The following is a 104,356-nucleotide window of genomic DNA, read 5'->3' on the forward strand; positions in this document are numbered from 1 at the left end:
GTCCGGGGAGACCTTCGACGGCAAGCCGTGGGGCGAGCTGTCCGCGGCCGAGCGCGCCAAGGTGCTGAACGAGCACCGCCTGGTCTACCTGTCCGAAGCCCCGGTCAACTGGGCGCCGGGCCTGGGCACGGTGGTCTCCAACGAGGAGGTCACCGCAGACGGCCGCACCGAGCGCGGCAACTTCCCGGTGTTCCGCCGCAACCTGCGCCAGTGGATGATGCGGATCACCGCCTACGGCGACCGCCTGATCGACGACCTGGACCGGCTGGACTGGCCGGAGAAGGTCAAGTCGATGCAGCGCAACTGGATCGGCCGCTCCAACGGCGCCCGCGTGAAGTTCGCCTCGGGCGCGGAGACCATCGTCGTCTTCACCACCCGCCCCGACACCCTGTTCGGCGCCACCTACATGGTCCTGGCCCCAGAGCACGCCCTGGTGGACACGATCACCACCGCGCAGTGGCCCGAGGGCACCGACGAGCGCTGGACCGGGGGGGCGACCACCCCGGCCGACGCCGTCGCCGCCTACCGCCGCGCCGCGTCGACCAAGTCGGAGCTGGAGCGGCAGGAGAACCGGGAGAAGACCGGCGTCTTCACCGGCGCGCACGCGGTCAACCCGATCAACGGCGAGAGCATCCCGGTGTTCATCGCCGACTACGTGCTGGCCGGCTACGGCACCGGCGCGATCATGGCCGTGCCCGGCCAGGACCAGCGCGACTGGGACTTCGCCACCGCCTTCGGCCTGCCCGTCCGCCGCACCGTGCAGCCCCCCGAGGGCTTCGACGGCGAGGCGTTCACCGGCGACGGCCCGGCGGTCAACTCCGGCTTCCTGGACGGCCTGCCCATCGACGAGGCCAAGAAGGCCGCGATCGGCTGGCTGGAGGAGCACGGCCACGGCGAGGGCACCATCCAGTTCAAGCTGCGCGACTGGCTGTTCTCCCGCCAGCGCTACTGGGGCGAGCCCTTCCCGATCGTCTACGACGAGGCCGGAACCCCGATCGCGGTCCCGGAATCCATGCTGCCGATCGAACTGCCCGAGGTCGACGACTACTCCCCGCGCACCTTCGACCCCGAGGACGCCGACTCCGAGCCCTCCCCCCCGCTGTCCCGGGCCGCCGACTGGATCACCGTCGACCTGGACCTGGGCGACGGCGTCAAGACCTACCGCCGCGACGCCAACACCATGCCCAACTGGGCCGGTTCGTGCTGGTACCAGCTGCGCTACGTCGACCCCACCGACCCCGACCGCTTCTGCGAACCGGAGAACGAGCAGTACTGGCTGGGCCCGCGCCCCGAGCACGGCCCGAACGACCCCGGCGGCGTCGACCTGTACGTCGGCGGCGTCGAACACGCGGTCCTGCACCTGCTGTACTCCCGCTTCTGGCAGAAGGTCCTGTTCGACCTGGGCCACGTCACCGGCGAGGAGCCCTACCGCAGGCTGTTCAACCAGGGCTACATCCAGGCGTACGCCTACGTCGACCCGCGCGGCGTGTACGTCAACGCCGGCGAGGTCGTCGAGCGCGGCGGCAAGTACTTCCACGGCGACCAGGAGGTCCGCCAGGAGTACGGCAAGATGGGCAAGAGCCTGCGCAACGTGGTCACGCCGGACGAGATGTGCGAGACCTACGGCGCCGACACCTTCCGCATGTACGAGATGTCGATGGGCCCCATGGACGTCTCCCGCCCCTGGGCCACCAAGGACGTCATCGGCGCCCAGCGCTTCCTGCAACGCCTGTGGCGCAACCTGGTCGACGAGGAGACCGGCGAAACCCGCGTGGTCGCCGACACCCCGGACGAGGCCACGCTGCGCCTGCTGCACAAGTCGATCGCCGGTGTGCACGAGGACTACGCCAACCTGCGCTACAACACCGCGGGCGCCAAGCTGATCGAGCTGAACAACCACCTGACGAAGAACTTCCCCGGCGGCGCCCCCCGCGTCGTCGCGGAGGCCATCGTCCCGATGCTGGCCCCGCTGTGCCCGCACCTGGCCGAGGAACTGTGGTCGAAGCTGGGCCACGCCGAGTCCCTGGCCCACGGCCCCTTCCCGACCGCGAACGAGAAGTACCTGGTCGAGGACACCGTGGAATACCCCATCCAGGTCAACGGCAAGGTCCGCAGCCGCATCACCGTCCCGGCGGCGGCCACCCAGGACGAGGTCAAGGCAACCGCCCTGGCCGACGACAAGGTCGCCGCCCTGGTCGACGGCGGCACCCCCCGCAAGGTCATCGTCGTCCCCGGCCGCCTGGTCAACATCGTCCTGTAGCCCCAACTCCACCCACCCGGGCGACAACACCCCCGGCGAGTTGTCCACAGGCAAGATCCACAACCCCCCACCCGCACATCCCCGCAGGTAGAATGGCCTCAAGGGCCGCGAATCCCCTCGGGAGGGTGGGGGTTGTGGATGGTGTCGCGCGCGAGGGTGTGGATCTTGGTGACCGGGGTTCGCGCGGAGCCGAGGCGGCGGCGCGGAGCTGCGGGGCCGAGATGGCGGAGCCGAGGTGATGGCGCGGAGCTGCGGAGCCGAGGAGCCGAGGTGGCGGCGCGAGGCAGTGGAGCCGAGGTGGCGGAGTGAGAGTCGAGGCGGGCGGGCTGTGATCGACCCACGGCGGTTGCGGGTGTTGCGGGCGCTCGCTGACCACGGGACCGTGACGGCGGCGGGGCGCGCGTTGCACCTGACGCCGTCGGCGGTGTCGCAGCAGTTGGCCGTGCTGGAGTCCGAGGCGGGGCAGGAACTCCTGCGCCGCAAGGGGCGGCGGGTGTGGTTGACGGCTGCCGGGGAACTGCTGGCCGAGCACGCCGATGCCGTCCTCGCGGAGTTGGACCGCGCGGAGGCGCGGCTCGCGGAGTTGGCGGCGGGGCGGGCCGGGCGGGTTCGGGTGGCCGCGTTCGCCACGGCCATCACCCGGGTGGTGGCCCCGGCTGCGGCGAACCTGCGGCGGGTGGGGATCGAGGTGCACGTCAGTGACGCCGAGGGGCACCACAGCCTGCCGATGCTGCTCGACGGGGAGATCGACATCGCCGTCACCATGCGGCCCGAGGAGAACCCCCGGGTCGCCAGCACGCCGCTCTACTCCGAGCCGTTCGACGCGGTCCTCCCGCCGGGCCACCCGCTCGCGGGGCACGTCGAGGTCGACTTGCGCGAGCTGGCCCGCGACCCCTGGGTGGTCCCCTCGGCGGGCAACCCCTGCCAGGACGTGGTCCTCCAGGCGTGCCAGGGCGCGGGGTTCCGGCCCCGCATCCACCACACCTCCGACGACTTCACCGCCCAACTGGCCCTCATCGCCGCCGGGGCTGTCGCGCTGATCCCGCGCACCGCCCTGCCCGAGGGCCGAGGGGTGGAACTCGCGATCCCGGCCGCCCGGCACGTGTTCGCGTTGACCCGGACCGGCCGCCAAGAGCACCCGTTGATCGCCACTGTCATCCGGGCGCTCGTCCAAGAGGCCTGACGGCCGCTGTGCAGGTGGCCTGACAACGCAGTGCAGAAAGTCCGGATGGACCGCAGTGCCCACCGGCAGCAGACTCACGGGTGAGCGTCCCCATGCGACGGAGGCACCGTGAAGGCACTGGTCAAGACCGCACCCGGCCCCGGGTTGTCCCTGGTCGACGTGCCCGAGCCCGCCGTGGGTCCCGGGGAGGTCAAGCTGCGCGTGCTGCGCACCGGCATCTGCGGCACCGACCTGCACATCGACGCCTGGGACGGGTGGTCGGCCAGGACGATCAAGGCGCCGCTGGTCCTCGGGCACGAGTTCGTCGGCCGGGTGGTGGAGGTCGGGGCGGCCGTGACCAAGGTGCGGGAGGGCGACCTTGTCAGCGGTGAGGGGCACCTGGTGTGCGGCACCTGCCGCAACTGCCGGGCGGGTCGGCGGCACCTGTGCGCGCGCACGATCGGCCTGGGCGTGCACACCGACGGCGCGTTCGCCGAGTACGCGGTCATCCCCGAGCAGAACGCCTGGGTGCACAGCCACCCGCTCGACCTGGACATCGCCGCGATCTTCGACCCGTTCGGCAACGCCGTGCACACCGCGCTGTCCTTCCCCGTCCTCGGCGAGGACGTGCTGGTCACCGGCGCCGGGCCGATCGGGTTGATGGCCGCCGCGATCGCCAAGCACGCGGGTGCCCGGCACGTCGTCATCACCGACGTCAGCGAGCACCGGCTCGACCTGGCCCGCAAGCTCGGCGTGGACGTGGCCCTCGACGTCAGCGGTGCCAAGGTGGCCGACGTGTACCCGGTGCTGGCGATGACCGAGGGGTTCGACGTCGGCATGGAGATGTCCGGGCAGCCGTCGGCGCTGCGCGAGATGATCGCCAACATGACCAACGGCGGCAAGATCGCCATGCTGGGCCTGCCCGCCACCGAGATCCCGGTGGACTTCGCCGCCGTGGTGCAGAAGATGATCACGCTCAAGGGCATCTACGGCCGCGAGATGTTCGAGACCTGGTACGCCATGTCGGTGCTGTTGCAGGGCGGGCTGGACCTGGCGCCCGTGATCACCCACCGCTTCCACCACACCGAGCACGAGCGGGCGTTCGCCACCGCCCGCGCGGGCAACTGCGGCAAAGTCGTCCTGGATTGGGAGAGCTGAATGTTCGGCCGGCTACGCGAAGACCTGCGGACCACCCTCGGCGAGATCCGCGAGGCGGGCCTGTTCAAGGACGAGCGCGTTCTCAAGTCCCCGCAGCGCGCCGCGATCCAGGTCGCCTCGGGGAACGTCCTGAACTTCTGCGCCAACAACTACCTGGGCCTCGCCGACCACCCGGCGCTGGTGGAGTCCGCCCAGCGGGCGCTCACCGACTGGGGCTTCGGCATGGCGTCGGTCCGCTTCATCTGCGGGACCCAGGAGCCGCACAAGGAGCTGGAGCGCAGGCTGTCGCAGTTCCTCGGCACCGACGACACGATCCTCTACAGCTCCTGCTTCGACGCCAACGGCGGCCTGTTCGAGACCCTGCTGTCCGATCAGGACACGATCATCTCCGACGAGCTGAACCACGCCAGCATCATCGACGGCATCCGGTTGTCCAAGGCCCGCCGCCTCCGCTACCGCAACCGCGACATGGCCGACCTGGAAGCCCAACTCCAGTCCGCCCAAGACGCCCGCTACCGCCTCATCGCCACCGACGGCGTCTTCTCGATGGACGGCTACCTCGCCCCCCTCGACGAGATCACGGCCCTGGCGGAGAAGTACAACGCCCTGGTCATGGTCGACGACTCCCACGCCGTCGGCTTCATGGGCGCAACCGGTGCGGGCACCCCGGAACACTTCGGCGTCGGCGACAAAGTCGACATATACACCGGAACCCTCGGCAAGGCCCTCGGCGGCGCCAGCGGCGGTTACGTGGCCGCCCACCAGGAAATCGTGGACGTCCTGCGCCAGCGCTCCCGCCCCTACCTGTTCTCCAACTCCCTGGCCCCCAGCATCACCGCCGCCGCCCTCACCGCCCTGGACCTGATCACCCCGGACCTCCTGGACCGCCTCCGCGCCAACGCGACCCACTTCCGCACCCGCATGACCGAAGCGGGCTTCGACCTCCTGGCGGGCGAACACCCCATCATCCCGGTCATGATCGGCGACGCGGCCGAGGCGGGCCGCATGGCAGACCTCCTGCTGGCCCAAGGCATCTACGTGATCGGCTTCTCCTACCCGGTGGTGCCGCACGGCAAGGCCCGCATCCGCACCCAGATGTCAGCCGCCCACACAGCGGAGGACATCGACCGCGCCGTCGAGGCGTTCATCGCTGCCCGCGCGCTGATGCAGCCTGACAACACCTGATCCCTTGGGGTGAAACCCCGGCCGCGCCCGCCGGAATCGGCCACGGGCGCCCTTAGATTCACGGCATGACTTCCAAGTCCAAGGCCTGTGGCCGGGAACTGGGCGCGGCCCTGCGGGCGCACCGCGAACGGGCGGGCCTCGGTCTGAACGAGCTGGCCCGGGTCCTCGGTTGGGACCCGGGCGTGCTGTCGCGCCTGGAAACCGGCGATCGGACCATCTCCGAGGTGGACATGGTCCACCACCTCGCCCGCTGCGGGGTTTCCTACGAGGGCATCACCGAGCTGGTCCCCTTGGTCAGGGCTGCCAACTTCGCTAATGGCCACTGGCTTGCCCCGCACGCCCCCATGCTGGATGAAGCTGTGCGCTCCCTGGTCTTCCACGAGGCTTCTGCCACCGCCTCGCACAGCTACGAGCCGCAGATGATCCCGGGCCTGCTCCAGACCGAGCGATACGCGCACGCCATGATCGGCGCCGAAGGGGGACACACCCCGGAGGAAGTGAACTTCCACGTCGGCGCTCGGATACAGCGCCAGCGGGCGCTGCACCGGGGAGACGCGCAGTTCGTGTTCTTCATCCACGAACACGCCCTCCACCTGATGATCGGCGATGCGGCGGTCATGCACGAGCAATTGCTCAGCCTGGTCTTCGCCACCGCTTCCCAGCGCGTGGTGGTGCGGGTGATCCCCGCCTCGGCGGGAGAGCGCTCGGTTTTCGGTGGTGCCTTCCGCGTGTTCAGCTTCGCCGAGAGCAGGCCCCTGGCCTACCTCGACGGCTACATCACCGGCCTCTTCATCGAAGACCTCGCCCAAGTCCAGCGGTACTGGAAGCTCTTCCCTCGGCTCGACGCGGTCGCACTCGATCCAGGACAATCCCGGGACGTGCTCGCCAAGCTGGCGAGCAGGTACGACCACCCGGGAGACAGGCATGGCCGACACCACCTGGCGCAAGAGCAGCTATAGCGGCGGTGCCAACAGCGACTGCGTCGAGGTCGCGCTGACCGGCGCCAACACCCTGATCCGCGACTCCAAGAACCCCTCCGGTCCCCGCCTGAACCTGCCCGCCCCCGCATGGCGAGGTCTGCTCGCGAAAACCATTGCCCCGGCTATCTCTACATAGCTAGAGTTGGCCCATGGCCGGTCCACCGTTCCGCATCACCGCGGCGACGCTGGACGTCCTGGAGGCCCTGCTCGGTCCCGATGACCAGCTCTACGGCCTCAAGATCGCCCAGAACGCGGGCCGCAAGACCGGCAGCGTCTACCCGATCCTGGCCCGGCTCGAAGAGGCCGGCTGGGTGGTCAGCGAGTGGGAGCTGGACGAGCCGAGCGCGCGCGGTCCCCGCCGCCGCTTCTACCGCCTCAGCCCGGACGGCCTCGGTGGTGCCCGGGCGTTGCTGGTCGAGCGCCGGGGGGCGGTCCGGCAGCGGACCTCCACCCCGTCCCGGGGGTTCGCGCCCCGGCCCGCGCCGGAGTGGAGGGGGTGGCGGTGAACCCGGTCATCGCCTTCATGTTGGGCGGTCTGCTGGTGCCGATCGTCGTGGCCGAGTGCGGGGAGGTGTCCCCGGCGCTGGCCAAGGCCCTGCTCAGGTGGGGTGCTCGGCGGCTGCGCTCGGCGCAGAAGACCGAGCGCTACACCGAGGAGTGGCTGGCCGACCTCGACCAGGTGCCCGGCAAGCTGACCAAGCTGCTCTGGGCCTTCGGCGTCGTCTTCCTCGGCGTGGTGCGCCTGCGCGAGGCCCGCCCCGGCCTGGACTGGACACCGCGCGAACCGGCCACCCCGTTCGCCACCGACTCCCTCTTCGGCCGGGGAACCCCGCAGGTTCGGCACCGCCCGTTCGCGGTGCCCGCGCCCCGGGTGCCCCGACCCTCCCCGCCGCCCGCGCACAGGTGCACCGCGCGCTGCGACTTCTTCTGCTCCGAAGGGCGGCGGGCCTGCATCCCCGTCCTGGGTGAGCAGGCGCCGGAACCGGTCGTCCGGCCGCAGCCGCTCCCACCCCGGGCAGGCGGTCCTGGTTCACCGGGCAGCGACCAGCGGTTCGGGAGTCCACCCGCCGGGTACGGCTTCCAGGACGACTTCTACAACGAGCTCCTCTACGGCAAGCCGGGCAAGGCGGCCCCGCCGGTCATCGGGCTCTGACCCGCCTCAGTGCAGGCCGACCTCGCGGGTGAGGTCGGCCAGCATCGACTCGAACAGGGGCTCGGCGTTCGTCAGCGGGAACGGGACCTGGCCGAAGACCTCCAGCGCCACCTGACCGTAGAGCCGCACCCAGAACTGCAACAGCGCGTAGGCCATGCCCGTGCCCAGCAGGTCGGCGGGCAGGTCCACCCCGCTCCCGTTGATCGTCGCGAGAAGGTCGTCGCGGAAGCCGGTCAGGTCTGCGCGCAGCGGGTCGGGCACCGACTCGTCCGGCCTGCCCAGCAGCAGGCCGGTGGCCAGGACGCGGCCCGCGACCGCCAGGAAGACGCGGCCGAAGCTGTCCTTCTCGACGCTGTGCTGCTCGGCCGGGCTGCCCGAGGGTGAGGCGAAGACCAGGGCGAACTCCTGCGGGTGGGCCAGCGCCCACGCCCGGAACCCCCGGCACAGCGTCAGCACCCGGCCGAGGTGGTCTTCCTGGGGCACGTCGGTCAGCGCCGACTCCAGGTCCGCCGCCAGGTCGGTGCACACGTCTCGGCGCAGGTGGTCGATCAGGTCTTCTCGGGAGGCGTAGTAGCGGTACAGCGCGGGGGCGGTGATGCCCAGCTCCCGGGCGATCGCACGCAGGGTGACCGCTTGGGGGCCGTCGCTCACCAGGAGTGCTCGGGCCTGGGAGCGGATGTCCCGGTCGGTGTCGGCTCGGCCACGGTCACGTCTTGTGGCCTGCGTCATCTCTGGTCTCCGGAATCTTGTGAACGGTGTTAATCAATAGTTACCGTGAACAGTGTTAACTAAGAGCGTTGTTATCCAGACGGTAGCGGCCCTTCGTGGGGATCACCACCGACAAGAGCCATCAGGGGGAACGCCGTGTTCCGTGCGTGGGGTTCGGCCGTGCACGTCCACCGCTGGTTGGTGCTGACGATCGCGTTGGTGCTGACCGTGGGCGGTGGGCTGTGGGGGCTGGGCGTCTTCGACAAGCTCACCCAGGGTGGTTACGACGACCCGGCCAGCGAGTCCTACCGCGTGGACCAGGTCGTCGAGCAGGAGTTGGGGCAGAAGCCCGCCGAGGTCGTCATCCTCTACACCGCCGCGAACGTGGACGACCCGGACGTGGCGCGGAAGGTGACCGCGAGCCTGGACGCGCTGCCCGCGTCGGCGGTCGCGCAGCGGGTCGACTACTGGTCCACCCGGCAGGCCGCGCTGGCCACGCCGGACAAGACCAGGGCGCTCGCCACCATCTCCCTCGCGGGCGACAGCACCGACGCGCGGCAGAAGGCCTACGAGCAGATCGCCGACCGGCTGGAGGTCGACGGTGTGCGGACCGAGGTGGGCGGGCAGGTGCCGACCGAGGTCGCGATGACCGAGCAGTCCACGTCGGACCTGGTGGTCGCCGAGGCCATCTCGCTGCCGATCACGCTGATCCTGCTGGTGGTCATCTTCGGCACGGTGGTGGCCGCCTCGCTGCCGGTGCTCGTCGGCGGGTTGTCGATCTTCGGGTCGCTGGCCGTGCTGCGGCTGCTGAGCCTGGGGCTGGAGATCAACACCTTCGCCGTCAACGTGGCGACCCTGCTCGGGCTGGGCATGGCGATCGACTACGGGCTGTTCACCGTGGGCCGCTACCGGGAGGAGCTGGCGGCGGGCGCCACCCCGCAGCAGGCCGTCGCGCGGGCCATCGCCACGGCGGGGCGCACGGTCGCGTTCTCGGCGACGCTGCTGGTCATCGCCCTGGCGGGACTGCTGGTCTTCCCGATGGACTTCCTCCGGTCCATGGCCTACGGCGGCATGTCCGCCGTCGCCATCGCCGCCCTGCTGTCGCTGACGCTGCTGCCCGCGCTGCTGTCGATCCTCGGGCACCGCGTCGAGAAGGGCGCCGTGCCGTGGCGCAAGAACAACGGACCGTCGGAGAACGGGCTTGTCGGCAGGCTGGCGGACGCGGTGATGCGCAGGCCGGTCTGGTTCGCCGGGGCGATCGTCGCCGTGCTGCTCGTGCTGGCCGTCCCGTTCACCGGCGCCACCTTCGGCACCGCCGACGAGAAGCAGCTCCCCCCGGGCGACCCGCACCGCGCCACCGCCGAGACCATCGCCACGAACTTCCCCGCCGCCTCCAACAACACCGCCACCGTCCTGCTGCGCGGGGTCGACGAGGCGGGCGTGCAGGCGTTCACCGCCGAGGCGAGCAAGATCCCCGGTGTCCTCGGCGTGGCGCCCAAGGGCGCCAAGGACGGCGTCGTGGCCCTCACCGTGCCGTTGCAGGGGGACGCCGCATCGCCGCAGAGCCACGACGCCGTGGTGGCCCTGCGCGAGCTGCCGTCCGGCGGTGAGGTGCTTGTCGGCGGGTTCCCCGCGCGCACCGCCGACCAGTTCACCTCGATCAGCGACGGCGTGCCGTGGATGGTCGGCACCCTCGTCCTGGCCACGCTGGTGCTGATGTTCCTGGCGTTCGGGTCGGTGCTGCTGCCGGTCAAGGCCGTGGTGATGAGCGCGCTGAGCCTGTCGGCCACCTACGGCGTGCTGACGTTCGTGTTCGAGGACGGGCACGGCGCCGGGCTGCTCGACGTCACCCCGCAACCCATGCAGGCGGGGATGCTCGTGCTCGTCGGCGCGGTGGTGTTCGGGCTGTCCACCGACTACGAGACGTTCCTGCTGTCGCGGGTGGTCGAGGCCCGCCACACCGGCCTGTCCACCCGCGACGCCGTCCGCACCGGACTGGTCCGCACCGGACCGATGATCACCGCCGCCGCCCTGCTGCTGGCGGTCGTGACGGGCGCGTTCGGCCTGTCGAGCCTGCAGAGCATGCGGCTCATCGGCGTCGGCATGATCGTCGCCCTGCTGCTGGACGCCACGGTCGTGCGGCTGCTGCTGGTGCCCGCCGTCATCCGCCTCTTCGGCGACCGGGCGTGGTGGGCACCCGCCCCGCTGCGCAGGCTCCAAGAGCGGGCGGGGCTGTCGGAAGTGGAGACCCCGAACCGCGAGCTGGAACGGGTCTGAGGAGGACGGGGCCGCGCACGGACCGCGCCACCGGCGCCGATCGCTCGGGGGGCTACGCGACCGACGCCGGTGGACACGGAAACCGACCCGGGTGCGAACACCCGGACCGGCACCCGGGGCGGGCCACGGGGGCCCGCCATCGGGACTCACGTGCGACCGGTTCCCCGGGCGCACAAAACAGTGACGCACATTGTGGCACCGCGGCTCCCCGGTACCCCGATATCGTTCACACTTGCGTACGTTCGCAATTGGCAACGGCCGCTGACTAGGCTCGATCCGTGGACGACACCGTGGTGGTTCTCGGCTCGGCGAACGCGGACCTGGTCGTGGCGGTCCCCGCCAGACCCGCCGGTGGCGAGACCGCCCTCGGCTCCGACGTGGAGACCATCCCCGGCGGCAAGGGCGCGAACACCGCCGTCGCCGCGGGCAGGCTCGGCGCCCCGGTCGCCTTCGTCGGAGCCCTCGGCACCGATGCCCACGGCGACCTGCTGCTGGATTCCCTGCGCTCGGCCCACGTCGACACCACCCGGGTCCGCCGGGTGGACCGTCCCACCGGGACCGCGTTCATCACGGTGACCCCGGACGGGGAGAACTCCATCGTCGTCTCCCCCGGCGCGAACGCCGCACTCACCCCCGAGGACGTCGACCTCACCGGCGCGGCGGTCCTCGTGGCGTCCCTGGAGGTCCCGCTGCCGGTGGTGGAGCACGCGGTGGCGCTGGCGGCGGCCGGGGGTGTCCGGCCCGTCCTCAACCTGTCCCCCGTGGCGGACCTGAGCCCGCGGACCCTCGCCGCCCTGGACCCGCTGGTCGTCAACGAGCACGAGGCCCACGCCCTCACCGGCGGCACCGGCGACCTCCTGGCGCTGGGCCCGCGCACCGCGATCATCACGCGCGGCGCCCGGGGTGCCCGGGTCCTCACCCCGGAGGGCACGACCGACATCCCCGCCCCCGCGGTCGCCGCCGTGGACACCACCGGCGCCGGGGACGCCTTCGCGGGCGCGCTGGCCGCCTCCCTCGCCACCGGGACCACCCTCGAAGAGGCGGCGCGCACGGCGGTCCTGGTCGCCGCCATCTCCGTCACCCGCCCCGGCGCCCAACCCTCCTACCCCACGGCCGACGAACTGGGCCGGGGGTAGCGGCCGTGTCCACCTGGCGCGAGTGGCAGGACAGCCCGTGGGGGCGCCTGCGGTACGCGGTGGCGGAGGCGAACCTCGCCCGCCACCTCCCCCCGACCCCGCTGCGCATCCTGGACCTGGCGGGCGGCGACGGCGCCGACGCGATCCGCCTGGCCGCCCGGGGCCACCACGTCACGATCGTCGACCACTCCCCGGACATGCTCACCGCCGCCCGCGCCCGAGCCCACGGGGCGGCCCTCACCACCCGCATCACCTGCGTCGAGTCCGACATCCACGCCCTGCCACCGAGCGAGTACGACGCCGTCCTCTGCCACAACGTCCTGCCCTACGTGGACGACCCCGGCGCCACCCTCGCCGCGGCCCTGACCCACCTCCGCCCCGGGGGCGTGCTCTCGGTCATGACCGTCAACCGGCACTCCGCCCCCCTGGTCGCCGCAATCCGCGACCTGGACCCCGAGGCAGCCCTGGCCGCCCTCGACAACCCCCGCGCGCGCACCGAACTCTTCGACCGGCACATCACCCTGCACACCGCCGAAGAGATCACCGACACCCTCGCCGACCTCGGCTGCCCGCCTCCGTCCCACTACGGCATCCGCACCACCAACGACTACATCACCGACAACGCCAAGAAGTCCGACCCCACCTTCTTCGCGGCCCTCGAACGCCTGGAACTGGCCCTCGCCGACCGGCACCCGTACAAGCACACCGCCCGCCTCTTCCACCTGGTCACCACCAAGCCCCACCGCTGATCCCGCCGAATTCCGCGGCACAGTCTTACTCAACCGTGTTAATATTTACTCATGCAGGTAAATGAGCAGACGGCGACCGAGCTGGCCCGGCGCAAGCAGATCACCGACGCGGCCATCGAGGTCATCGCCGACCTCGGCTACGGCAAGGCGTCCTTCGCCCGGATCGTCGAGCACGCGGGCCTGAGCAGCACCCGGATGATCTCCTACCACTTCGCCGACAAGTCCGACCTGGTGATGGCCGTGCTGGTCAGCGCCATCGCCGCCGGGGACGAGGTGCTCGACGCCCGCATCGCCGGGGTCGTCGACCGGGTGGAGTTGCTGCGCGCGCACATCGAGGCGCGGGTGGAGTACCTGCGCACCCACCCCAAGCACCTGCGGGCCGTCGTCGAGATCGGGACCGGCGCGCGCGAGCCGATGTACGCGGTGGTGCTGCGCGACTTCCGCGTCGGGCGGTTGCAGCGCCAGTTGCACCAGGGGCAGCGCGAGGGCGTCTTCGGTCAGTTCGACACCGCCGTGGTGGCCGAGGCCGTCGCGAGTGCCCTCGACGGCGCCGCCCAGCGCGCCGCCGCGGAACCGGACCTCGACCTCACCGCGTACGGGCGTGAACTGGCCGACCTGTTCACCCGCGCTGTCCGCCCTTGATCCGCATGCTGAGAACTGTCGTACCCCCCGGCTAGCGTCCCCGATCGACGTCCACCAGGGGGAACGACATGAGCACCGCACCGAACACAGCACTCGGGGCGCTCACCGCGCACCTCCAGCCCGCCGACCGCGAGCGCGGCGAGAACCGGCTGCGGCCGCGGTGGCGCCCGGCGAGGCGCCCGCGCACGGGCAACCCGGCTACCTGGCCAAGTACACCGAGCGCATCGGGGCCATGTTCGGCACCCCGGAGCGGTTCGCCGAGCTGTTCTCCACCCCGGTGGTGATCACGCCGACCCGGCTGCACGTCGTCTAGCGCCCAGGGGCTACCCGAGGCGGCGGCGGTCCGGGCGGTCGGTCCAGGTGAGCTTCCAGTGCCTGCCGATGACCAGCGGGCCGATGCGGGCCACGGTCGGGCGGCGGATGTTCAGGTTGCCCGCCTTGACCAGGCCCGTCACCACGAACCGGGTGCCGCCGCCGGTGGCCCGGCGGGCGCCGCGGTCGCTGACGGTGCCGCCGACGACGGTGTCGACGTGCAGGTCGCACGCCGCCTCGTCGGGGACCACCAGCTCGACCGTGCCCATGGAGACGTCCACGTCCACGGTGACGACCGGGTCGGTGATCCGGGCCTCGGTGAAGTCGAGCTCGACCGTGCCCGCGCGGTTGCGCACCGACAGGGCGCGCGGGACGTCCCACGCGCCGCGGCGGCGGACGGTCGACATGGAGGCCCGGATCTCCACCGGTTTCGGCTCGGGCGCGGCCGGGGCCTCGGCGCTGACCAGGCCGGGGAGGTCCACCAGGACGGCGTTCAGCTCACCGCGGGTGCGGGCGGCCAGCGCGGTGTCGGCGCGGGCGGTGAAGTCGTCCAGGGACAGCAGGCCCACCCCGATCGCCTTCTGCAGCACGCCCACCACGTGCGTGCGCTCGGCGTCGGAGACTCGGAGTTCACGGGGGTCGATGGGCGTGGTCACACGTCCACTTTACGGTGATCCGTCGAGGCCGTGTTCGATCGCGTACCTGGCCAGTTCCACCCGGTTGTGGAGCTGGAGCTTGCGCAGCGTCGACTGCACGTGGTTCTCCACCGTGCGGTGCGACAGCACGAGCCGGTCGGCGATCTGCCGGGCGGTGAGGCCCTTGGCCACCAGCCGCAGCACCTCCGTCTCCCGGTCGGTCAGCCTCGGCGGGGACGGTTCGGCGGCCATCCGGCGGTACTCGCCGAGGACCAGCCCGGCCAGGCCCGGGGTGAACACCGCGTCGCCCGCGGCGGTGCGCTCGACCGCGTCCACCAGCTCCGCGGCGGAGGCCGACTTGACCAGGTAGCCCGAGGCGCCCGCCTTGACCGCCTGGAGCACGTCGTCGTGCTCGCCGCTGGCGGACAGGACCAGGACGCGGGTGGTGGGCAGCGACGCGGTGATCTCCCGGGTGGCGTCCGCGCCGGACTCGCTGCCCAGGTTGAGGTCCATCAGCACCACGTCCGGGCGCACCGCCGCGGCGATGCGGACCGCGGCGGCGGCGTCGCCCGCGGTGGCCCGCACGTCGAAACCGCGCTCGGCCAGGTCCCTGGCCACGCCGTCGCGCCACATCGGGTGGTCGTCGACCACCATGACCGAGATCGTTCTCACGTCCGGCTCCCCACCGCGTCCCGCTCGTCGCACACCAAGTCCCGCGTCAACCCGCCCGTCACCACGTCCTGGGCACCCGCAGCTCCCACTCCACACCCTGCCCCGGCGCGGTTTCCAGGGTGATGGTGCCACCCAGGTCGGCCACCCGGCCGCGGATCGACCGGGCCACCCCCATCCGCCCCTGCGCCGACGCCTCCGCCAACCGGCCCTCGGGAATCCCCACCCCGTCGTCGCGGACGCTGAGCACCACCGACGACCCCAGGTCCTCCAGCAGCACCCACGCCCTCGCCGACGGACCGGCGTGCCGCGCCACGTTCTCCAGCGCCTCCCGCACCAGGAACGACAGCTCCGAGGCCACCGACCCCGGCAGCGGCACCGGCGTCCCCGGCGCCGACACGTGCACCCGCTCGGTCGTCAACACCTGGAGCAGACCGCGCAGGTCCACCTCCCCGGAGGACGACTCCAGCGGCGCCGCCGACACCAGCGCGCGCAGCGCCACCTCCTGCCGACCGGCCAGCTCGCCCAGCTCCGCGGCCTCCCCGCCGACCTCCAGCCCGCGCTTGCGGACCCGGGCCAGCACCTGCAGCACGCTGTCGTGGATGCCGCGGGCCAGCCGCTCCCGCTCCGCGGTCGCCGCCTCGATCCGCTCCGCCGCCGCCAGCCGCAGCGCCGACTGCCGCGACGTCGTCGCCGCCAGGCCCAGCACGAACCCGATGCCGACCAGCAGCACCATGTCCCGCAGCAGGTCGATGTCGACGAACCCGCGCACCGCGAAGTTGCACAGCGACACCACCAGCCCGAACGCGGTGCCGCCGAGCATCCCGGCCCGGATCGCGCCGAACGCCACCACGGCCGTCACCCACACCGTCGGCACCAGCGGCACCTCACCGGCGAGCTGGGCGGGCGTCAGCGCCCACCGCGACAGCGCCATCAGACCGCAGCAGACCGCGAGGTCGACGAGGGTGAACCACAGCCCGGCGCCGCGCCGCGGGTAGTACAGCCCGGTGGCGAGCGTCCACACCGCCATGCCGCCGACGACCGCCCACGCCAGCCAGGTCCGCGCGTACTCGCCGTGGTGCGCGGCCACGACCACCCCGGCGAAGCACAGCGTGATCACCCGCAGCAGCACCCCGGCCCGCCACAGCGGAGCGGCCGGGTCGCGGGGGACCCGGGCGGTCACTCCACCCGCTCCACCCCGTCGTTGGGCTGCGACGCCTCGTCCTCCAGCGGTTCGACCTGCTCCGGGTCCGGGGCCGACTCGTGCAGCAGCGACCGGATGCCCGCGTTGAGCACCGCCAGCAGCGGCACCGACAGCAGCGCGCCGGAGATCCCGGCGGCGAGCAGGCCCGCGGCGATCGCCAGCACCACGGCCAGCGGGTGCAGCCGGACCGCCCGGCCGAGCAGCCACGGTTGCAGCACGTGGCTCTCCAGTTGCATCACCCCGACCAGGATGATCAGCACGACCAGCGCCGCCAGCGGCCCGTTGGCCACCAGCGCCACCAGGATCGCCACGCTGCCCGCGATCAGCGCGCCGATGATCGGGATGAACGCGGTGAGGAAGACCAGGGCGGCCAGCGGGATCACCAGCGGCACCCCGACGAAGTAGAGGCCGATGCCGACGCCGACCGCGTCCACCACGGCCACCGCCGCCGTCGCCCGCACGTAGCTGACCAGCGAGGAGAACCCGCGCTTGCCCGCCACGTCGACCCGGTCGCGCACCGGCGAGGGGACGCCGCGCACGACGAACCCCCAGATGGCGCCGCCGTCGTGCAGGAAGAAGATCAGCACGAAGATCGTCAGCAGCAGCCCGGTGAGGACCTCGCCGATGGTCGCCGCGGTGGTGATCGCCCCGGAGGTGATCTCCGCCTGGTTCGCCTTGAGCGAGTCGATCGCGTTGGTCAGGAAGCTCTGGATCTGGTCCTGCCGCAGGTGCAGCGGCCCGTTGGCCAGCCAGCCGCGGATGGTGTCCAGGCTGGAGCTGACCTGGGTCTGCAACTCCGGCAGGCCGTTGACGAACTCGGTGATCACGAAGGTCAGCACGCCGCCGAGCACGGCGATGCCGCCGACCATCACGATCAGCGTGGCCAGCGCCCTGGGCACCCGCCACTCCACCAGCTTGCTCACCCCGGGGGCCATCAGCGCCGCGAGCAGCAGCGCGATCGCGATCGGCACCACCACCGCGGCGAAGTAGCCGAGCAGCCAGATGATCACGTACAGCGCGCCGATGATCACCAGGAAGCGCCAGGACAGCGCCGCGCTCACCCGCATGCCCCTGGGCACGAACGGGGTCACGTCCTCGGTCAGCGGTACCGACCGGTGCTTCAGACCTGCGACGCGGTTTCTGCTCACCGCGATCACGGTATCGGGCGAAACCGCCTGCGGCGATCTCTTCATCTGATCTCATGGGAGCCGTGACCGCCCGGATACCGCCTGCTCAGCTCACCGAAACCGAGCGCGAGGTGTGGGCAGCGTTCGCGGGCGGGACCGTGCTGGACCTCTCGGCCCACGACGACCGCCGCGTCCGCGGCGAGGTGCTGACCGGGCTGCTGCTCGGCGCCTACCCGCTCGACGACGGCGCCATGCCCGCCCTGCGCCTGGACAACGCCCACGTCACGGGCGAGTGGGAGCTGGAGGGCCGCGAGGTCGGGCACGTGCTGAGCCTGCACGGCTGCGCCTTCGAGCGGCCGCCGGACCTGCGGATGGCGCGGCTGGTCACCCTCAGCCTGCGCGGCTGCGCGCTGCCCGGGCTGCGCGCGCGGAACCTGCGGGTCGGCAGCGACCTGCGGCTGGAACTCGGTTTCCACTGCACCGGTGTGCTCGACCTCACCGACGCCACCGTCGAGGGCACGCTGCGCCTGTCGGGGGCCACCCTCACCCACCCCGAGGGCGTCGCGCTGCGCGCCGAACGGCTCCGGGTGACCGGGTCGGTGCAGGCGATCGCGCTGCAGGTGGCGGGCGAGCTGCTGTTCACCGGCGCCGATATCGGCGGCGGCGCGCACTTCTCCGACGCCGAGCTGCGCAACCCCGGCCGGGTCGCGCTGGAGGCCTCCGGGCTCGTCGTCACCGACAGCCTGTTCTGCGACAACGGCTTCGACGCCACCGGCTCGGTCCGCTTCGCCGGGGCCCGCATCGGCGGCGACGCGGTGTTCTCCGGCGCGCTGCTGTCCGAGGCGCCCAGCCGCGACAAGCACGTGCTGGTGCTCACCGGCGACGCGGACGCCGACGGGTACGTGCTCGACGCCGACCGGCTGCGCGTCGACGGCGACCTGCGCCTCGACGCCGGGTTCACCGCCGCGGGCACCGTGGGCCTGCGCGGCGCCCGCATCGGCGGCCACCTGCTGCTCTCCGGCGCGGTCCTCGGCTCCCGGGGCGTGCTCCCCGGGCTGGAGGCGGCCTTCGCCTCGGGCACCCCGGTGACCACCGTCCCGTTCGCCCTGGTCGCCGACGGCATCGAGGTCGGCGGCGACGTGGAGGCCCGCGACCGGGTGCGCGGGCGGGCCGGGGACGCGCTGCGCGCCCACGGCCAGGTCCGCTTCGTCGACGGCGTGGTGCACGGCAGCGCCAGCTTCTCCCGGGCCCGGCTGCGCGCCCCCGGCCTCGACGCCCTGTTCGCCGACCGGCTGCGCGTGGCGGGCACCCTGTTCCTGCGCCACATCCGGGTCAGCGGCTCGGTGCGGTTGCAGAACGCGCACATCGGCTCCAGCCTCGACTGCTCCGGCGCGCACCTGATCAAACCGCGGCTGCGCCCGGACGGCACCGTCAAGCCCTCGCTGGACGCCAGGGTCGCCACCATCGGCAAGGACCTGCTGTGCAGCCGCGGCTTCCGCGCCCTCGGCGGCGTCCGCATCCGGCTGTCCGAGGTCGGCAAGCGGGTCACCTTCCAGGGCGCCCGCCTCGGCGGTCGCACCAAACCCGGCCACCCGGTGCCGACCAGGGTGTTGCAGGCCTACGGGCTGATCGCGCAGGAACTGGTGCTGCTGTTCGACGAGCGCCACCCGCCCGCCGGGTCGGTCGCGCTGACCAGGGCCACCGCCGCGTCGGTCACCGACGGCCCCGGGCTGTGGGCCGCGCGCGGCGGGGTCGAACTGGAGGACTTCACCTACTCGGCGATCCGCGCCGACCCGGAGGTGACGGTCCGCACCCGGTTGCGCTGGCTGCGGCAGGTGCAGCCCGACTTCGCGCCCGGCCCCTACGAGCGGCTGGCCGCGGTGTACGCCGAGGGCGGTGAGGAGGAGATGGCGCAGGTGGTGCAGCTCGAGCGGCAGCGCCGCCGCTACTCCGAGCTGCACGTGGCGGGCCGGATCTGGGGGAAGTTGCAGGAGTGGACCGTCGGCTTCGGCTACCGGCCGTGGCTGGCGATCGTGTGGCTGGCGCTGTTCTGGCTGGTCGGGCTGGTGTGGTTCGCCACGCACCGGATGGTGCGGCTCAACTCCGACACCGACCCGGTGTGGAACCCGCCGCTGCTGGCCACCGACCTGCTGCTGCCGATCATCGACCTGGGCCAGGACAACATGTGGCGGATGGCCGGGGTCTCCCAGTGGATCGCGGGAACGCTCATCGCCGTCGGCTGGATTCTCGCCACCACGGTGGCCGCGGGCGCGACCCGGGTGCTGAAGCGCGGCTGAGCCGACCCGCCGCGCGGCTTGTGGACAGCTCTCCCGGATTGGCGGTCCAACCTCGGGATCATGACCGAGGGTTACCTGTGGAAACACTCTGTGTTGACCACACGATGTGATGAGGCTCGGTGGTCACGCTCGCATCACGGACCCCTCTGGTGACAGTGTCTGCCGGGCACGGACCCGACCGTGCGCACCCGATCGGAAGGCTGATCCGAAGGCGATGCGGAACCGAACCGTGGACCAGGAGCAGAGGGAGCCGTCCGCCGCACTGCGGCGCGCGCTCTCGCGCACCCTCCTCGTCCTCGGTGGCGCCGTCGCCACGACCGCCGCGGCGTGGGCCGTCTCCACCGCCACCGCCAGCGCGGACGCCCCGCTCGTCCCCCCGACCCTCCCCTCGGTGGGGATCACCCAACTCCAGGTCCCCAGCGTGGTCGGGGCCCCCGAACTGGTCGAACAGCTCGCCGACGGGGTCGGCAGGTTGCTCGACCCGGACCGGGCCAAGACCGCGGTCGAGGACCTCGGTCGTGATGTCACCCAGCACCTGACCCCGCCGCCGACCGCCCCCGCGCAGGTCGACGACGCGGTCGTCGGCGAGATCACGGCGCCGGTCGAGCAGCAGCCCGCGCCCCCGGCGACGACGGCACCGCCCGCGGTCGAGGTCGCCCCCGAGGCGGTCGCCCCCGCGGCGACCCCGACCCCGGTGGTCGAGACCGCGGCGGCCCCCGCCGCCGAGGAGCGCGCGCCCGCCGACGGCACCACCCGCCGCGGTTCCCCGCGCGCCGCGACGTCCACCCCGCTCCTCCCCCACCCCCAGGCCCCGAAGAACCCGTTCACCGCGCCCGCGCCGGTGAACCCGGGGCACACCACCGGGTCCGGCGGCACCGACGCCCCGACCCTGGGCCTGCTCTCCGCGGTCCCGGCCGACACCGAGCTGCTCCCCGTCGGCGCGCTGCGCACCGACGGCATCCGGCTCCCGGTGGTCGCCCAGACGCAGCCGGGCGTCATCCCCGACTGATCCCACGGCGTGACCCGGGAGCCCCCGCGCTCCCGGCCGGTCATGCCCGCGGTCGGCACGGCCCGCGTCCAGCCACACCCCCAGGGCTCCGCCCTACCGCAAGTCAGGGCGGTTCTCGCCCTGCGATCCCCGACGGGCCGACCCGTTGTTCCGACGCCCAGCGCGTCCGGTGGCCCGTGCACCTCCCGCCAGGGAAACCCCCGTATGGGAAAAACACTGAAGGAGAACACCAGAATGCAGACCTGGGCGAAGCGCGGAATCCACACCGCGCTGGTCACCGGTGGTTTGCTGATGCTCGGTACCGGCATCGCTTCCGCAGACGAGGACGTCAACCCCGACCGGCCCGCCTCCCCGCTGGACGCGGCGATCGCCGTCCCGATCCACCTGGACAACAACGTCATCGGCACCCCGGTGGGCCAGCGGGCGCTGCCCGCGGTCGACGCCGAGGTCCCGGTCGCCCCCGGCGCGCTGACCAAGCGGCTGCCGCACACGGCGACCCCCGCCGCGAACGCTGCCACCGCCAAGGCCACCGCCCTCGGCGGCACCACGCTGCGCGGCAACCGGGCGGGCGGCGAACTCGCCGTCCCGGTCGACGTCTCCGGCAACGCCGTCGCCCTCGGCGGCGGCGCCGAGGCGGAGAACACCTCCGGCCAGACCGCGGCGGGCACCACCGGGCCGATCACCACCGACGGCTCCACCCGCGCCCTGGCGGGCAACGTCGTCGCCCTCGACTGGGCCGCCCCGGTCCAGGTCACCGGCAACGCGGTGGGCGCCGTCGACGACGCCGACGTGGTCAACACCGCCGACCAGTCCGCCACCGCGGGCGGCGGCTCCACCACCTCCGGCCGCGGTCGGGTGCTCGCGGGCAACACCGGCGCCCTGCACGGCGCCACCCCGCTGCAGCTCAACGGCAACGCGGTCGCGGGTGCGGGCAACGCCACCACCGACTCCGCGACGTCGGCCACCGCCGCCTCCGGCGGGGTGCTCACCACCGACGGCACGGGCGCCGTCGCCGCGGGCAACGCGGGCGCCGTCCCGGTGGCCACCCCGGTGCACGCCAGCGGCCAGGCGCTCAGCGTGTTCGGCATCGCCGAGTCCACCTCGCACAACACCGCGGGCGCCCAGGCGGGTGCGGAAACCCCCGACTTCGCGGGCTACCCCACCTACGTCACCACCTACGCGCCGGACTCGGTGGTCTCGGGCAACGTCCTGCAACCCGCCGCCGCCACCCCGACCACCCTCGACTGCGCCACCGCCGGGGTCGTCGGCAACTCCGACGCCACCTGCGCGGCCACCGCCACCGCGGGCGCGGGCGGCGGCACCCGCACCGACGGCGCCGACGGCGTCCTCTCCGGCAGCACCGCCACCGCCCCCGCCGCCACCCCGGTCGAGGTCATCGGCACCGCCGCGGGCGTCGCGGGCAACTCCACCGCCGCCGACACCCACAGCTCCACCGCCGACGCGGGCGGCCACACCCACACCCACGGCCGCGACAGCACCCTCGGCGGCGCCCTGGTGAGCGCCCCCGTGGCGGGCCCGGTCGACCTGTGCGGCAGCGGCCTGGCCGGTGCGGGCGACACGTCCGCCACCTGCGACCACGCCGTCAGCACCCAGGCGGGCGGCGACGCGGGCAGCACCGGCGACAACTCCGTCGGCGGCGGCAACGGCGTGGTCGTCCCGGTCGCCACCCCGGTCGAGAGCATCGGCAACGGCGGCGGCGCCCTCGGCACCGTCGACTTCTCCGGCTCGCAGCGCAAGGACACCGTCGCGGGCGGCAGCGCCAACACCGCCGACGACGGCGCGGTGGCGGGCGCGAACCTGGTGCAGGTCCCGCTGGCCACCCCGGTGCAGTTCTTCGGCAACGCCCTCGGCACCGGCGCCAGGACCGGCAGCACCGCCGCGCTGCACGACACCACCCGGGCGGGCGGCACGTCCACCGCCTCCGGCGTCGGCGGCGTCCTCTCCGGCAACATCGCCCAGACCCCGAGCGCGCTGCCCGCCCAGGGCTTCGGCGCCAACGGCGTGGTCGCGGGCATCGGCTCGGCCGACGCCACCAACACCACCAGCGCCGTGTCCGGCAACGCCGCGGGCACCGACGGCTCGAACGGCTCCGGCTCGGGCAACATCATCTCCACCCCGACCGCGGGTGCCGCCCAGGGCGCGGGCGACTCGGTCGCCGTGTTCGGCCGCGGCACCGCCCTGGCCGCCAACACCACCGCCACCACCGCGGGCGGCACCACCGCCACCAGCGGGCAGTCGGGCAACGCGTCCGGCAACGTGGTGAGCCCGGCCCTGCTGCCGGTCGTGCAGCCCGCGGGCACCCCCGTCGCGGTGGCGGGTGCCGACAGCGCGTCCAGCTCCACCAGCCAGACCACCGGCACCTCCGGTGGCAACGCGACCACCGACGGCCGCGGCGGCCACGTGTCGGGGAACCTGTTCGACGTCCCGGCCGCCTCGCTGGCCCAGGTGCACGGTGACGCCGTCAGCGCGGGCGCCGCCCAGGCGGGTGGCACCTCGGACCACACCACCACCGGCTCCGCCGGCGGCCACTCCGAGACCAGCGGGGAGAACAAGAACCTGTCCGGCCTGCACGGCGTCCGCCCGATCGGCGTCAACGCCCCGATCTACAACGTCCCGATCAAGGTCTTGGCCGACGCCGTCACCGACGCCAAGCACACCAACGACGTGGCGGTCGGCGAGGAGAAGCCGCTGGAGCTCCCGCCCGTGGGCGCGCTGCCGCTCACCAAGCCCCCCACGGTCCTCAACCACGCCCGCAGCAACCCGCTGGGCACGCTGGGCCGCCCGCTCGGTGGCCTGTCCAACCCCGGTGGCCTGCCGCTCGTCGGCGGCCTCCTCAGCGGCGGCAACGGCGGTGGCGGCCTGCTGGGCGGCGGCCTGCTCGGCGGCCTGACCCGCGCGAGCGACGGCGGACTCATCGGCAGCAGGCCCGCGGGCCGTGCCGCGGGTCGCGCCGACCACCCCACCATGCCGATGCCCGCGATGCCGAGGCCCGCCATGCCCACCTCGTACGGCAACCCGGCCCACGCGCCGTACGGCCAGCCCGCCTGGCCCACGGGTGCCCCGGCCGGGGTGCCGGTGCGCGGCGTGCCCACCATGCCCACGGACGGCGTGCCCAACGTGCCCGCGGGCACCGCGGGCAGGCAGCAGCCCGTGGGATCGGTGGGGAACATCCCGATCGACGGCGCGATCGGCCTCCCGGTGGGCAAGCTCACCCAGATCGCGGGCCGTGGCGTGAGCAGGGCGGTCACGAACAGCATGGCCCCGTTGGCATCCCGCGACCTGCCGCAGCTCCCGGCGGGTGTGCCCCAGCTCCCGACCGGCGTGCCCCAGCTCCCGGCGGGTGTGCCGCAACTCCCGACCGGTGGGCTGCCCCAGCCGCTGACGGGTGGTGTGCCGCAGCCGCCCAACGGTGGGGCGGTCCCGCTGCCCACGGGCGGTGTGGCGCAGCTCCAGTCCGGTGGCCTGGTGCCCCAGTTGCTGCCCGGCGACCCGGCCCGGTCGGCGGGTCGTGGCCTGCCCCAGCCGCCGATCGGTGGCCTGCCGCAGCTCCCCAACGGCGGCGCGCTGCCCGCCGGTGGCGTGGCGCACCTCAACAACAGTGGTCTGCTGGCCCAGGACCTCACCCGCTTGACGGGTCGCGACCTGCCCCCGAAGCCGGTGGGTGGCCTGCCGCACCTGCCCAACGGCGGGTCGACCCCGCTGCCCACGGGCGGTGTGGCGCAGCTCCAGTCCGGTGGTCTGGTGCCGCAGGACATCGGCGTGCCCCCGCTCCCGGTCGGTGGTGCGCCCCAGTTGCCGGGCCGGGACCTGCCGCAGCTCCCGATCGCGGGGGTGACCCAGCTTGCCACCAACGCCCTCGCCCAGCTCCCGTCCAACGGCCTGCTGCCGCTCGGTGCCGTGCCCCAGCTTTCCGGGCGGGACCTGCCCGCCACCGGCGGTGCCGAGCCGGTCGCCGGGGTGACCCGGCCTGCGGGCAACGCCCTCGGTCACCTCCCGACCGACGCCCTGCTGGACACCGTCGTGGGTGTCCTCCCGGCGGGCCTGGGCGACAACCTCCCCGGCCGCTTCCACACGATGGACCCCCGGGACTTCCGCACCGACGTCTTCACCATGCCCGGCCTGGACGCCGCGTCGGGCATGTTCGCCGGTGACCTCTTCGAGGTGCCGGAGGTGCACACCCTGCCCGCGACCGGTGCGTCCGGTCTGACCTCCCTGACCGACACGCAGTCCAAGCTCGCCGACCTGTTCGGCACCTTCCCCAAGATCGGCTGACCGCCGCTCGAACGGACGGAGGACCCCGGGAGCACCCGCTCCCGGGGTCCTCCGCTGTCCGCGGCCGGGCTTGACCGTGCCGCAGCGGCATGGTTTCCACTGGTCGACAACCGGTACGCCGACCAGGAGGAACAAGATGCGCAGGAACCTGTCCGTGGCCCTCGCCGCCGCCGCGGTGGCGACGGCCGTGCTCCCGGGGGTGTCGGCAGCGGCCCCACCGAGCAGCCTGGACTGGGGTCCGTGCCCGGCGGGGGTCGCCGAACCGGGGCTGGAGTGCTCGACGCTCCCGGTCCCGCTGGACCACCGGAACCCGGGCGGCCAGACGATCGAGGTGGCGATCTCCCGCCTGCTCAGCAAGAACCCGGCGCAGCGGCGCGGCGTGCTGCTGGTGAACCCCGGTGGCCCCGGACTGGCCGGGCTGCACTTCCCGGTCGACCTCGCGCCCCTGCTGCCGCAGAGCGTGCTGGACACCTACGACGTGATCGGGTTCGACCCGCGCGGCACCGGTCACAGCGCGCCGGTGACGTGCGACCTCACAGCCGAGCAGCAGGTCGCGGGCCTGACCCCGCCGTACGCGCACGACGCGGCCGACGTCCGCGAGCAGGCCGGGGCCGCGCGGGCCGTCGCCCGGCAGTGCGCCGCCGCGCCGACGGCACCGCTGCTGCCGCACATCACCACCGCGAACACCGCGCGCGACATGGACCGCATCCGGGCGGCGCTGGGCGAACCGAAGACCTCGTACTACGGCGGCTCCTACGGCAGCTACCTCGGCGCGGTCTACACGACCCTGTTCCCCGAGCGCAGCGACCGCGTCGTGCTCGACAGCAACGTGGGCCCCGGCGGCCTGGACAGCACCGCCGTCCGCAGGTACGGCCGGGGCATGCAGGACCGGTTCCCGGACTTCGCCGCGTTCGCCGCCGCCCGCCCCGAGTACGGGCTGGGCACCGCCCCGGAGCAGGTGACCGCGAAGTACTTCGACCTGGCCGCGCGGCTGGACCGGGCGCCGGAGCAGGGGTTCGACGGGTCGCAGTTCCGCAAGCTCACCTTCGGCCTCCTCTACCTGAACAGCCGACTGCCCGCGCTGGCCGAGATCTGGCAGGCGTTCGACACGAGCACCCCGCTGACCGGGCCGACCCGCGACACCGCCGCGCGGGCCGCCGCGCAGGACGACGACAACACGTTCTCCAGCCACTTCGCCGTGATCTGCGGCGACTCCCGCTGGTCCAGGTCGGTACCGGCGTACCAGTGGGACGTCGCGCTCGACCGGGTTCGCCACCCGATGCTCGGCGCGGCCACGGCCAACGTCCGGCCGTGCGCGTTCTGGCCGTTCGACCCGGTCGAGCCGAAGGTGCGCATCGGCGACCGGGGCCCGTCGAACGTGCTCATGGTGCAGAACCTCCGCGACCCGGGAACGCCCCTGGTCGGCGCCCGCGAGCTGCGGTGGGCCTTCGGCGACCGGGCCCGGATGGTCACCGCCGACCAGGGCGGCCACGGCGCCTACCGGACCGGCGGGAACACGTGCGCGGACAACGCGGTGACGGCGTTCCTGACCACCGGGCAGCGCCCGGCGCACGACCTCGCCTGCGCGGCCGAACCCTCCTGACCGGGGGTGTCGCCACCGGCAGCGCTCAGGCCGGTGGCCAGTTGCGCAGTGCGGTGTCGGCGACCGCCTGGAGGTCGTCGCGGCTGGTGCCGCTGGCGGCTTGGACGGCCATGCCGAACGAGACGGCCATGACGTACCGGGCGAGCCGACCGGCGTCGGCGTCCCGTGGCAGGTCACCCTCGTCGATGGCCCGCCGGAAGCGCCGTTCGAGGTGCAGGCGCGCGTCGTTGCGCCACGCGGTCAGCACGTCGCGGGCGGGCCTGCCCAGGTCGCCGGACGCCAGTGATCCCTGTACGCCCAGGCACCCGGAGGGGCAGTCGGGGCGGGTGGTGGCCTGGACCGTGCCGTTGAGGAAGGCCGTGGCCACCGCCTTGGCGGTCGGTTCCTCCAGAGCCCGCAACCCGTATGAGGCGGGTCCCCCGGTGTAGAGCTCCACGGCTCTGCGGAACAGTTGCTCCTTGTTGCCGAAGGCCGCGTACATGCTGGTCCTGGTGATGCCCATGGCGCCGGTCAGGTCGGTGAGGCTGGCCCCCTCGTAGCCCCGCTCCCAGAAGACCAGCATGGCGCGCTCGAGCGCCTGCTCGACGTCGAACCCCCTGGGCCTGCCGATGGGGGCCTTCCGGTGATCGGTCACCCCCGGAGCATACGCCTTTGGTACCGAACGGTCTGGAAGTGCTACGGTCGCTTTCAGTACCGATCGGTGCTGAACTTTCAGGAGGTTGGGACATGGGGCAGCTCGAAGGCAAGACGGCAGTGGTGACCGGCGGCAGCAGCGGGATCGGCCTGGCCGCCGCCGTGCGCCTCGCGGCCGAGGGCGCGCACGTCTTCATCACCGGCAGGCGCGAGGGCGAACTGGACGCGGCGGTGGAGGCCATCGGCTCGGCCACCGCGGTGCCGGGGGACATCTCGGACCCCGCCGACCTGGACCGGCTCTACGACGCGGTCCGCGCCCGGGGCGCGGGGCTGGACGTGCTGTTCGCCAACGCGGGCACGGCGGCCTTCGCGACCCTGGAGCAGACCACCGAGGAGCACTTCGACCGGATCTTCGGCGTCAACGTCCGGGGCACCCTGTTCACCGTGCAGAAGGCCCTGCCGCTGCTCAACGCGGGTGCCTCGGTGATCCTGAACCTGTCCGTCCGCGCCGACGACGGCGTCGAGGCGTTCGGCACGTACGCGGCCACCAAGGCGGCGCTGCGCTCCTACACCCGGACCTGGGCCAACGAGCTCAAGGGGCGGGGCGTTCGGGTCAACGCGATCTCGCCGGGCGCGATCGACACCCCCGCGATCGTCGGCATGGTCGGCGAGGAGGACGCCGAGGCGGTCAGGGCGGGCTTCGTGGCGGCGGTCCCGCTGGGCCGGGTGGGAACCGCGGCGGAGGTGGCCGCCGCCGTGGCCTTCCTCGCCTCGGACCAGAGCAGCTTCGTCCTCGGCGCCAACCTCTACGTCGACGGCGGTGAGAACCAGCTCTAGGGGGACTCGCCCGCGGCGGCTGCTACGAGGCCGCTTCGAGCCGCGGGCCGTCGCGCCACGCGGCGGCCAGGTCCTGGATCGGCAGGTCGAGCACCTCGCTGAGGCAGGCGATCGTGCCGAAGGAGGGGGACGGGAGCCTGCCGGTCTCGATCTTGCGCAGCGTCTCCGGCGACATGCCCGCCGCGCGCGCCACGTCGGCGGGGTCGCGGTCTGCCCGCGCTTCGCGCAGCAGCCGCCCGAGGCGCCTGCCTGCCTCGACCTGTTCGGGGGTGAGCGGGTTGCGGACCACGGCACCAGGGTACGGCTGGTATTTTAATACCGCAAGTGCTACGTTGGTATTATTATACCAACGAACGGCACGGGGGTACCCATGATCGAGTTGAAGTCGCCCGCGGAGATCGAGCGGATGCACACCACCGGGCGGTTCGTCGCCCAGGTCCTGACCGAGCTCGGTGACCTGGCCGACGTGGGGGTCAACCTGCTCGACCTGGAACACCACGCCCGCAAGATGGTCGAGCAGCGCGGGGCGCAGTCCTGCTACTGGGACTACGCCCCGTCCTTCGGCAACGGCCCGTTCCGCAACGTCATCTGCCTGGCGGTCAACGACGCGGTGCTGCACGGGCTGCCGCACGACTACACGCTGCTCGACGGGGACGTCCTCACCCTGGACTTCGCGGTCGGCATCGACGGCTGGGTCGCGGACTCCGCCCGCACCGTCATCGTGGGCACACCCGCCGATGAGGACCTGCGACTCGTCCGCGCGACCGAGGAAGCGCTGGCCGCGGGCATCGAGGCCGCGCGGACGGGCAACCGGCTGGGCGACATCTCGGCGGCGATCGAGGCGGTCGCCACCGGGTACGGCTACCCGATCAACACCGAGTTCGGCGGCCACGGGCTCGGGCGGACGATGCACGAGGACCCGCACGTCTCCAACCGGGGTCGTGCGGGCCGCGGCCTCAAGCTCCGCGCGGGCATGACCCTGGCCCTGGAACCCTGGCTCGCCCGCACCACCGACAAGATCGTTTTTGACCCGGACGGCTGGACCATCCGCTCGGCCGACGGCTCGCGCACCGCCCACTCCGAGCACACCATCGCGATCACCGACGACGGCCCCCTGGTGCTCACCGAGCGCCTGTCGCACCCCGCGGCCCCGACCTCGGCGTGAGGCAACCCGGGCAGAGGGACTGATGCCTGCACCGCTCCGGTCCTCGGTCGCGCGTCAGCCCGCGATGCGGGCCCCGATGCCGTCGAGGAGGAAGTCGAGGCCGGCCCGGAAGGTCCGGTCGGCGTCGAGGTGGGGTCCGTCGTGGACGACGGCGGCCAGCGCGGGGAACCGGCCGGTGGCGAAGGTCCGCCGCAGGTAGGGCCCGAAGGTGGCCTGCCACTGCCTCTGGTCCATCCCGGAGGCCCGCTCGGCACGCCGCTCGGTGATCTCCCGGCGCACCGCCCCGATCACGTACGCGTTGACCGCGGCGATCGCGGGCACGACGGTGCCCAGGTCGACACCGCCCATCCCGGCCGCCACCGCCTCCCCGCTCGCCAGGGTGTTCGGCCCGAGCTGGGGCCGCCCGCCGATCAGGTCGGCGAGCCACTCGTGCCGGTGGGCGGCTCGCCGGGTGGTCTCGGCGAGGGAGCGCAGCACCTCCCGCCAGCCGTCGCCGGTCGGCCGGATCTCCGCGTGGACCGCGTCGACCATCAGGTCGAGCAGTTCCTCCTTGGTGGCGATGTAGCCGTACAGCCGCATCGGTCCGACGTCCAGCGCCCCGGCGACCTTGCGCAGCGACACCGCGTCCAGGCCGTCCGCGTCGGCGAGTCGGACCGCCGCCCGGACGATCCGCTCCCGGCTCAGCGGGGCGGGCGTCGGGCGGTCCGGCGGCTCCGGCCGCTCCCACACCAGCATGACGGGGACGGTACAGCGCCGCTCTTGATACAGTGTATCGACAGATACAGTGAATCGAGGCAGCCATGACCATCGCCATCGTCGGAGCGGGCTTGGGCGGCCTGACCCTCGCCCGGGTGCTGCACGTGCACGGCGTCGACGCCGTCGTGTACGAGCGTGAGTCGTCACGCGGCGCGCGCGGTCAGGGCGGGATGCTCGACATCCACTCGGGGCAGCGGGCGCTGCGCGAGGCCGGTCTGTTCGACGGGTTCCTCGCGATCGCCCGTGGTGAGGGCCAAGACATGCGCCTCTTCGAGCCGGACGGCACCCTGCTGCTCCAGGAGGACACACCCGACGACGCCCCGCTCGACCGACCCGAGGTCGACCGCGCCGACCTGCGCGACCTGCTGCTGGACTCCCTCCCCGAGGGCGCGGTCCGCTGGGGGCACGCGTTCGACTCCGCCGACAACGGCGTGCTGCGCTTCGCCGACGGCAGCCGCGCGGCGTACGACCTGCTGGTCGGCGCGGACGGTGCGCAGTCGCGGGTCCGCGCGCTGCTCACCGACGCCCGGCCCGCGCACCTCGGCCAGAACGTCGTCGAGGTCGGCATCCCCGACATCGACCGCACCCACCCCGACCTCGCGGCGATGGTCGGGCGCGGCAACCACTGGGTGCTCGGCGACGGGAAGTCGCTGGCGGCGCAGCGCAACGGCGACGGCCGCGTGCGCATCGGCCTCAGCTTCCACAACACCGGCGAGGACTGGTTCGCCACCAGCGGCATCCCGTTCGACGACCCGCCCGCCGCCCGGGCGCGGCTGGTCGACCTGCTCGCGGGCTGGGACCCGAGGTTCACCGCGCTGATCGCCGCCTGCGACGACGTGGTCGTGCCCCGGTCGATCACCGCCCTCCCGGTCGGCCTGACCTGGCCGTCGACCCCGGGCGCCACGCTGCTCGGCGACGCCGCGCACCTGATGCCACCGGTGGGTGAGGGCGCCAACATGGCGCTGCTCGACGGCGCCCTGCTCGGCCTCGCGCTGGCCGCGCACCCGGACGACTTCCCCACCGCCGTCGCGGAGTACGAGCGCGAGATGTTCGAACGCACCAGCGCCGCCGCCCGCATGTCCGCGGACATGCAGGAGCTGCTGATGTCGCCGGACGCCGCCCGGAGGTTGCTCGCCTTCTTCCGACCCGGCTAGGCCGGGACGGGGTCAGCCCTGGGCCAGGTCGGCGAAGCGGCTGTAGTGGAGCTGGTGGGCGACCACCACGGTTGCCGTCGGGCCCGCTCGGTGCTTGGCCAGGATCAGGTCCGCCTCGCCCGCCCGGGGGTCGTCGCGCTCCCAGGCGTCGGGGCGGTTGATGAGCAGCACCATGTCGGCGTCCTGCTCCAGGGAGCCGGACTCGCGCAGGTCGGAGAGCATGGGGCGCTTGTCGGTGCGCTGCTCGGGCCCGCGGTTGAGCTGGCTGATGGCGATGACCGGGACCTCGATCTCCTTGGCCAGGAGCTTGAGCTGCCGGGAGAACTCCGAGACCTCCTGCTGGCGGGACTCGACGCGCTTGCCCGAGGTCATGAGCTGGAGGTAGTCCACCACGACCAGCTTCAGGTCGTGGCGCTGCTTGAGCCGCCGCGCCTTGGCCCGGATCTCCATCATCGTCAGGTTCGGGGAGTCGTCGACGAAGAGGGGGGCCTCGCTGATCTCGCTCATCTTGCGGGCCAGGCGGGTCCAATCGTCGTCGCTCATCCGGCCGCCGCGCATGTCGCCGAGGCGGATCTTGGCCTCCGCGGACAGCAGGCGCATGACGATCTCGGTGCGGCTCATCTCCAGGGAGAACACGGCGCTGGTCATGTTGTGGGCGATCGAGCAGGAGCGGGCGAAGTCCAGGCCGAGGGTCGACTTGCCGACACCGGGGCGGGCCGCGACGATCACCATCTGGCCGGGGTGCAGGCCGTTGGTGATCTCGTCCAGGTCGGCGAAGCCGGTGGGGATGCCCAGGGAGTTGCCGCCGCGGGAGGCGATGGCGTCGATCTCGTCCATCGTCGGTTGCAGCAGGTCTTCCAGGGCGACGTAGTCCTCGCTCATGCTGCGCTCGGTCACGTCGTAGATCGCGGCTTGGGCGCGGTCGACGATCTCGGTGACGTCCGCGCCCTCGGCGCCCTGGTAGCCGAGCTGCACGATCCTGGTCCCGGCCTCGACCAGCCTGCGCAGGATCGCCTTCTCCGCGACGATCTCCGCGTAGTACCCGGCGTTGGCCGCCGTGGGCACCGTGGCGATCAGGGTGTGCAGGTACGGGGCGCCGCCCACGCGCAGCAGCTCGCCGCGGCGCTCCAGCTCGGCGGAGACGGTGATCGGGTCGGCGGGTTCGCCGCGGCCGTACAGGTCGAGGATGCAGTCGTAGATGTTCTGGTGCTTGGGCCGGTAGAAGTCACCGGGGCTCAGCGCCTCGATGACGTCGGCGATGGCGTCCTTGGACAGCATCATGCCGCCGAGGACGCTCTGCTCCGCGGCGAGGTCCTGGGGCGGCTGCCGGTCGACGCCCCCCTGCTCCGACGGCATCGGCGGCAAGGAACGGTCGTCTGTCAACGCCATGGGCGGCCCCCTCCCTGATCACGTCTTCCCGACCACGTGTTCGAACACCTGTTCGAAGGGAACGATACGGGTCCGGTACGACGAACGAGACGCTATGACCCCCGAACGGTCGTATGCAAACGACGCTGGGGACACACCTGTGGATAACTTGGGGATGGTTCTGCCCACCTGAGCACAGGTCCCGTTCTGCCTGTGGACAACCTGGGGACAACTTGCGAACACCTCAAAAGAAGCGCAGGTCAGACCCTGTGTACAAGCTGTGGAAAATTTGCCCCGGCGTGTCGTGGGAGACACGGTTGTCGGCGTGTCGTGACGCCCGTGGCTCCGGTGGGTGACCCATCCCTGTGGACAACCCTGTGGACAACGCAACAGCCCCGCCCGGGATGCCCGAGCGGGGCTGTTGCGGGTACGAGCGTCAGCTCGCGGCGTTCACCTCGACGGTGAACGCGGCGGTGACATCCGGGTGCAGCCGCACCGAGACCGGGTGCTTGCCCACGGTCTTGATGTGACCGGCCAGCTCCACGGCGCGCTTGTCCAGGACCGGACCACCGGCGGCCTTCACCGCGGCGACGACGTCACCGGTGGTGATCGAACCGAACAGCTTGCCCGAGCCCGCTGCGGCCTTGGCGGCCAGCGGAACGCTGCCGAGGTTGGCGAGCTGGTTCTTGACCTCCTTGGCGTGGTCGAGGTCGCGAATCCGGCTGGCCTCCTGGGCCCGGCGGATGACCTGGACCTGCTTCTCCGCGCCCTTGGTCGCCAGGATGGCGAAGCCGCGGGGCAGCAGGAAGTTGCGGCCGTAACCGTCCTTGACCTCGACGGCGTCGCCCGGACCACCCAGGCCGTCGACGTCAGTGGTGAGGATGAGCTTCATGATTTCGTCCTCTCCTGGTCAGCGGGCGGTCGAGGTGTACGGGAGCAGGGCGACCTCGCGCGCGTTCTTGACCGCGATGGCCACGTCGCGCTGGTGCTGGCTGCAGTTGCCGGTGACCCGGCGGGCCCGGATCTTCCCGCGGTCGGAGATGTACTTCCGCAGCAGGGTGGTGTCCTTGTAGTCGATGTTCACCGGACGATCTTTCTTCTCGTCCTTGCAGAACACGCAGACCTTCTTCTTCGGCTTGCGAATCGGTGGCTTTGCCACTGGGTACTCCTGGTCTTATGTCGAGAAAGAGTCTGGGGGATCGGTGCGCGGTGCCCTGGTCAGAACGGGGGCTCGTCGTTGAAGCCGCCGCCGCCACCGCCGCCACCGGCGGGCGGAGCGGAGCCCCACGGGTCGTCGGCGGGCGGAGCGGAGTTGCCGCCACCGCCACCGCCGTAACCGCCACCACCGCCGCCTCCGCCACCGGAGCCGCGGCTCACCTTGTTCACCTTGGCGGTCGCGTAGCGCAGGGACGGGCCGACCTCGTCGACCTCCAGCTCGATGACGGTGCGCTTCTCACCCTCGCGGGTGTCGAAGGACCGCTGCTTGAGCCGCCCGCTCACGATCACGCGCGCGCCGCGGGTCAGCGACTCGGCCACGTTCTCCGCGGCCTGCCGCCAGATGTTGCACCGCAGGAACAGCGCCTCGCCGTCCTTCCACTCGCCGCTCGCGCGGTCGAACGTCCGGGGGGTCGACGCGACGGTGAAGCTCGCCACGGCGGCGCCCGACGGGGTGAAGCGCAGTTCCGGATCGGCGGTCAGGTTCCCGACCACCGTGATCGTCGTGTCGCCAGCCATCGTGGTGCCTCCCCGGCTGTCAGGCGGTCTCGCGGCGCATGACCTTGGTCCGCAGCACGGACTCCTGCAGGGAGAGCTGGCGGTCCAGCTCCTTCACCGCGTCCGGCTCGGAGTTGATGTCGAGCACGGCGTAGATGCCCTCGGCGTGCTTCTTGATCTCGAACGAGAGGCGGCGCTTGCCCCAGATGTCGACCTTCTCGACGTTCCCGCCCGAAGTGCGGATCACGTTGAGGAACGTGTCGAGCGACGGAGCGACGGTGCGCTCGTCGAGCGTGGGGTCGAGGATGACCATAACTTCGTAATGACGCATGAAGACCACTCACCTCCTGTGGGCTCACGGCCGCGGAGGTTCCGCGGCAGGAGGGTCTGCGCCGACCAGGCTAACAGTCGGCGCAGGTCAGCTCTTGCGCAGTACCCAGGTGCGGACCAGGGCGCCGGTGACGACGGACAGGAACAGGGCCGCGAGCACGATCGGCACGCCCACCCCGCCGGTCCGGCCGAACGCGGGCAGCGCCTGCGCGCCGCCCGCCGCGGTGCGCACGTCGACGCCCCCCGCGTCCTGGCCCAGGATGCCGAACCGGGGCGCGTAGCCGGGCACGCCCGTGGCCGCCGACGGCCGGTACGCGCCGCCGGGGCCCGCGTAGGGGACGGCGCCGTAGTCGCGCGGCGGGGCGGTGCCGGTGTTCGCGGCGGGCCGCGGCGGGGTGAACCGCACCGGCGGCAGCGGGGTCGCCTCGCCGACCGGTGTGCCCGGGGGTGTGGTCGTCGGCGGCTTCGCGGTGGTCGGGGGTGCGGGCGGGGTCGTGGTGGGGGTGCTCGGGTTCAGCGCCCGCGCGGTCATGCCGCACCCGGCCACGACCTGCTCGGCCACCTCGGCCGCCACCGCGTCGGCGGCGCCCCGGAGCTCCCGCATCGGCCGCACCTGGGCGACCACCGCGTCGGCGATCGCCCGCGGGGTGATCCGGCCGGTGCCGTCGGGCACCGCGCCGACCTCGATGCCGGGGCCGAGCGGGAAGGTCAGCCCGACCGCGGTCGCGGTGAGCGCGCCGAGGCCGGGGGTGTCGGCGACGGCCCCGGTGACCATGCCGTTGACCGCGAGCCGGGCCAGCACGATCGGCTGGCCCTTGAACGCGACGACGTCCTGCCTGCAGCTCAGCGCGAGGAACGGCAGCGGGTTCAGCGGGTCGGCCGCGGCCGGGCTCGCGCCCACCAGGCACGCGGACCCGACCACCAGGCCGAGGAGGGACGAACTGGCGATCCGCCGAACCCCGATGCGCACGCGCTGACACCCTCCGTCATTCCCTCACTCACCTGTGTGGGTGAACGATAGACGGAAAAAGGAAGCGTTTGGTTGTCAGGCGACTGTTCGGCGCAGCACCCAGGTCCGGACGAGGGTCGCGGTGACCCCCGAAAGCGCGAGGACGGCCAGGAGAACGGGCACCGCGATCCGGTTCGAGCCGACGCCGTCGAGCGCCTCGGCGTGCCCCGCCTGCTCGACGCCGTCGGTGTCCTCGGTGCCGAGGATGCCGAACTGCGGCGAGTACCCGGGCACCGAACCGCCGTAGCGGACACCGGGCGACGGGCTGAACAGCCCGGCCTTGGCGAACGGCAGCGAGGCGTAGTCGGCCATCGGTGAGCGGCCGGTGCCGCTGCCCGCGCCGTAGAGCGGGACCAGGCCGTTCGGGGTGAGGCTCTGCCCGATGCCGGTCGTGGTGCCGGGGGTGGGCGCACCCGGGGCGGTGCCGCCGGGGGGCGGGGTGGTGCCGCCGTTGCCCGTGCCGCCGCCCGGGGGGTTCCCGCCGCCGGGCGCGCCCGGACCGGGCGCGGTGGGGGCGCCGGGGAGCAGGTCGGGCAACTGCGGGATGGCGGCGGTGCCCGTTTGCAGGCTCCGGCCCAGGTCGGTCGCGCCGTCCTGCACCGGGGCCGTGATGGCGTTGACGCCCCGCACGGTCACCGCGCAGGTCCGGCCCAGCAGGTTCCCGACGTCCTTCGCGATCGCGCCGAGCGGGGTGCCCTCCAGCGCCTTGGTCGCCGCCGACCCGATGGCGGGACCGCCGATCGTGCCCGCGCCGTCGGGCAGCACGCCGATCGGGATCGGGCCGAGGGTGCCGACCACGCCGCCGACCAGGCCGCTGAGGGTCCGCCCGAGCAGCGGCACACCCTTGATGACCTCGTTGACCGGACCCACCAGGGCCTGCGCGTTCAGCGTGACAGGCTGGCCGGGGGTGCCCTGCACGGAGGCCCCGCAGTCGCCCGCCACCAGCGGTTCGGCGGCCACCGCCGTGCCCGGGCTGAGCACGAGACTGGCAGTGGCGGTGCCGAACATCAACACCAGTCCGGTGGCGAGGGTCTTGGCGCGGCGCTGCATCGAGGTCCTCCAGGTGCGGAGAGAGCTGTCTACTAGCAGGAACGACGGTAACCCGACTCCGTGACGCCAACGCCGGGCATTGCCCCGAAATTCCTTCACGATCGCCCGTCCGGCCCAACCGGTGCCCGCCCACCCGGCTCCGACGGTGGGCGAGGGGGCTGGTTGTCACCCTCGCCGACTACTCTCGCTGACCATGAGCATCGGCGCCCACGTCCGCGACGACGACCCGCTCGCTGCCGCGCGGGAGCGCGGTGCCGAGGTGGTGCAGTTCTTCCTCGCCGACCCGCAGGGGTGGAAGGCGCCCGCGCCGCACCCGATGGCGGACGCCCTGCTGGCCTCCGACCTCACCGTGTTCGTGCACTCACCGTACGTGGTCAACCTGGCGTCCACGAACAACCGCGTCCGCATCCCCTCCCGCAAGCTGGTCACCCAGCACGCCGAGGCGGCGGCCAAGGTCGGCGCGCAGGGCCTGGTCGTGCACGGCGGGCACGTCACCAAGGGCGAGGACCCGCAGGCGGGCATCACCAACTGGCGCAAGTTCTTCGAGCGGCAGCACGCCGAGGGCGGCTTCGCGGTGCCGATCCTGATCGAGAACACCGCGGGCGGCGACAACGCCATGGCCCGCCGGTTCGACGTGCTGGCCCGGCTCTGGGACGAGGTCGGCGAGTTCGGCGCGGGCTTCTGCCTGGACACCTGCCACGCCTTCGCCGCCGGGGAGGACCTGGTCGGCATCGTCGACCGGGTGCGGGCCATCACCGGCCGGATCGACCTGGTGCACCTCAACAGCTCCCGCGACGAGTTCGGCTCGGCCCGCGACCGGCACGACAACATCGCCACCGGCACCATCGACGCCGAGCAGCTCGTGGCCGTGCTGGCCGCCGCCGACGCCCCCGCGGTGGTGGAGACCCCGGGCGACGGCCAGGCCGCGGACATCGCCTTCCTGCGTGAGGCGCTCGGCCGGTGAAGGCGGTGCCCGCAGACGTGCCCGCGGACACGGCCCCCGACCGCCCGGACGGCGCACCGGTGCCGCGCACCCGGACCGGCGCCGCCCGGCTCGGCCGCTCCGCGCTGGCCCTGCTGGTGCTGCTCTGCGGCGTCACCCTGGTGCTCGGCTTCGCCAACAAGAACCGCTGCACCGGCCCCGAGTTCGACCAGTGGGGCCGCAGCCAACCCGACTTCGCCGACCGCAAGTACGCCGAGGCCTGCTACTCCGACATCCAGTTCCTGTGGATCGGCCGCGACGTCGACCGGCACGTCTTCCCCTACGTCGACGGCGGCATCAACTCCAGCGGTGAGCTGAGCGGCGGCACGGTCGAGTACCCGGTGCTCACCGGCCTGCTGATCTGGCTCGGCGCGATGTTCGTGCACACCGACGCCGGGTTCCTGCTCGCCTCGGCGCTGCTGATGGCCCCGTTCGGCCTGCTCACGGCCTGGTTGCTGGGCAGGCTCTCCCGCTGGCGGGCGCTGCTGTGGGCGCTGTCGCCGCCGCTCGTCCTCTACGCGTTCCACAACTGGGAGCTGCCGGTCGTGCTCTGCGCGACCGCGGCCGTCTACGTGGTGCACCGCGGCTGGGGCAGGCGGGGCGTCGAGCGGCCCCTGCTGCACCGCGCGTACGCCGCGGCGCTGCTGCTCGGGCTGGGGTTCGCCTTCAAGCTGTACCCGGCGATCTTCGTCCTCCCGCTGATGCTCTACGTCCTCACCGGCGGGCGCGGCGGCGCCGAGCTGGCCGCGGGCAAGACCCGCGAGGTGGCGGGCGCGGTCAAGGTCGCGCTGATCGCGATGGGCACCGCGGTCGCGGTCAACGTGCCGTTCGCCGTGGCCGGTTTCGACGGCTGGCTGGCCTCGTTCGTGTTCCAGGGGCAGCGCAAGGCCGACATCACCGCCAACTCGATCTGGTACTGGGGGCTGCGCCCGGAGTCCGACCCGCAGAACGAGGCCGTGCACCACGTCATCGGCATCGCCTCGCCGCTGCTGGTGATCGCCTCCTTCGCCGCCGCCTGCGTCGTCGGCTGGGTCCGCCACCGGCGCGAGGGCACCTACCCGTGGGTGGCGGTGTCGGCGGCGATGCTGTGCGGGTTCCTGCTGCTGCACAAGGTGCACTCGCCGCAGTACACGCTGTGGCTGGTGCCGATGTTCGTGCTGCTGCGGGTCCGCTGGGGCTGGATCGCCGCCTACGCCGTCGCCGACCTGGCGATGGGCATCGGCATCTTCCTGTGGTTCGCCGAGATCGCCGAGAACGAACCCGCGGGCGTCTACGAGGGCTTCGCCGCCCAGGCGGTCATGATCGGCGTCTGGGGCCGGGCCGCCCTGCTGGTCGGCCTGTTCACCGCCTTCCTGAACGCCCGCAACACCTTCGACGGCCAAGACGACGGGGACAGCCCGCCGGACGGGCTCAGGCGACCGGTTGCGGCTGCCGGTCCGCGACCCGCGCCCCCGACCGACGGCGGTGCAGCAGCGACTCGGTCGTGATCACGACCAGCGCCAGCCACACCAGCCCGAACCCGACCCACCGCGCGGTCGTCATCGACTCGTGGAACACCAGCAGCCCGATGGCGAACTGGATGATCGGCACGAAGTACTGCAGCAGGCCCAGCGTGGTCATCGGCACCCGCACCGCCGCCGCCCCGAACAGCAGCAGCGGCACGGCGGTCACCACCCCCGTACCCGCGAGCAGCAGCGCGTTCGCCCAACCGGCGTGCCCGAACGTGCCCCCACCGCCCAGGTTCAGCACCACCAGGAACCCCAGCGCCACCGGCGCCAGGATGACCGTCTCCAGCGCCAGCCCCTCCGAGGAACCGACGTCGGCCTTCTTCTTCATCAGCCCGTAGGTGCCGAACGTGAACGCCAGGGTCAGCGCGATCCACGGCAGCCGCCCGTAGTCGAAGGTCAGTTCGACCACCGCCGCCAGCGCGATCCCCAGCCCGGCCCACTGCCCGGCCCGCAGCCGCTCCCCCATCACCAGGACACCGAGCAGGATCGTCACCAGCGGGTTGATGAAGTACCCGAGCGAGGTCTCCACCACCTGGTTGGAGTTGACCCCGTAGATGTACATCCCCCAGTTCACGGCGATGGTGAACGCCCCCACCGCGATGAACCCCATCCGCCGCCGGTCGGCGAGGACCGCCCGCAGGTGCCCCCACCGCCGGGTGACGGCGATCAGCGCCCCCACCGCCACCAACGACCACACGATCCGGTGAGCCAGGATCTCCACCGCCCCGGCGGGGGCCAGCAGCGGCCAGTAGAGCGGGAAGAAACCCCAGGTCAGGTAGGCCAGAAACCCCAACCAGAACCCGCGCCGCGCTCTGTCCACCGACAGCCTCCGATCATCCCACCACCAGCCGGGGGCAGTGTGTCACCCGAACGGGCGATCCAGCGATCGGGTTCTCTGGCGTCTACATCTTCACGACAACCGGTTCCAGAACCTTGATCAGTTCGCCGGTCTCGGCGGTCGCGAGGTTGTGGTACGAGGCATTGATGTTCAGCTGGCGGTTCAACTCCGACCAGTCGAGACGCCACCCGGCTGAGGCGGCGAGCTGCCGGAGAAACGCGCGCAAGGTTCGACCGTTGCCTTCCCTGAAAGGGTGTCTGGCGTTCAGTTCACCGTAATAATGCGCCAGTCTCCTGACGAATTCGCCTCGGGCAAGCCCGGCGAGATGGTTGTCATTTTCCAATTGGCTCATCACTGACGAAACTTCATCGTTCAGATAATTCCAGTTCGCGAAGAAGATTCCGCCCTTTCCGATGTCCACCGTGCGAAATTCTCCTGCCCAGTCATAGACATCTTGGAAAAGATGACGGTGAAAGGATTGAAGATGCTGCGAGTTGTACTCCCCGGGAAGGGTGGAGCGAGCAACTGCGACATCCCGGATGCTGACAATCCTGGCTTCTATTGTCTTCAGCTTGGCGTTGTCGCTGATGCCCAGTTTATTGCGAAGGCAAGTGCCGTCGGCGTTCAAGTAAGGGTCGGTCACGAACGCAGAGCTCGCTCGATCTCTTCGCGAACCGCCTGATCGGGGTCGACCATGGAGGTCGCCACCGATCGGAGGACGTCTTGCCAGTCTGAATCGAGATCCACACCCTCGATGGACGAATTGGCGGCTGCATGTGCCACGGCTGATTCGACGTCAGCGACCTGGCGAGAGTGGTAGTCGCGCATGAAACTTGTGGAAATTGTTGCTGAGCTCTTCTCGCCGAGCGGGGTGAGCCCCCTGGCTATTTTCCATGGCTGTTCGATGTGGGTCATGTTCGACAAAGACTCGGCAGACATCTGTGCATACTTGTCATGGACCCAGTCCACTGTTTCACGCTCGGACTCTGTCAAGTTCTGCGCATCGCCGGGCCACCCGGAGACGGTGTACTGCTTTCGGTGCCTCTCGTACAGCGCCCTGACCACAGGACCCTCGCGCCAGGCTTCGATCCGATCGTCGAACATGGTGGTGCGGGTTCGCACCAGATGCCACGCTTGGCAGTAGTAGACAAGTTTCTGCATCTTCATGGCGGTCACGGTGCCGGTTTTCTTGAGGATGGCTGCCGCGAGGTCGTCCACGCTGGCCATTTGGCAACCTCCCCAGTGATCTCGGCACTCACGAGTATACCGACTTGTCGGTACTGAACCGAGGATCTTCTCAGCCTTGAACCCGGTTGTGTTGCACGCCCTCCAAGAGCTCAGACCAGTTCAGGTTCCCTGGTGGTCCGGGCGGGCAGGACCACCTTGTCCGGGGCGCCGTCGAGCACACCGCCAGCCGGGTCGTCGTCGCCCAGAGCGCGGACCAGGTCGCGGGTCGGGTGGTAGATCTCGTAGACGACCAGGGCGCACAGGGCGATCACCGCCAGGTCGCGCACCACCACCGTGCCCAGGAACCACTCCTCCGGCAGGCCCTTCTTCGAGTCGCCCATGAAGTAGAACATCCGGGGGGCCCAGACCAGGGCGTCGACGGTCATCCAGGCGAGCAGCAGCTTCCAGCGCGGTACGGCCAGCACCGCCAGCGGGATCAGCCACAGCGAGTACTGCGGGCTCCACACCTTGTTGGTCAGCAGGAACACCGCGACCACCAGGAACCCCAGTTGGGCGAACCGGGGCCGGGTCCGCGCGTGCAGGCCGATGAACGCGATGCCCGCGCAGCCGAGCAGGAACAGCAGGGCGCTGACCAGGTTCAGCCAGAACGGCGACTCGCCGAAGGGCAGGTTCGGGTCGAAGCCCGACCAGCCGGTGAACTTCATGATCACGTTGTAGATCGAGTCCGGGTCGGCGTCGCGGGTGGAGTTGAGGGTGAAGAACTGCCACCAGCCCTCGCGGGTCGCCGCGGGCAGGAAGATCGGGGCGTTCACCGCCGCCCAGGTCAGGGCCGCGGCGGCGGTCGCCTGCCACCACGAGCGCATCTTCCCCGCCCGCAGGCACAGGATCAGCAGCGGGCCGAGCAGGAACAGCGGGTAGAGCTTCGCCGCCACGCCCAGGCCGAGCAGCACGCCCGCCAGCACGGGTTTCCTCCGCGCCCAGGCCAGCATCCCGGCGGCGGCGAACGCGGTGGCCAGGGTGTCGAAGTTGGTGAACGCGTGCACCAGGACCAGCGGCGACAGGGCGATGAACGCCGCGTCCCACGGTCTGCGCTTGGCCGTGCGCAGCGTCGCCCAGATGGTGACCAGCCAGGCCAGGGCCAGCCAGAACGCGCTGATGTCGAAGTAGACGACCACCGGCAGCCCGCTCGGCAGCCACCCCTGCGCCGCGAGCTGCACCCACCCCTGGGCCATCTTGGCGTTCGCCCACTGGAACAGGCCGGTGAGCACCGGGTACTCCATGTACCGCTTGGTCTCGTTCGGCTTGCCCTCGTGCTCGACCCAGCTCGTCAGGTACGGGAAGCCGCCGCGGTCGAGCCGCTCGGCGGAGTACAGCGGGACGACGTCGGAGTAGCACATCGCCACGTACGGGCGGTTCGAGCGCCAGTCCAGCGCCAGCCGCCCGTCGCCGGAGTCGTACTGCTGCACGCACGCGGCCTTGCCGAACCAGGCCAGCGACAGCGCGACCACCGCCAGCAGCAGCGAGACCCGCAGCGGGGTCCAGAACCAGTGCCTGCCCACCACGGCGTGCTCCCCGAGCGGCCCGCCGACCGGCGTGCTCGCCGAGGCGGCCAGGGACTCCGTCCAGCTCGGCCGGACGCGCTCCTCGGGACCGAGGGTGGCGGTGTCGCCGACCCGCCCGTCCCCACTCGGTGACTCAGACACGCGCGCGATGCTACGGGCAGCGGTGTGCGAACGGGGTCAGCCCGCGGTGAACACGCGGACGGCCCCCGGGGAATCCCCGGGGGCCGTCCGTGGTCAACCGATCAGGCCGTCACCCGGCCCGCCACCTCCGCCGCCGCCACCGCCCGGCAGCGGGATGTCGGTGCCCCCGCCGCCCGGCCTGGTCCGGGTGGACCTGGTCGTGGTCGGCTCGTCGGTGTCCTCCGGGGGCGTCGTGGTCGTCTCCGGGACCGACGGCGCGGTGGTGGTCGTCGGCGTGTTGTCGGCCGGTTCCTCGCGGGGCTTGGTCTGGGCGGGCCTGTTGTCGTTGTCGCTCTGCCTGGACTCCGTCTTGCCGATCGGCACGTACTTGCCGAACGTGGCCTTGGGCAGGTTCTGGTGGTAGGAGTCCATGAACGCCTTCCAGATCTTGCCCGGCAACCCGCTGCCGTAGATCTTGCCGCCCTCCGCGTCGTGCAGGATGCGGCTGGTCGGCTTGTTCGTCTCGTCGCCGCTCATGGACACCGCGGTCGAGAGCTGCGGGGTGTACCCGACCATCCACGCCTTGGCGTTGTCCGGTGTGTCCGCGCCGGACGCGTCGACGTACTGGTGCGTCCCGGTCTTGCCCGCGCACTGCCTGCCGCCCGCGCAGCCGATCTTCGAGTACTCGGGGATCGGCAGCAGCGCCTCGGTGACGTTGCGGGCGATCTGCTGGTTGCGGGTGGCGTCCTCGGCGTCGAACGCGGGCTTCTCGGCCAGCTCCGGCCGGGCCGCCGCGTCGAAGACGACGCCGCCGTCCGGGTAGGTGACCTTCTGCACCAGGTGCGGCTTGCGGTAGGTGCCGTTGGCCGCGAAGGTCGCGTACGCCGAGGCCATGTCCACGGTGGTGACCAGGGTGGAGCCACCGCCGATGGCGATGTTGATGTCGCCTGCGGCGGCCTCCAGCGGGGACTGGATGCCCGCCTGCTTGGCCGCCTCGGCCACGCCCGCGGGCTTGACGTCGTTATAGACCATGTCGCTGAACACCACGTTCAGCGACTCCTTCATCGCCTCGGCCACCGTGCAGGACTTGCCGCACTTGGGCGTGGAGGCGTTGCGGACGATCTTCTTGTTCGAGCCGAACGCGCGCGGGGTGGTGTCGTACACCTCGCCGAGGCCCTTGCCCTGCTCCAGCAACCCGACCAGGTCGAACGGCTTGAACGCGGAGCCGGGCTCCTGCTTCGCCGCACCCGCGTAGTCCAGGTCGAGGCCCTTGGCGCGGCCGTAGTAGGCCCGGATCGCGCCGGACGCGGGGTCGACCGCGACCAGGGCGGGGTGCAGGTTCGCGGGCTGGCCCGCCATCACGTCCGCGACGGCCTTCTCGGCCATGGTCTGCGCGTTCTGGTCGATGGTCAGCGTGATGACGTAGCCGTTGCGCTTGATCTGCTCCTCGGTGATGCCGTAGGTGTCCAGCTCCTCGGTGACCAGGTCCGAGAAGCCCTGGCGCGGCCCGGGCAGCGCCGCGAGCTGGCCCTCGCTCGGCGGGATCGGCTCCGGGAACGGCTGGGCGGTCTTCTCCGCCGTGGTCATCCAGTTGTTGCTGATCATGCGGTTGGTGACGTAGTCCCAGCGCTGCTTCTGGTACTCCACCACCTTGCCCTTCGCGGGCGTCTGGATCATGCCCGCGAGCACCGCGGCCTGCGACTTGGTGACCTGGTTGACGTCGGTGATGCCGTAGTAGGCCTGCGCCGCCGCCGCGATCCCGTACGCGCCCCGACCGAAGTAGATCGTGTTCAGGTACGCCGCGATGATGTCGTCTTTGCTGTAGGTCTCGTTCATCTTGTAGGACTTCACGACCTCGACCCACTTGCGGGTCAGCGTCGGGTCCTCGTTGCCGGAAGCCTTCTTGATGTACTGCTGGCTGATGGTGGAACCACCACCGCCGCCGCCGGTCGCCTGGTTCCACACCGCGCGCATGATGCCCATGAGGTCGAACCCGGAGTTCGTCTCGAACGTCTGGTCCTCGGCGGCGTACACGGCGTGCAGCAGGGTGTCGGGGATCTCCCCGGACTTGAGCATGATGCGGTTGCCGCCGGACTCGGCCAGCCGCGCCATCGGCGTGCCGTCGGCGTAGAGCATCGTGACGACCTTGTCCTGGGCCAGCGCGACGTCGTTGGGGTTGTCGACGTCGACCATCTGGTAGGTGATGAAGAACGCCAGGACCGGGATCACGATGCCCAGGGCGGTCAGCACGTACAGGGTCCGCCGGACCCGCCGCCAGGTCTTCTTCTTGCGCATCTTCCGCTGCTCGTCGGTCAGCGGGCCGTCCTCGTCCTCGTCCGGCCCGTGGTCGTCGTCCGCGTACTGCCGCTCGGCGGAGAAGTCGTCGTCGAACTCGCGGTGCGTGATCAGCTCCGGCTCGGCCTTGGCCTGGCCGGGGGTCTTCTTCAGGAAGACGGTCGGGCCCTCGCCGGGGGCGGGCTTGCGGCCGGTGATGGCCGTGCCGGTGATCCCCGCCGCGCTCAGCGCGACCGTCGCGTCACCGAGCGGCGGACCTGCCGGGCCGGGTCCACCCGGCCCACCGGGCCGCCGCCCACCGGGACCACCCGGACCACCGGGACCACCCGGACCACCGGGACCACCGGGTCCGCGCCCCGGGCCGCCCGCCGGGACCGGACCGCCGTTGGGGCCGGTGCCACCGGGGCGCCCACCGGGCGCCGGGGCGCCACCGGGACCGCTACCCGGCCCACCTGGCCGCACCGGCCCGCCGTTGGCGAAGTCACCACCGCCACCGGGACCACCAGGGCCACCGGGGCCGCCCGGTCCACGGCCGCCCGCGCCGGGTCCGCCCGCCGGGCCACCGGGACCGCCTGCCTGACCACCGGGTCCACCGGGGCCGCCTGCCGCAGGGCCGGGCCTGCCGGGTCCGCCCGCGCGGCTCCCCTGGCCGGGGTCACCGGCACCGGGCCACGCGGGTCCGGCCTGCGGCCCACCCGCCCTGCCAGGGCCACCGGGACCGCCTGCCGGCCCTGGCCCGCCATGGGGACCAGGTCCGCCGTTGAGACCAGGGCCGCCGTTGGGACCGGGGCCGCCGTTGGGACCGGGGCCGCCGTTGGGACCGAGGCCACCATTCGCGCCAGGTCCACCGCTGGGACCGGGGCCACCGTTCGGGCCGGGAGCGCTGCCTGGGCCTGGGCCGCCGGGTCGGGCGGGTCCGCCGCGACCCTGACCGGCGGGGAAACCGCCGTTGGGGCCGGGGCCGCCGGGGCCGCCCGGCCTCCCCTCGGGGCCGCCCGGCCCGCCACCCGGTCTGCCCTCGGGACCGCCAGGTCCGCGTCCACCCATCCCGCCACCCATGTTCACATCACCATTCGAGCCAGGCCCGGTCGGGCCGCCGCGTCCACTGCCGTTGCCACCCCGGTCGCCCACCCGCTCCCGCGGTGCGGGTCGGTCTCCCCCGGGCTCGTCGTCGTCCCACAGCGGGCTGTGGAAGCCCGTCTGCTCCTCCTGCGGGGGTGCGGCGGGTTCGCCGGACGGCCACCCGGGGTCACCGGATCGCCGCTTGTCGCCGTGGTCGTTCACGAGAAAGGGCCTCCCAGACCGGCCGCACCCCGGGGTGCGCCGTTCGGTGGTCTTGCTGTGCTCGGTCGAGCGGAGAAAGCGCTGGTCACTCCGCCGCCGTCCTCCTGCGGGGCTTGGGCGTGCGAACGCCCCCCTTCCCCAGGACGTATGACTGGACCAAGTGGTTCCACGAACACGTCCGGCAGACCTCGACCGCGTGGACGGTGAACTCCTCGAACAGCCCCGCCATCCGCTCCAGCTCCTCGACCGCGCGGGCCGAGCCGGAGACGTGCTTCAACTCGTCGCCGTAGACCCAGCTGACCCGGGTCAGTTGCTCCTTGCGGCAGACCGGGCAGGTCACGTCGGTGGCCTGGCCGTGGAACTTCGCGGCGCGCAGCAGGTACGGGTTGGCGTCGCACACCTCGTTGGTGCCGACGCGACCCGAGTGGACCTCGGCGAGCAGCGACCTGCGCTGCAACGCGTAGTCGACCACCTGCCGCTGCGTTCGCACGGGAACAGCGTACTTGCCGCTGATACCACGGCGATGGGCCGATCGGGCCAGCCGACGTGCACCGTGCGTCACGTTTGTGATCCGAACGGTTCCGGAACGCTTCCTGACCGGCCACGACGCGCGGTCTCCCGGCTACCCGCCCCACCTGCGCAGTTCACGTGTCCATGGACACACGGTTCCGAGTTGTCCACCGAGCTGATGTATCGGCACGATATAGTCATCCAGTAGGTCAGCGATCGGTGCGACGGGAGGTGTCCGTGCTCGAGTTCGCGATCCTCGGCCTCCTGCACGAGGCATCGATGCACGGGTACGAGCTGCGCAAGCGCTTGCACGACCTCCTCGGCACCCTCCGCGCGTACTCCTACGGCTCGCTGTACCCGACCCTGCGGCGGCTGCTGCGGGCCGGGCTCATCGCCGAGGAGGCCCCGGAGGCCGAACCGGCGAGGTCGTCGTGGGGCAGGCGCGGCAAGCGCGTGTACAAGCTGTCCGCCGATGGCAAGGAGCGGTTCGCCGAACTCCTCGCCGACGCGGGCCCGCAGACCTGGGACGACGAGGGGTTCAACGTCCACATGGCGTTCTTCTCGCGGACCCCGGCCGAGGTGCGGATGCGCATCCTGGAGGGCAGGCGCAGGCGCGTCGAGGAGCGCAGGGAGGGCCTGCGCAGCTCGATGGCCAGGGCGGGTGAGCAGATCGACCGCTACACCCGGGAGCTGCACCGGCTGGGACTGGAGACCAGCGAGCGCGAAGTGCGCTGGTTGAACGAGCTGATCGCGCACGAGCAGCGCGAGCAGCGCGGACCGACTGAGTGACCCCCGGCAGGCGTAGCGGCCTGTGACCGAGTCCCGCGTGCACTGCGCGGCTTGAATCGAGAAGGAGAACCGGCATGGGCGAGAACCGCCAGAGCGTGCGGGTGGCCATCGTCGGCGTCGGCAACTGCGCCGCGTCGCTGGTGCAGGGCGTGCACTACTACCGCGACGCCGACCCGGCCACCCGCGTCCCCGGGCTGATGCACGTCCAGTTCGGGGACTACCACGTGCGCGACGTGGAGTTCGTCGCCGCGTTCGACGTGGACGCGAAGAAGGTCGGCAGCGACCTGTCCGAGGCGATCGGCGCCTCGGAGAACAACACGATCAAGATCTGCGACGTGCCGCCGCTGGGCGTGCCGGTGCAGCGCGGCCACACCTACGACGGCCTCGGCGAGTACTACCGCGAGATGATCACCGAGTCGGACGACGCCCCGGTCGACGTCGTCGCCGCCCTCAGGGAGGCGGAGGTCGACGTCCTGGTGTCCTACCTGCCGGTGGGCTCCGAGGAGGCGGACCGCTTCTACGCGCAGTGCGCCATCGACGCGAAGGTGGCGTTCGTCAACGCCCTGCCGGTGTTCATCGCCTCGGACCCGGAGTGGGCGCAGAAGTTCACCGACGCCGGGGTCCCGATCGTCGGCGACGACATCAAGTCCCAGGTGGGCGCGACCATCACGCACCGGGTGATGGCGAAGCTGTTCGAGGACCGCGGGGTCGAGCTGCAGCGCACGTACCAGCTCAACTTCGGCGGCAACATGGACTTCATGAACATGCTGGAGCGCAAGCGCCTGCAGTCGAAGAAGATCTCCAAGACGCAGTCGGTCACCTCGCAGATCCCGCACGAGATGGCCAGGGCGGACGTGCACATCGGCCCGTCGGACCACGTGCCGTGGCTCGACGACCGCAAGTGGGCCTACGTCCGGCTGGAGGGCCGCTCGTTCGGCGACACCCCGCTGAACCTGGAGTACAAGCTCGAGGTGTGGGACTCGCCGAACTCGGCGGGCGTGATCATCGACGCGGTGCGCGCGGCCAAGATCGCCCTGGATCGGGGCGTCGGCGGCCCGATCCTGTCGGCGTCGAGCTACTTCATGAAGTCCCCGCCGGAGCAGTACGCCGACGACGCGGCCCACCGCGCGGTGGAGGACTTCATCAAGGGCGTCATCGAGCGCTAGGACCGGACCGGGAGGCGGCGCGCGGGAACCCCGCTCGCCGCCTCCGGCGCGTCCGCGACCCGACCACCCGCCCGGATCGCCCGGGTGTTCGTCTGCCGTTCACCTCGATGTCCGTCCCCCCTGGTCTTGGACTCCTACGGTCACGCCGTTCCCCACCGCGACCCATGGCTTGTCCGTGTCCGGGCAGACCGAGGAGGCACCTTGTCCACCACCGACGGCCGGATCGACCTGCCGCTGCTCCCGCCGAACCACCCGCTGGGCCGCTCGGCGCTGACCTGCCAGTACCGCTGCTCCAACGCCTGTTCGCACGAGGCCCCGAACTCCTCGGAGAACGCGTACTTCGGCGACGTCGTGCGCTCGATCGTCAGCAGGCGCGGGATGCTCCGCGCGGGCGCCGTCCTGGCCGTCGCGGGTGCGGGCGCCACCGCGCTCGCGGGCACCGCCGCCGCCGACCGCGGCAGGCCCGACAAGCCCGGCAAGCCCGCCCCGGCGCCGAAGGGCCTGGACTTCCAGGCCGTCGCCGCCAACCGCGAGGACGAGCTGGTCGTCCCGCCCGGCTACCAGTCGAACGTGGTCATCCGCTGGGGCGACCCGGTGCTGCCCGGCGCGCCGACCTTCGACTTCGACAACCAGACGGCCGCCGCGCAGGCCAAGCAGTTCGGCTTCAACAACGACTTCTGCGGCCTGGTGCCGTTCGGCCACGACCGCTGGCTGATGGGCTCGAACCACGAGTACACCACCGAGTCGGCGATGTTCCGCGGCTACAACGCCGCCGACCCGACCGACGAGCAGATCAAGATCGGCTGGACCGGTCACGGCTTCTCCGTCGTCGTGGTGGAGCGCGAGCACCGCACCGGCAAGCTCGTGCCCAAGCTCGACCGGCGCTACAACCGCCGCATCACCGTGCAGACCGAGTTCGAGTTCGCAGGCCCCGCCGCGGGCAGCCGGTTCCTGCGCACCAACGCCGACAAGACCGGCCGCAAGGTGTTCGGCACCTTCGGCAACTGCGCCGGTGGCGTCACCCCGTGGGGCACGATCCTGTCGGGCGAGGAGAACTTCAACGGCTACTTCGCCAACGGTGAAGCCGTCACGGACCCGGCGGCGCAGGCCCGCGTCGCCCGCTACGGCACCCCGAAGGGCGCCAGCCTGCGCAAGTGGGAGCGCCTCGACCCGCGCTTTGACCTGTCGAAGGACCCCAACGAGTTCAACCGGCACGGCTGGGTCGTGGAGATCGACCCGCTGGAGCCCGACGCCAAGCCGGTCAAGCACACCGCGCTCGGCCGCTTCAAGCACGAGGGCGCCACCATCCAGATCGCCCGCGACGGCCGCGTGGTCGCCTACCTCGGCGACGACGAGCGCTTCGACTACGTCTACAAGTTCGTGTCGAAGGAGCGCTTCGCCCCCGGTTCGAGCAAGCGGGCCCGCGCGCACAACAAGACCCTCCTGCACGAGGGCACCCTCTACGTCGCCAAGTTCACCGGTGACAGCCCCGCCGCCGAGATCGGCACCGGCACCCTCCCCGCCGACGGCCAGTTCGACGGCTCCGGCCAGTGGATTCCCCTGGTCTCCGGCGACCGGTCCCACGTCGAGGGCTTCACCGCGGAGGAGGTCTACGTCTTCACCCGCCTCGCCGCGGACAAGGTCGGCGCCACCAAGATGGACCGCCCCGAGGACGTGCAGCCCAACCCGGTCACCGGCCGCGTCTACGCCGCGCTGACCAACAACACCGATCGCGGCAAGCCCGGCAAGGAGGGCCCCACCGAGATCAACCCCCGCAACGGCAACCGGCACGGCCACGTGCTGGAGTGGGAGGAGAACCGGGGCGACCACACGGCCACCGCGTTCGCCTGGCGCCTGCTGCTGGTCTGCGGTGACCCCGCCACCTCCGACACCTACTTCGGCGGTTACGACAAGACCCAGGTCAGCCCCATCAGCTGCCCCGACAACCTGGCCTTCGACCGCTACGGCAACCTCTGGATCTCCACCGACGGCAACGCCCTCGGCTCCAACGACGGCCTCTTCGCCGTCCCGACCACCGGCGCCAACCGCGGTCAGGTCAAGCAGTTCCTGACCGTCCCGCTCGGCGCCGAGACCTGCGGACCGGTCATCGAGGACGACTTCGTCCTGGTCTCGGTCCAGCACCCGGGCGAGCTCGACGGCGCCAGCGCCGACAACCCGCTCACCCACTGGCCCGACGGCGGTACCTCCCAGCCCCGCCCGTCGGTGGCCCAGGTCTGGAAGCCCGGCCGCCGCGTCGGCTGCTGAGCACCGGGCTGCCCGGGCCGCACCGGCCCGGGCAGCCCCCGGCCCCGCCACCGGGGCGCGGCCGTGTCCCCGGTTCCGCCGCGCCCGCCCCGGTGCCCCGACCCGGGTGTGCCCCCGGCCCCGGCGCGCCCGCCCCGGTGCCTCGATAGGTTCGTGCCATGACCGCCCGACCGCTCGCCCTCGTCACCGGCGCCTCCCGGGGGATCGGTGCCGCCATCGCCCGCGCGCTCGCCCCCGACCACTCGCTGCTCCTCGGCGGCCGCGACGTGGACACCCTGCACGCCGCCGCCGACCGGCTGCCCGACGCGCGGGCGTGGCCGGTCGAGCTGACCGACCCGACCGCGCTCGCCGCCGCCACCTCCGGCATCCCCGCCCTCGACGTGCTGGTGCACTCCGCGGGCACCGCCGAGGTCGGCCCGCTCACCGAGGCGACCGCCGAGCGCTGGCGCGCCACGTTCGAGCTCAACGTGGTCGCCGTCGCCGAGCTGACCCGGCTGCTGCTGCCCGCGCTGCGGCAGGCCCGGGGGCACGTGGTGCTGATCAACTCCGGGCAGGGGCGCGCCGCCTCCCCCGGGTGGGGCCCGTACGCGGCGAGCAAGTTCGCCCTGCGCGCCTACGCCGACGTGCTGCGCGGCGAAGAGCAGACCTCCGGCCTGCGCGTCACCACCGTCTACCCCGGCCGCACCGACACCGACATGCAGAAGGCGGTCCGCCGCGACGAGGGCGGCGACTACCGCCCCGAGGACTACCTGACCCCCGACTCGGTGGCCAAGGCGGTCCGCGCGGCCGTCACCGCGGACCCGGACGCCCACCTCACCGAGGTGGTCATCCGGCCGCGGTGACGCCACCGCCCGGTCGGGATCAGGCCGACAGCAGCCGACCGGTCACCTTCCCCGCCCGCTCCTGGGCCGCCCGCCGGTCCACCAGGACCGGTTCCCCCTCGGTGACCACCGGGGCGCCCGCCACCCACACGTCCGTGACGCTGCGCGAACCGGCCGCCCACACCAGGGTCGAGAGCACCTGCTCGTCCGGCACGTCCAGGCCCGCCGCGAAGGCCGGGTCGTCGACGCCGACGTGCACCACGTCCGCCCAGCGGCCCGCTTCCAGGGCGCCGATGTCGGTGCGGTGCAGCGCGTCGGCGCCGCCGCGGGTGGCCAGTAGCAGCAGGTCGGCGGCCTTGACCACGGTCGAGTCCAGGGTGGCGACCCTGGCCAGCATCCCGGCGAGCCGCACGTCCTCCCACAGGTCGAGGTCGTCGTTGGAGGCGGGGCCGTCGGTGCCGATGCCGGTGGCGACGCCCGCGGCCCGCAGGTCGCGCAGGCGGGCGATGCCCGAGGCCAGCTTCATGTTGGAGCCGGGGCAGTGCGCCACGGACACGGAGTTCGCCGCGAACAGGGCGATGTCGGTGTCGGACAGGTGCACCGAGTGCGCTGCCAGGACGCGGCCGCCGTAGACGCCCGCCTGCTCGAGCAGCGCCGGGACCGAGCCGAACTCCTCGCGCTGCTTGACGTCCTCGGGCAGGGACTCGGCCACGTGGATCTGGACCAGCGCGCCGCGGGCGCGGGCCTCGGCGGCCACCTCGGTCAGCGCGGCGGGGGGCAGGGTGTACGCAGAGTGCGGGCCGTAGCCGACCTCGATCCGCTCCCCCGGGCCCGAGCGCAGCCCGTCGGCGTCGATCCAGGCGTTGACGCCCGCGAGCATCTTGCGCCAGTCCCAGCCGGGGACGTCCATCACCGCCGGGGCCAGCACCGCCCGGGCGCCGGTGTCGAGGACCGCGCGGGCGACCTCGTCGGCGTGGAAGTACATCTCCGCGCTGGTGGTGACACCGGCGCGGAGCATCTCCACCGAGCCGAGCACCATGCCGTCGTAGACGTCGGACGGGGTGAGGCGGCCCTCGGCGGGCCAGATGACCTCGGTCAGCCAGCGCATCAGCGGCAGGTCGCCGCCCATGCCGCGGAGCACGGTCATCGGGCTGTGCGCGTGCGCGTTGACCAGGCCCGGCAGCAGGATGCCGGTCAGCTCGCGGATCGGGCCGGGGTGCTCGGGCGCCGAGTGGAACGGGCCGCAGTGGACGATCCGGCCCGCGTCGTCGAGGTCGACGACGGCGTCTCGCAGCACGGTGCAGGCTGGGTCACACGGGAGGACGACGGGGGCGCGCAGACGCAGACTCATGCACCCGGATGATGCCACGTCACCGCTGGCGGACCGGCGCCTGGCGCAGGAAGGCGGGGCCGCCGGTGGGCTCGATGGCGGGCAGGTAGGCGTCCGCCGAGTGCTCGACGCTGACCCCGGCCCGGTCGAACGAGTGCAGCACCGCGCGGTTGAACTCCAGGCCCACCCGCTCGCGCCACAGCGTGCGGTCGCTGGAGGTGTCCAGGCCGAGCCGCTCGGCCACCCCCCGGCCCAGGCCGTACGCGGCGTCGTCGGCGAAGGACTCCTCGCCGATGCCGCGGGCCAGGTAGACGCCGTTGAACGGGGCGGACGGGTAGTCGATGCCGCCGATGTGCAGCCGCATGTTGCTGACCACCGGCACCGCGTGCCAGCGCAGCGCCAGCCCGGCGAACCAGGGCAGCTCCGGGTGCGCCAGCGGCACCTCCAGCACCGCCGCCCTGGGCACCTGGTGCAGCCGCACGCCTTCGTGGCCGGTCTCGACCACCAGCGGCAGCAGGTCGAACGGGCCCTGGTCGCCGGGGGACAGCCAGCCGAGCCTGCACACGGCGGTGGTGAAGTCGACGAACCGCCGGTCGCCGTGCACCCGGTCGCCGTCGCGGTACCCGGCGTAGCGCACGAGCTGGTCGTTGCGGATGCGCGGGCCCGGCCGCCACGGGGTGTCCGGGGCGAACACGCTGACCATGGGGCGGACCGTGCCGCCGCCGGTGGCCATCCGCAGGTGCCGCACGCACTCCTCGGCCACGTCCTCGGCGTCGCGCACCGACCGCAGGTCGCGCACCAGCAGCCCGCGCCAGGGGACCCCGTCCGGGCACCAGCCGCTCTCGCGCAGCGCGATCCGGGCGCCGAAGGCCAGTTCGGCGGGGGTGTGCCGGTAGGTGCCGGTGGCGGCGATCTCGGCCCGGACCTTGGCCAGCCGGGTCTCCAGCTCGCCCGCGCGGGGCCGGGCGCCGTGGAACCGGCGCAGGAACCGCTCGGCGACGTCGAACAGCCCCGGCCGCCCCACAGCCGGGAGCAGACCTCGGTCGTCGCGCAGAGCGGTCACTTAGGCTCTATCGGCCCGAATGGGCCCGTGCTGGAGTACTCGTATGGGTGGTTTTTTGGAATCTTCTACTACGGAGAGTCAGCGCTACCGGACGGTCACACTCGCTCGAACAGCAGATCACGGCTGATCCGGCCCTCCACCTCGGCCCGCGCCTCGAACTTCGTCAGCGGGCGCCAGTCCGGCCGCGGCGCCCACCCGTCGTACCGGTTGCGCAGCAGCGGCTCGGCGGAGAGCACCTCCAGCATCTGCTCGGCGTAGTCCTCGACGTCCGTGGCGCAGTGCAGCACCCCGCCGGGGGCCAGCCGGGACGCGGCCAGGGCGACGAACCCGGCCTGCACCAGGCGGCGCTTGTGGTGCTTCTTCTTCGGCCACGGGTCCGGGAAGTAGATGCGCACGCCGTGCAGCGAGCCGGGGGTGATGTGCTCGCCGAGCAGCACCACCGCGTCCCCGCGCAGCAGCCGCAGGTTCCGCAGCTCCATCGCCTCCGCGCGCAGCATGAGCTGGGCCAGGCCGGGCTGGTAGACCTCGACCGCGAGGTAGTTCAGCTCCGGGGCGGCGGCGGCGAGCTGCGCGGTGGTCTCGCCCATGCCGGAGCCGATCTCCAGCAGCAGCGGCGCCGGTCGGCCGAACCAGGAGTCGGCGTCCAGCGGCCCGGGCGGCAGGTCGGGGACCTGCCTGCCCAACTCGCCCCAGCGCCGCTCCCAGGCCCGCGCCTGTCCGACGGTCATCCGCCCGCCGCGGTGCACGAAACTGACGACGCTGCGCTTGCGCGGCTCCTGGTCCGTCGGTGTCACGGCGGACAGCCTGCCACCCGCCCCCGGTCAGGGTGCCAGGGACTCCAGCCGGGCCAGGTTCTTGCGCAGGTCGACCAGGCCGCCGACGGCGATCGGCGCGGGCGTCGGACCGGCGTGCACCGGCACGACGTCCAGCCAGCCGGGGTGCCGGTGGGTGTAGGCCAGCGTCGTGGGCATGCCCGGTTCGCTGAGCCTGCGCTCCGACGGCATGTACTCCCAGTAGCCGGTGTCGCCGTCCACGCCCCACGGCACGAACACCCAGCCGGGGCGGGCGTCGAGCAGCTTGGCCGTGCGGTCCTCGACGGAGAACCCCTCGCGCCGCGAGGACAGGCCGCCCCCGTCGACCGCGCGGAGCCACCACGGCGCGGGCAGCTCGCTGTGCGGGGCGGCCAGGACCGCGGCCCGGAACAGCGCGAGGACCTGCGCCTCCGGTGCCCGGTGCACCCAGGCGCGGCGGGCCTCCGCCGGGACTCCCGCCGAAGTGGTGTCGGGCTGCTCGAGCGCCTCCGACCACTCCAGTTCGATCAGGGGCTCGACGAGCAGGCCGCGGTTCTGGCCGCGCTGCTCGGACGGCTGCCGCGTCGAGCGTGTGCCGGAATCAACCACCGTCAAGGTCCACCTCCAGGGCTCCGAGACGGGTTTCTCACGTCCATCTGACCCCGGGACGGCGAGCGGCGTCCGCAAGCTGTGGGCCGCCTCACAGGCTCTTAACGCGGTCTTAATCCGGATGGTCGATCCGGGAAACGCGGCAGCGGCGCGCGGGCGGAAATCGGCCTCCCGCAACAGGATCGGTTCAGTGTGATGTCCACTGCGGACTGCTCGCACCGCTCCCGGCGCCGCACGCGCGCGGGCCCTGGGCACCCCCCGAAGGTGCCCAGGGCCCACCGCTCCCCGAGGGGGTCCGGCCGTTCCCCGAAGACCGGCCGGACCCGTGGTCCTACGCGTCCCGCTTGTTCACCACGACCAGCGCCGCGGCCAGCAGCGCCGCGGCGATCGCGGCGAAGTAGGCCAGCGACGGCCACGGCCCCATCACCGGGTCCGGCCCGGGGTCGCCCAGGAACCGGTTGACCGCCATGAACGGCAGCCAGTCCTGGATGTCGTCGCCGACCCTCGGGATGATCCCGACCAGGTTCTCCAGCAGCATCGTCCAGATCAGCAGGATCGAGATCGCCCCGGCCGACTGCCGGACCAGCGCGCCGACCGCCACCGCGATGACGGCCGCCACCGCGAACACCAGCCCGATCCCGGCCACCGAGCGCCACCCGGCCTCACCCGCGATCGCCAGGTCCGCCCCCGGGGCGAGCACCTTCGCCGTGCCCCAGGCGCCGAAGGCGGCCACCTCGCCGATCACGCCCGCCAGCGCCGCCACCACGCCCGCCTTGGCCAGCAGCACCGCGGTGCGGTTGGGCACGGCCTGGAACGCGGTGCGGATCGTGCCGAACCGGTACTCGGTGGTGATCGCCAGCGCGCCCATCACCAGCACGACCATCAGGCCGAACTGCCAGCCGAACAGCGTGGAGCGCAGCCCGAGGGTCGTCGGGTCGTCCTCGGCCAGCGCCACCAGACCCGCGAAACCGATCACCATCCCCAGCGCGAGCACGCCGCAGAACCAGGGCGAGCGGGTGCTGAACAGCTTCATCCGCTCCGTCGCGAGCAGGGTCATCAGGCGTCCCTCCGGTTGGTCGTGACGACCGCGGCGGCGAAGACCAGCGCGGCCACCCCGGCGAAGTACAGGAGCGCGGGCCACGGGCCCAGGGCGGCGTCCGACGGCGGCGGGCCGTAGACCACGTCCCGTCCGGACGGGTCCGGGTCCCCGGTGATCAGCTTGTCGGCCATGGTGAACGGCAGCCACCGGTGGATGTCGTCGCCGACCCGCGGGATGAGCTGGACCAGGCTCTCCACCAGGAAGCTCCAGATCAGCAGGATCGAGATGGCGCCCGCCGACTGCCGGACCAGGGCCCCCACCCCGACCGCCAGCACCGCGGCCACCGCGTAGACCAGGCCGACCCCGGCCACCGCGCGCCACTCGTAGGGCGTCTGCAGCGCCAGGTCGGCGTTCGGCGCGAGCAGCTTGGTGATCCCCCACGAGCCGAACGCGGCCACCTCGCCGATGACCCCGGCGACCAGGGCCACCACGGCGGTCTTGGCGAACAGCACCGGGGTCCGGTTGGGCGCGGCGAGGAACGTGGCCCGCATCGTGCCGAACCGGTACTCGGTGGTGATGGCCAGCGCGGCCATCACCATCACCACGACCATCCCGAACGTGTAGCCGAACTGGCTGGCGCCCACGGTCACCGGCACCCGCGCGTCGGCGGTGGCCGCCATCAGCGCGGCGAACCCGATGGTCAGCGCCAGCGCCAGCGCGGCGCACCACCACGGCGAGCGGGTGGTGAGCAGCTTCATCCGCTCGACGGCGAGCAGCGTCATCGCTTCACGCCCTCGGTGCTCAGCAGCGCGGCGGCCTCGTCGGCGATGTCGGTGTGGTACTCCACCGAGTCGCCGGTCAGCCGCATGAACGCCTCCTCCAGCGAACCGCGCTGCGGGCTCAGCTCGTGCAGCACCGCCCCGCTGCGCGCGGCCAGCTCTCCGATCTCGGCGATGTCCATCCCGGACACGACCAGGCTGTCGCCCTCGTCCCGGATGGACACGCCCGCGCGGCCGAGCGCGGCGCGCAGGTCGGCGAGCTGCGGGCTGCGCACCAGCACGGTGTTCTCGGTGGCCTGGGCGACGAAGTCCTCGGTGCTCGACTGCGAGATCAGCTTCCCGCGGCCGATCACCACCAGCTCCTGGGCGGTCAGCGCCATCTCCGAGAGCAGGTGGCTGGAGACGAAGACCGTGCGGCCCTCGTCGGCCAGCCGGTGCATGAACTTGCGAATCCAGAGGATGCCCTCCGGGTCCAGGCCATTGACCGGTTCGTCGAACAGCAGCACCTGCGGGTCGCCGAGCAGCGCCCCGGCGATGCCCAGCCGCTGCGACATGCCCAGCGAGAAGCCGCCCGCGTTCTTGCCCGCCACCGCGGTCAGGCCGACGATGTCGAGGACCTCGTCCACCCGCTTGGCGGCGATCCGGTTCGACTTGGCCATCCACGCCAGGTGGGCGCGGGCCGAGCGGTTCGGGTGCACCCACTTCGCGTCGAGCAGCGCGCCGACCGTGCGCAGCGGGTTCTTGAGGTCCCGGTAGCTCTTGCCGCCGATGTGCACCGACCCCCCGGTCGGCGTGTCCAGTCCCAGGATCATCCGCATCGTGGTCGACTTCCCGGCGCCGTTCGGGCCGAGGAAGCCGGTGACGCGTCCGGTCGGAACGGTGAACGACAGGTTGTCGACCGCGACCGTCTTCCCGTACCGCTTGGTGAGGCCCACTGCCTCGATCATGCTGATCTCCCCTTGTTGTCCTGCGTGTCCCCCGGGCTGACCCGACCAGCGTGTCCCACCGCCGGTCGTGGGCGCGTCGTCCTGTGGTCGTGCGCGCCCGTCATCTTCAGGAGGTAGCTTCCCGCCCCCTGGATACCCCGCGGCATCGGTGAGCACCCTGAGTCGACCCTGATCCGTCGATGACAGGGTTTCTGAACCATGGTTCAATAACCGGTGTGGCCCGCCCGAAGACGATCACCGACGACCGGCTGCTCGCCGCCGCCGCGGTGGTCACCGGGCGGATCGGCCCAGCGTTCACCCTCGCCCAGGTGGCCGGGGAGGCGGGGGTGTCGGTCGGCACCGTCGCCGGGCGGTTCGGCTCCAAGCTCGGCCTGCTCGCGGCGCTGACCCGGTACACCACCGCGAACGCGGTCGCGGCCATGCGCGCGGCGCGGGTGGCCGAACCGGACCCGGTCGCCGCCCTCCGGGCCGCCGCGGTGAGCACCCACGGCGGCCTCGGCGACGCCGAATCCGCCGCCAACCACCTGCGCCTGCTCGGCGTCGACCTGGGCGACGCGCGGCTGACCGCCCTGCTCGGCGAGCACTTCGCCGCCCTGGAGGTCGAGCTGCGCGCCGCGGTCGAAGCCGCCGACCTGCCCGCCGCGCCACCGCCACCGGTGGCCGCGCGGGTGCTGCTCTCGCTGGTCAACGGCGCATCGATCGACTGGTCGATCCGCCCGAGCGGACCGCTCGCCGACCGGCTCACCGAGGACACCGACGCCGTGCTCGACGCCTGGCGCCGGACCACTGAACCGACGAGGGGGAACTGACATGGCACGCCCACTGCAGGGCAAGGTCGCCGTGGTCACCGGGGCGACCCGGGGCTGCGGCCGCGGCATCGCGGTCGAACTGGGCGCGGCCGGGGCGACCGTCTACGCCACCGGCCGGACCACCCGCGACACCGCCTCACCGATGAAGCGCACCGAGACCATCGACGAGACCGCCGAACTGGTCGACGCGGCGGGCGGCACCGGCGTCGCCGTCCGCTGCGACTTCACCTCGGTGTCCGACGTGGACGCCCTGCGCGACCGGATCGCCGCCGACCACGGCCGCGTCGACGTGCTCGTCGACGACGTCTGGGGCGGCGACCAGTTCGTGGAGTTCGACACCGACTTCTGGGCGTCGGACCTGGACAAGGCGCTCGGCGTGGTGCGCAACGGCCTGGAGACCCACCTGATCGCCCTGCACCGGTTGCTGCCGCTGGTCGTCGCCCGCCCCGGCGGCCTGGTCATCGAGGTCACCGACGGCGACGACGACGAGTACCACTACCCCGGCGTCGGCATCCCGTACTTCCTGGTCAAGTCGGGTGTGCGGGCCATCGGCCGGGTGCTGGGCAAGGAACTCGCCGCGCACGGCGCCACCGGCCTCACGGTCACCCCCGGCTTCCTGCGCTCGGAGATGATGCTCGAGCACTTCGGCGTCACCGAGGACAACTGGCGCGACGGCACGGCCAAGGACCCGAACTACGTCATGGCCGAGTCCCCGCACTACATCGGCCGGGCCATCGCCGCCCTCGCCGCCGACCCGGAGGTCTCCCGGTTCGCCGGGCGCACCATGGCGAGCTGGACCCTGATGCGCGAGTACGGCTTCACCGACCTCGACGGCTCCCGCCCCGACTGGGGCCGCTGGTTCGACGAGGTGGTCAAGCCGGGCCTCGACCCCACCGCGGTCGACGCCTCCCGGTACCGCTGACAGCCTGCGCCGCCGGGTGGTCGGCCCGCGGGGTCCTCAGAGGTCGCCCGGGCGGACCAGCCCGGTCTCGTAGGCCAGGACCACCGCCTGCACCCGGTCGCGCAGGTCCAGCTTGGACAGCACCCGGCCGACGTGGGTCTTCACCGTCGCCTCGGACAGGAACAGCTTGCGGGCGATCTCCGCGTTCGACAGGCCCTGGGCGATGAGCACCAGCACCTCCCGCTCCCGCTCGGTCAGCACCTCCAGCGCCGACGGGTCCCGGGGTTCCCCGCCGCCGGGGCCGAGGAACCGGTCCAGCAGCCGCCGGGTCACGCTCGGGGAGACCACCGCGTCGCCCGAGGCGACCGAGCGCAGGGCGGAGACCAGGTGGCTCGGCGGGGTGTCCTTGAGCAGGAACCCGCTGGCGCCGTTGCGCAGCGCCGACAGGGCGTACTCGTCCAGGTCGAAGGTGGTCATCACCAGCACCTTCGCCGTGCCCGCCTCGGTGATCGCCCTGGTGGCCTCGACGCCGTCGAGGACCGGCATCCGCACGTCCATCAGCACCACGTCCGGCCGCAGCGACGCGGCCAGCTCGATCGCCGCCCGCCCGTCGCCCGCCTCGCCGACGACCTCCATGTCCTCCTGCGCGCCGAGCACCATGCGGAAGCCGACCCGCATCAACTCCTGGTCGTCCACCAGCACGATCCTGATCACGGCCTCAACCTAACCTCTCCGCCACCGGCAGCACGGCCCGCACCCGCCAGCCGCCCTCCGGGCGCGGTCCGGCCTGGAGGGTGCCGCCGAAGACGTTCGCCCGCTCCCGCATCCCGATCAACCCGTTGCCGCCGCCGGTGGTCAGGCCGGGCGCGGTGCCCAGCCCGGGGCCGCGGTCGGTGATGTCCAGCTCCACCCGGTCGCCGACCCGGGAGACCAGCACGTCCGCCCGCGCCCCCGGACCGGCGTGCTTGATCGTGTTGGTCAGCGCCTCCTGCACGATCCGGTAGACGCCCAGGCCGACGCCCGCGGGCAGCGAGTCCAGCTCCCCGGCCAGGTCCAGCCGCACCGGGACACCGGTCGCCCGGACCCGCTCGGCCAGCTCCGAGATGGACCGGGTGCCCGGTTGCGGTGCCCGCCCGGACCCGGTGCCGTCGCTGCGCAGCACGCCCAGCAGCCTGCGCAGCTCGGTCAGCGCCTCGCGGCCGGTCGTGGAGATCACCGCCAACGCCTGCTCGGCCGCCTCCGGCTGGGTGCGCACCGCGTAGGCGGCGCCGTCGGCCTGCACCACGATCACGCTCACCGCGTGCGCCACCACGTCGTGCAGCTCGCGGGCGATGCGGGTCCGCTCGTCGGCGACGGCGATCCGGGCCTGCTGGTCGCGCTCGGTCTCCAACAGGTCCAGCCGCCGCTCGACCTCCACGTGGTAGGCCCGCCGGGCCCCGGAGAACTCCCCCAGCGTCCAGCACAGCGCGAACACCACCGAGAACACCGCGGCCGGGACCACCCCCTCCGGCAACCCCATCCGCCACACCGCCCAGGCCACCGTCCCCACGGTCAGCCAGGCCGCGTACAGCGTCGCCTGCCTGCGCCCGACGTAGGCCACCAGCGTGTAGAGGCAGATGCCCAGCGCCAGGTCCGCCATCCGGACCCGCATGTCGCCGCTGCCGGGCTCCGCGCCGTGGGTGAACAGTTGCAGGAACCCGGCGGCGAGGACGAGGTACGCGGCGAGCACCGGCCGGTGCCTGCGGACCAGCAGGGGCGCGAGCAACCCCACCCCGACCACCCAGAACCAGACCGACAGCGCGCCGTCGGGCAGGCCGCTGGTGACCAGCAGCTCCAGCCCGGCCAGCGCCAGGGCCAGCACGGTGTCACCCGCCGTCGGGTGCGCTTTCAACCACAGGCTCAGCCGCCGCACCCGCCCAGCGTAGGTTCCGCGGCCGTTCCCGCGCGTCAGCCCGCCGTCGCACCCCGTGTCCTCCCCGAGGCTGACCGGCCGCCGCGTAGCGGCAAGCGGGGGACGCGGCGGAATCGACCATGGCACGATTCCCCCATACCGAGGGGAGGGACGGCCGTGACGACCGCGACCGAGCAGCAGCACCTCGCCGGACCGCTGTCCGCGGCGGTGGCGAACCTGTGCCAGCGCTTGCAGCCGCAGGTCTCGGCGCGGACCGCGGCCGGGTTCCGGGAGGTCCTGCGCAGGCTCTCCGCCCCGTTGCAGGTCGCGGTGGCCGGGCGGATCAAGTCGGGCAAGTCCACCCTGGTCAACGCGCTGATCGGGCGGCGGGTGGCGCCGACCGACGTCGGGGAGTGCACCCGGCTGGTCACCCGGTTCCAGTACGGGACGGTCGACCGGGTGGAGCTGGTGTTCTTCGACGGGCGCAAGCAGGTGCTCCCCTTCGACGTCGGCGGGATGATCCCGAACGACCTGGAGGTGGACTTCGACCAGGTCTCGCACCTGGAGGCGTACCTGACCAACGCCGTGCTGCGCGACCTGACCGTCATCGACACCCCCGGCCTCGGTTCCCTCGACGCGGCGTCGGTCAAGCGCACCGAGCAGCTCCTGGGCGCGGCCAAGCACGCCAAGCCCGACAGCGAGGACGAAGCCGGGGCGGGCGGCGACGAGCTGGACGACACCTCGCGCAACGCCGTGGCGGGCGCCGAGGCCGTCCTCTACGTGGTCACCCAGGGCGTGCGGGCCGACGACCAGCAGGCGCTCGCCGCGTTCACCGCCGCCACCGCCAGCCGCGAGGCCGGACCGGTCAACGCGATCGCCGTGCTCAACAAGGCCGACACGATCACCCCGGAGTCGGTCGCGGGCAGCGACGGCGACGTGTGGAAGGCCGCGACCATGCTGGCGGAGAAGCAGGCCGCCACCCTCAAGCCCCGGGTCGCCGACGTCATCCCGGTCATCGGGCTGCTGGCCGAGTCCGCCGAGTCCGGCGGGTTCACCTCCGCCGACGCCGACGCCCTGCGCAGGCTGGCCGACCTCGACGACGCCACCTGGGAGACGATGCTGATCTCCGCCGACATCTTCACCACCTGGGACTGCGAGGTGCCCACCGGAACCCGGGTGCGGCTGCTGGAAACGCTCGACCTGTACGGCATCCGCACCGCCGTCGACGCGCTGCGCGCCGAGCCGGAGCTGACCGCGGGCGCGCTGCGGCGCAGGCTGCTCGACGCCTCCGGGCTCGCGGGCGTGCGCAACCGGCTGGACGCGGTCTTCCGCGCCCGCGCCGACGGCATCAAGGCCGCCGCCGCGCTGGCCAGCGTCACCGCGCTCGCGCACGCCTCCGGCGACCCCGGCGAGCGGCAGCGGGTGCACGACGCGATCGAGGTGCTGCTGGCCAAGCCGGAGGCCCACCAGCTCCGCCTGCTGGAGGCGCTGACCCTGGTCACCTCCGGCGCGGTGTCGATGCCCGACGACCTGGCCGAGGAGGTGCTGCGGGTGGGCAGCAGCGCCGTCGTCGGCGAGCAGCTCGGCATGAAGGGGCGCCCGCACAAGGAGCTGTCGGCGTACGCGCTGGAGCGCGCGGGCTGGTGGCGGTCGTTCGCGTCCTTCGGTGCCACGCCCGCGCAGAGCCGGGTCGCGCACGTGGTGCACCGCTCGTACTTCCTGATCTGGCAGCAACTCCGCGAACAGGCTGGGTGAGATGGCTTCCTGGTTCAAGGGCAAGCGCAAGGACTCCGGTGAGGACAACACCGTGGAGGTCCGGGCCCGGGTCATCGCCGACGCCGTGCACGCGGGCTCCTACGTCGAGCAGGCCCCGTCGGGGATGCTGCCGGTGCAGTACCCGCCCGCCACCGAGGCACCGCAGCAGCAGCCCCCGCAGCAGCAGGCACCGCAGTCGCCCCCGCAGGAGGAGGTCGAGTTGGAGAACGACTTCCGCGTCGAACCCGCGCTGGTCAGCATCGCCCCCGAGGTCTACGACCAGGTCCTCGACGAGCGCCGGGCGCTGGTGGCGCTGGCGCTCTACGCGCACGACCGGGCGCGCAGCTCCGGGGTGGCCGAGCGGATCGAGGCGGGGCTCGCCGAGGTCGGGGTCACCGCGCTGCGCCCCGACGGCGACGCCTTCGACCCGGCCGTGCACGAGGCCGGGGGCACCCTGGACACCGGGGACACCGCGCTCGACGGCACGGTCGCCGAGACCGAGGTGGTCGGGTTCAGTGACCGCGGCCTGGTGCTGCGGGCGCCGATCGTCACCGTCTACCGAGCGGGGGCGAGCACCGCGTGACCCAGGCCAAGGCGCAGCCGCTGTCGCTGCCCAAGCAGGTCGCCCAGGCCCGCGAGGCGCTGCTCAAGCTGCTGCGCGAGTCGGCCCCGGAGTCGGCGGCGTGGGTGGAGGAGCTCCGCGGAAAGCGCCGCAAGCTGCCCTCGGTGGTGGTCGTCGGCGAGACCAACCGGGGCAAGAGCTCCCTGGTCAACGCGATGATCGACGCGCCGGGCCTGTCCCCTGTGGACGCCGACGTCGCCACGGCGACCTACCTGGTGTTCGGGCACGCCGAGCAGTGGCAGGCGCGCGCCTGCTACCCCGGGCAGCTCGCGCCGGTGCCGGTGCCGCTCGACCGGCTGGTCAACTGGGTCTCCGCCGCGCACGAGCTGCCCGACGGCGAGCTGCCGCCGCGCCACGTCGAGGTCGACGGCCCGGCGCCGCTGCTGGAGAAGCTGGTCATCGTCGACACCCCCGGCGTCGGCGGGTTGGACTCGGTGCACGGCGAACTGGCCGTGGAGGCCGCCGCCACCGCCACCGCGCTGCTGTTCGTGGTCGACGCCTCGGCGCCGTTCACCTCCGGCGAGCTGGACTTCCTGGCGGGCATCGGCGACCGGGTCGAGACCGTCGTCTTCGCACTGTCCAAGGTGGACGCCTACCGCGGGTGGCGGCAGGTGCTGGAGGCGAACCGGGCGCTGCTGGCCGAGCACGCGCCCCGGTTCGCCGACGCCACCTTCCACCCGGTGTCCTCGCGGGTGCACGACATGGCCGCCAAGGCACCCACCCCCGAGGCCGCGGGCATGCTCCGGGAGCGCTCCGGCGTGCCGGAGCTGCTGGCCGCGCTGGAGTCGCTGCTGGTCGGCCGCTCCGCCATGCTGGGCGAGGCCAACACCCTGCGCGCGCTGTCGTCGGCCCTGGGCGAGCTGAAGGTGCTGCTGGACAACGAGCGCCGCGCGCTGACCACCGGCGAGGCGGAGGCGGAGGCGCTGCGCGCGCGCAAGGACGAGCTGACCGCCGAACGCCGCTCCTCCACCCGCGGCTGGCAGGTGAAGCTGCGCAGCGAGGTCCAGCGCGCCCGGCTGGAGAACGCCCACGAGGTCAGCCGGGAGATGCGCGACCTGCAGTCCTGGTTCCGCCAGGCCATCGACAACGCCGACCGCGACCAGCTCAAGCTGCTGCCCGCCCACGTCGACACCGCCATGCAGATGGTGTCCGGCCGGGTCAGCGAACGCGTCGGCGCCCGGCTCAACCAGGTGGCCGACACGGTGCTCGCGGAGTTGTTCTCCGCGGACGAACTGGAGGTGATCCGCTCCCAGTTCGCGCGGTCCGGGCACTCGCAGGTGATCCTGCGCGGCGCCGAGAAGCGCACGCCCACCGCCGAGGACAAGCTGCTGGTGTTCATGGGCGGGGTCAGCGGCATCGGCGCCGGGAAGATGGCGGTGCTGCCGCTGGCGGGCGCGGTCGCCGCGCCGATCCTGCTGGTGCCCACGATCATCATCGGCCTCGGCGCGGGCTGGTGGATCGCGCGCACCCGCAAGCACACCGCGGACAAGGCGCACATGAAGACCTGGCTCAACGAGTCCATCGCCGACTCCCGGTCCACCCTGGACCAACTGGTCACCGAGCAGCTCATCGACGCGGAGTCGCAGTTGTCGCTGGCCCTCGACGAGGCGCTGGGCAAGCGCATCACCGGGATCGAGGAGCAGTTGCGCGAGGTGGACAAGGCGCTGCGGCTGGACGTGGCCGAACGGCAGAAGCGGACCACCTCGGTGAACAAGCGCCTCGCCGAGGTGACGGCCGGGCGGGAACGCGCGGAGAAGCTCCTCGCCGACATCCGCGCGGTCCGGGACAAGAGATGACCCGCACGCCGGGCACAAGAACCCCCGTAACGGCGGGAACCGGGCCGACGAATCGTCAGTCATACCCGCAACAAGCAGCTGAAGCCCGTGAGGGACGAGTAAGGGGTACGTCATGTACGTGGACGAGACCGGCGCGGACGACACCACCGACACCACCGCCGACGAGCAGGGCCACGACGTCCTCACCGTCGAGGTCGGTGGCGAGGAGTACGAGGTCAGCGAGAACTACGACTACGACGGCGACGGCGACAACGACGCGGCGGTCGTGCAGACCGAGGACGGCTACATGGCCTTCTCGGACTCCGACGGCGACGGCAACGCCGACACCGTGGTCGAGCTCGACAGCGAGGGCAACGTGACCGCCGCGGCCGAGTACGACGAGAGCTCCGGCGAGTGGACCGAGGCCGAGCCCGGCTCGGTGGCCAACCCCTCCGGCGACGGCGCCGACGACTCCGGCTCGTCCGCCCCCACCGCCGCCGACGACGACAGCGCCACCGACAGCGGCACCTCCTCCGCGGGCGGCGGCGAGATCCTCGTCGACACCCCCGAGGGCGACATGACCGCGGGCACCGCCGAGTACGACTCCGACGGCGACGGCGTCAACGACACCGCCGTGGTGACCGACGAGTCGGGCAGCACCTACGCCTTCACCGACACCGACGGTGACGGTTCCGCCGACCAGGCCGTGGTGATCGAGGCCGACGGCGACGTCACCGTGGCCCAGCACACCGGCGACGACGAGTGGACCACGGTGGAGACCGGCCACATCGGCGCGGACGGCGGCTACGAGGCCGACGGCACCGGCTCCACCGGCGGCGACTCCGCGGGCGGCGAGCAGGGCGCGGGCGCCAGCACCGGCTCCGACGCCGCCTGGCAGGCCTGATCCCCGCACGGCAGGACCCCAGGACCCCCGGTGCCGCTCGCACCGGGGGTCCTGTCCGTCTCCCCCGGTGGACGTGGGGGATTTCACTGCCGGTGATGGTTGTTCCGGAAACGAACACCCACCAGCCGCAATCACCGCAGCGTTCGAGTTCTGAATCGATTCCCTGATCGGTCTTGTGAGGGAGCCGACAGGACAGACATCGGTTACCTGCGCGTCACTTCGCTAACCTCGATGTATTCCTTCACGGCCAGCACCCGCTCCGTCCTGGGGCGGGTACCGAGCCCATTCGATGAGGACACCGACGTCCGGTCGGGACAAGGGCGTCCTGATCGGCATTTCGGCGTTCAGTCAGGAGACGAGGCGAGATGACGGCAGTGACTATCCCTGGCGTTGACCAGGCACCGACCACGCACAAACGGCTCCTGGCCTGGGTGCGTGAGGTGGCCGAGCTGACTACTCCGGACGCCGTGGTCTGGGTCGACGGGTCCGAGGAGGAGTGGACCAGGGTCACCGACAAGCTGGTGGCCGCGGGCACCTTCACCCGCCTGGAGAAGAAGCCGAACTCGTTCTACGCCGCCTCCGACCCCAACGACGTGGCCCGCGTCGAGGAGCGCACCTACATCTGCTCGGCCGACGAGGCCGACGCCGGTCCCACCAACAACTGGATGGACCCGGCCGAGATGAAGGCCATCATGACCGAGCTGTACCGGGGGTGCATGCGCGGTCGCACGATGTACGTGATCCCGTTCTGCATGGGCCCGCTGGACGCCGACTCGCCGATGCTGGGCGTGGAGATCAGCGACTCCGAGTACGTCGTGGCCTCGATGCGGATCATGACCCGGATGGGCGCGCAGGCCCTCGACCGCTTCATCGACGCCGACGGCACCGAGCGCGACTTCGTCCCGGCGCTGCACTCCATCGGCGCCCCGCTCGAGCCGGGCCAGGCCGACGTCGCGTGGCCGTGCAACGACACCAAGTACATCGTGCACTTCCCGGAGGAGCGTCTCATCTGGAGCTTCGGCTCCGGCTACGGCGGCAACGCGCTGCTGGGCAAGAAGTGCTACTCGCTGCGCATCGCCTCGGTGATCGGCCGCGACGAGGGCTGGCTCGCCGAGCACATGCTGATCCTCAAGCTGACCTCCCCCGAGGACAAGGTCTACTTCGTCGCGGCCGCGTTCCCCAGCGCCTGCGGCAAGACCAACCTGGCCATGCTGGAGCCGACCATCCCCGGGTGGAAGGTCGAGACCATCGGCGACGACATCGCCTGGATGCGCTTCGGCGAGGACGGCCGCATCTACGCGGTCAACCCGGAGAACGGCTTCTTCGGCGTGGCGCCGGGCACCGACTACCACACCAACCCGAACGCGATGCGCACCATCGCCAAGGGCAACTCGCTGTTCACCAACGTCGCGCTGACCGACGACGGCGACATCTGGTGGGAGGGCATGAGCGAGCCGCCCGCCCACCTGACCTCGTGGAAGAAGGCGGACTGGACGCCGGGGTCGGAGGAGAAGGCGGCGCACCCGAACTCGCGCTACTGCACCCCGATCGACCAGTGCGACACCAAGGCCGCGGAGTGGAACGACCCGAAGGGCGTGCCGATCTCGGCGATCTTCTTCGGCGGCCGCCGGGCCACCACCATCCCGCTGGTGACCGAGTCCCGCGACTGGCAGCACGGCACCTTCATGGGCGCCACCCTGTCCAGCGAGACCACCGCCGCGGCCGTGGGCAAGACCGGCGTGGTGCGCCGCGACCCGATGGCGATGCTGCCGTTCATCGGCTACAACGCCGGTGACTACTTCAACCACTGGATCGAGACCGGCAAGCGCGCCGACGCGACCAAGCTGCCGAAGATCTTCTACGTCAACTGGTTCCGCCGCGCCGAGGACAAGTCCTTCCTGTGGCCAGGGTTCGGCGAGAACTCCCGCATCCTCAAGTGGGCGATCGAGCGCATCGAGGGCAAGGCCGCCGCGACCGAGACCCCGATCGGCTTCATCCCGAGCGCCGACGAGCTGGACCTGTCCGGCCTCGACGACGACCGGGCGGCCATCGAGGCGGCGCTGCGGTTCGACGCCGACGAGTGGCGCGCCGAGCTGCCGCTGATCGACGAGTGGTTCGACAAGATCGGCGACAAGCTGCCGACGCCGCTGCGCGACGAGCTGGAAGCGCTCAAGCAGCGCCTGGGCTAGTCCACGCGGTTCCTGGGTCCAGCGGAAGGCCACCACGCTCCGGCGTGGTGGCCTTCCGCCGTTCGCGGGACGTCGAGCCGGGCGGCACTCGTACTCGACCCGCCCGTTGGTCACCGGGAACCGGTCGCGGAGCGCATCTGCGCCTGCCTGTGGATTGATGCGGGTTCACCTGTGCACAACTGCGGCACGCGGACGCCCTAGGCCATTTGCCTGGTCCAGAGCTTCCTCTCGCTCCTCCGCAGCCCCACGGACCCCAGGTGTTCCGAAGTTGTCCACAGGTTGTGGACAAGGTTGTGCACAGCCTGTGGAAACAACGGCCGGACAGCCGTCGGTGATCGCCCGTTCATCTCGAATCGGCGTTGACCAGTGACGGGACGGGTCGGACGTCCTACTGTTTCCCGGCACCACTTCGCGACACGATCGAGGTCCGCCGATGGCACCGCCGAAGAAGTCGGCATCCGGCATCCGCTGGAGCCCCTGGAACCTGCTGCTGCTGGTTCCCCTCCTCCTGCTGATCACACCGTTCTTCAACCGGTCCGGCCCCGAGTTCATCGGGATGCCGTTCTTCTACTGGTTCCAACTGCTCGGCGTCGTGGTCGGGGTGGCCGCCACCTCGACCGTGTTCGCCATGACCAAGGACAAGCCGACCACCCCGCCCGGCCCCGGCCGCGACGTGGACGAGCTGGATGAGGGGGCCACCCGATGAAGTGGACCGAGCTGGTCATCTTCGTGCTGCTGTTCGGCGTGGTCACCGTGCTGGGCTTCGTCGCCGCGAAGTGGAAGGCGGGCGGCACCCTCGACCACCTGGACGAGTGGGGCCTCGGCGGCCGCAAGTTCGGCTCCTGGGTCACCTGGTTCCTCATCGGCGGCGACATCTACACCGCCTACACCTTCGTCGCCGTCCCGGCGCTGATGTTCAGCTCCGGCGCCCTGGGCTTCTACGCGCTGCCCTACACGGTGGTGCTGTACCCGATCATCTTCCTGCCGCTGCTGCGCATGTGGTCGGTGTCGCGGGCGCACGGCTACGTCACCCCGGCCGACTTCGTCCGAGGCCGCTACGGGTCCTCGCTGCTGGCGCTGCTGATCGCGGTCACCGGCATCGTCGCCACCATGCCCTACATCGCGCTGCAACTGGTCGGCCTGGAGGCCGTGCTGCGCACCATGGGCATCAACGGCAGCGGCATCGTCGGGCACCTGCCGCTGCTGATCGCGTTCGTCGTGCTGGCGGTCTACACCTACCAGTCCGGCCTGCGCGCCCCGGCGCTGATCGCGTTCGTCAAGGACATCCTGGTCTACGTCGTGATCATCGTCGCGGTCGTCTACCTGCCGATCAAGCTCGGCGGCTGGTCGGAGATCTTCTCTGCGGCCGACGACAAATTCACGACGGCCAAGAGTGGTGGCGTGCTGCTCAACGCCAACAACCAGCTCCAGTACGCCACGCTGGCCCTGGGCTCGGCGCTCGCGCTGTTCCTCTACCCGCACTCGGTCACCGGCGTGCTGGCCTCCAAGGGCCGCAACGTGATCAAGCGGAACATGTCGGCGCTGCCCGCGTACTCGCTGCTGCTGGGGCTGCTGGCGCTGCTCGGCTTCGTCGCCATCGCCGCGGGCGTCGCGCCCATCACCAACCAGGCCACCGGCCAGCCCGACACCAACACCATCATCCCGGTGCTGTTCCAGAACGAGTTCTCCTCGTGGTTCGCGGGCATCGCCTTCGCCGCCATCGGCATCGGCGCCCTGGTGCCCGCCGCGATCATGTCGATCGCCGCGGCCAACCTGTGGACCCGCAACATCTACAAGGAGTACTTCCGCAAGGACGCCACCCCGAAGCAGGAAGCGAAGCAGGCCAAGCTCGCCTCGCTGGTGGTCAAGTTCGGCGCGGTCGCGTTCATCCTGTTCATCGACCCGCAGTTCTCCATCGACCTGCAGCTCATCGGCGGCGTGATCATCCTGCAGACGCTGCCCGCGGTGGCCATCGCGCTCTACACCCGGTGGCTGCACGTGTGGGGCCTGATCGCCGGGTGGTTCGTCGGCATGGGCTGGGGGATGGTGCTGCTCTACAGCATCCCGAGCGCCAACGGCAAGCGCGCGCACTTCGGCGGCTCCGCGCTGGCGCTGGACAAGCTCAGCCTGTTCGGGTGGCACCCGTTCGCGGGCTCAACGGTGCAGATCTACGTCGGCATCGTCGCCCTGGTGGCGAACCTGCTGGTCGCCGTGCTGGTGACGCTGATCGCCCGCAAGCTCAAGGCGTTCAACGGCATGGACCAGACCCGCCCGGACGACTACCACGTCGACGACGGCGACAAGAAGCTCCGCCAGATCGGCGCGCACTGACGCGGCCCGACCGCGAAGAGGCCCCGCACCAGCAGGTGCGGGGCCTCTTCGCGTCGAGTGGACCGCTCAGCGGTTGCGGGTGGTGCTGATGACCGCGGCCAGCGCCCCCGCGCCGATCAGCGCGGGCAACGGGCCGGTGGCGAGCGCGATCAGGACCAGGGCGCCCACCATGCAGGCCAGCATGGCCAGGGCCATCCGGAGCGTGGAGGCCCAACTGCCGACCAGGTGCTCGGCCAGCACCAGCAACCGGTCGCGCGGGGTGCGCCGAGGGGCGGGCAGGTCCGCGGTGGCCCGGCCGGTGTCCGCGGCGGCGGTGTCGGCCTGGTCCGGCGCGGTGTCAGCCGGTGCGGTGTCGGTCTCTGCGGTGTCGGTCGCCGCGGTGCGGGCTGGTTCGGTCTTGCGGTCCGGTTCGGGTGCCCCGAGAACCTCCGGGGCGAAGGTCAGGTGCAGGGTTCGGCGGTCGTCCACACGGGCGGACTCCGTTCCTGTCACAGCCAAAGCGACGAACTCCTTCGTGGTACTGCGGTTACTCCCAGTCTGCACCCATCGCTCCCCCGAACGCGCGCCTACTGCGTAGTAGACGATAAACGGAGCGTGTTCAGCGCCGAACGGCACCGTGCCCGCGTAATCGCCGATCGGGTGAGGTAAACACCAGGTGCTATGGCAGATACCGCTTCCGGGGCGGAGTCGGGCGGCTGTAGCGCCCAACGGGTGAAGTCACGATTAGTCAGTTGCGCGCGCAATCTCACCGGCACCCGGACGGCCCGGGAACAGCCCACCGATCCCCCGCGTAGTAACCCTCTGCTTACATCTCCCGAAACGGGCAGAACCCCAACCCGCCCTGCCAAAGACTAGTTTCGGGGTATGACACTGAGCCGCTTCCCGGTCGCCGACCTGGCCGACCTCCCCGAGGACCTGCGGGACCGGATCGGCGCCATCGCCGAGAAGTCGGGCTTCGTGCCGAACGTCTTCCTCGGCCTGGCCCACCGCCCCGCCGAACTGCGCGCCTTCCTCGACCACCACGACGCGCTGATGGACCGGGAAGGCGGGCTGAGCAAGGCCGAGCGCGAGCTGGTCGTGGTCGCCACCTCCGGCGCCAACAACTGCACCTACTGCGTGGTCGCGCACGGCGCGATCCTCCGCGTCCGCGCCAAGGACCCGCACCTCGCCGACCAGGTCGCCACCAACCCGTGGGCGGTCGACCTGCCCCCACGCGCCCGCGCCATCGTCGACCTGGCCCTCACCCTCGCCCTGGAACCCGCCACCCTCACCGAAGCCGACCTCGACGACGCCCGCGCCGCGGGCCTCACCGACGACGAGCTCTGGGACGTCGGCGCGATCACCGCCCTGTTCGCCATGTCCAACCGCCTGGCCCACCTGATGGCACTCACCCCGAACCCGGAGTTCTACCTGATGGGCCGCACCCCCAAGCCGTAATCCCACCCACCCACCTCCGCCCAATCCGCTCGCCCAGTCCGCCCTGCCCGGCCCACCCGCCTGACTTGCCCGGCTGCCCGGCTGCCCGGCTGCTCGATTGGCTCGTCTGATCGGGCGAGGGAGCGATCCGCCTGGGCAGCCCGGCTCGCCTGAGCGTCCCACCAGTCAGCCGGGCAGGTCGGTTCGGGCGGGTCAGCCGCGCGCCACCAGGGCGGCGGCGCCGACGATTCCCGCGTTCCCGCCCAGGGTCGCGGGTACGACGACTGTGCCCCGGGTGAAGTCCATGGTCGCGTACTCGGCGACGGTCGCCCGGATCGGGTCGAACAGCAGCTCCCCGGCCTGTGCCACCCCGCCGCCGACGACCGCCAGTTCCAGGTCGCACAGCGCTGCGGTGCCCGCGATGGCCAGCCCGACGGCCCGTCCGGCTCGGGTGAAGGCGGCCAGGGCGATCTCGTCGCCGTGCCGCGCCGTCTCCGCGAGGTGCGCCGCGTCGGCGTCCTCGGGGGCGGACCAGCCGCGCGCCCGTGCCCAGCGCACCAGGTTGGGGCCGCTGGCCACGATCTCCACGCAGCCCCGGCCCCCGCACGAACACGGGTCGCCGTCGGGTTCCACGACCATGTGCCCGATGTGGCCCGCGTTGCCGGTGCGACCGCCGAACAGCTCCCCGCCGTGCACCAGGCCGCCGCCGACACCGGTGGACACCACCAGCCCGACCATGTCCGAGACGCCGCGCCCGGCCCCCACCCAGTGTTCGCCGAGCGCCATGCACGGCCCGTCCCCGGCCAGCACGACCGGCCGGTCCACGACCTCGGCCACCCGGGCCCGCAGCGGGAAGCCCCGCCACGCGGGGATGTTGAGGGGCGACACGGTGCCGTTCGGGATGTCCACCGGCCCGGCGGACCCGACCCCCACCGCCTCGACGTCGTACCGCGCCAGCGCGGTCCCCACCAGCCCGGCCACGACGGCGAAGATCTCCTCGGCCGTGCCGTGGCGGTGCGTGCTCCGCTGCTCCCGCCAGACGACCTGCCCAGCCGGGTCCACCACACCGACGGCGATCTTGGTCCCGCCCACGTCCACGCCTAAGAACACGGCGGAAGTATGCACGCCGACAGCACCCGGACAAGACAGCGGAGGACCCCCGCCACCCCCCCCCCGACAACCAGCACCGAACGCCAGGGATGCCCGCGAAGCCACCCTGGCGGCCAGAGACCCGCCCACGCCGGGCCACCAGTTCGTGGGGAGCTGGCTTGGGAACAAGCCCCAGCGGGGGTCCGGCGGCATCACCCGCCGACGGGTGCAGCAAATGACGAAGGCCTGCCCACGAAGCTGAGGGGCGGCTGGCAGGTGACGAACGTGCCCACCGGCGGGGGTCCGGGGGCGTAGCCCGCCGGCAGGGGCCTGGGGCTCGGCCCCAGAGAAAATGACGAAGGGGTCCCTGCGAAGCCGCGAAGCGGCGAGCAGGGGTGTGGAAACCCCGTAGTGCTGCCAGGTCGGGGGTCCGCCAGCACTACGGGGTCAACCGGTTCATCGTCAGACGAGCCGGGGGTGTTACAGGGTCACAAATTGTGACCCAGACCACTCATCCGGTCAGCGCCAGTTGTGTTGCTGGTTCTGGGCGAGGGTCATCAGTTCGTGGCGCATCGAGGGAGTGGCGGCGGTCTCGATCGCGCGGGTCACCGCCTTCCGGTTGCGGGCCTCGACGCGGCGGGCACGGAACTTGGCAGTGAGGTTCATCGGACTTGCATCTCCTTCGGAGGTCTTCGGCTTGTGCCTCAAGTATGCGCGTTGCCCACTCGGAATGCCAGTGATTGGCCGGTGAAGTGGCGCACAGGCCGGCGAATCATCGGCCGTAAATCCAGACGAGCCGCTATCTGTCCGGTAGAGACGGTCACGCGAGGTGTTCATGTGGCTCTCTAGCGTGTGGCCTAGAGCCCGCGAGACAAGCCGAGATCGCCTACTCCTCCATGCCGAGCAGGTACCGGCCGAAGTGCGGCACGGTGAAGGCGATCCGGCCGCGCTCGGCCGAGTACACCAACCCCTTCTTGATCAGGCTGTCCCGCGCGGGCGACAGCGACGACGGCTTGCGGCCCAGGAAGACCGCCACGTCCGAGGTGCCCGCGCCCTCGTCGCGGCCGTGCGTCAGCTCCGCCATCGCCCGCAGGTACTCGCGCTCGGCCGGGGTGGCCCGCTCGTACCGGGAGCCGAAGAACCCCACCGCCAGCTCGCCCTCCGCCTCCGGTGCCGCCACCAGCACGTCCTCGGCGGTGATCGGGTCGGTGGGGGCGGCGTCCCAGGCGGCCTTGCCGAACGCCTGGATGAAGTACGGGTAGCCGCCGGAGCGCTCGTACAGCGCGTCGAGCGCCTCCGGGGTGATGCCCGCTTCCTCGCGGTCGACCGGGGCGAGGACCGCGCGGTCGGCGTCGGGGCGGTCCAGGCGGTCGATGCGGACGTAGCGGAACAGCCGCTCGGAGTACGACTTGCTCGCCGAGAGCACCGCGGGCAGGTGTGGCAGCCCGGCGCCGACGACGACCAGCGGTGCGCCGGACTGGGCCAGTTCGTGGCAGGCGGCGCACAGCGCGGAGATGTCGTCGGCGCCGATGTCCTGCATCTCGTCGATCAGGACGGCGACCCCGGTGCCGACGTCCTTGGCCAGTTCGGCGACGTCGGTGAACAGCTCCACCAGGTCGATCTCGATGTCGCCGGAGTCGGCGCGGCCCACCGCGGCGGGCACGTCGATGCCGGGTTGCCAGCGCTCGCGCAGCTTGGCGCCGTCCGGGTTCGACTTGAGCGCGAACGCCTTGAGCACGCCGAGCACGTGCTCGACCCGTTCCGGTGCCCGGTGCCGCACCGCCAGGTCGCGCACCGCCCGGTGCAGGGCCGCCGACAGCGGCCTGCGCAGCGCGGCGTCCGGCCGGGCCTCGACCTTCCCCGCGCCCCACCCGCGCCGGACGGCCATCGACCGCAGTTCACCCAGCAGGACCGTCTTGCCGACCCCGCGCAGCCCGGTCAGCACGAGGCTGCGCTCCGGCCGCCCCCGCGCGACCCGTTCCAGCACCACCTCGAAGGCGGTCAGCTCCTTCTCGCGGCCCGCCAGTTCCGGGGGGCGCTGACCTGCGCCGGGGGCGAACGGATTGCGCACCGGGTCCATTCTCGGACGGTATCGGCGTCTCTAGCGCAGATCCGATATTCGGCGAGATCCCGCTACGGCGTGTCGGCCGCGATCCGGTTCGCCTCGTCCTGCGCGGGCGCCTGGCCGATCCGCCGCCGGTCCGCGGTCCGGAAGTGGCGCAGCACCGCCGCGTCGGCCCGGGCGTCGCCGCACAGCAGGTCGGTCAACGGACCCGCGGTCCGCCCGTCGAGGTGCGTCGCCGTCGCACCCTCGCGCAGCACCAGGTCCAGCCGCCCGCCGTCCGGGACCACCTCGGCGAGGTCGGCCCACCGGACCCGCACCCACTCGGGGACGTACGTCGAGGAGTTCCGGAAGACCACCCGGAAGTCGTCCTGCTCCAGGGCGAACGCGTGTTCCCGCCGGGACAGCTCGCGCACCGCGCCCACCCCGAACCCCGCCCCGACGACCACGAAGAACAGCGCCGCGCTGAGCGAGAGCCAGGCCGGGCCGCACCCGCGCGAACCGACCGACCGGCACACCCGGTCGTTCCAGCCGCCCGCCAGCGCGACCTCCACCGCGTGAACGGCGACGAACACCGCGGGCACCAGCAGCACCAGCCCGGCGACCGCCAACCCGACCATCGACCGGACCCTGGTCCGCCGCGGGGACAGCCCGACCAGCATCCCGTGCCGGGCCTCCCACTCGCACGCCCGCTCCATGCGTTCACCTTAGGGCCGTACAAAGCTCTACGGCTCTCTAGCTGGTGAGCTAGAGAGCCGTAGAGGGTGCTACCGAGGTACTACTTGGCGGCGGGTGCCGCCGCTCCCGGCTTCTCCATGATCGCGGTGACGCCCTGGCCACCGGCGGCGCAGATGGAGATCAGGCCGCGGCCCGAGCCCTTCTCGTTGAGCAGCTTCGCCAGCGTGGCCACGATCCGGCCGCCGGTCGCGGCGAACGGGTGACCGGCCGCCAGGGACGAGCCGTTGACGTTGAGCTTCGAGCGGTCGATCGAGCCGAGCGGGGCGTCCAGGCCCAGCTTCTCCTTGGCGAAGTCCACGCTCTCCCAGGCCGCCAGGGTGGCCAGCACCTGCGAGGCGAACGCCTCGTGGATCTCGTAGAAGTCGAAGTCCTGCAGGGACAGGCCCGCGCGGGCCAGCATCCGCGGCACCGCGTACGCGGGCGCCATCAGCAGGCCCTCGCCGCCGTGCACGTAGTCGACGGCCGCGGTCTCGGTGAAGGTCAGGTACGCCAGCACCGGCAGCCGGTGCTCCTTGGCCCACTCCTCGGTGGCCAGCAGCACCGCGGAGGCGCCGTCGGTCAGCGGGGTCGAGTTGCCCGCGGTCATGGTGCCGTCGGCGCCGCCGAAGGCGGGCTTGAGCTTCGCCAGCTTCTCCGCGGTGGACTCCGGCCGCAGGTTCTGGTCCCTGCTCAGGCCCTGGAACGGGGTGATCAGGTCGTTGAAGAAGCCGCGGTCGTAGGCGGCGGCCAGCTTCTGGTGGCTGGAGGCGGCCAGCTCGTCCTGCGCCTCGCGGGTGATGCCCCACTCCTTGGCGGTGAGCGCCGCGTGGTCGCCCATCGCCAGGCCGGTGCGCGGCTCGGCGTTGCGCGGGATGTCCGGGACGATGTGGCCGGGGCGGATCTTGGCCAGCAGGGCCAGCCGCTGCGGGACGGTCTTGGCGTTGTTCAGCGCGATCAGGATGTGGCGCAGGTCCTCGTTGACCGCCAGCGGCGCGTCGGAGGTGGTGTCGACGCCGCCCGCGATGGCCGAGTCGATCTGGCCGAGCGCGATCTTGTTGGCGACCTGGGCGATGGCTTGGAGGCCGGTGCCGCACGCCTGCTGCACGTCGTAGGCGGGGGTCTCCGGGGAGAGCCTGCTGCCCAGGACGCACTCGCGGGCGAGGTTGAAGTCGCGGCTGTGCTTGAGCACCGCACCCGCGGCGACCTCGCCGAGGCGCTCGCCCTGGAGGCCGAAGCGGGCGACCAGACCGTCGAGCGCGGCGGTGAACATGTCCTGGTTCGACGCCTTGGCGTACTTACCGTTGGACCGCGCGAAGGGGATGCGGTTCCCACCAAGGACCGCAACTCGGCGCACGCGACTGGGGGCCATTCCGTCCTCCAAAGCACAGGTTTGCATCTGAGGTAGCATCCTAACCTACTCTTGAGTAAGTTTACTAGCGAGTAGGGAGGCGCACACAGATGACTGACCGCTATCAGCAGTTCACCACCTCCGGCGTCGGAAAGCTTCTCGTGAAGCGTCTCGGACTGCCGAACCCCCCGACGCTGCGGCGCCACAAGCCCGGCGCGCCAGCGCTGGACGGCCCCGCGCTGGTGGGCGGTGCCCCCGGCGGGCGGTTGGGCGACGCGCTCGCCACCACCGCCAAGGCCGCGGGCATCGACGTGTTGACCACCCCCGCACCCGCCCCCCAGGGCGAGCGCGGGGTCGCCTACGGCGGCCTGGTGTTCGACGCGACCGGGATCAAGGCACCCGAGCAGCTCCGCGCGCTGTACGACTTCTTCCACCCCGTGCTCCGACAGCTCGGGGCCTGCGGCCGGGTCGTGGTGCTCGGCACACCCCCGGAGAACATCGAAGACCCGCTGGAGCTGATCGCCCAGCGCGCGCTCGAGGGCTTCGTCCGGTCGCTCGGCAAGGAGATCGTCCGCGGCGCGACCGCCCAGCTTGTCTACGTGCAGCCCGGCGCGGAGGGCGAGGCGGAGTCCACGCTGCGCTTCCTGCTCTCGGCCAAGTCCGCCTACGTCGACGCCCAGGTCATCCGGGTCGGCACGCACGGCGGCGCCGGGGTCGAGCCGGAGGACTGGAACGCCCCGCTCGCGGGCAAGGTCGCGCTGGTCACCGGCGCCTCCCGCGGCATCGGCGCGGCCATGGCCGACGTGCTCGCCCGCGACGGCGCGCACGTCGTCGTGCTGGACATCCCAGCCCAGGGCGGCGACCTGGCCAAGGTCGCCAACCGGGTCGGCGGCTCCTCGCTCCAGCTCGACATCACCGCCGCCGACGCCCCGGCCAAGCTGGTCGAGCACCTCAAGAGCAGGCACGGCGGGGTCGACATCGTCGTGCACAACGCGGGCATCACCCGCGACAAGAAGCTGGCCAACATGAAGGAAGGGCTCTGGGACTCGGTGATCGCCGTGAACCTGAGCAGCCAGCTCCGGGTCAACGACGCCCTGCTCGCCGAGAAGGTGCTGCGCCCCAACGGCCGCATCATCGGCGTGTCCTCCATCGCGGGCATCGCGGGCAACACCGGCCAGACCAACTACGGCGCCAGCAAGGCGGGCGTCATCGGCATGGTCAACGCCTACGCGCCCAAGCTGGCCGAGTACGGCGGCACCATCAACGCGGTCGCCCCCGGCTTCATCGAGACCCAGATGACCGCGGCCGTCCCGCTGTTCATCCGGCAGGCCGGTCGCCTGATGAACTCGATGTCGCAGGGCGGCCTGCCGGTCGACGTCGCCGAGGCCGTCTCCTGGTACGCCAACCCGGCCTCCGGCGCGGTCAACGGCAACGTGGTCCGGGTCTGCGGCCAGTCGCTGCTGGGGGCCTGATGTCCACCCAGGCCCTGCGGGAGTCGCCCAACCTGGGCGTGCTGTACCCCAAGGCGGTCGTCGCGGGCTTCGGCAAGAAGGGCGGCCGGGAGCTGCCCGACCGCACCTACCTGCGGCAGTCCGTGCCCGTCGACCCGGCCCACCTCGCCGCCTACAACCGGGTGTGCGAGTTCCGGCTGGGCAACGAGCTGCCGGTGACCTACCCGCACATGCTCACCTTCCCCATGCAGGTGAAGCTGATGACGGACCCGGACTTCCCGTTCCCGCTGATCGGCTCGGTGCACGTGGCCAACGTGATCACCCAGCACCGGCCGCTGCTGGTCAACGAGAAGTTCGACCTGCGGGTGCACGTGGAGAACCTGCGCCCGCACCCCAAGGGCAGGCAGTACGACATGATCAGCGAGGTCGTCGTCGGCGAGGAGGTGCTCTGGCACGAGGCGAGCACCTACCTCTGCCGCGGCGGCGGCTCCGACGACTCGGCGAAGTCGTCGGAGTCCGGTCCCGGGCAGCGCGGTGAGCTGCCCGCCCCGTCAGCGGTCTGGAAGGTCCCCGGCGACATCGGCAGGCGCTACGGCGACGTCTCCGGCGACCGCAACCCGATCCACCTGTACGGGCTCACCGCCAAGCTGTTCGGGTTCCCGCGGGCGATCGCGCACGGCATGTGGACCAAGGCCCGCTGCCTGGCCGCGTTCGAGGGCAGGCTGCCCGACGCCTACACCGTCGACGTCCGGTTCAAGCTCCCGGTGCTGCTGCCGGGCAAGCTCGGCTTCCACGCCGAGCAGGTCGGCGCGGACTGGAAGTTCGACCTGTTCGACGCGCGCAAGCCCAAGCCGCACATCGAGGGCCTGATCACCGCGCTGTGACCCGTGCCGGTGTGGTCCCGTCCGACGCGGCGGGACCACACCGGTCCAGGATTGACTCATGACCGACCCGCTCGACTGGCCGATCGTGGTCACCGACCGCTGCGCGGACGCCTGCGCCGACGCCTTCGGCTTCGGCGACCGGGAACGCGCCCGCGACTGGCTCACCGACGCCATCGCCGACCGGGGCGAGGTCACCGACACCCTCCCCGGCCCGGTGCGCGGCAGGCGCAGCCCGTCCGGGTACTTCCTGCTGGTCCCCGGCTCCTTCGTGCTCCCGCTGGCGCCGTACCGGCGCGCCCCCGAGCACTGGGCCGCGACGAACTGCGTCCCGTTCCCCCGGTCCCGCTCCCGCGAGGACCCGCTGACCCTGCGCGGCAACGCCCTGCTGTCGCTGGTGCACTTCCTGCCGCACGCGGTCGAGCGGTTCCAGGAGCGCGCGGGCGCCGACCCCGACCCCGCGGTGGCCCTCGCCCAGCTCCTCGACCGCATCTCCCCCACCGTCCGGGCCACCCGCCGGTCCCCGAGCTGGTCGGGCACCCGCGACGCCGACTTCTACCTGGTCGCGGGCCCGGGGGACGAGTACTGCCTGCCCTGCCGGGTGGGTGCCCACGAGACCCGCCCGTACGACGTCATCACCTGCATCATCCGCGACTCGCGGACCGAAGGTGTCCGCAACGGTTCCTAGGCTGCCGGTATGGACATCAACTGGACCGGCGAACTCGTCGAGCAGCTCGACCTGCACTGGACCACGCAGTTGCGCCCGCGCCTCGACGGCCTCACCGACGACGAGTACCTGTGGGAGCCCGCGCCCGGTTCGTGGAACATCCGCCCCAGGGGCGCCGGGGGCGGACCGGGCACCGGCGGGTTCACCGTCGACTTCGAGTACCCCCAGCCCGACCCGGCGCCGGTCACCACCATCGCCTGGCGCATGGCCCACCTGGTCGTCGGCGTCTTCGGCGCGCGCACCGCCGACCACTTCGGCGGTCCGCGGTACGACTACCCGACCCACGCCTACGCCGGGGACGCGGCGGGCGGGCTGGCCCAGCTCGACGAGACCTACGCGGCCTGGGTCGAGGGCGTGCGCGGTCTGGGCGTCGACGACCTGGCCCGCCCGTGCGGTTCCGCCGAGGGGCCGCACGCCGAGGCCCCGATGGCCACCCTCGTGCTGCACATCAGCCGCGAGGCGATCCACCACGGCGCCGAGATCGCCCTGCTCCGCGACCTGTACGCGCGCCGGTAGCGGTCACTCGGGGGTGGGCACCCAGGACGTGCCGTCGACGAGGTCGCCGAGGCCCATCCAGACCAGGTTCATCAGCCAGGAGGCGACGGTCTTCTCCGGCACGTCCGGGTGGTCCAGCCACCAGTCGGCCAGGGACTCCCCCGCGCCGACCAGGGCGACCGCCATCGCCTCGGTGGACTTCGTCGGCACGCCGTGGCTGGTGGCGGAGCGGACGAGCAGCGCGTCGACCAGGTTGATCGCCCGGCCGCGCATCCCCATCAGCTCCTCGCTGAACGGACCGCCCTGGGAGGTGGCCTGGCGGTGCAGCACGCGCCAGCTCTCGCGCTGCTCGCCGACGAAGCGGAAGAAGGCGCGCAGGCCGTGCCAGAGCTGCATGTCCGGGGGCGCCTCCGCCCGCACGCCCCCGGCGATGGCCTCCACCAGGAGGGTGGCCTCGCGCCGGATGCAGGCGGCGAACAGGTCCTCCTTGTGCCCGAGGTAGGCGTAGATCATGGGCTTGGAGACGCCCGCCACCTCGGAGATCTCGTCCATGGACGCGTTGTGGTACCCGTGCTCGGAGAACACCCGCACCGCCGCGTCCAGGATCTGGCGCTCGCGGACCTCGCGCGGCAGGCGCTTCACGCGCGCAGGCCGACGCTGTTCGTCGACGCTCACGCCAACCTCCTGTGCCCCACTTGCCGGAAAACCTACCCACCCGTAGCCTACTGGTGAGTAGGTCCTGGAGGTGTCCATGCCCGAGTCAAGTCACACCGGTGAGGCCATCGGCGCGCTGAAACCGCGGGATCTCGTGGCGATGCTCGAACGCATCGACGTGGCTGATGTCGCCGCGTCGAACATCGACGTGGATGCTATCGGTCGCGCAATCGATCCGAGAAAACTTGGCACAAATGACCTGACTTCGGTGCTCTCCGCGGTCAACCGGCTCGCCGAGGCGGGCGCGGACATCGGCCTGTCCCGGATGGGACCGACCACGTTCGCCCGCCTGATGGCCCACGCCACCACCGACCAGGTCGAGGCGATCATGGTCGACCCGGTGCTGCGCGAGCGCGTACTGGGCGAGATCTTCCGCCGCATGGGCGCCCACCTGCGCCAGGACCGGGTCAAGGACCTGCACGCGGTCGTGCACTGGCGGCTCACCGGCGGCTCCGGCGAGGGCGGCTTCGACCGCTACGAGACGGTCTTCCGCGGCGGCACCTGCGCGGTCGGCCGCGAGATGGCGGAAAAACCCCGCGTCACGGTCACCCTGACCCCGGTCGACTTCCTCAAGCTCATCAGCAACAACGCCTCCGCCCCCGTCCTGTTCATGACCGGCAAGCTCAAGGTGCGCGGCGACCTCGCGTTCGCCGCGAACCTGATCGGCCTGTTCGACCTGCCGCGCCCATGAGCCGCTCCAGGGCGCACACTGCCGGTATGACCGGTTCCCGCAGGCGCCGCGGCGAGAAGTGGCACCGCCTCGAACCCACCGCCGTGGTGGACCTCGACGGCTTCGCCGCCACCATCGACCCCACCAGGCTCGACCCCGACCAGTTCGTCCAGCTCATCGCCACCCTGGACATGCTCGGCACCGCGGGCACCGGCATCGAACTGGCGGGCATGTCCACCGAGACCTTCGCCCACTTCTTCGCCCGCACCAGCACCGACCAACTCGAAGCCCTGATGGCCCACCCCCGCCTGCGCCACGTCGTCTTCGACGAGGTCTTCCGCCGGATGTCGGCCCACCTGGACCTGACCAAGGCCGCCGACCTGCGCGCGGTCGTGCACTGGCGCTTCACCGGCGGCTCCGGCGAAGGCGGCTACGACCGCTTCGAAACGGTGATCGCCCGAGGCACCTGCACCACCGCCGACATCCCCACGGCCGACCCCCGGGTCACCATCACCGCCGACCCCCCGGACTTCCTCCGCGCGGTCACCGGCGGAGCCACCCTCCCCAAGCTCTTCATCTCCGGCAAGGTCAAGGTCCGCGGCGACATCGCCTTCGCCGCCACCCTGACCAACTACTTCGACCTGCCGCAGGTCTGACCGGCGTGGTGGGAGCCCACCCGGGCCCCCACCACGCGCGGGTCAGTACGTCATCGCCACCGCGGGATCGGCCAGCAGCGCGCCGACGTCGGACAGGAACTCCGACCCCTGCTGCCCGTCCACCAACCGGTGGTCGAAGCTCAGCGCCAACTGGCACACCTTGCGCACCACGACCTCCCCGTCGACCACCCACGGCGTGTCCCGGATGGCACCGAAGGCCAGGATCGCCGACTCACCCGGGTTGATGATCGGCGTCCCGGTGTCCACACCGAACACGCCGACGTTGGTGATCGTGATCGTCCCGTTGACCATGTCCGCGGGCGGCGTCTTGCCGTCGCGGGCGGTGACCGTGAGCGCGTCCAGGGCCTCGGCCAGCTCGCGCAGCGACAACCGCTCCGCGTCGCGGACCTTCGGCACGATCAGCCCGCGCGGGGTCGCCGCGGCGATCCCGAGGTGCACGTAGTCCTTGTAGACGATCTCCTGCGCGGCCTCGTCCCACGCCGAGTTGACCTCCGGCGTGCGCTTGACCGCCATCGCCACGGCCTTGGCGCAGAATGCCAGCGGCGTCAGCTTGACGTCGCGGAAGTCCCGGTGCGCCCTCAACCGCGCCCGCAGCTCCATCATCGGCGTCACGTCCACGGTCAGGAACTCCGTGACGTGCGGTGCGGTGAACGCGCTGCTGACCATCGCCGCCGCGGTGACCTTGCGGACGCCCTTGATCGGCACCCGCCGCTCACCGCCGGAGGACGCCACCGCCCGAGCGGCCGGGACCTCCGTCGGAGCCTCGGCCACCGGTCCGGCCGCGGCCTGCTCGACGTCGGAGCGGGTGATCACCCCGCGGTCGCCGGACCCGGCCAGCGACCGCAGGTCGACGCCCAGCTCCTTGGCCAGCTTGCGCACCGGCGGCTTCGCCAGCGGCACGTAGCCGCCCGGCTGGTCGTCCGGCGCGGCGGGCAGGGCGTTGGGCACAGCGGCGGCGGAGACGGCCGAAGCGGCGGTGGCCGTGTTCGCGGACGCGGGTTCCTCGCCCACCGGCAGCGGCCCCGGCGCGTGCTCGAACGCGGCCGCCACCGAACCCTGCGCCGCCGCGGCGGCGGGCTCGGCCGGGACCGCGGGGCCGCGGCGCGCCCGCCGCTTCGCGGTGACCGCCTTGGAGCCGTAGCCGACCAGCGGCTTCATCTCCTCCTCGGCGGGCGCCGCCACGGCGGAGCCGTTCAGCGAACCGTTGATCGAGCCCACGTCCGGTGCCGCCGCGCCGCCGGGGTCGACGTCGACGGTCAGGATCGGGGTGCCGACGTCCACCGTCTGCCCCGGGTGCACGTGCAGCTCGGTGACCACCCCGGCCCACGGGCAGGGCAGCTCGACGGCGGCCTTGGCGGTCTCGATCTCGACGATGATCTGGTTCACCACGACCACGTCGCCCGGCTTGACGTGCCAGGACAGGATTTCGGCCTCGGTCAGCCCCTCCGCGGTGTCCGGCAGGGGGAAGCTCTTGTACTCAGGCACGGGTCACCACGCCAGCGAGCGGTCGACGGCCTCGAGCACCCGGTCCAGGTCGGGCAGGAAGTGCTCCTCCAGCTTCGCGGGCGGGTACGGGGTGTCGAACCCGGTCACCCGCAGCACCGGCGCCTCCAGCGAGTGGAAGCACTCCTGCTGCACCCTGGCGGCGATCTCGGAGCTGAGCGAGGCCTCCGACGGCGCCTCGCTGACCACGACCAGCCGCCCGGTGCGGCGCACCGACTCGAACACCGGCCCCAGGTCGAGCGGGGACAGCGCGCGCAGGTCGATGACCTCCAGCGAGTGCCCGTCCTCCTCGGCGGCGGTGGCCGCGTCCAGCGCCACCTTCACCGACGGCCCGTAGGCCACCACGGTCGCGGTGCTCCCGCGGCGCAGCACCTTCGAGGCGAACAGCGGTTGCGGGGTGGCCGCGGTGTCGACGTCGGCCTTCATGAACCCGGAGTGGTAGAGCCGCTTGGGTTCGAAGAACAGCACCGGGTCGTCGCACGCGATGGCCTGCTGGATCATCCAGTAGGCGTCCACGGCGTTGGAGCAGGCGACGACCTTGAGGCCCGCGGTGTGCGCGAAGTACGACTCCGGGGACTCCGAGTGGTGCTCGACCGCGCCGATCCCGCCGCCGAACGGCACCCGGATGACCATGGGCACCTTCACCCGCCCCAGGGTGCGGTTGTGCAGCTTGGCGACCTGGGACACGATCTGGTCGAAGCCGGGGAAGATGAACCCGTCGAACTGGATCTCGCACACCGGGCGGAACCCGCGCACGGCCAGGCCGACCGCGGTGCCGATGATGCCGGACTCGGCCAGCGGCGTGTCCAGCACGCGGTGCTCGCCGAAGTCCTTCTGCAGGCCGTCGGTGATCCGGAAGACGCCGCCGAGCTTGCCGACGTCCTCCCCCATCACCAGGACCTTGGGGTCGGCCTCCATCGCGGTGCGCAGGCCCAGGTTGAGCGCCTTGCCCAGGGTCAGCGAGCGGACCGACGACGCGGTCGCGGACCGGTCGATCACGGGTGCGGCCATCAGTGCTCACCTCCGGCGAACCCGGCCTGGTAGGCCAGGAACTCCTCGCGCTGGGCCGCCACCAGCGGGCTGGCCTCGGCGTAGACGTGGTCGAACATCTGCCCCACCGGCGGTTCGGGCATGGAGAAGCAGAACTCGCGCAGCTCCGCGGCCAGCTCGTCGGCCTCGGCCTGCACCGAGTCGAAGAAGTCCTGCTCGGCGTGCTCGTGCCGGACCAGGTTCACCCGGACCCGCTCGATCGGGTCCTTGAGCTTCCAGGCCTCCAGCTCGTCGGAGAGCCGGTAGCGGGTCGGGTCGTCGGTGGTGGTGTGCGCGTCCATCCGGTAGGTGAACGCCTCGATCAGCACCGGCCCATTGCCCTGGCGGCAGACGTCGAGCGCCCAGCGGGAGACCGCCAGGGTGGCCAGCACGTCGTTGCCGTCGACCCGGATGCCGGGGAAGCCGTAGCCGCGGGCGCGCTGGTAGAGCGGGAGCCGGGTCTGGCGCTCGGTCGGCTCGGAGATGGCCCACTGGTTGTTCTGGCAGAAGAACACCAGCGGCGCGTCGTACACCGACGCCCACACGAAGCCCTCGTGCACGTCGCCCTGGCTGGTGGCGCCGTCGCCGAAGAAGCACATGGTGGCCTCGCCGTCGGCGTCGCCCACCTTGCCGTCGAACCGCTGCCCCATGGCGTACCCGGCGGCGTTGAGCACCTGGTTGCCGATGACGATCGTGTACGGGTGGAACCGGGTCTCCACCGAGTCCCAGGTGCCGTGGTCGGTGCCGCGGAAGATGCCGAGCAGCTCCGTCGGGTGCACGCCCTTGCACCAGGCCACGCCGTGCTCGCGGTAGGAGGGGAAGGCCATGTCGGTCGGCCGCATCGCCCGGCCCGCGCCGATCTGCGCCGCCTCCTGGCCCAGCAGCGGGACCCAGATCCCGAGCTGGCCCTGGCGCTGCAGCGCGTTCGCCTCGCGGTCGACCCGGCGCACCAGCACCATGTCGCGGTAGAGCCCGCGCAGGTCCTCGGCGGTGACGTCGGCGACGTACCGGTCGAACTCGGCGTTCTCCACCCGTTCACCCTCGGGCGTCAGGAGCTGCACCAGCTCCGGACCGCCCTCGCTGGTGGCACGCAAACCCGCGATCACCTGCTCTGCTGTGGGCGCGGCGGCCGTGGCCGCCGGGCCACCCCGGGGCTCGGGGTGCGTCCACTGTTCTGGGGACGACATGTGCGATCTCCTCGTGGTTCGAGCCGTCCGGCCGCTCGTGGCGGGCGGGCGGCCGCGCTGCGTGGGCACGCCACGGGTAGTGGCGTTGGCCACCGTCAGCGCAGACGGTTTCCTCCCACATCCTGACACGGCACAGCATGGCGGAACGAGGCGCCGAACGTCGGAAGTTGTCCACAGGGTGGGTCTGAGCTGGGATAACGCTTGGACTCCCGATGTTCGGGGGTCAGAGCAGCCGCCGATCGGAGCAGCTCAGCGCGACCGGCGCCGAGCGGCGGCGAACCCGGCCGTGAACGCGGGTGAGCTACCTCACCTTGTCCCACGACGTCGCGATCCGGTCACGGCGGGTCGCCCGCGCCGGGTGGCAGGATCGGGGGGTGGACAAGACAGCAGCACACGAGACCGTGACGCGCCTGTGGGAGGCGGAGATCCTGCCCAGCCTGCGGGAATTCGTCGCCATCCCGGCTCTCTCCCCGAACTTCGACCGGAACTGGGCGCAGACCGGTCACCTCGACGCCGCCGTCGAGCACCTGCGCGGGTGGATCACCGGCCGCGCCGTGCCCGGCGCCCGGGTGGAGGTGGTGCGGCTGCCGGACCGCTCACCGCTGCTGGTCGTGGACGTCCCGGCCACCGAGGGCGCCCCGGACACCGGCACCACCCTGCTCTACGGCCACCTGGACAAGCAGCCACCGGTCGGCGGCTGGGGCGATGGCCTCGGCCCGTGGACGCCAGTCCTGCGCGACGGCAGGCTCTACGGCCGCGGCTCGGCCGACGACGGCTACGCGGGCTACGCCGCCACCGCCGCGATCGAGGCCGTGCGCGCCGCGGGCGGGGCGCACGGGCGCTGCGTCATCCTGCTGGAGACCGGCGAGGAGTCCGGCAGCCCGGACCTGCCCGCCTACCTGGAGCACCTGGCCGAGCGCCTGGGCCGGGTGTCGCTGGTCATCTGCCTGGACTCCGGCGGCAACGACTACGAGCGGCTCTGGCTCACCACGTCGCTGCGCGGCCTGGTCTCGGTCGACCTGACCGTGCGGGTGCTCGACGCCGGTTCGCACTCCGGCCTGGCCAGCGGGGTCGTGCCCAGCTCGTTCCGGATCGTGCGGGCGCTGCTGGACCGCGTCGAGGACTCCGAGACCGGTGAGATCCGGATCAAGGACATGCACGTCGACATCCCCGACGACCGCGCCGCCGAGGCGGCGGCCGCCGTCGCGGCGGCGCCGGGCGCGATCACGGGCGCGTTCCCGCTCACCGCGGGTGCCCGCCCGGTGTCCGACGACGAGGTCGAGCTGGTCCTGAACAACAGCTGGCGCCCGACGCTGTCGGTCATCGGCGCCGCGGGCTTCCCGGAACCGGTCGACGCGGGCAACGTGCTGCGCCCGTTCACCACGCTGACGCTGAGCTTCCGGCTGCCGCCGACGGCCGACGGCGAGGCGGCGCTCGCGGCCGTCGCGGAGGCGCTGACCAGCGACGTCCCCTACGGCGCGAAGGTCGAGCTGTCGCGCACCGAGGTCGCCGACGGCTGGAACGCGCCCGCGCTCGCGCCGTGGCTGCGCGCGGCCCTGGACGCGGCGTCCGACGAGGTGTTCGGCGCCCCGTGGCGCACGGTCGGGCTGGGCGGGTCGATCCCGTTCATGGGCCTGCTCGCGGAGAAGTACCCGGACGCGCAGTTCGTGATCACCGGCGCGCTCGGCGCGGACTCCAACGCCCACGTGCCCGACGAATGGCTTCACGTGAAACAAGCGCAGCGGGTCACCGAGGCCGTGGCGCACGTCCTCGACGCCCAGACCCGCTCCTGACACGCCCGGTGGGCGGGGTCGGCCCCGCCCACCGGTGCGTCAGCGGCGGGTGAGCTTGCCCGCGACGAGCTGGCTGTAGGTCAGCCTGCCGAGCAGCAGCTCGCACGCCGCGCTCTCGTCCGGCAGCTCGACCAGGTGGTTCTTCTGGCCGCGCTCCATCCAGTACACCTGCCACGGGCCCTCGGGGGTGCCGTGGATGCACCAGCACTGCTCGTCGCGGGAGCCCAGGGCCACCACCAGGGGCTCGATGCCGATGTCGTCGAGGGCGGTGCCGAGGCCTTGCAGGTTCACAGCGGGATCTCCCTGAGGTAGCCGGCGTTGATCAGGTCGACCACGGAGTGCGGCAGGACGTACTGGGTGCCGCCACCGGGCTGCCCCATGGCCGGGGCGATCGGACCCTCCCACACCGGCAGCGGCCGGACCACCTCGTACTGGTGGTAGCCGTTGTTCAGGTTGTCCGGCGGCAGGCCGCGCTGCGGGTAGGGCGTGTCCGCGGGCGAGACGAAGTCACCGCGGGCGGAGCCGAAGCGGTCGATCGTCTGGCCGGGTTGCAGCACCCCGGGGGTGCGCGCCTCCGGGGAGTCGAAGCCCTGCGGGTGCGCGTCGCCGTCCGGCCACTCCAGCAGCCGGTTGCCGTAGCGGCCGGTGTCACCGCTGGGCCAGTACTCCTGGTTCCAGCCCGCTTCGCCGAGCCCGGCGTGCGGGTCGTAGTCCGGTGGCATGAGGTCGCGGACGGCGGGGTGGTCGGCGGGCACGCCGTTGGTGTTGATGATGGCGTCTCGATTCGGGTTCGCCCGCGCCTGGGCGATCAGGTCGTCGTCGAGCAGGTTGGCGTTCGGGTGCTGCAACTGGTTGGTCGGGATGGTCCTGCCCGACGCGTCGTAGTCGCGGGTGTTCACCGGGTGCGTCGGGGTCGACGGGTCCACCGGGGTGGTGGGCGGCGCGCTGCTCGGTGTCGTGGTCGAGCCCGCGGGCGGGTCGACGCGCGTCGATGTCGGCGTGCTGGTGGGTGGGGCGCTGCTCGGGGTGGTGGTCGAGCCCGCGGGCGGGTCGACGCGGGTGGGAGTCGGTGTGCTGGTGGGCGCGCTGCTCGGCGTGGTCGTGCTGCCCGGGGAACCGGTGGGCGCGTCGACGCCGCTGGGCGTGGTGGTGGGGGCGCTGGTGGGCGTGGTCGGCGCGCCGGTCGACCCGGGGGGCGCGTCGACGCCGCTCGGCGTGGTGGTCGGCGCGCCCGGGGCGGTGGGTGCCGCCGGGGTGCCGCTGGTGGGGGCGTCCACGGGCGGCGGGGTGGAGCGCACCGGGCTGGGCGCGTCGGGGGTGCCCGCGCCGGTCGGGCTGGTCCGCAGGCCGCGCAGGCCGGACTTGATGGCCTCCCAGATCTCGCCCAGCTTGGCCATGATCGGCCGCAGCTTCTCCACCGACCGGGTCAGCTTGGTGATCACGTCGGTGATCCGGCCGACCCACTTGGCGATCAGCGCCGCCGCCGACGCCACGACGTGCGGGGTGGCCAGGCCCAGCGTCAGGCCCGCCTCGGCCAGCCACTGCGGGATGCGCACCAGCAGCGTGGAGACGCACTCGGCCACCAGGTCGCGCACGATCCCGCGGACCGTGCCCACCAGCACCCCGACGACCTCGACGACGGTGCCGATGGTGCCCGCGCCGGACGCGGCGGCGGTGATGTGCTCGTTCTGCCCGGCGGTGTTGCGCCGGTAGGCGTCCGCGGCGGGCCCGGCCCAGCCCGCGGTGCCGTTGTCCACCTCGGTCTTGAACTCCGCGGCGACCGCGGCGACCGCCTCCGACACGTTCTTCCAGGTCGCCGCGTACGCCGCGATCTGGTCCGCGTCGCCTGCGAGCCAGTTCAGCGCGTCGCGCAGCGGCTTGATGTGCTCGATCAGCCAGGACACCGCGTACTGCCCGAGCGTGCCCACCGGGTCCAGCGCCAGCGACAGGATCTCCAGCCCGCCGCCCACCACCCCGAGCCCGCCCTCGACCCAGGACCCGTTGTTGACGCCGTTGTAGACGTCGACGGCGGACTCCACCACGCCGATCCCGGTGTAGGACTGCGTGGAGTCCTGCCGCTCCGCGACCAGCGGGTTCGTCACCGCGCACCCCCGGCGAACGGCGAGGTGTTGGCCTGCTCGGTGTTCGCGTACGAGCCCGCGGTGTCGCGCACGCCCTGCGCGGTCGCGTCCATGGTCTGCGCCGACTCGCCGATCGACTCGACCGCGGGCGTGCTCACCGACTGCACGATCGGGACGAAGAACTGGCAGATCTGCCCGTAGGCCTGCGACCCCAGGTTCACCTGGTCGGCCGCCTGGAGGGCTTGGTCGAGCTTGTCGTGCAGGGCGGCGAGCTTCGCGGCGTGCGCGCCCAACTCGTCGACGAGGACACCGTAGCCGTCGGGCACCGGGGGCTCCTTCGATCAGGGGGTCAACTCAGGGTGGAACCGCCGCCCCACGGGTTGTCGTCGTCCTCGGGATCGGGGCTCGTCGAGCCAGCCGAGGGGCAGCTCCCCGACGTGGCCCCCGCTGTGACGCACGTCCCCCGGCTCCGGTTCCCCACCGGGGAACGGCGGGCTCACCGCGTGCCTCCCGGAGTCGCCACCGGGAACGACCTCACCAGGCCGGGTACCGCTGCTGCCAGTCCGCCACGTCCAGCGAGTTGGTCTGGCTGAACTCCACCAGCGAGTCGCGGCCGATCCGCTCGATCACCTCGCGCAGCTCCAGGTCCGCCAGCCAGTGCTCGGGGATCGCCCCCACCCCGTGCACGGCGCCGAGCAGGTTGCCGCAGATGGCGCCGGTGGAGTCGCTGTCCCCGGAGTGGTTGACCGCCAGCAGCAGCCCGTCGGCCAGGTCGGTGGCGGTCAGCGCGGCGCACACGCCGATCGCCAACGCCTCCTCCCCGACCCAGCCGCCGCCCAGCTCCGCGGCGATCGCCTCCGGCGTCGGCCGCCCGACCTCGGCCAGCTTCACCGCCTTGTCCAGCGCCTCCACCGTCTCCGCCGAGTCGTCCCAGGTCACCAGCTCCGTGCGCACCTCGACCAGCGCCGAGGGCAGGTCCGCGCCGTCGAGCAGCCGGTGCACCAGGAACGCCAGCGCACCCGCGGTCAGGTAGCCGCTGGGGTGCCCGTGGGTCAGCGCCCCGGCCTGCGCGGCCACCACGAACGCGTCCAGCGGGTCCTCCGACCACAGCGCGCACGGCGCCGCCCGCATCACCGCCCCGCAGCCCTTCGAGTCGTTGAGCCGCTCGGACAGCGTCCCCCGGTCCCGGCCGTCGGCGAAGCCCTTCAACGCGGTCAGCACCGTCGACCCGGGGGCGCGGCGGTGGAACAGGCCCGGCTCGCGGACCAACCAGCCGTCCGGCTCCGCCTCCATCGCGTACGACCCGCCCGCCCTGTGCCACGGGACGCCCTGCGTGTGGTACCAGCGCTGGTAGGCGTGCTGCACCACGGACGCGGGCTGCTGCTCGAAGTACCCCAGCCGCCGCCCCACGTGGCCGCGGACCATGGCCTCCAGGGTGAACAGCGTCATCTGGGTGTCGTCGGTGATCCTCCCCGGCCCGCCGTAGGCGTCGGCGTAGCCGGTGGCCCCGCGCGGGCCGAACCGCTCGCGGATCGTGTCGATGTGCAGGAACTCCACCGGCCCGCCCAGCGCGTCGCCCACGGCCCCCGCCAGCAGGGAGCCCAGCCACCTGTCCGCCGGGATCACACGTTCGTAAGGAAGGTCGCCGTCCACGACCGGCAGGGTAGTAGTTCGGTCAACGCCCCTGCTCGAGGGCGTTGAGCTGACGCAGCAACCCGTCGAGGAGGTCGCGCAGGGCGACCAGGGCGGTGATCGCGGCGCCGAGCACCGTGTCCAGCTTGGCGATGGTCCTGGCCACCGTCGACACCACCTGGGCGATCTTCGAGGTGGCCTGCGCCACCACCAGCGGCGTGGCCGTGCCCAGCGAGGCGGCGATCTCGATCGCCCAGCTCACCAGCGACCCGGCGATCGCCGACAGCACGTCGCGGACCGCCGTGCGCACCCCGTTGACCACCTCGGCCATGCCCTGGGTCAGCGTCGCGATCCCGTGCGCCGCGCCCGCCACCCCGCCGCACACCCCGGCCGTCTCGGCGGCCTTGTCGCGGTACGCGGAGGCGGCCTGCCCCGTCCAGCCGGGCGCCTCGCCCGCCGCCGCGTCCCGGTAGTCCTGGGCCACGGACAGCATCTGCTGCTCGACGTTCGTCCAGGACTGGGCGTACCCCTTGACCATGTCCGGGTTGCCCGACAGTGCGTGCAGCGCGGCCCGCGCGGGCTCGATGTGCTCCAACATCCAGGAGAACAGTTGCCCCGCCACGTAGGCGATCGGGTCGAGCGCGGCACCGGCCACGTCCAGGGCGCCCGCGGCGAGACCGCTCAGCGCCAGCTTCCAGTCGCCCTTGTCGATGCCCTCGGCGATGGCCCACCCGGCCTCGAAGGCGGTGATGCCCGCCATGAACCCCGGCCCGCCGTCGGCGCTGGGCAGGCCGACGTTCTCCACGGGGTTCCAGTCCTGCAGGTAGTTCTCGCGCAGGTCCGACCGCTGGTCGATCAGCGGGTTGTCGGACCTGTTGTCGACGTCGACCATCAGTTGCCCCCCACGCTCGGGATCATGCCCGCGGCGGCGTCGAGCTGGGCGACCAGCGCGTCCAGCACGGCGGTGACCTTCTCGTCCACCGCCTGGTACTCGGCGGCGGCCTGCTCCAGCGACTCGGTGAGCCCGTGCAGGGCGGCGGCGGCCTTGGTGATCGCGTCGGTGCCGCGCTGCTGCGGCTCCACGAGCATCTGCCCGAACGGCTGGCAGAACAGCCCGTAGGCGTCGTCGAGGCTGCTCAGGTGCGCGCCCGCCTCGGCGGCCACGTCGGCCCTGGCCGCCTGGGCCTCGGCGGTGGCGGCGTGCGCGAGCACCTCGCCGATCGTCACGGTGAAGCCGTCCATCAGTCGTCCCACTCCTGCTCGGCCAGGGTGTTGTCCCGGCGCGGTCGCTTGGCGAACTCGTTCTCCGGCGGGTCCGGGAACCGCTCCCGGTACTGCGCCAGGATCGCCTCCCCCGGCCCGTCCTCGCCGACGGTCTCCCTGGTCACCTCCTCGACCCGGGCGCGCAGCTTCGCCTGCGCCGCGGCCAGGCACGCCATCAGCGCGGCGGACAGCTTCGCCGGGTCGGCGCCGCGACCGCGGTCGGTCACCGTCAGCTCGGTGGGCAGGCCGTTGCCGTCCACGCTCACCCGCACGGTCCCGTCGGCCGAGGTCTCGGTCTCCGACAGACCGCTCATCCGCCGGTGCAGTTCGGTGTAGCGGGTGGACCGCTGCCGCAACTGCTCCGCCCACTTCTCCATCTCTTGTGCCGCTTTGCCCGGCTGTGCGCTGACCATGTCAGCCTTGCTACCAGATGTCGCTTTCAGGCACGCGCTCTTCGGACTCTTCTGTCGACGATCCCGGCGACCTGCCGCGCGTCGTCGCTCGGGATGAGCACCGCACCCCGCGCGGTCCGCACCACCACGACCGGCCCCGGCCTGGCCAGCAGCGGCGTCCCGTCGGCCAGCGACAACCACGGCCGGAGCTGGGCGAGCAGTTCCACGTGGACACCCAGCACCCCGCCCCACGGCACGGCGACCTCGGCGGGCGACCCCGCGCTGTTGGGGACGTGCCTGCGGGCGTGCAGCACCAGGTGCGTGCGCCCGACCGTCGCCCCGGCGGTGATCAGGTCGGCGTGCTCGACGGCGATCCGCACCCCCACCCGCACCTCCAGGTCGGTCGACCCCAACTCCGCCACCAACGGCAGCATCAACTCCCGGTAGGCGCCGCGCCCCAGCAGGAACCCGGTCGGCAGCGCCACCCAGGCCACCAGGAAGAACGGCAGCGCCGCCACCCCGCCCGCGACCCCGTACGCCGGGAACGCCCCCAGGACGAGCGACCCCGCCGCCCCCAACCAGGCGACCTTCGCCCACGACGGCGGATCGACCCGAACCGCCAGCGGCACGACCGCGGGCACCAGCGCCCCGACGACGGGCAGCACCGACCACCACCCCACCGGCCGGTCCCCGACCAGCGCCATCGCCACGCAGGCCAGCACCACCGCGCCCGGCACCCACCCGAACGCCGCCGCGAGCAGCGCCCGACTCCGCCGCCACCGCACCGCCAGCCCCGGCTCCACACCGCGTGCGGGCAGCGACCTCACCGGACCGCTCCCGCCGACAGCGACCTCCACCGGGACGCCCGCGCGAACAGCGCGGGCACACCGCACGCCTGCGGCGGCCTCCACCAGACCGCCCCCGCGGGCAGCACCGGCACACCGCGCGCGGGCAGCGGCCTCACCCGATCGTCGCGTGCAGCTCGGTCAGCCGCTTCCGGATGAACTGGGGCGTCCCCGGTACGGCGCTGATCGACCGCTCCCCGCGCCCGGAGGTCCGGTAGAGCGCCCACCGCCCGTCGGGGAGGTCGATGAAGCTGAGCCAGTCCGCCGCCCGCACCCGGGTGCCCCGGTGGTCGCGCCGAGCGGTGTACAGCTTCCCGCCCCCCACCCGGGGAGCCCGCACCAACGCCTCCAACCGCCGGGCCTCCGGCGCCCGGGCGGACCGCGGCCTGCTCATCCGGAACCCACCGGCGTCGACCGCCGAGGCCCCGTCCGCGTAGTCGCCCTCCCGCACCGAGATCGCCTCCCCGCGCGCGGCGGGCACGTTCGGCAACCGGAACACGAAGGACTCCACCAACCGAGCCGGATCGATCCGCTCGAAGGCCACCTTCTCCCCGACCCGCTGCGCCAACACCCCGACCCGCCCGGCAGCGGCCACCAACACCGAGTAGGGCCCCTCGGCGTCCTGCAACCACCCGTAGTACTCGACCGCGCCCCGCTGCACCACGCCGAGCAGGTCCAGGAACTCGGGATCGATCCCCCTGGCCCCGTTCACCCCCGCCGCGTCCAACTCCCGCCGCAACTGGGCGTCGGCCTCCTGCTGGTGGCGCTGGGGGTAGTAGCGCGCCCCACCGGTGAACAGCGTGTGCGGCTCCCCCAGCCCCTGCGCCGCGCACAACCGGTGCAACGACTCGACCGACAACTCCACCCTGTCCCGCGTGCGCACCCGCTACCCCCCGATCACCGGCGGCGCGGTGACCTCGTCGGTGCCGAACACGGCCTCCGGGTCGTCCTCGATCAGGAAGGAAGCGCGCTCGTGCTCCTCGTCCTCCCCGCCCTGACCACGACCGCCACCGGCACCGCCACCCGCGGGCTGCCCACCGCGCCCACCAGCGCGTTCGTCAGCCGCCGCCCCGAACCCGCGCGACCCCGGCCCGTGCTCACCGGCGCCGGCGCCCGCGCCGGCCCCGGCCCGCGCACCCGGCCCGTGCTCAGCCGCCCCGGCACCACCGGCACCCATTCCGCCCGCACCGCCGCCGAAGCCGCCCCGGGCACCGAACCCGCCCGCGCCACCCCGGCTCCCGGCTCCGCCGCCGTAACCCTGACCGCCCACACCACCCTGACCGCCGAAGCCCCCCGAGGGGTCCCCGCCGGGCCAGTTGATCGGCCGCTGCACCCCGTGCTCCCCCGGCCGCGGCACCCCCGGCGGGTACTGCCGAGGCGGCGTCGGGACGTACTGGGCGGGCTTGGTCCCGATGTTGCCGTTCTGGTGCTCGTTCCCGTTCTGCCCCTGGTTCCCCGGCCCGGGCGGCGGCGGGTCCAGCGGGTACGTCGGAGTCGGCTGCCCCGGCTGCTGCTGCCACTGCTGCGCGGTGGTGGTGTCCCCGGACCCGTTCACCTGCGGCGGGCTCACCGTCCGCGGCGGGCTGACCGGCGGCGGACCACCCGGCTCGTCCGGCTTGTTGACCGTGATCTCGCCACCCGGGTCGGTCAGCGTGGAGTAGTCCGTGGGCAGGTCCTGCGCGTTCGCCTGGCTGTTGGCGTCGTAGGCCCGGTAGACGTCGATGTTCTTCTGCGACTTCTGGTTGTACTCGTTGAGCTGGTCTTCGGTGTCGGTGTCCCACGGGGTCATGTCGTCCCAGATGCCGGTGTCCGGGGGGCTGGCGTCCATCGGCTCCAGCTTGCTCGACAGGTCGCCGAACGTCTCCGCCTGCATCCGCAGCAGCACGTGCGTGCGCTCCAGGTTCTCCATCCCCAGCAGCGTGGCGTCCGCGATCGGCTTGGCGCCGCCGTAGGCCGCCGACCCCGCCTCGCCCTCCCAGCCCGCCTGCATCTTCTCGGCGAGCCGTTTGATCAGATCGGCGCGCTCGGCTTCCCGCTTGGCCTCGGCGTCGGCGATCCGGTAGCCGTTCTGCAACGTCTCCGTGCCCGGCCCGGTGGTCATCGCGACGTAGATGTCGTGCCCGGTCATGCCAGCCATGTCAGCCCCCAGCCTTCACGGTTTCCAGAACCTGCTTGATGACGTCGACCGTGACCTGGCACGGGTCGCCGTGCCCCACCTTGTCCATGGACTGCGTCGTGCCGACGGACAGGGTGGTGTCGTCGGCCACGCCGACGGCCACATCGCAGTCACCGTCCTTGCGCCCGTCCCACAGGCTCGCGATGACGGCCGGGTACCCGGAGATGTCCGGCAGCTCCTGGAAAAGCCCGAACTGACCGACCTCGTTCCCCCTGTACACCCCGCCCAATCCACCTTGGCCCACGACGAAGGCCAAGTTGACGTACCCGCCGCGGCCGTTGGTCCACCTGCAGTACTCGCCCGTGGCCTCGGTGTCCTGCTTGCCGTTGCCGACACCGAGTCGGTCGAGCTGGGCCTGGGTCAACCCGGTGCACGGCTTGTCGACGAACTCGCTCACGTCCAGCGGGCTGTCCACCTTGGGGACGCCACCGCCCTGCCCCGAGGTGGTCGAGTTGTCCGGGGCCGTCGTCGGGGGTTTCGCCGGGCCGGGCGTCCCGGGTGTGGCTGTGGCGCTGCCGCCCTCCTTGGTCATGCACCCGGTGAGCAGCACGGTGCCCAGCACAGCGATCGTGGCGAGTTGCCCGCGCATCTCAGATCCCCCCTGTGGTGGGAGCCGTGTCCCCTGGTGAAAGGAGGCGCAGGATGCTGTCCTGATCGGTGCCGCGGTAGGCGGCGAGAGCGGCCGCGCACTTCCTGGCCTGAGCCATGCTGTAGTTGCGCTTCTCGTGCAATGACCGGACATAGGTGGTCCACGACTGCATGGCCGCCTGTGCTTGGCCGTCACTGGCTTCTTCGAGACCCGGGCCGTCGATCTTCAGACGGCCCCCGGAGGCGGCTGAGTCGCGGTACTCCCAGGCCAGCGTGAGCCAGTCCTTCGCGATCGATTCCAGTTCGTCCGGGTCGAAGGCGAACTGGCCCCCGCCCGCGGTGCCGCCCCCCGGCGCGCTGGTCGAACCCGGCGTACTGGAAGCGATGTCGCCCAGTGAGTTGCCGATGCTCTGGAAGGCAGACGTCATTGCATTCCCCCCGTGCCCCGTACCTACCTCTGCGTGACCGCAGGATACGCCAGTCGGCCGGACGGGTGGTCCGGAATTGACCGATCCGCCGCACGACAGGTCACTGCCCGCCAGGGTCGGGGGGTGACACACTCGGTTCAGTGAGCGAACAGGAGCGGCTGGCGGCATCCCCCGATCCGGACTCGCCGTGGCGGTTGTGGGGGCCGTACCTGGCGGCCCGGCAGTGGGGCACGGTGCGGGAGGACTACTCGGGCAACGGGGACGCGTGGGGTTACCTGACGTTCGACCAGGCTCGGTCGCGGGCGTACCGGTGGGGGGAGGACGGGATCGCCGGGATCTGCGACCGGCACGGGTTCCTGAACGTGGCGGTGGCCATGTGGAACGGGGCGGACGAGATCCTGAAGGAGCGGTACTTCGGGCTCACCAACTCCGAGGGCAACCACGGTGAGGACGTCAAGGAGCACTGGTGGATCACCGATGGCACGCCCACGCACTCGTGGATGCGGATGGTGTACCGCTACCCGCAGCGGGCTTTCCCCTACGCGGAGTTGCGGGAGCGGGCGGCGCGGGCCAGTCGGGACGAGCGGGAGCCGGAGCTGTCGGACACCGGGGTGTTGGCCGAGGACCGGTTCTTCGACGTGGAGACGACCTGGGCGAAGGCGGGGCCGGATGACGTCTGCGTGAGCATCACCGCCACCAACCACGGGCCGGAGGCGGCGCCGCTGCACCTGGTGCCGCAGGTGTGGTTCCGCAACACCTGGACCTGGGGCCGGGACGCGCGCAGGCCCGCGCTGATCGCCTCCACCGCCGACGGGTGGACCCGGGTGCTCGCGGAGCACCAGCAGTTGGGGCGCTACACCGTGCACTTCGACGGCAGGCCGCGGTTGCTGGTGACCGACAACGAGACCGACGAGGCCGCGTTGTTCGGCCGGGCGGTCAACCCCAGCCGCTACACCAAGGCGGGGATCGGTGACCACATCGTCGCGGGGGCGGTGGACGCGTGCCAGGTGGTGCCGATGGGTGGGGCCTCGCACCCGGGCACCAAGGCCGCCGCCTGGTACCGGTTCGACTCGGTGGCGCCGGGTGAGCGGGTCACCGTCCGGTTGCGGTTGATCGCCGGGGACGGGCACGGCAGCGCGTTCGGCCCCACCTTCGACGAGACCGTGCTCCGGCGCGAGCGGGAGGCCGACGACTTCTACGCCGGGGTGGTCCGCCGGGGGACCGACGAGGAGCGGCGGGTGGCGCGGTTGGCCTTCGCCGGGTTGCTCTGGACCAAGCAGCACTACCGGTTCCGGGTGCGGGAGTGGTTGGAGGGCGATCCGGCGCACCCGCCCGGCCCGGCCGAGCGGCACGCCCCGCACGCCCGCAACGTGCACTGGAAGCACATGGACGTGGCCGACGTGCTGTCCATGCCGGACGAGTGGGAGTACCCGTGGTTCGCCGCCTGGGACCTGGCGTTCCACATGGTGCCGTTCGCGCTGGTCGACCCGGCGTTCGCCAAGGAGCAGCTACTGCTGCTCTGCCGGGAGTGGTTGATGCACCCGGACGGCCAGTTGCCCGCTTACGAGTGGGAGTTCGGTGACGTCAACCCGCCCGTGCACGCGTGGGCGGCGTTGCAGGTCTACTACGCGGAGGAGAACAGGGACCGGGTCTTCCTCGCCAGGGTGTTCCACAAGCTGCTGCTGAACTTCTCCTGGTGGGTCAACCGCAAGGACCCCTACGGCAACTACCTGTTCGAGGGCGGCTTCCTCGGCATGGACAACATCGGGCCGGTCAACCGCTCGGCCCCGCTGGGCGACGGGTGGCGCTTCGAGCAGTCCGACGCGACGTCGTGGATGGCCGCCTACGCGCTGCACCTGATGCAGATGGCCCTGGAGCTGGCCCGGCACGACGAGGCCTACGAGGACGTGGCGACCAAGTTCGTCGAGCACTTCCTCAGCATCGCCCAGGCCAGCACCCACTTCGGCTCCGCTGGCCGCCCGATCTGGGACGAGGAGGACGGGTTCTGCTACGACCTGGTCTCCCGCACCCTGCCCGGTGGGGCGGTGGAGTCGCAGCCGGTGCGGGTGCGGTCGATGGTGGGGTTGCTGCCGCTGCTGGCGGGTGCGCCGCTGGACCCGTGGGTGTTCGAGGAGCTGCCGGGGTTCGCGGGCCGGTTGGACTACCTGCTGCGCCGCCAGCCCGCGTTCGGCCAGTTCCTCACCTGGCACACCGACGCCGGCGGTGAGCGCAGCGCGCTGCTGTCGCTGCTGGACGAGCGGAAGCTGCGCCGGGTCCTGAGCCGGATGTTCGACGAGGGGGAGTTCCTCTCCCCGCACGGCATCCGCTCCCTGTCGGCGGCGCACCGGGGCGGGTTGCAGGTGGAGATCGCGGGCTGGCACCACCCCATGGAGTACGAGCCGGGCGAGTCGCGCACCGCGATGTTCGGCGGCAACTCCAACTGGCGGGGCCCGGTGTGGTTCCCCACCAACGCCCTGCTCGTGCAGGTCCTGCACGCGCTGGAGGCCTTCCACCGGGGCGCGGTCACGGTGGAGCTGCCCACCGGGTCCGGCAACGTGGTCAGCGCGGGCGAGGCGGCCGACGAGCTGTCCCGCAGGCTGGCCGCCCTGTTCCTCCCCGGCCCGGACGGCCGCCGCCCCGCCGACGGCGACCGGGTGGAGGCCACGGACTCGCCGCTGTGGTCACGCCACGTCACCTTCAACGAGTACTTCGACGGCGACACCGGCGAGGGCCTCGGCGCGACCCACCAGACCGGGTGGACCGCGCTGGTCGCGGTGCTGCTCGCGGGCTGGCCCGCGCAGCGCTGACCCGGTGCCGGGCGCTGGTGGCCGGTCACCGAGCGTCATGCTGCATCACCAGTGCACAACGAACGAGCTGCGTACTTGTGACAAACCGGCGGAATCCTCGTAATCGATGAAGACGGTGGCAGGATGCGGGCACCGATTCGCCCATCAGCTTCGAGGAGTGACACCGTGCTTCGATCCAAGTCCCGGGTGTTGGCCCTGGTCCCGGCAGCGGTGCTCGCGCTCGCCGCCGCGGGGTGCGGGTCCTCCGACTCCAGCGGCGGGACCGGCGCCCCCACCCCCGGGGGGGTCACCCTCATCCAGTCGGGCAAGGTGCTGACCTGCACCGGCCTGCCCTACGAGCCGTTCCAGTTCGAGAAGGACGGCAAGGTCGTCGGCTTCGACGTGGACCTCGTCGACCTGGTGGCGAAGAAGCTCAACGCCACCCAGGAGGTCATCGACACCCCGTTCGAGGGCATCCAGTCCGGTGTCGACCTCAACTCCGGCAAGTGCGACCTGGCCGCCGCGGGCATGACGATCGACGACACCCGCAAGGAGAACTTCGACTTCTCCGACCCGTACTTCGACGCCACCCAGGTCCTGGTCGGCAAGAAGGGCGCCGGGCTCACCGGGCTCGACAAGCTCCAGGGCAAGAAGCTGGGCGTGCAGAACGGCACCACCGGCGCCAAGTACGCGAAGGAGAAGGCCCCGGACGTCGAGCAGGTCGTCTTCGAGGACCTCGGCCTGCTGCTCAGCGGCCTGGAGACCGGTGCGGTCGACGCCGCGATCAACGACAACGGCGTGGTCTACGACTGGGTGAACAAGCACGCCGACTACGAGGTGGGCACCGAGTTCGCCACCGGTGAGCAGTACGGCATCGGGGTCAAGAAGGGCAACACCGCGCTGCTGAAGGTCATCAACGAGACCATCGCCGAGACCAGGGCCAGCGGCCAGTACGACACGATCTACGAGAAGTGGTTCGGCAAGAAGCCGGAGAGCAAGTAAGGGCTTTCGCAGTGGGGCCGGTGCCGGGAGGCGCCGGCCCCACCGTCGTACCGAACACTTCTCCTGGGAGCGACACATGGCATTGAGCAAGCGCCAGAGGGGAAAGGCCATCCGCGGGACGCAGTACGGCGTCCTGGTGGTCGTCCTCGTCATCTTCGCCTTCACCGCGAACTGGACCAAGCTCCGGGAGGCGTTCCTCGACGGTGAGGTCGCGGCGGGGATGTTCCCCGAGGTGATCACCGTCGGCCTGCTGAACACGCTGATCTACACCGGGCTCGGCTTCGGCTTCGGGCTGGTGCTCGGCCTGCTGGTCGCGCTGATGCGGCTGTCGTCGGTGCCGGTCTACCGCTGGCTGTCCGGCCTCTACGTCGAGTTCTTCCGCGGCCTGCCCGCGCTGCTGGTCATCCTCGCCATCGGCAACGGCATCCCGCTGGCCTTCGGCACCCAGATCGACCGGTACGTCTCGATCATGCTGGCGCTGGGCATCGTCGGCTCCGCCTACATGGCCGAGACGATCCGCGCGGGCATCCAGGCGGTGCCGAAGGGGCAGGTCGAGGCGGCCCGCTCGCTGGGCATGTCGCAGACCAGGGCGATGCTGTGGATCGTGGTGCCGCAGGCTTTCAAGATCATCCTGCCGCCGCTGACCAACGAGCTGATCCTGCTCACCAAGGACTCCTCGCTGGTGCTGTTCCTGGGCTCCAGCCAGTTGCAGTACGAGCTGACCCAGTTCGGCCGCACCGAGCTCAACCAGTCCCGCAGCCTCACCCCGGTGCTGGTCGCGGGCATCTGCTACCTGATCATCACCATCCCGCTGTCGTACCTCTCCCGGTACCTGGAGCGGCGCACCGGCGGCAAGAAGATCGCCTCACCCACGGCGACCGAGGTGGACACGGAGGCGGTCAAGTGACCACGACGACCGGGCCCGCGGTGGTCATCACCGGGCTGACCAAGCGCTTCGGCGACCTGGAGGTGCTGCGCGGCATCGACGTGCGGGTCGGCGCCGGGGAGGTCATCTGCATCATCGGCCCGTCCGGGTCCGGCAAGTCGACCCTGCTGCGCTGCGTGAACCTGCTGGAGGAACCCGATGAGGGCTCGGTGGTGGTCAACGGCGTCGAGCTGACCCACCCCGACGTCGACCTCGACGCGGCCCGCCGCCGCATCGGCATGGTGTTCCAGTCGTTCAACCTGTTCGGCCACCTCACGGTGCTGAACAACCTCACCATCGCCCAGCGCAAGGTCCTCGGCCGGTCCAAGGCGGAGGCCCAGGCGGTCGCGGTGGAGAACCTGGCCAGGGTCGGGCTCGCCGACCGGCTCAACGCCCTGCCGTCGCAGCTCTCCGGCGGGCAGCAGCAGCGGGTGGCCATCGCCCGCGCGCTGTCGATGAACCCCGAGGTGATGCTGTTCGACGAGCCCACCTCGGCGCTGGACCCGGAACTGGTGGGGGAGGTCCTCGGGGTGATGCGGCAGCTCGCCGACGAGGGGATGACCATGCTGGTGGTCACGCACGAGATGCAGTTCGCCCGCGAGGTGGCCGACAAGGTGCTGTTCATGGACGGTGGGCACGTGGTCGAGGAGGGCCCGCCCGCGCAGGTCATCGGCGACCCGCAGCACGAGCGCACGCAGTCGTTCCTGCGGCGGGTGCTCAACCCCACGCAGGCGGACTAGTGCGTCCTTGAAAGCTTTGAAGAGCCCGGTCGTTTGTTGGGCGTGCCCGGGTGGGTGGTTCTGCTTGGGCGGGGCCCCTACGGCGATCACGTGCCCGGCGTG

The 104,356-nt window shown here is 72.2% G+C and carries 99 protein-coding genes (1 of these 99 running past the window's edge); 47 read left to right on the plus strand and 52 right to left on the minus strand.

Annotation, left to right across the window (positions count from 1 at the left end; translation table 11 throughout):
- The 8 genes from leuS to UO65_RS30970 form a co-directional block, all read left to right on the plus strand.
- On the plus strand, positions 1 to 2,260 hold the 3' portion of the coding sequence (gene leuS, locus UO65_RS30940; RefSeq protein ID WP_035289873.1) for a leucine--tRNA ligase. 566 nt of this gene lie to the left of the window's left edge; 2,260 of the gene's 2,826 nt are visible here — the last part of the coding sequence; its start codon lies off the left edge, out of view; it ends in the stop codon at positions 2,258 to 2,260.
- Positions 2,261 to 2,588: 328 nt separating this feature from the next.
- Positions 2,589 to 3,443 (plus strand): LysR family transcriptional regulator, encoded by an 855-nt coding sequence (locus tag UO65_RS30945; RefSeq protein ID WP_035289875.1) that lies wholly within the window; start codon positions 2,589 to 2,591, stop codon positions 3,441 to 3,443.
- Between the two features lie 108 nt (positions 3,444 to 3,551).
- Entirely contained in the window at positions 3,552 to 4,580 is a 1,029-nt protein-coding gene (gene tdh / locus UO65_RS30950) for an L-threonine 3-dehydrogenase (protein WP_035289877.1), read from the plus strand.
- Positions 4,581 to 5,765: a glycine C-acetyltransferase gene (locus UO65_RS30955; protein ID WP_035289879.1), complete on the plus strand. Its 1,185-nt coding sequence runs from the start codon at positions 4,581 to 4,583 to the stop codon at positions 5,763 to 5,765. It begins immediately after the preceding gene.
- A 65-nt stretch (positions 5,766 to 5,830) separates the two neighbouring features.
- Positions 5,831 to 6,724, plus strand: coding sequence for a helix-turn-helix domain-containing protein (locus UO65_RS30960; RefSeq protein WP_035289881.1), 894 nt, complete (start codon positions 5,831 to 5,833; stop codon positions 6,722 to 6,724).
- Complete coding sequence (locus tag UO65_RS35260) at positions 6,690 to 6,881, plus strand: DUF397 domain-containing protein (protein ID WP_084176417.1); 192 nt, start codon at positions 6,690 to 6,692, stop codon at positions 6,879 to 6,881. The genes UO65_RS30960 and UO65_RS35260 overlap by 35 nt, the downstream gene beginning before the upstream one ends.
- A gap of 13 nt (positions 6,882 to 6,894) precedes the next feature.
- Positions 6,895 to 7,251, plus strand: coding sequence for a PadR family transcriptional regulator (locus tag UO65_RS30965; protein WP_052022044.1), 357 nt, complete (start codon positions 6,895 to 6,897; stop codon positions 7,249 to 7,251).
- Positions 7,248 to 7,898, plus strand: coding sequence for a hypothetical protein (locus UO65_RS30970; RefSeq protein ID WP_152552368.1), 651 nt, complete (start codon positions 7,248 to 7,250; stop codon positions 7,896 to 7,898). The genes UO65_RS30965 and UO65_RS30970 overlap by 4 nt, the downstream gene beginning before the upstream one ends.
- A 6-nt stretch (positions 7,899 to 7,904) precedes the next feature.
- Here UO65_RS30970 and UO65_RS30975 read toward each other — a convergent pair whose 3' ends face one another.
- Entirely contained in the window at positions 7,905 to 8,627 is a 723-nt protein-coding gene (locus UO65_RS30975) for a TetR/AcrR family transcriptional regulator (RefSeq protein ID WP_035289885.1), read from the minus strand.
- A gap of 135 nt (positions 8,628 to 8,762) precedes the next feature.
- Here UO65_RS30975 and UO65_RS30980 point away from each other — a divergent pair, with 135 nt between their 5' ends.
- The 5 genes from UO65_RS30980 to UO65_RS37095 all read left to right on the plus strand — a co-directional run bounded on the left by UO65_RS30980 (position 8,763) and on the right by UO65_RS37095 (position 13,723).
- Entirely contained in the window at positions 8,763 to 10,883 is a 2,121-nt protein-coding gene (locus UO65_RS30980; RefSeq protein ID WP_052022045.1) for an MMPL family transporter, read from the plus strand.
- A gap of 278 nt (positions 10,884 to 11,161) precedes the next feature.
- Complete coding sequence (locus UO65_RS30985; protein WP_035289887.1) at positions 11,162 to 12,019, plus strand: ribokinase; 858 nt, start codon at positions 11,162 to 11,164, stop codon at positions 12,017 to 12,019.
- A gap of 5 nt (positions 12,020 to 12,024) precedes the next feature.
- The gene (locus UO65_RS30990) at positions 12,025 to 12,768 is read left to right on the plus strand and encodes a methyltransferase domain-containing protein (RefSeq protein WP_035289889.1); all 744 of its coding nucleotides are present in this window, start codon (positions 12,025 to 12,027) and stop codon (positions 12,766 to 12,768) included.
- A gap of 51 nt (positions 12,769 to 12,819) precedes the next feature.
- On the plus strand, positions 12,820 to 13,410 hold the full coding sequence (locus UO65_RS30995) for a TetR/AcrR family transcriptional regulator (RefSeq protein ID WP_035289891.1): 591 nt from the start codon (positions 12,820 to 12,822) through the stop codon (positions 13,408 to 13,410).
- A 160-nt stretch (positions 13,411 to 13,570) separates the two neighbouring features.
- A complete protein-coding gene (locus UO65_RS37095; RefSeq protein ID WP_161784546.1) occupies positions 13,571 to 13,723 on the plus strand; it encodes a hypothetical protein in 153 nt (50 codons plus the stop codon).
- Positions 13,724 to 13,733: 10 nt separating this feature from the next.
- Here UO65_RS37095 and UO65_RS31000 read toward each other — a convergent pair whose 3' ends face one another.
- The 4 genes from UO65_RS31000 to UO65_RS31015 form a co-directional block, all read right to left on the minus strand.
- Positions 13,734 to 14,378: a DUF1707 SHOCT-like domain-containing protein gene (locus tag UO65_RS31000; RefSeq protein WP_035289893.1), complete on the minus strand. Its 645-nt coding sequence runs from the start codon at positions 14,376 to 14,378 to the stop codon at positions 13,734 to 13,736.
- 9 nt (positions 14,379 to 14,387) lie between these two features.
- Entirely contained in the window at positions 14,388 to 15,011 is a 624-nt protein-coding gene (locus UO65_RS31005; RefSeq protein ID WP_035289895.1) for a response regulator, read from the minus strand.
- Between the two features lie 76 nt (positions 15,012 to 15,087).
- Positions 15,088 to 16,209 carry a MacS family sensor histidine kinase gene (macS, locus tag UO65_RS31010; protein ID WP_035289898.1) on the minus strand — a complete coding sequence of 374 codons (1,122 nt, stop codon included), beginning with the start codon at positions 16,207 to 16,209 and terminating at the stop codon, positions 15,088 to 15,090.
- Positions 16,206 to 17,297 carry an AI-2E family transporter gene (locus UO65_RS31015; protein WP_233427917.1) on the minus strand — a complete coding sequence of 364 codons (1,092 nt, stop codon included), beginning with the start codon at positions 17,295 to 17,297 and terminating at the stop codon, positions 16,206 to 16,208. Before UO65_RS31015 ends, macS begins: the two co-directional genes overlap by 4 nt.
- 143 nt (positions 17,298 to 17,440) lie before the next feature.
- Here UO65_RS31015 and UO65_RS31020 point away from each other — a divergent pair, with 143 nt between their 5' ends.
- From UO65_RS31020 to UO65_RS31035, 4 genes are all read left to right on the plus strand, one after another.
- The gene (locus UO65_RS31020; RefSeq protein WP_233427909.1) at positions 17,441 to 19,654 is read left to right on the plus strand and encodes a hypothetical protein; all 2,214 of its coding nucleotides are present in this window, start codon (positions 17,441 to 17,443) and stop codon (positions 19,652 to 19,654) included.
- A gap of 229 nt (positions 19,655 to 19,883) precedes the next feature.
- Positions 19,884 to 20,663 carry a hypothetical protein gene (locus UO65_RS31025; protein ID WP_035289903.1) on the plus strand — a complete coding sequence of 260 codons (780 nt, stop codon included), beginning with the start codon at positions 19,884 to 19,886 and terminating at the stop codon, positions 20,661 to 20,663.
- Between the two features lie 234 nt (positions 20,664 to 20,897).
- Positions 20,898 to 24,956 carry a beta strand repeat-containing protein gene (locus UO65_RS33875; protein WP_052022046.1) on the plus strand — a complete coding sequence of 1,353 codons (4,059 nt, stop codon included), beginning with the start codon at positions 20,898 to 20,900 and terminating at the stop codon, positions 24,954 to 24,956.
- 136 nt (positions 24,957 to 25,092) lie between these two features.
- The gene (locus tag UO65_RS31035; protein WP_035289906.1) at positions 25,093 to 26,559 is read left to right on the plus strand and encodes an alpha/beta hydrolase; all 1,467 of its coding nucleotides are present in this window, start codon (positions 25,093 to 25,095) and stop codon (positions 26,557 to 26,559) included.
- A 25-nt stretch (positions 26,560 to 26,584) separates the two neighbouring features.
- Here the strand turns inward: UO65_RS31035 and UO65_RS31040 are convergent, their stop codons facing one another.
- A complete protein-coding gene (locus UO65_RS31040; protein ID WP_035289909.1) occupies positions 26,585 to 27,193 on the minus strand; it encodes a TetR/AcrR family transcriptional regulator in 609 nt (202 codons plus the stop codon).
- Positions 27,194 to 27,285: 92 nt separating this feature from the next.
- On the opposite strand from UO65_RS31040, the gene UO65_RS31045 reads away from it, so the two are divergent.
- A complete protein-coding gene (locus tag UO65_RS31045; protein ID WP_035289911.1) occupies positions 27,286 to 28,029 on the plus strand; it encodes an SDR family oxidoreductase in 744 nt (247 codons plus the stop codon).
- Between the two features lie 22 nt (positions 28,030 to 28,051).
- Here the strand turns inward: UO65_RS31045 and UO65_RS31050 are convergent, their stop codons facing one another.
- Positions 28,052 to 28,318: a helix-turn-helix transcriptional regulator gene (locus UO65_RS31050; RefSeq protein ID WP_035289914.1), complete on the minus strand. Its 267-nt coding sequence runs from the start codon at positions 28,316 to 28,318 to the stop codon at positions 28,052 to 28,054.
- A gap of 81 nt (positions 28,319 to 28,399) precedes the next feature.
- Here UO65_RS31050 and map point away from each other — a divergent pair, with 81 nt between their 5' ends.
- A complete protein-coding gene (gene map, locus UO65_RS31055) occupies positions 28,400 to 29,194 on the plus strand; it encodes a type I methionyl aminopeptidase (RefSeq protein WP_035289917.1) in 795 nt (264 codons plus the stop codon).
- Positions 29,195 to 29,248: 54 nt separating this feature from the next.
- On the opposite strand, the gene UO65_RS31060 is transcribed toward map, so the two are convergent.
- On the minus strand, positions 29,249 to 29,929 hold the full coding sequence (locus tag UO65_RS31060) for a TetR/AcrR family transcriptional regulator (RefSeq protein WP_035289920.1): 681 nt from the start codon (positions 29,927 to 29,929) through the stop codon (positions 29,249 to 29,251).
- A gap of 65 nt (positions 29,930 to 29,994) precedes the next feature.
- Between UO65_RS31060 and UO65_RS31065 the strand changes: the two genes are divergently transcribed.
- A complete protein-coding gene (locus UO65_RS31065) occupies positions 29,995 to 31,104 on the plus strand; it encodes an FAD-dependent oxidoreductase (RefSeq protein ID WP_035289922.1) in 1,110 nt (369 codons plus the stop codon).
- A 12-nt stretch (positions 31,105 to 31,116) separates the two neighbouring features.
- On the opposite strand, the gene dnaB is transcribed toward UO65_RS31065, so the two are convergent.
- The 7 genes from dnaB to UO65_RS31100 all read right to left on the minus strand — a co-directional run bounded on the left by dnaB (position 31,117) and on the right by UO65_RS31100 (position 36,574).
- Complete coding sequence (gene dnaB / locus UO65_RS31070) at positions 31,117 to 32,493, minus strand: replicative DNA helicase (RefSeq protein WP_035289923.1); 1,377 nt, start codon at positions 32,491 to 32,493, stop codon at positions 31,117 to 31,119.
- Between the two features lie 415 nt (positions 32,494 to 32,908).
- Positions 32,909 to 33,367, minus strand: coding sequence for a 50S ribosomal protein L9 (gene rplI / locus UO65_RS31075; RefSeq protein ID WP_035289926.1), 459 nt, complete (start codon positions 33,365 to 33,367; stop codon positions 32,909 to 32,911).
- A gap of 15 nt (positions 33,368 to 33,382) precedes the next feature.
- The gene (gene rpsR, locus UO65_RS31080; RefSeq protein WP_035289928.1) at positions 33,383 to 33,631 is read right to left on the minus strand and encodes a 30S ribosomal protein S18; all 249 of its coding nucleotides are present in this window, start codon (positions 33,629 to 33,631) and stop codon (positions 33,383 to 33,385) included.
- A gap of 59 nt (positions 33,632 to 33,690) precedes the next feature.
- Positions 33,691 to 34,206 carry a single-stranded DNA-binding protein gene (locus UO65_RS31085; RefSeq protein ID WP_035289930.1) on the minus strand — a complete coding sequence of 172 codons (516 nt, stop codon included), beginning with the start codon at positions 34,204 to 34,206 and terminating at the stop codon, positions 33,691 to 33,693.
- Positions 34,207 to 34,225: 19 nt separating this feature from the next.
- A complete protein-coding gene (gene rpsF, locus UO65_RS31090) occupies positions 34,226 to 34,516 on the minus strand; it encodes a 30S ribosomal protein S6 (RefSeq protein WP_084176427.1) in 291 nt (96 codons plus the stop codon).
- Positions 34,517 to 34,603: 87 nt separating this feature from the next.
- Positions 34,604 to 35,485, minus strand: a complete 882-nt coding sequence (locus tag UO65_RS33880) for a hypothetical protein (RefSeq protein ID WP_052022047.1) — start codon at positions 35,483 to 35,485, stop codon at positions 34,604 to 34,606.
- A gap of 75 nt (positions 35,486 to 35,560) precedes the next feature.
- Positions 35,561 to 36,574, minus strand: a complete 1,014-nt coding sequence (locus tag UO65_RS31100; protein WP_035289935.1) for a hypothetical protein — start codon at positions 36,572 to 36,574, stop codon at positions 35,561 to 35,563.
- Positions 36,575 to 36,767: 193 nt separating this feature from the next.
- On the opposite strand from UO65_RS31100, the gene UO65_RS31105 reads away from it, so the two are divergent.
- Both UO65_RS31105 and UO65_RS31110 read left to right on the plus strand, forming a co-directional pair.
- Positions 36,768 to 37,538, plus strand: coding sequence for a deoxyribonuclease IV (locus UO65_RS31105; RefSeq protein ID WP_035289938.1), 771 nt, complete (start codon positions 36,768 to 36,770; stop codon positions 37,536 to 37,538).
- Positions 37,535 to 39,043 carry a glycosyltransferase family 87 protein gene (locus tag UO65_RS31110; RefSeq protein ID WP_411431389.1) on the plus strand — a complete coding sequence of 503 codons (1,509 nt, stop codon included), beginning with the start codon at positions 37,535 to 37,537 and terminating at the stop codon, positions 39,041 to 39,043. The genes UO65_RS31105 and UO65_RS31110 overlap by 4 nt, the downstream gene beginning before the upstream one ends.
- On the opposite strand, the gene rarD is transcribed toward UO65_RS31110, so the two are convergent.
- The 6 genes from rarD to UO65_RS31135 all read right to left on the minus strand — a co-directional run bounded on the left by rarD (position 38,967) and on the right by UO65_RS31135 (position 46,841).
- Entirely contained in the window at positions 38,967 to 39,884 is a 918-nt protein-coding gene (gene rarD, locus UO65_RS31115) for an EamA family transporter RarD (protein WP_035289940.1), read from the minus strand. The two genes, UO65_RS31110 and rarD, sit on opposite strands and share 77 nt — an antisense overlap.
- A gap of 82 nt (positions 39,885 to 39,966) precedes the next feature.
- Positions 39,967 to 40,545 (minus strand): Fic/DOC family protein, encoded by a 579-nt coding sequence (locus tag UO65_RS35265; RefSeq protein ID WP_161784547.1) that lies wholly within the window; start codon positions 40,543 to 40,545, stop codon positions 39,967 to 39,969.
- Positions 40,542 to 41,129 (minus strand): Panacea domain-containing protein, encoded by a 588-nt coding sequence (locus UO65_RS31120; protein ID WP_035289942.1) that lies wholly within the window; start codon positions 41,127 to 41,129, stop codon positions 40,542 to 40,544. The genes UO65_RS35265 and UO65_RS31120 overlap by 4 nt, the downstream gene beginning before the upstream one ends.
- A gap of 110 nt (positions 41,130 to 41,239) precedes the next feature.
- Complete coding sequence (locus tag UO65_RS31125) at positions 41,240 to 42,793, minus strand: glycosyltransferase family 87 protein (RefSeq protein ID WP_052022049.1); 1,554 nt, start codon at positions 42,791 to 42,793, stop codon at positions 41,240 to 41,242.
- Between the two features lie 93 nt (positions 42,794 to 42,886).
- The gene (locus tag UO65_RS31130) at positions 42,887 to 45,529 is read right to left on the minus strand and encodes a transglycosylase domain-containing protein (RefSeq protein ID WP_052022050.1); all 2,643 of its coding nucleotides are present in this window, start codon (positions 45,527 to 45,529) and stop codon (positions 42,887 to 42,889) included.
- 907 nt (positions 45,530 to 46,436) lie between these two features.
- Positions 46,437 to 46,841 (minus strand): DUF5318 domain-containing protein, encoded by a 405-nt coding sequence (locus UO65_RS31135; RefSeq protein ID WP_035289944.1) that lies wholly within the window; start codon positions 46,839 to 46,841, stop codon positions 46,437 to 46,439.
- A 257-nt stretch (positions 46,842 to 47,098) separates the two neighbouring features.
- On the opposite strand from UO65_RS31135, the gene UO65_RS31140 reads away from it, so the two are divergent.
- The 4 genes from UO65_RS31140 to UO65_RS31155 all read left to right on the plus strand — a co-directional run bounded on the left by UO65_RS31140 (position 47,099) and on the right by UO65_RS31155 (position 51,923).
- Positions 47,099 to 47,650, plus strand: a complete 552-nt coding sequence (locus UO65_RS31140) for a PadR family transcriptional regulator (protein WP_035290111.1) — start codon at positions 47,099 to 47,101, stop codon at positions 47,648 to 47,650.
- Positions 47,651 to 47,724: 74 nt separating this feature from the next.
- Positions 47,725 to 48,816: an inositol-3-phosphate synthase gene (locus tag UO65_RS31145; RefSeq protein WP_035289947.1), complete on the plus strand. Its 1,092-nt coding sequence runs from the start codon at positions 47,725 to 47,727 to the stop codon at positions 48,814 to 48,816.
- Positions 48,817 to 49,017: 201 nt separating this feature from the next.
- A complete protein-coding gene (locus UO65_RS31150) occupies positions 49,018 to 51,081 on the plus strand; it encodes a PhoX family protein (protein WP_035289950.1) in 2,064 nt (687 codons plus the stop codon).
- Between the two features lie 158 nt (positions 51,082 to 51,239).
- Positions 51,240 to 51,923 (plus strand): SDR family oxidoreductase, encoded by a 684-nt coding sequence (locus tag UO65_RS31155; RefSeq protein ID WP_035289953.1) that lies wholly within the window; start codon positions 51,240 to 51,242, stop codon positions 51,921 to 51,923.
- 19 nt (positions 51,924 to 51,942) lie between these two features.
- Here UO65_RS31155 and UO65_RS31160 read toward each other — a convergent pair whose 3' ends face one another.
- The 7 genes from UO65_RS31160 to UO65_RS31190 form a co-directional block, all read right to left on the minus strand.
- Positions 51,943 to 53,253, minus strand: a complete 1,311-nt coding sequence (locus UO65_RS31160) for an amidohydrolase family protein (RefSeq protein WP_052022051.1) — start codon at positions 53,251 to 53,253, stop codon at positions 51,943 to 51,945.
- A gap of 19 nt (positions 53,254 to 53,272) precedes the next feature.
- On the minus strand, positions 53,273 to 54,295 hold the full coding sequence (locus tag UO65_RS31165; protein ID WP_052022052.1) for a nitric oxide synthase oxygenase: 1,023 nt from the start codon (positions 54,293 to 54,295) through the stop codon (positions 53,273 to 53,275).
- 95 nt (positions 54,296 to 54,390) lie between these two features.
- Positions 54,391 to 55,023 (minus strand): tRNA (guanosine(46)-N7)-methyltransferase TrmB, encoded by a 633-nt coding sequence (trmB, locus tag UO65_RS31170; RefSeq protein ID WP_233427918.1) that lies wholly within the window; start codon positions 55,021 to 55,023, stop codon positions 54,391 to 54,393.
- A gap of 93 nt (positions 55,024 to 55,116) precedes the next feature.
- Complete coding sequence (locus UO65_RS31175; RefSeq protein ID WP_063936051.1) at positions 55,117 to 55,632, minus strand: hypothetical protein; 516 nt, start codon at positions 55,630 to 55,632, stop codon at positions 55,117 to 55,119.
- A 394-nt stretch (positions 55,633 to 56,026) separates the two neighbouring features.
- The gene (locus UO65_RS31180; protein WP_035289958.1) at positions 56,027 to 56,752 is read right to left on the minus strand and encodes an ABC transporter permease; all 726 of its coding nucleotides are present in this window, start codon (positions 56,750 to 56,752) and stop codon (positions 56,027 to 56,029) included.
- Positions 56,752 to 57,516: an ABC transporter permease gene (locus UO65_RS31185; protein WP_035289961.1), complete on the minus strand. Its 765-nt coding sequence runs from the start codon at positions 57,514 to 57,516 to the stop codon at positions 56,752 to 56,754. Before UO65_RS31185 ends, UO65_RS31180 begins: the two co-directional genes overlap by 1 nt.
- A complete protein-coding gene (locus UO65_RS31190) occupies positions 57,513 to 58,460 on the minus strand; it encodes an ATP-binding cassette domain-containing protein (protein WP_035289964.1) in 948 nt (315 codons plus the stop codon). Before UO65_RS31190 ends, UO65_RS31185 begins: the two co-directional genes overlap by 4 nt.
- Positions 58,461 to 58,675: 215 nt before the next feature.
- On the opposite strand from UO65_RS31190, the gene UO65_RS31195 reads away from it, so the two are divergent.
- Both UO65_RS31195 and UO65_RS31200 read left to right on the plus strand, forming a co-directional pair.
- Positions 58,676 to 59,269 carry a TetR/AcrR family transcriptional regulator gene (locus UO65_RS31195; RefSeq protein WP_035289966.1) on the plus strand — a complete coding sequence of 198 codons (594 nt, stop codon included), beginning with the start codon at positions 58,676 to 58,678 and terminating at the stop codon, positions 59,267 to 59,269.
- Between the two features lies 1 nt (position 59,270).
- Positions 59,271 to 60,191: an SDR family oxidoreductase gene (locus tag UO65_RS31200; protein ID WP_035289969.1), complete on the plus strand. Its 921-nt coding sequence runs from the start codon at positions 59,271 to 59,273 to the stop codon at positions 60,189 to 60,191.
- 36 nt (positions 60,192 to 60,227) lie between these two features.
- Here UO65_RS31200 and UO65_RS31205 read toward each other — a convergent pair whose 3' ends face one another.
- Both UO65_RS31205 and UO65_RS31210 read right to left on the minus strand, forming a co-directional pair.
- The gene (locus UO65_RS31205) at positions 60,228 to 60,884 is read right to left on the minus strand and encodes a response regulator (RefSeq protein ID WP_035289972.1); all 657 of its coding nucleotides are present in this window, start codon (positions 60,882 to 60,884) and stop codon (positions 60,228 to 60,230) included.
- A gap of 4 nt (positions 60,885 to 60,888) precedes the next feature.
- The gene (locus UO65_RS31210; RefSeq protein WP_233427910.1) at positions 60,889 to 62,082 is read right to left on the minus strand and encodes a sensor histidine kinase; all 1,194 of its coding nucleotides are present in this window, start codon (positions 62,080 to 62,082) and stop codon (positions 60,889 to 60,891) included.
- 156 nt (positions 62,083 to 62,238) lie between these two features.
- Here UO65_RS31210 and UO65_RS31215 point away from each other — a divergent pair, with 156 nt between their 5' ends.
- The 7 genes from UO65_RS31215 to mctP all read left to right on the plus strand — a co-directional run bounded on the left by UO65_RS31215 (position 62,239) and on the right by mctP (position 71,637).
- Positions 62,239 to 63,816 (plus strand): dynamin family protein, encoded by a 1,578-nt coding sequence (locus UO65_RS31215; RefSeq protein WP_035289974.1) that lies wholly within the window; start codon positions 62,239 to 62,241, stop codon positions 63,814 to 63,816.
- 1 nt (position 63,817) lies between these two features.
- Positions 63,818 to 64,399: a nucleotide exchange factor GrpE gene (gene grpE, locus UO65_RS38495; RefSeq protein WP_233427911.1), complete on the plus strand. Its 582-nt coding sequence runs from the start codon at positions 63,818 to 63,820 to the stop codon at positions 64,397 to 64,399.
- Positions 64,396 to 66,234, plus strand: a complete 1,839-nt coding sequence (locus UO65_RS31225; protein ID WP_035289977.1) for a dynamin family protein — start codon at positions 64,396 to 64,398, stop codon at positions 66,232 to 66,234. The genes grpE and UO65_RS31225 overlap by 4 nt, the downstream gene beginning before the upstream one ends.
- 112 nt (positions 66,235 to 66,346) lie before the next feature.
- Positions 66,347 to 67,117 carry a putative sodium/potassium/calcium exchanger gene (locus UO65_RS31230; RefSeq protein ID WP_052022054.1) on the plus strand — a complete coding sequence of 257 codons (771 nt, stop codon included), beginning with the start codon at positions 66,347 to 66,349 and terminating at the stop codon, positions 67,115 to 67,117.
- Positions 67,118 to 67,482: 365 nt separating this feature from the next.
- Complete coding sequence (locus UO65_RS31235) at positions 67,483 to 69,306, plus strand: phosphoenolpyruvate carboxykinase (GTP) (RefSeq protein WP_035289980.1); 1,824 nt, start codon at positions 67,483 to 67,485, stop codon at positions 69,304 to 69,306.
- Between the two features lie 433 nt (positions 69,307 to 69,739).
- Positions 69,740 to 70,012: a DUF3311 domain-containing protein gene (locus tag UO65_RS31240; RefSeq protein WP_035289983.1), complete on the plus strand. Its 273-nt coding sequence runs from the start codon at positions 69,740 to 69,742 to the stop codon at positions 70,010 to 70,012.
- A complete protein-coding gene (gene mctP / locus UO65_RS31245) occupies positions 70,009 to 71,637 on the plus strand; it encodes a monocarboxylate uptake permease MctP (RefSeq protein WP_035289986.1) in 1,629 nt (542 codons plus the stop codon). The genes UO65_RS31240 and mctP overlap by 4 nt, the downstream gene beginning before the upstream one ends.
- Positions 71,638 to 71,703: 66 nt before the next feature.
- Here the strand turns inward: mctP and UO65_RS31250 are convergent, their stop codons facing one another.
- Positions 71,704 to 72,105 (minus strand): hypothetical protein, encoded by a 402-nt coding sequence (locus UO65_RS31250; protein ID WP_035289989.1) that lies wholly within the window; start codon positions 72,103 to 72,105, stop codon positions 71,704 to 71,706.
- Positions 72,106 to 72,501: 396 nt separating this feature from the next.
- Between UO65_RS31250 and UO65_RS31255 the strand changes: the two genes are divergently transcribed.
- Positions 72,502 to 73,074, plus strand: a complete 573-nt coding sequence (locus UO65_RS31255; protein WP_035289993.1) for a peroxidase-related enzyme — start codon at positions 72,502 to 72,504, stop codon at positions 73,072 to 73,074.
- Between the two features lie 192 nt (positions 73,075 to 73,266).
- Here UO65_RS31255 and UO65_RS31260 read toward each other — a convergent pair whose 3' ends face one another.
- From UO65_RS31260 to UO65_RS31275, 5 genes are all read right to left on the minus strand, one after another.
- The gene (locus UO65_RS31260) at positions 73,267 to 74,163 is read right to left on the minus strand and encodes an ROK family protein (RefSeq protein ID WP_035289996.1); all 897 of its coding nucleotides are present in this window, start codon (positions 74,161 to 74,163) and stop codon (positions 73,267 to 73,269) included.
- Between the two features lie 498 nt (positions 74,164 to 74,661).
- The gene (locus tag UO65_RS37710; protein ID WP_181400036.1) at positions 74,662 to 74,808 is read right to left on the minus strand and encodes a hypothetical protein; all 147 of its coding nucleotides are present in this window, start codon (positions 74,806 to 74,808) and stop codon (positions 74,662 to 74,664) included.
- Between the two features lie 220 nt (positions 74,809 to 75,028).
- Positions 75,029 to 76,222 (minus strand): ATP-binding protein, encoded by a 1,194-nt coding sequence (locus UO65_RS31265; RefSeq protein ID WP_035289998.1) that lies wholly within the window; start codon positions 76,220 to 76,222, stop codon positions 75,029 to 75,031.
- 53 nt (positions 76,223 to 76,275) lie between these two features.
- Complete coding sequence (locus UO65_RS31270) at positions 76,276 to 76,902, minus strand: hypothetical protein (RefSeq protein WP_035290000.1); 627 nt, start codon at positions 76,900 to 76,902, stop codon at positions 76,276 to 76,278.
- Between the two features lie 80 nt (positions 76,903 to 76,982).
- Positions 76,983 to 78,290: an acetyl-CoA C-acetyltransferase gene (locus UO65_RS31275; RefSeq protein ID WP_035290003.1), complete on the minus strand. Its 1,308-nt coding sequence runs from the start codon at positions 78,288 to 78,290 to the stop codon at positions 76,983 to 76,985.
- An 89-nt stretch (positions 78,291 to 78,379) separates the two neighbouring features.
- On the opposite strand from UO65_RS31275, the gene UO65_RS31280 reads away from it, so the two are divergent.
- Genes UO65_RS31280 through UO65_RS31295 form a run of 4 tightly spaced genes read left to right on the plus strand, consistent with a single transcriptional unit; the run spans position 78,380 to position 81,844 of the window.
- Positions 78,380 to 79,741 (plus strand): 3-oxoacyl-ACP reductase, encoded by a 1,362-nt coding sequence (locus UO65_RS31280; RefSeq protein ID WP_035290006.1) that lies wholly within the window; start codon positions 78,380 to 78,382, stop codon positions 79,739 to 79,741.
- Positions 79,741 to 80,604: a MaoC/PaaZ C-terminal domain-containing protein gene (locus tag UO65_RS31285; RefSeq protein WP_035290009.1), complete on the plus strand. Its 864-nt coding sequence runs from the start codon at positions 79,741 to 79,743 to the stop codon at positions 80,602 to 80,604. Before UO65_RS31280 ends, UO65_RS31285 begins: the two co-directional genes overlap by 1 nt.
- A 58-nt stretch (positions 80,605 to 80,662) precedes the next feature.
- Positions 80,663 to 81,289, plus strand: a complete 627-nt coding sequence (locus UO65_RS31290; protein WP_035290012.1) for a hypothetical protein — start codon at positions 80,663 to 80,665, stop codon at positions 81,287 to 81,289.
- A gap of 9 nt (positions 81,290 to 81,298) precedes the next feature.
- The gene (locus UO65_RS31295; protein WP_035290015.1) at positions 81,299 to 81,844 is read left to right on the plus strand and encodes a DinB family protein; all 546 of its coding nucleotides are present in this window, start codon (positions 81,299 to 81,301) and stop codon (positions 81,842 to 81,844) included.
- A gap of 3 nt (positions 81,845 to 81,847) precedes the next feature.
- Here the strand turns inward: UO65_RS31295 and UO65_RS31300 are convergent, their stop codons facing one another.
- Complete coding sequence (locus tag UO65_RS31300; protein ID WP_035290017.1) at positions 81,848 to 82,498, minus strand: TetR/AcrR family transcriptional regulator; 651 nt, start codon at positions 82,496 to 82,498, stop codon at positions 81,848 to 81,850.
- Positions 82,499 to 82,574: 76 nt separating this feature from the next.
- Here UO65_RS31300 and UO65_RS31305 point away from each other — a divergent pair, with 76 nt between their 5' ends.
- Positions 82,575 to 83,228: an SCP2 sterol-binding domain-containing protein gene (locus UO65_RS31305; protein ID WP_052022055.1), complete on the plus strand. Its 654-nt coding sequence runs from the start codon at positions 82,575 to 82,577 to the stop codon at positions 83,226 to 83,228.
- Positions 83,229 to 83,254: 26 nt separating this feature from the next.
- On the plus strand, positions 83,255 to 83,863 hold the full coding sequence (locus UO65_RS31310) for an SCP2 sterol-binding domain-containing protein (RefSeq protein WP_084176421.1): 609 nt from the start codon (positions 83,255 to 83,257) through the stop codon (positions 83,861 to 83,863).
- Positions 83,864 to 83,905: 42 nt separating this feature from the next.
- On the opposite strand, the gene UO65_RS31315 is transcribed toward UO65_RS31310, so the two are convergent.
- Genes UO65_RS31315 through pdhA form a run of 3 tightly spaced genes read right to left on the minus strand, consistent with a single transcriptional unit; the run spans position 83,906 to position 87,603 of the window.
- On the minus strand, positions 83,906 to 85,369 hold the full coding sequence (locus tag UO65_RS31315; protein WP_035290021.1) for a dihydrolipoamide acetyltransferase family protein: 1,464 nt from the start codon (positions 85,367 to 85,369) through the stop codon (positions 83,906 to 83,908).
- Positions 85,370 to 85,372: 3 nt separating this feature from the next.
- Positions 85,373 to 86,398 carry an alpha-ketoacid dehydrogenase subunit beta gene (locus tag UO65_RS31320; protein ID WP_035290024.1) on the minus strand — a complete coding sequence of 342 codons (1,026 nt, stop codon included), beginning with the start codon at positions 86,396 to 86,398 and terminating at the stop codon, positions 85,373 to 85,375.
- On the minus strand, positions 86,398 to 87,603 hold the full coding sequence (pdhA, locus tag UO65_RS31325; protein ID WP_035290027.1) for a pyruvate dehydrogenase (acetyl-transferring) E1 component subunit alpha: 1,206 nt from the start codon (positions 87,601 to 87,603) through the stop codon (positions 86,398 to 86,400). The genes UO65_RS31320 and pdhA overlap by 1 nt, the downstream gene beginning before the upstream one ends.
- Positions 87,604 to 87,977: 374 nt before the next feature.
- Between pdhA and UO65_RS31330 the strand changes: the two genes are divergently transcribed.
- Positions 87,978 to 89,396: a M20/M25/M40 family metallo-hydrolase gene (locus UO65_RS31330; protein WP_035290129.1), complete on the plus strand. Its 1,419-nt coding sequence runs from the start codon at positions 87,978 to 87,980 to the stop codon at positions 89,394 to 89,396.
- 39 nt (positions 89,397 to 89,435) lie between these two features.
- Here UO65_RS31330 and UO65_RS31335 read toward each other — a convergent pair whose 3' ends face one another.
- From UO65_RS31335 to UO65_RS37100, 12 genes are all read right to left on the minus strand, one after another.
- Positions 89,436 to 89,687: a hypothetical protein gene (locus UO65_RS31335; protein ID WP_035290030.1), complete on the minus strand. Its 252-nt coding sequence runs from the start codon at positions 89,685 to 89,687 to the stop codon at positions 89,436 to 89,438.
- Positions 89,684 to 91,498, minus strand: coding sequence for a glycohydrolase toxin TNT-related protein (locus tag UO65_RS33885; protein WP_052022056.1), 1,815 nt, complete (start codon positions 91,496 to 91,498; stop codon positions 89,684 to 89,686). Before UO65_RS33885 ends, UO65_RS31335 begins: the two co-directional genes overlap by 4 nt.
- Positions 91,495 to 91,803 (minus strand): type VII secretion target, encoded by a 309-nt coding sequence (locus UO65_RS31350; RefSeq protein ID WP_035290036.1) that lies wholly within the window; start codon positions 91,801 to 91,803, stop codon positions 91,495 to 91,497. The genes UO65_RS33885 and UO65_RS31350 overlap by 4 nt, the downstream gene beginning before the upstream one ends.
- A gap of 208 nt (positions 91,804 to 92,011) precedes the next feature.
- A complete protein-coding gene (locus UO65_RS31355) occupies positions 92,012 to 93,130 on the minus strand; it encodes an ADP-ribosylglycohydrolase family protein (protein WP_233427912.1) in 1,119 nt (372 codons plus the stop codon).
- A gap of 22 nt (positions 93,131 to 93,152) precedes the next feature.
- Positions 93,153 to 94,001: a WXG100 family type VII secretion target gene (locus tag UO65_RS31360; protein WP_035290039.1), complete on the minus strand. Its 849-nt coding sequence runs from the start codon at positions 93,999 to 94,001 to the stop codon at positions 93,153 to 93,155.
- Entirely contained in the window at positions 94,001 to 94,351 is a 351-nt protein-coding gene (locus UO65_RS36425; RefSeq protein WP_052022058.1) for a type VII secretion target, read from the minus strand. The genes UO65_RS31360 and UO65_RS36425 overlap by 1 nt, the downstream gene beginning before the upstream one ends.
- A complete protein-coding gene (locus tag UO65_RS36430) occupies positions 94,351 to 94,785 on the minus strand; it encodes a YbaB/EbfC family nucleoid-associated protein (protein ID WP_110080624.1) in 435 nt (144 codons plus the stop codon). The genes UO65_RS36425 and UO65_RS36430 overlap by 1 nt, the downstream gene beginning before the upstream one ends.
- A gap of 26 nt (positions 94,786 to 94,811) precedes the next feature.
- Positions 94,812 to 95,591 carry a hypothetical protein gene (locus UO65_RS31375; RefSeq protein ID WP_152552369.1) on the minus strand — a complete coding sequence of 260 codons (780 nt, stop codon included), beginning with the start codon at positions 95,589 to 95,591 and terminating at the stop codon, positions 94,812 to 94,814.
- Between the two features lie 133 nt (positions 95,592 to 95,724).
- Complete coding sequence (locus UO65_RS31380; RefSeq protein ID WP_035290045.1) at positions 95,725 to 96,492, minus strand: ESX secretion-associated protein EspG; 768 nt, start codon at positions 96,490 to 96,492, stop codon at positions 95,725 to 95,727.
- Between the two features lie 3 nt (positions 96,493 to 96,495).
- Complete coding sequence (locus UO65_RS31385) at positions 96,496 to 97,737, minus strand: hypothetical protein (protein ID WP_152552370.1); 1,242 nt, start codon at positions 97,735 to 97,737, stop codon at positions 96,496 to 96,498.
- 10 nt (positions 97,738 to 97,747) lie between these two features.
- Positions 97,748 to 98,374 carry a DUF3558 domain-containing protein gene (locus UO65_RS31390; RefSeq protein WP_035290051.1) on the minus strand — a complete coding sequence of 209 codons (627 nt, stop codon included), beginning with the start codon at positions 98,372 to 98,374 and terminating at the stop codon, positions 97,748 to 97,750.
- A 1-nt stretch (position 98,375) separates the two neighbouring features.
- A complete protein-coding gene (locus UO65_RS37100) occupies positions 98,376 to 98,801 on the minus strand; it encodes a hypothetical protein (protein WP_035290054.1) in 426 nt (141 codons plus the stop codon).
- Between the two features lie 140 nt (positions 98,802 to 98,941).
- Here UO65_RS37100 and UO65_RS31400 point away from each other — a divergent pair, with 140 nt between their 5' ends.
- The 4 genes from UO65_RS31400 (at position 98,942) to UO65_RS31415 (ending at position 104,254) form a co-directional block, all read left to right on the plus strand.
- The gene (locus UO65_RS31400; RefSeq protein WP_035290057.1) at positions 98,942 to 101,608 is read left to right on the plus strand and encodes an MGH1-like glycoside hydrolase domain-containing protein; all 2,667 of its coding nucleotides are present in this window, start codon (positions 98,942 to 98,944) and stop codon (positions 101,606 to 101,608) included.
- A gap of 165 nt (positions 101,609 to 101,773) precedes the next feature.
- Positions 101,774 to 102,589 carry a transporter substrate-binding domain-containing protein gene (locus tag UO65_RS31405; protein ID WP_233427913.1) on the plus strand — a complete coding sequence of 272 codons (816 nt, stop codon included), beginning with the start codon at positions 101,774 to 101,776 and terminating at the stop codon, positions 102,587 to 102,589.
- 76 nt (positions 102,590 to 102,665) lie between these two features.
- The gene (locus tag UO65_RS31410; RefSeq protein ID WP_052022061.1) at positions 102,666 to 103,496 is read left to right on the plus strand and encodes an amino acid ABC transporter permease; all 831 of its coding nucleotides are present in this window, start codon (positions 102,666 to 102,668) and stop codon (positions 103,494 to 103,496) included.
- Positions 103,493 to 104,254, plus strand: a complete 762-nt coding sequence (locus UO65_RS31415) for an amino acid ABC transporter ATP-binding protein (protein WP_324608993.1) — start codon at positions 103,493 to 103,495, stop codon at positions 104,252 to 104,254. The genes UO65_RS31410 and UO65_RS31415 overlap by 4 nt, the downstream gene beginning before the upstream one ends.
- The last annotated feature ends 102 nt before the right edge of the window (positions 104,255 to 104,356 follow it).

Source organism: Actinokineospora spheciospongiae (assembly GCF_000564855.1).
Classification (GTDB): domain Bacteria; phylum Actinomycetota; class Actinomycetes; order Mycobacteriales; family Pseudonocardiaceae; genus Actinokineospora; species Actinokineospora spheciospongiae.

What these genes read in the sequence shown, in the direction of transcription:
- UO65_RS30955 (WP_035289879.1), top strand. Translation starts at nt 4,581, where the DNA reads ATGTTCGGCCGGCTACGCGAAGACCTGCGGACCACCCTCGGCGAGATC.
- UO65_RS30960 (WP_035289881.1), top strand. Translation starts at nt 5,831, where the DNA reads ATGACTTCCAAGTCCAAGGCCTGTGGCCGGGAACTGGGCGCGGCCCTG.
- UO65_RS35260 (WP_084176417.1), top strand. Translation starts at nt 6,690, where the DNA reads ATGGCCGACACCACCTGGCGCAAGAGCAGCTATAGCGGCGGTGCCAAC.
- UO65_RS30965 (WP_052022044.1), top strand. Translation starts at nt 6,895, where the DNA reads ATGGCCGGTCCACCGTTCCGCATCACCGCGGCGACGCTGGACGTCCTG.
- UO65_RS30975 (WP_035289885.1), bottom strand. Translation starts at nt 8,627, where the DNA reads ATGACGCAGGCCACAAGACGTGACCGTGGCCGAGCCGACACCGACCGG.
- UO65_RS30995 (WP_035289891.1), top strand. Translation starts at nt 12,820, where the DNA reads ATGCAGGTAAATGAGCAGACGGCGACCGAGCTGGCCCGGCGCAAGCAG.
- UO65_RS31005 (WP_035289895.1), bottom strand. Translation starts at nt 15,011, where the DNA reads ATGGTGGTCGACGACCACCCGATGTGGCGCGACGGCGTGGCCAGGGAC.
- UO65_RS31015 (WP_233427917.1), bottom strand. Translation starts at nt 17,297, where the DNA reads ATGCGGGTGAGCGCGGCGCTGTCCTGGCGCTTCCTGGTGATCATCGGC.
- UO65_RS33875 (WP_052022046.1), top strand. Translation starts at nt 20,898, where the DNA reads ATGCAGACCTGGGCGAAGCGCGGAATCCACACCGCGCTGGTCACCGGT.
- UO65_RS31035 (WP_035289906.1), top strand. Translation starts at nt 25,093, where the DNA reads ATGCGCAGGAACCTGTCCGTGGCCCTCGCCGCCGCCGCGGTGGCGACG.
- UO65_RS31045 (WP_035289911.1), top strand. Translation starts at nt 27,286, where the DNA reads ATGGGGCAGCTCGAAGGCAAGACGGCAGTGGTGACCGGCGGCAGCAGC.
- map (WP_035289917.1), top strand. Translation starts at nt 28,400, where the DNA reads ATGATCGAGTTGAAGTCGCCCGCGGAGATCGAGCGGATGCACACCACC.
- UO65_RS31060 (WP_035289920.1), bottom strand. Translation starts at nt 29,929, where the DNA reads ATGCTGGTGTGGGAGCGGCCGGAGCCGCCGGACCGCCCGACGCCCGCC.
- UO65_RS31065 (WP_035289922.1), top strand. Translation starts at nt 29,995, where the DNA reads ATGACCATCGCCATCGTCGGAGCGGGCTTGGGCGGCCTGACCCTCGCC.
- dnaB (WP_035289923.1), bottom strand. Translation starts at nt 32,493, where the DNA reads ATGGCGTTGACAGACGACCGTTCCTTGCCGCCGATGCCGTCGGAGCAG.
- UO65_RS31085 (WP_035289930.1), bottom strand. Translation starts at nt 34,206, where the DNA reads ATGGCTGGCGACACGACGATCACGGTGGTCGGGAACCTGACCGCCGAT.
- rpsF (WP_084176427.1), bottom strand. Translation starts at nt 34,516, where the DNA reads ATGCGTCATTACGAAGTTATGGTCATCCTCGACCCCACGCTCGACGAG.
- UO65_RS31100 (WP_035289935.1), bottom strand. Translation starts at nt 36,574, where the DNA reads ATGCAGCGCCGCGCCAAGACCCTCGCCACCGGACTGGTGTTGATGTTC.
- UO65_RS31105 (WP_035289938.1), top strand. Translation starts at nt 36,768, where the DNA reads ATGAGCATCGGCGCCCACGTCCGCGACGACGACCCGCTCGCTGCCGCG.
- UO65_RS31120 (WP_035289942.1), bottom strand. Translation starts at nt 41,129, where the DNA reads ATGGCCAGCGTGGACGACCTCGCGGCAGCCATCCTCAAGAAAACCGGC.
- UO65_RS31145 (WP_035289947.1), top strand. Translation starts at nt 47,725, where the DNA reads ATGGGCGAGAACCGCCAGAGCGTGCGGGTGGCCATCGTCGGCGTCGGC.
- UO65_RS31155 (WP_035289953.1), top strand. Translation starts at nt 51,240, where the DNA reads ATGACCGCCCGACCGCTCGCCCTCGTCACCGGCGCCTCCCGGGGGATC.
- UO65_RS31160 (WP_052022051.1), bottom strand. Translation starts at nt 53,253, where the DNA reads ATGAGTCTGCGTCTGCGCGCCCCCGTCGTCCTCCCGTGTGACCCAGCC.
- trmB (WP_233427918.1), bottom strand. Translation starts at nt 55,023, where the DNA reads ATGACCGTCGGACAGGCGCGGGCCTGGGAGCGGCGCTGGGGCGAGTTG.
- UO65_RS31180 (WP_035289958.1), bottom strand. Translation starts at nt 56,752, where the DNA reads ATGACCCTGCTCGCGACGGAGCGGATGAAGCTGTTCAGCACCCGCTCG.
- UO65_RS31185 (WP_035289961.1), bottom strand. Translation starts at nt 57,516, where the DNA reads ATGACGCTGCTCGCCGTCGAGCGGATGAAGCTGCTCACCACCCGCTCG.
- UO65_RS31190 (WP_035289964.1), bottom strand. Translation starts at nt 58,460, where the DNA reads ATGATCGAGGCAGTGGGCCTCACCAAGCGGTACGGGAAGACGGTCGCG.
- UO65_RS31200 (WP_035289969.1), top strand. Translation starts at nt 59,271, where the DNA reads ATGGCACGCCCACTGCAGGGCAAGGTCGCCGTGGTCACCGGGGCGACC.
- grpE (WP_233427911.1), top strand. Translation starts at nt 63,818, where the DNA reads ATGGCTTCCTGGTTCAAGGGCAAGCGCAAGGACTCCGGTGAGGACAAC.
- UO65_RS31230 (WP_052022054.1), top strand. Translation starts at nt 66,347, where the DNA reads ATGTACGTGGACGAGACCGGCGCGGACGACACCACCGACACCACCGCC.
- UO65_RS31235 (WP_035289980.1), top strand. Translation starts at nt 67,483, where the DNA reads ATGACGGCAGTGACTATCCCTGGCGTTGACCAGGCACCGACCACGCAC.
- UO65_RS31240 (WP_035289983.1), top strand. Translation starts at nt 69,740, where the DNA reads ATGGCACCGCCGAAGAAGTCGGCATCCGGCATCCGCTGGAGCCCCTGG.
- mctP (WP_035289986.1), top strand. Translation starts at nt 70,009, where the DNA reads ATGAAGTGGACCGAGCTGGTCATCTTCGTGCTGCTGTTCGGCGTGGTC.
- UO65_RS31255 (WP_035289993.1), top strand. Translation starts at nt 72,502, where the DNA reads ATGACACTGAGCCGCTTCCCGGTCGCCGACCTGGCCGACCTCCCCGAG.
- UO65_RS37710 (WP_181400036.1), bottom strand. Translation starts at nt 74,808, where the DNA reads ATGAACCTCACTGCCAAGTTCCGTGCCCGCCGCGTCGAGGCCCGCAAC.
- UO65_RS31265 (WP_035289998.1), bottom strand. Translation starts at nt 76,222, where the DNA reads ATGGACCCGGTGCGCAATCCGTTCGCCCCCGGCGCAGGTCAGCGCCCC.
- UO65_RS31270 (WP_035290000.1), bottom strand. Translation starts at nt 76,902, where the DNA reads ATGGAGCGGGCGTGCGAGTGGGAGGCCCGGCACGGGATGCTGGTCGGG.
- UO65_RS31275 (WP_035290003.1), bottom strand. Translation starts at nt 78,290, where the DNA reads ATGGCCCCCAGTCGCGTGCGCCGAGTTGCGGTCCTTGGTGGGAACCGC.
- UO65_RS31280 (WP_035290006.1), top strand. Translation starts at nt 78,380, where the DNA reads ATGACTGACCGCTATCAGCAGTTCACCACCTCCGGCGTCGGAAAGCTT.
- UO65_RS31285 (WP_035290009.1), top strand. Translation starts at nt 79,741, where the DNA reads ATGTCCACCCAGGCCCTGCGGGAGTCGCCCAACCTGGGCGTGCTGTAC.
- UO65_RS31290 (WP_035290012.1), top strand. Translation starts at nt 80,663, where the DNA reads ATGACCGACCCGCTCGACTGGCCGATCGTGGTCACCGACCGCTGCGCG.
- UO65_RS31295 (WP_035290015.1), top strand. Translation starts at nt 81,299, where the DNA reads ATGGACATCAACTGGACCGGCGAACTCGTCGAGCAGCTCGACCTGCAC.
- UO65_RS31305 (WP_052022055.1), top strand. Translation starts at nt 82,575, where the DNA reads ATGCCCGAGTCAAGTCACACCGGTGAGGCCATCGGCGCGCTGAAACCG.
- UO65_RS31310 (WP_084176421.1), top strand. Translation starts at nt 83,255, where the DNA reads ATGACCGGTTCCCGCAGGCGCCGCGGCGAGAAGTGGCACCGCCTCGAA.
- UO65_RS31320 (WP_035290024.1), bottom strand. Translation starts at nt 86,398, where the DNA reads ATGGCCGCACCCGTGATCGACCGGTCCGCGACCGCGTCGTCGGTCCGC.
- pdhA (WP_035290027.1), bottom strand. Translation starts at nt 87,603, where the DNA reads ATGTCGTCCCCAGAACAGTGGACGCACCCCGAGCCCCGGGGTGGCCCG.
- UO65_RS31360 (WP_035290039.1), bottom strand. Translation starts at nt 94,001, where the DNA reads ATGGTCGACGTCGACAACAGGTCCGACAACCCGCTGATCGACCAGCGG.
- UO65_RS36425 (WP_052022058.1), bottom strand. Translation starts at nt 94,351, where the DNA reads ATGGACGGCTTCACCGTGACGATCGGCGAGGTGCTCGCGCACGCCGCC.
- UO65_RS36430 (WP_110080624.1), bottom strand. Translation starts at nt 94,785, where the DNA reads ATGGTCAGCGCACAGCCGGGCAAAGCGGCACAAGAGATGGAGAAGTGG.
- UO65_RS31385 (WP_152552370.1), bottom strand. Translation starts at nt 97,737, where the DNA reads ATGACCGGGCACGACATCTACGTCGCGATGACCACCGGGCCGGGCACG.
- UO65_RS31390 (WP_035290051.1), bottom strand. Translation starts at nt 98,374, where the DNA reads ATGCGCGGGCAACTCGCCACGATCGCTGTGCTGGGCACCGTGCTGCTC.
- UO65_RS37100 (WP_035290054.1), bottom strand. Translation starts at nt 98,801, where the DNA reads ATGACGTCTGCCTTCCAGAGCATCGGCAACTCACTGGGCGACATCGCT.
- UO65_RS31410 (WP_052022061.1), top strand. Translation starts at nt 102,666, where the DNA reads ATGGCATTGAGCAAGCGCCAGAGGGGAAAGGCCATCCGCGGGACGCAG.